Origin of the sequence: Thioalkalicoccus limnaeus (assembly GCF_041197575.1) — a bacterium.
GTDB classification, from domain to species: domain Bacteria; phylum Pseudomonadota; class Gammaproteobacteria; order Chromatiales; family Chromatiaceae; genus Thioalkalicoccus; species Thioalkalicoccus limnaeus.
Window position 1 is genome coordinate 114,195 of the sequence record NZ_JBDKXB010000005.1, and the last position, 114,607, is coordinate 228,801.

98 protein-coding genes, 1 tRNA gene, 1 pseudogene and 1 riboswitch (2 of these 101 only partly in view) are annotated in these 114,607 nt (G+C 64.8%); of the genes and pseudogenes, 57 read left to right on the forward strand and 43 right to left on the reverse strand.

Going from position 1 to position 114,607, the window contains the following annotated elements:
- The 5 genes from ABC977_RS06065 to ABC977_RS06085 all read left to right on the forward strand — a co-directional run.
- Positions 1–3,429 carry the 3' portion of an efflux RND transporter permease subunit gene (locus ABC977_RS06065; RefSeq protein WP_369666349.1) on the forward strand. It extends 588 nt beyond the left edge of the window, so 3,429 of the gene's 4,017 nt are visible here — the last part of the coding sequence; the start codon falls outside the window, past its left edge; its stop codon occupies positions 3,427–3,429.
- Between the two features lie 810 nt (positions 3,430–4,239).
- Entirely contained in the window at positions 4,240–5,031 is a 792-nt protein-coding gene (locus ABC977_RS06070) for a hypothetical protein (RefSeq protein ID WP_369666350.1), read from the forward strand.
- A gap of 93 nt (positions 5,032–5,124) precedes the next feature.
- Positions 5,125–5,763, forward strand: coding sequence for a nucleotide-binding protein (locus ABC977_RS06075; protein ID WP_369666351.1), 639 nt, complete (start codon positions 5,125–5,127; stop codon positions 5,761–5,763).
- A 134-nt stretch (positions 5,764–5,897) separates the two neighbouring features.
- On the forward strand, positions 5,898–6,374 hold the full coding sequence (locus tag ABC977_RS06080; RefSeq protein WP_369666455.1) for a hypothetical protein: 477 nt from the start codon (positions 5,898–5,900) through the stop codon (positions 6,372–6,374).
- 94 nt (positions 6,375–6,468) lie between these two features.
- Positions 6,469–7,371 (forward strand): 5'-nucleotidase, encoded by a 903-nt coding sequence (locus ABC977_RS06085; RefSeq protein ID WP_369666456.1) that lies wholly within the window; start codon positions 6,469–6,471, stop codon positions 7,369–7,371.
- Here the strand turns inward: ABC977_RS06085 and ABC977_RS06090 are convergent, their stop codons facing one another.
- The gene (locus ABC977_RS06090; RefSeq protein ID WP_369666352.1) at positions 7,372–9,474 is read right to left on the reverse strand and encodes an EAL domain-containing protein; all 2,103 of its coding nucleotides are present in this window, start codon (positions 9,472–9,474) and stop codon (positions 7,372–7,374) included.
- Between the two features lie 253 nt (positions 9,475–9,727).
- Complete coding sequence (gene epmB / locus ABC977_RS06095; RefSeq protein ID WP_369666353.1) at positions 9,728–10,735, reverse strand: EF-P beta-lysylation protein EpmB; 1,008 nt, start codon at positions 10,733–10,735, stop codon at positions 9,728–9,730.
- 33 nt (positions 10,736–10,768) lie between these two features.
- Here epmB and efp point away from each other — a divergent pair, with 33 nt between their 5' ends.
- Together efp and epmA are read left to right on the forward strand one after the other, a co-directional pair.
- Complete coding sequence (gene efp, locus ABC977_RS06100) at positions 10,769–11,341, forward strand: elongation factor P (protein ID WP_369666354.1); 573 nt, start codon at positions 10,769–10,771, stop codon at positions 11,339–11,341.
- Positions 11,316–12,317, forward strand: coding sequence for an EF-P lysine aminoacylase EpmA (gene epmA / locus ABC977_RS06105; RefSeq protein ID WP_369666355.1), 1,002 nt, complete (start codon positions 11,316–11,318; stop codon positions 12,315–12,317). The genes efp and epmA overlap by 26 nt, the downstream gene beginning before the upstream one ends.
- 82 nt (positions 12,318–12,399) lie before the next feature.
- Here the strand turns inward: epmA and asd are convergent, their stop codons facing one another.
- From asd to ABC977_RS06120, 3 genes are read right to left on the reverse strand one after another with little or no spacing between them, the layout of a single operon-like run.
- Positions 12,400–13,305 (reverse strand): archaetidylserine decarboxylase, encoded by a 906-nt coding sequence (asd, locus tag ABC977_RS06110; protein WP_369666356.1) that lies wholly within the window; start codon positions 13,303–13,305, stop codon positions 12,400–12,402.
- Positions 13,306–13,316: 11 nt separating this feature from the next.
- The gene (locus ABC977_RS06115) at positions 13,317–13,904 is read right to left on the reverse strand and encodes a hypothetical protein (protein WP_369666357.1); all 588 of its coding nucleotides are present in this window, start codon (positions 13,902–13,904) and stop codon (positions 13,317–13,319) included.
- Positions 13,905–13,920: 16 nt separating this feature from the next.
- Positions 13,921–15,102, reverse strand: a complete 1,182-nt coding sequence (locus ABC977_RS06120; RefSeq protein ID WP_369666358.1) for a pyridoxal-phosphate-dependent aminotransferase family protein — start codon at positions 15,100–15,102, stop codon at positions 13,921–13,923.
- A 431-nt stretch (positions 15,103–15,533) separates the two neighbouring features.
- On the opposite strand from ABC977_RS06120, the gene ABC977_RS06125 reads away from it, so the two are divergent.
- Positions 15,534–15,704: a DUF2934 domain-containing protein gene (locus tag ABC977_RS06125; RefSeq protein ID WP_369666457.1), complete on the forward strand. Its 171-nt coding sequence runs from the start codon at positions 15,534–15,536 to the stop codon at positions 15,702–15,704.
- A gap of 10 nt (positions 15,705–15,714) precedes the next feature.
- Here the strand turns inward: ABC977_RS06125 and ABC977_RS06130 are convergent, their stop codons facing one another.
- From ABC977_RS06130 to ABC977_RS06140, 3 genes are all read right to left on the reverse strand, one after another.
- The gene (locus tag ABC977_RS06130) at positions 15,715–16,770 is read right to left on the reverse strand and encodes an ABC transporter ATP-binding protein (protein ID WP_369666359.1); all 1,056 of its coding nucleotides are present in this window, start codon (positions 16,768–16,770) and stop codon (positions 15,715–15,717) included.
- Positions 16,754–18,388, reverse strand: a complete 1,635-nt coding sequence (locus tag ABC977_RS06135) for an ABC transporter permease (RefSeq protein ID WP_439849168.1) — start codon at positions 18,386–18,388, stop codon at positions 16,754–16,756. Before ABC977_RS06135 ends, ABC977_RS06130 begins: the two co-directional genes overlap by 17 nt.
- 259 nt (positions 18,389–18,647) lie before the next feature.
- Positions 18,648–19,679, reverse strand: a complete 1,032-nt coding sequence (locus ABC977_RS06140) for a Fe(3+) ABC transporter substrate-binding protein (protein WP_439849165.1) — start codon at positions 19,677–19,679, stop codon at positions 18,648–18,650.
- Between the two features lie 443 nt (positions 19,680–20,122).
- Between ABC977_RS06140 and sufB the strand changes: the two genes are divergently transcribed.
- From sufB to ABC977_RS06160, 4 genes are all read left to right on the forward strand, one after another.
- Positions 20,123–21,565: a Fe-S cluster assembly protein SufB gene (gene sufB / locus ABC977_RS06145; RefSeq protein WP_369666361.1), complete on the forward strand. Its 1,443-nt coding sequence runs from the start codon at positions 20,123–20,125 to the stop codon at positions 21,563–21,565.
- Positions 21,566–21,792: 227 nt separating this feature from the next.
- Positions 21,793–22,548 carry a Fe-S cluster assembly ATPase SufC gene (sufC, locus tag ABC977_RS06150; protein WP_369666362.1) on the forward strand — a complete coding sequence of 252 codons (756 nt, stop codon included), beginning with the start codon at positions 21,793–21,795 and terminating at the stop codon, positions 22,546–22,548.
- Positions 22,545–23,864: a Fe-S cluster assembly protein SufD gene (gene sufD / locus ABC977_RS06155; protein WP_369666363.1), complete on the forward strand. Its 1,320-nt coding sequence runs from the start codon at positions 22,545–22,547 to the stop codon at positions 23,862–23,864. The genes sufC and sufD overlap by 4 nt, the downstream gene beginning before the upstream one ends.
- Positions 23,865–24,042: 178 nt before the next feature.
- Positions 24,043–24,450, forward strand: a complete 408-nt coding sequence (locus ABC977_RS06160) for an SUF system Fe-S cluster assembly protein (RefSeq protein WP_369666364.1) — start codon at positions 24,043–24,045, stop codon at positions 24,448–24,450.
- Positions 24,451–24,538: 88 nt separating this feature from the next.
- Here the strand turns inward: ABC977_RS06160 and ABC977_RS06165 are convergent, their stop codons facing one another.
- The 10 genes from ABC977_RS06165 to ABC977_RS06210 form a co-directional block, all read right to left on the reverse strand.
- Positions 24,539–24,961, reverse strand: a complete 423-nt coding sequence (locus tag ABC977_RS06165) for a gamma-butyrobetaine hydroxylase family protein (protein ID WP_369666365.1) — start codon at positions 24,959–24,961, stop codon at positions 24,539–24,541.
- 26 nt (positions 24,962–24,987) lie between these two features.
- Entirely contained in the window at positions 24,988–26,055 is a 1,068-nt protein-coding gene (gene hemH / locus ABC977_RS06170) for a ferrochelatase (RefSeq protein ID WP_369666366.1), read from the reverse strand.
- Between the two features lie 225 nt (positions 26,056–26,280).
- Positions 26,281–26,835: a hemerythrin domain-containing protein gene (locus tag ABC977_RS06175; RefSeq protein WP_369666367.1), complete on the reverse strand. Its 555-nt coding sequence runs from the start codon at positions 26,833–26,835 to the stop codon at positions 26,281–26,283.
- A gap of 231 nt (positions 26,836–27,066) precedes the next feature.
- Positions 27,067–28,770, reverse strand: coding sequence for a potassium channel family protein (locus tag ABC977_RS06180; protein WP_369666368.1), 1,704 nt, complete (start codon positions 28,768–28,770; stop codon positions 27,067–27,069).
- A gap of 24 nt (positions 28,771–28,794) precedes the next feature.
- Positions 28,795–29,178, reverse strand: a complete 384-nt coding sequence (locus ABC977_RS06185) for a DUF6394 family protein (protein WP_369666369.1) — start codon at positions 29,176–29,178, stop codon at positions 28,795–28,797.
- Between the two features lie 290 nt (positions 29,179–29,468).
- Positions 29,469–32,567, reverse strand: coding sequence for an efflux RND transporter permease subunit (locus ABC977_RS06190; RefSeq protein ID WP_369666370.1), 3,099 nt, complete (start codon positions 32,565–32,567; stop codon positions 29,469–29,471).
- A complete protein-coding gene (locus ABC977_RS06195) occupies positions 32,564–33,676 on the reverse strand; it encodes an efflux RND transporter periplasmic adaptor subunit (protein WP_369666371.1) in 1,113 nt (370 codons plus the stop codon). The genes ABC977_RS06190 and ABC977_RS06195 overlap by 4 nt, the downstream gene beginning before the upstream one ends.
- Positions 33,677–33,825: 149 nt before the next feature.
- A complete protein-coding gene (gene folE2, locus ABC977_RS06200) occupies positions 33,826–34,683 on the reverse strand; it encodes a GTP cyclohydrolase FolE2 (RefSeq protein WP_369666372.1) in 858 nt (285 codons plus the stop codon).
- Positions 34,684–34,826: 143 nt separating this feature from the next.
- Positions 34,827–35,720 carry a (2E,6E)-farnesyl diphosphate synthase gene (ispA, locus tag ABC977_RS06205; RefSeq protein ID WP_369666373.1) on the reverse strand — a complete coding sequence of 298 codons (894 nt, stop codon included), beginning with the start codon at positions 35,718–35,720 and terminating at the stop codon, positions 34,827–34,829.
- On the reverse strand, positions 35,713–35,973 hold the full coding sequence (locus ABC977_RS06210; protein WP_439849166.1) for an exodeoxyribonuclease VII small subunit: 261 nt from the start codon (positions 35,971–35,973) through the stop codon (positions 35,713–35,715). Before ABC977_RS06210 ends, ispA begins: the two co-directional genes overlap by 8 nt.
- Before the next feature lie 81 nt (positions 35,974–36,054).
- On the opposite strand from ABC977_RS06210, the gene parE reads away from it, so the two are divergent.
- The 4 genes from parE (at position 36,055) to ABC977_RS06230 (ending at position 41,484) form a co-directional block, all read left to right on the forward strand.
- Positions 36,055–37,941, forward strand: a complete 1,887-nt coding sequence (gene parE, locus ABC977_RS06215; protein WP_369666374.1) for a DNA topoisomerase IV subunit B — start codon at positions 36,055–36,057, stop codon at positions 37,939–37,941.
- Positions 37,942–38,046: 105 nt separating this feature from the next.
- Positions 38,047–39,057, forward strand: a complete 1,011-nt coding sequence (locus ABC977_RS06220) for a glycosyltransferase family 2 protein (protein WP_369666375.1) — start codon at positions 38,047–38,049, stop codon at positions 39,055–39,057.
- Positions 39,054–40,637, forward strand: a complete 1,584-nt coding sequence (locus ABC977_RS06225) for an ArnT family glycosyltransferase (protein WP_369666376.1) — start codon at positions 39,054–39,056, stop codon at positions 40,635–40,637. Before ABC977_RS06220 ends, ABC977_RS06225 begins: the two co-directional genes overlap by 4 nt.
- On the forward strand, positions 40,630–41,484 hold the full coding sequence (locus ABC977_RS06230; RefSeq protein WP_369666377.1) for a phosphatase PAP2 family protein: 855 nt from the start codon (positions 40,630–40,632) through the stop codon (positions 41,482–41,484). The genes ABC977_RS06225 and ABC977_RS06230 overlap by 8 nt, the downstream gene beginning before the upstream one ends.
- A gap of 41 nt (positions 41,485–41,525) precedes the next feature.
- Here ABC977_RS06230 and ABC977_RS06235 read toward each other — a convergent pair whose 3' ends face one another.
- Together ABC977_RS06235 and ABC977_RS06240 are read right to left on the reverse strand one after the other, a co-directional pair.
- Complete coding sequence (locus tag ABC977_RS06235) at positions 41,526–42,275, reverse strand: MBL fold metallo-hydrolase (protein WP_369666378.1); 750 nt, start codon at positions 42,273–42,275, stop codon at positions 41,526–41,528.
- Positions 42,276–42,334: 59 nt separating this feature from the next.
- The gene (locus tag ABC977_RS06240) at positions 42,335–42,514 is read right to left on the reverse strand and encodes a PLDc N-terminal domain-containing protein (protein WP_369666379.1); all 180 of its coding nucleotides are present in this window, start codon (positions 42,512–42,514) and stop codon (positions 42,335–42,337) included.
- A 283-nt stretch (positions 42,515–42,797) separates the two neighbouring features.
- Here ABC977_RS06240 and ABC977_RS06245 point away from each other — a divergent pair, with 283 nt between their 5' ends.
- On the forward strand, positions 42,798–43,721 hold the full coding sequence (locus tag ABC977_RS06245; protein ID WP_369666380.1) for a diacylglycerol/lipid kinase family protein: 924 nt from the start codon (positions 42,798–42,800) through the stop codon (positions 43,719–43,721).
- 109 nt (positions 43,722–43,830) lie between these two features.
- On the opposite strand, the gene pepN is transcribed toward ABC977_RS06245, so the two are convergent.
- A complete protein-coding gene (gene pepN / locus ABC977_RS06250) occupies positions 43,831–46,485 on the reverse strand; it encodes an aminopeptidase N (RefSeq protein ID WP_369666381.1) in 2,655 nt (884 codons plus the stop codon).
- A 170-nt stretch (positions 46,486–46,655) separates the two neighbouring features.
- Here pepN and grxC point away from each other — a divergent pair, with 170 nt between their 5' ends.
- From grxC to ABC977_RS06265, 3 genes are read left to right on the forward strand one after another with little or no spacing between them, the layout of a single operon-like run.
- Positions 46,656–46,910, forward strand: coding sequence for a glutaredoxin 3 (grxC, locus tag ABC977_RS06255; protein ID WP_369666382.1), 255 nt, complete (start codon positions 46,656–46,658; stop codon positions 46,908–46,910).
- Positions 46,907–47,311 carry an RNA-binding S4 domain-containing protein gene (locus ABC977_RS06260; protein WP_369666383.1) on the forward strand — a complete coding sequence of 135 codons (405 nt, stop codon included), beginning with the start codon at positions 46,907–46,909 and terminating at the stop codon, positions 47,309–47,311. The genes grxC and ABC977_RS06260 overlap by 4 nt, the downstream gene beginning before the upstream one ends.
- Before the next feature lie 11 nt (positions 47,312–47,322).
- Positions 47,323–47,775, forward strand: coding sequence for a hypothetical protein (locus tag ABC977_RS06265; protein WP_369666384.1), 453 nt, complete (start codon positions 47,323–47,325; stop codon positions 47,773–47,775).
- Between the two features lie 37 nt (positions 47,776–47,812).
- Here the strand turns inward: ABC977_RS06265 and ABC977_RS06270 are convergent, their stop codons facing one another.
- The 4 genes from ABC977_RS06270 to ABC977_RS06285 form a co-directional block, all read right to left on the reverse strand.
- On the reverse strand, positions 47,813–48,091 hold the full coding sequence (locus ABC977_RS06270) for a type II toxin-antitoxin system RelE/ParE family toxin (protein ID WP_369666385.1): 279 nt from the start codon (positions 48,089–48,091) through the stop codon (positions 47,813–47,815).
- Complete coding sequence (locus ABC977_RS06275) at positions 48,088–48,333, reverse strand: ParD-like family protein (protein WP_369666386.1); 246 nt, start codon at positions 48,331–48,333, stop codon at positions 48,088–48,090. The genes ABC977_RS06270 and ABC977_RS06275 overlap by 4 nt, the downstream gene beginning before the upstream one ends.
- Positions 48,330–48,905 carry a DEAD/DEAH box helicase family protein gene (locus ABC977_RS06280; protein WP_369666387.1) on the reverse strand — a complete coding sequence of 192 codons (576 nt, stop codon included), beginning with the start codon at positions 48,903–48,905 and terminating at the stop codon, positions 48,330–48,332. The genes ABC977_RS06275 and ABC977_RS06280 overlap by 4 nt, the downstream gene beginning before the upstream one ends.
- 112 nt (positions 48,906–49,017) lie before the next feature.
- Positions 49,018–49,248, reverse strand: a complete 231-nt coding sequence (locus tag ABC977_RS06285; protein WP_369666388.1) for a type II toxin-antitoxin system PemK/MazF family toxin — start codon at positions 49,246–49,248, stop codon at positions 49,018–49,020.
- A 291-nt stretch (positions 49,249–49,539) separates the two neighbouring features.
- On the opposite strand from ABC977_RS06285, the gene purL reads away from it, so the two are divergent.
- The 4 genes from purL (at position 49,540) to ABC977_RS06305 (ending at position 55,392) form a co-directional block, all read left to right on the forward strand.
- On the forward strand, positions 49,540–53,430 hold the full coding sequence (gene purL, locus ABC977_RS06290; RefSeq protein ID WP_369666389.1) for a phosphoribosylformylglycinamidine synthase: 3,891 nt from the start codon (positions 49,540–49,542) through the stop codon (positions 53,428–53,430).
- 39 nt (positions 53,431–53,469) lie between these two features.
- Positions 53,470–53,652, forward strand: a complete 183-nt coding sequence (locus ABC977_RS06295; protein ID WP_369666390.1) for a hypothetical protein — start codon at positions 53,470–53,472, stop codon at positions 53,650–53,652.
- 401 nt (positions 53,653–54,053) lie between these two features.
- A complete protein-coding gene (locus ABC977_RS06300) occupies positions 54,054–54,365 on the forward strand; it encodes a hypothetical protein (protein ID WP_369666391.1) in 312 nt (103 codons plus the stop codon).
- A 652-nt stretch (positions 54,366–55,017) separates the two neighbouring features.
- A complete protein-coding gene (locus ABC977_RS06305; protein ID WP_369666392.1) occupies positions 55,018–55,392 on the forward strand; it encodes a DsrE family protein in 375 nt (124 codons plus the stop codon).
- A 188-nt stretch (positions 55,393–55,580) separates the two neighbouring features.
- Here ABC977_RS06305 and ABC977_RS06310 read toward each other — a convergent pair.
- The 5 genes and pseudogenes from ABC977_RS06310 to ABC977_RS06330 all read right to left on the reverse strand — a co-directional run.
- Positions 55,581–56,228: pseudogene (locus ABC977_RS06310) on the reverse strand (DUF4372 domain-containing protein); the annotation flags it as partial.
- 532 nt (positions 56,229–56,760) lie between these two features.
- On the reverse strand, positions 56,761–57,528 hold the full coding sequence (locus tag ABC977_RS06315) for a sulfate/molybdate ABC transporter ATP-binding protein (RefSeq protein WP_369666393.1): 768 nt from the start codon (positions 57,526–57,528) through the stop codon (positions 56,761–56,763).
- 11 nt (positions 57,529–57,539) lie between these two features.
- Positions 57,540–58,436 carry a sulfate ABC transporter permease subunit CysW gene (cysW, locus tag ABC977_RS06320; protein WP_369666394.1) on the reverse strand — a complete coding sequence of 299 codons (897 nt, stop codon included), beginning with the start codon at positions 58,434–58,436 and terminating at the stop codon, positions 57,540–57,542.
- Complete coding sequence (cysT, locus tag ABC977_RS06325; protein WP_369666395.1) at positions 58,429–59,265, reverse strand: sulfate ABC transporter permease subunit CysT; 837 nt, start codon at positions 59,263–59,265, stop codon at positions 58,429–58,431. The genes cysW and cysT overlap by 8 nt, the downstream gene beginning before the upstream one ends.
- A gap of 2 nt (positions 59,266–59,267) precedes the next feature.
- Entirely contained in the window at positions 59,268–60,272 is a 1,005-nt protein-coding gene (locus tag ABC977_RS06330) for a sulfate ABC transporter substrate-binding protein (protein WP_369666396.1), read from the reverse strand.
- Between the two features lie 240 nt (positions 60,273–60,512).
- Here ABC977_RS06330 and ABC977_RS06335 point away from each other — a divergent pair, with 240 nt between their 5' ends.
- Together ABC977_RS06335 and ABC977_RS06340 are read left to right on the forward strand one after the other, a co-directional pair.
- Complete coding sequence (locus ABC977_RS06335) at positions 60,513–60,716, forward strand: hypothetical protein (RefSeq protein WP_369666397.1); 204 nt, start codon at positions 60,513–60,515, stop codon at positions 60,714–60,716.
- A 1-nt stretch (position 60,717) separates the two neighbouring features.
- Entirely contained in the window at positions 60,718–61,653 is a 936-nt protein-coding gene (locus tag ABC977_RS06340; protein ID WP_369666398.1) for a CysB family HTH-type transcriptional regulator, read from the forward strand.
- A gap of 522 nt (positions 61,654–62,175) precedes the next feature.
- On the opposite strand, the gene ABC977_RS06345 is transcribed toward ABC977_RS06340, so the two are convergent.
- From ABC977_RS06345 to ABC977_RS06355, 3 genes are all read right to left on the reverse strand, one after another.
- Entirely contained in the window at positions 62,176–63,522 is a 1,347-nt protein-coding gene (locus tag ABC977_RS06345; protein ID WP_369666399.1) for a sulfate adenylyltransferase subunit 1, read from the reverse strand.
- A 47-nt stretch (positions 63,523–63,569) separates the two neighbouring features.
- A complete protein-coding gene (gene cysD / locus ABC977_RS06350) occupies positions 63,570–64,484 on the reverse strand; it encodes a sulfate adenylyltransferase subunit CysD (protein ID WP_369666460.1) in 915 nt (304 codons plus the stop codon).
- Between the two features lie 65 nt (positions 64,485–64,549).
- The gene (locus ABC977_RS06355; RefSeq protein WP_369666400.1) at positions 64,550–66,310 is read right to left on the reverse strand and encodes a nitrite/sulfite reductase; all 1,761 of its coding nucleotides are present in this window, start codon (positions 66,308–66,310) and stop codon (positions 64,550–64,552) included.
- A gap of 192 nt (positions 66,311–66,502) precedes the next feature.
- Here ABC977_RS06355 and cysB point away from each other — a divergent pair, with 192 nt between their 5' ends.
- Positions 66,503–67,444, forward strand: coding sequence for an HTH-type transcriptional regulator CysB (gene cysB / locus ABC977_RS06360; RefSeq protein WP_369666401.1), 942 nt, complete (start codon positions 66,503–66,505; stop codon positions 67,442–67,444).
- Between the two features lie 182 nt (positions 67,445–67,626).
- Here cysB and ABC977_RS06365 read toward each other — a convergent pair whose 3' ends face one another.
- A complete protein-coding gene (locus ABC977_RS06365) occupies positions 67,627–67,935 on the reverse strand; it encodes an FCSD flavin-binding domain-containing protein (RefSeq protein ID WP_369666402.1) in 309 nt (102 codons plus the stop codon).
- Between ABC977_RS06365 and hydG the strand changes: the two genes are divergently transcribed.
- The 7 genes from hydG to ABC977_RS06400 all read left to right on the forward strand — a co-directional run bounded on the left by hydG (position 67,884) and on the right by ABC977_RS06400 (position 78,488).
- Positions 67,884–69,362: a [FeFe] hydrogenase H-cluster radical SAM maturase HydG gene (gene hydG / locus ABC977_RS06370; RefSeq protein ID WP_369666403.1), complete on the forward strand. Its 1,479-nt coding sequence runs from the start codon at positions 67,884–67,886 to the stop codon at positions 69,360–69,362. The genes ABC977_RS06365 and hydG overlap by 52 nt on opposite strands.
- Positions 69,363–69,402: 40 nt before the next feature.
- Positions 69,403–70,788: an aspartate ammonia-lyase gene (locus ABC977_RS06375; RefSeq protein WP_369666404.1), complete on the forward strand. Its 1,386-nt coding sequence runs from the start codon at positions 69,403–69,405 to the stop codon at positions 70,786–70,788.
- Positions 70,789–70,885: 97 nt separating this feature from the next.
- Positions 70,886–72,130 carry a [FeFe] hydrogenase H-cluster maturation GTPase HydF gene (gene hydF, locus ABC977_RS06380; protein WP_369666405.1) on the forward strand — a complete coding sequence of 415 codons (1,245 nt, stop codon included), beginning with the start codon at positions 70,886–70,888 and terminating at the stop codon, positions 72,128–72,130.
- Positions 72,127–73,374: a [FeFe] hydrogenase H-cluster radical SAM maturase HydE gene (gene hydE / locus ABC977_RS06385; RefSeq protein WP_369666406.1), complete on the forward strand. Its 1,248-nt coding sequence runs from the start codon at positions 72,127–72,129 to the stop codon at positions 73,372–73,374. Before hydF ends, hydE begins: the two co-directional genes overlap by 4 nt.
- Before the next feature lie 431 nt (positions 73,375–73,805).
- Complete coding sequence (locus ABC977_RS06390) at positions 73,806–75,554, forward strand: NAD(P)H-dependent oxidoreductase subunit E (RefSeq protein WP_369666407.1); 1,749 nt, start codon at positions 73,806–73,808, stop codon at positions 75,552–75,554.
- 23 nt (positions 75,555–75,577) lie between these two features.
- Complete coding sequence (locus ABC977_RS06395) at positions 75,578–77,479, forward strand: NADH-dependent [FeFe] hydrogenase, group A6 (protein ID WP_369666408.1); 1,902 nt, start codon at positions 75,578–75,580, stop codon at positions 77,477–77,479.
- A gap of 634 nt (positions 77,480–78,113) precedes the next feature.
- Entirely contained in the window at positions 78,114–78,488 is a 375-nt protein-coding gene (locus tag ABC977_RS06400) for a DsrE family protein (RefSeq protein WP_369666392.1), read from the forward strand.
- A 310-nt stretch (positions 78,489–78,798) separates the two neighbouring features.
- On the opposite strand, the gene ABC977_RS06405 is transcribed toward ABC977_RS06400, so the two are convergent.
- Both ABC977_RS06405 and tadA read right to left on the reverse strand, forming a co-directional pair.
- Positions 78,799–78,888, reverse strand: a tRNA-Ser gene (locus ABC977_RS06405).
- A gap of 140 nt (positions 78,889–79,028) precedes the next feature.
- A complete protein-coding gene (tadA, locus tag ABC977_RS06410; RefSeq protein ID WP_439849169.1) occupies positions 79,029–79,460 on the reverse strand; it encodes a tRNA adenosine(34) deaminase TadA in 432 nt (143 codons plus the stop codon).
- A 413-nt stretch (positions 79,461–79,873) separates the two neighbouring features.
- Between tadA and ABC977_RS06415 the strand changes: the two genes are divergently transcribed.
- From ABC977_RS06415 to purD, 9 genes are all read left to right on the forward strand, one after another.
- Complete coding sequence (locus tag ABC977_RS06415) at positions 79,874–81,925, forward strand: ribonucleoside triphosphate reductase (protein WP_369666410.1); 2,052 nt, start codon at positions 79,874–79,876, stop codon at positions 81,923–81,925.
- A gap of 51 nt (positions 81,926–81,976) precedes the next feature.
- Positions 81,977–82,165: an anaerobic ribonucleoside-triphosphate reductase gene (nrdD, locus tag ABC977_RS06420; RefSeq protein ID WP_369666411.1), complete on the forward strand. Its 189-nt coding sequence runs from the start codon at positions 81,977–81,979 to the stop codon at positions 82,163–82,165.
- A 170-nt stretch (positions 82,166–82,335) separates the two neighbouring features.
- On the forward strand, positions 82,336–83,076 hold the full coding sequence (locus ABC977_RS06425; protein ID WP_369666412.1) for an anaerobic ribonucleoside-triphosphate reductase activating protein: 741 nt from the start codon (positions 82,336–82,338) through the stop codon (positions 83,074–83,076).
- A gap of 119 nt (positions 83,077–83,195) precedes the next feature.
- The gene (ppc, locus tag ABC977_RS06430; RefSeq protein WP_369666413.1) at positions 83,196–85,979 is read left to right on the forward strand and encodes a phosphoenolpyruvate carboxylase; all 2,784 of its coding nucleotides are present in this window, start codon (positions 83,196–83,198) and stop codon (positions 85,977–85,979) included.
- The gene (gene dusB / locus ABC977_RS06435) at positions 85,916–86,938 is read left to right on the forward strand and encodes a tRNA dihydrouridine synthase DusB (protein WP_369666414.1); all 1,023 of its coding nucleotides are present in this window, start codon (positions 85,916–85,918) and stop codon (positions 86,936–86,938) included. Before ppc ends, dusB begins: the two co-directional genes overlap by 64 nt.
- Before the next feature lie 24 nt (positions 86,939–86,962).
- A complete protein-coding gene (gene fis, locus ABC977_RS06440) occupies positions 86,963–87,271 on the forward strand; it encodes a DNA-binding transcriptional regulator Fis (protein ID WP_369666415.1) in 309 nt (102 codons plus the stop codon).
- Between the two features lie 44 nt (positions 87,272–87,315).
- Positions 87,316–88,872 (forward strand): bifunctional phosphoribosylaminoimidazolecarboxamide formyltransferase/IMP cyclohydrolase, encoded by a 1,557-nt coding sequence (gene purH / locus ABC977_RS06445; RefSeq protein ID WP_369666416.1) that lies wholly within the window; start codon positions 87,316–87,318, stop codon positions 88,870–88,872.
- A gap of 45 nt (positions 88,873–88,917) precedes the next feature.
- Positions 88,918–89,724, forward strand: a complete 807-nt coding sequence (lpxA, locus tag ABC977_RS06450) for an acyl-ACP--UDP-N-acetylglucosamine O-acyltransferase (protein WP_369666461.1) — start codon at positions 88,918–88,920, stop codon at positions 89,722–89,724.
- Positions 89,721–91,022, forward strand: a complete 1,302-nt coding sequence (purD, locus tag ABC977_RS06455) for a phosphoribosylamine--glycine ligase (protein ID WP_369666417.1) — start codon at positions 89,721–89,723, stop codon at positions 91,020–91,022. Before lpxA ends, purD begins: the two co-directional genes overlap by 4 nt.
- A gap of 84 nt (positions 91,023–91,106) precedes the next feature.
- Here purD and ABC977_RS06460 read toward each other — a convergent pair whose 3' ends face one another.
- Positions 91,107–91,856, reverse strand: a complete 750-nt coding sequence (locus tag ABC977_RS06460) for a LytR/AlgR family response regulator transcription factor (RefSeq protein ID WP_369666418.1) — start codon at positions 91,854–91,856, stop codon at positions 91,107–91,109.
- The gene (locus tag ABC977_RS06465; protein ID WP_369666419.1) at positions 91,853–92,935 is read right to left on the reverse strand and encodes a sensor histidine kinase; all 1,083 of its coding nucleotides are present in this window, start codon (positions 92,933–92,935) and stop codon (positions 91,853–91,855) included. The genes ABC977_RS06460 and ABC977_RS06465 overlap by 4 nt, the downstream gene beginning before the upstream one ends.
- A gap of 209 nt (positions 92,936–93,144) precedes the next feature.
- Here ABC977_RS06465 and argH point away from each other — a divergent pair, with 209 nt between their 5' ends.
- From argH to ABC977_RS06495, 6 genes are all read left to right on the forward strand, one after another.
- Positions 93,145–94,554: an argininosuccinate lyase gene (argH, locus tag ABC977_RS06470; protein ID WP_369666420.1), complete on the forward strand. Its 1,410-nt coding sequence runs from the start codon at positions 93,145–93,147 to the stop codon at positions 94,552–94,554.
- A gap of 446 nt (positions 94,555–95,000) precedes the next feature.
- Positions 95,001–95,429 carry a hypothetical protein gene (locus ABC977_RS06475; protein WP_369666421.1) on the forward strand — a complete coding sequence of 143 codons (429 nt, stop codon included), beginning with the start codon at positions 95,001–95,003 and terminating at the stop codon, positions 95,427–95,429.
- A gap of 3 nt (positions 95,430–95,432) precedes the next feature.
- Positions 95,433–96,662: an HlyD family secretion protein gene (locus tag ABC977_RS06480; protein WP_369666422.1), complete on the forward strand. Its 1,230-nt coding sequence runs from the start codon at positions 95,433–95,435 to the stop codon at positions 96,660–96,662.
- A 227-nt stretch (positions 96,663–96,889) separates the two neighbouring features.
- Positions 96,890–99,211 (forward strand): DUF3141 domain-containing protein, encoded by a 2,322-nt coding sequence (locus ABC977_RS06485; protein WP_369666423.1) that lies wholly within the window; start codon positions 96,890–96,892, stop codon positions 99,209–99,211.
- Between the two features lie 78 nt (positions 99,212–99,289).
- On the forward strand, positions 99,290–99,985 hold the full coding sequence (locus tag ABC977_RS06490; protein WP_369666424.1) for a hypothetical protein: 696 nt from the start codon (positions 99,290–99,292) through the stop codon (positions 99,983–99,985).
- 512 nt (positions 99,986–100,497) lie between these two features.
- Positions 100,498–101,658, forward strand: a complete 1,161-nt coding sequence (locus ABC977_RS06495) for an AI-2E family transporter (RefSeq protein ID WP_369666425.1) — start codon at positions 100,498–100,500, stop codon at positions 101,656–101,658.
- Positions 101,659–101,739: 81 nt separating this feature from the next.
- Here ABC977_RS06495 and ABC977_RS06500 read toward each other — a convergent pair whose 3' ends face one another.
- The 3 genes from ABC977_RS06500 to ABC977_RS06510 are packed head-to-tail and all read right to left on the reverse strand — an operon-like array spanning position 101,740 to position 105,627.
- Positions 101,740–103,014, reverse strand: coding sequence for a PD-(D/E)XK nuclease family protein (locus ABC977_RS06500; RefSeq protein WP_369666426.1), 1,275 nt, complete (start codon positions 103,012–103,014; stop codon positions 101,740–101,742).
- 13 nt (positions 103,015–103,027) lie between these two features.
- Positions 103,028–104,014, reverse strand: a complete 987-nt coding sequence (locus ABC977_RS06505) for a hypothetical protein (protein WP_369666427.1) — start codon at positions 104,012–104,014, stop codon at positions 103,028–103,030.
- Entirely contained in the window at positions 104,014–105,627 is a 1,614-nt protein-coding gene (locus ABC977_RS06510) for an RNA-dependent RNA polymerase family protein (RefSeq protein WP_369666428.1), read from the reverse strand. Before ABC977_RS06510 ends, ABC977_RS06505 begins: the two co-directional genes overlap by 1 nt.
- Before the next feature lie 610 nt (positions 105,628–106,237).
- Here ABC977_RS06510 and ABC977_RS06515 point away from each other — a divergent pair.
- From ABC977_RS06515 to ABC977_RS06525, 3 genes are all read left to right on the forward strand, one after another.
- Positions 106,238–106,660: a transposase gene (locus ABC977_RS06515; RefSeq protein WP_369666462.1), complete on the forward strand. Its 423-nt coding sequence runs from the start codon at positions 106,238–106,240 to the stop codon at positions 106,658–106,660.
- A complete protein-coding gene (locus ABC977_RS06520; protein ID WP_369666429.1) occupies positions 106,608–107,027 on the forward strand; it encodes a hypothetical protein in 420 nt (139 codons plus the stop codon). The genes ABC977_RS06515 and ABC977_RS06520 overlap by 53 nt, the downstream gene beginning before the upstream one ends.
- Before the next feature lie 313 nt (positions 107,028–107,340).
- Positions 107,341–107,435: riboswitch (cyclic di-GMP riboswitch) on the forward strand.
- 404 nt (positions 107,436–107,839) lie between these two features.
- Positions 107,840–108,319, forward strand: a complete 480-nt coding sequence (locus ABC977_RS06525; RefSeq protein ID WP_369666430.1) for a hypothetical protein — start codon at positions 107,840–107,842, stop codon at positions 108,317–108,319.
- On the opposite strand, the gene ABC977_RS06530 is transcribed toward ABC977_RS06525, so the two are convergent.
- Positions 108,316–108,639 (reverse strand): IS3 family transposase, encoded by a 324-nt coding sequence (locus ABC977_RS06530; protein ID WP_369666463.1) that lies wholly within the window; start codon positions 108,637–108,639, stop codon positions 108,316–108,318. The two genes, ABC977_RS06525 and ABC977_RS06530, sit on opposite strands and share 4 nt — an antisense overlap.
- A complete protein-coding gene (locus ABC977_RS06535; RefSeq protein ID WP_369666464.1) occupies positions 108,572–108,919 on the reverse strand; it encodes a transposase in 348 nt (115 codons plus the stop codon). Before ABC977_RS06535 ends, ABC977_RS06530 begins: the two co-directional genes overlap by 68 nt.
- 698 nt (positions 108,920–109,617) lie before the next feature.
- Between ABC977_RS06535 and ABC977_RS06540 the strand changes: the two genes are divergently transcribed.
- From ABC977_RS06540 to rfbC, 5 genes are all read left to right on the forward strand, one after another.
- A complete protein-coding gene (locus tag ABC977_RS06540; protein ID WP_369666431.1) occupies positions 109,618–110,646 on the forward strand; it encodes a Gfo/Idh/MocA family protein in 1,029 nt (342 codons plus the stop codon).
- 4 nt (positions 110,647–110,650) lie between these two features.
- A complete protein-coding gene (locus tag ABC977_RS06545; RefSeq protein WP_369666432.1) occupies positions 110,651–111,775 on the forward strand; it encodes a DegT/DnrJ/EryC1/StrS family aminotransferase in 1,125 nt (374 codons plus the stop codon).
- Positions 111,776–111,844: 69 nt separating this feature from the next.
- The gene (locus tag ABC977_RS06550) at positions 111,845–112,912 is read left to right on the forward strand and encodes an NAD-dependent epimerase/dehydratase family protein (protein WP_369666433.1); all 1,068 of its coding nucleotides are present in this window, start codon (positions 111,845–111,847) and stop codon (positions 112,910–112,912) included.
- A 49-nt stretch (positions 112,913–112,961) separates the two neighbouring features.
- Positions 112,962–114,197 (forward strand): methyltransferase domain-containing protein, encoded by a 1,236-nt coding sequence (locus ABC977_RS06555; RefSeq protein ID WP_369666434.1) that lies wholly within the window; start codon positions 112,962–112,964, stop codon positions 114,195–114,197.
- Positions 114,197–114,607, forward strand: the 5' portion of a protein-coding gene (gene rfbC / locus ABC977_RS06560) for a dTDP-4-dehydrorhamnose 3,5-epimerase (RefSeq protein ID WP_369666435.1). Its footprint extends 126 nt past the window's final position; only the first 411 of its 537 coding nucleotides appear in the window; the start codon lies at positions 114,197–114,199; its stop codon lies off the right edge, out of view. The genes ABC977_RS06555 and rfbC overlap by 1 nt, the downstream gene beginning before the upstream one ends.

Genomic DNA, 114,607 nt, shown 5'->3' on the forward strand with positions numbered 1-114,607 from the left:
AATGAGGTCCGGGATACGGGGAGCGGCTTCATCGTGGGTGGCCGCCGCGAGCAGGTCACGGTCGATGTCTATCCGGCGCGGCTGTCCAGTTACCAGATCAGCCTCGACCAGGTCGCGCAGACGATCACGACGGCCAATGCCGAGATGGTGGCCGGCGGTGTCGAGGCGGGTGACACCCACTTCACGGTCACCACCGGATCCTTCTTGCAGGGCGCCGAGGATATCGAGCGGCTCGTCGTTGCGACGCGGCATGGGGTGCCCGTCTATGTCCGCGATGTCGCGCGCGTCACGCGTGGGCCCGAGGATGCGACGCAATTGGTCGCCTACTACACCGGCCCCGCGGCCCCTCCCGAGCTCGGCGATGTCCGCGGCGTGCCGGCCGTGACCATCGCGATCGCGAAAAAGGAATTGACCAATGGCGTCACCGTGGCCAACGCGATCATCGATCGGGTCGAGGAGTTGCGAGGCACCCGGATTCCGCACAACGTCGAGGTCAGCATCACCCGCAACTACGGCGAGACCGCGAACGACAAGGTCTCGGAGCTGATCACCAAACTCTTCATCGCGACCGGTTTCGTGTTCCTGCTGGTGTGGGTCGCCTTCCGCGCGTTGCGGCCCGCGTTCGTGGTGCTGTTGGTCATTCCAGTCGTGTTGCTGATGACCATCTTCGTCGCCTGGGTCGCCGAGTTCACGATCGACCGCGTCAGCTTGTTCGCGCTGATCTTCTCGATCGGCATCCTCGTCGACGATGCGATCGTCGTCGTCGAAAATATCTACCGACGATGGCTGGAGCAGGGGCGCATCGACGAGGATACCGCGGTCGACGCGGTGCGCGAGGTCGGCAATCCCACGATCCTCGCGACCTTCACCGTGATCGCGGCCCTGTTACCGATGGGCTTCGTCAGTGGCATGATGGGTCCCTACATGGCGCCGATCCCAGCGCTGGGATCGGTGGCCATGCTGATCTCGCTGTTTGCCGCGTTCGTGTTCACGCCCTATCTCGCGATCTCGGGATGGCTGCGGCCCTCGATGCGCTATCTCGAAACGGCCGAGAAAAGGGAGCACAAGGAAGCCGAGCGGCTCGAGGCCCTGTACCGCCGCATCCTGACCCCCTTGATCGAAAGCCGTCGCAAGCGGCGGATCTTCCGCCTGTCGCTGTGGGGGGTCTTTCTCTTCACGCTGACCTTCTTCTACTTCACCTGGGTCCCGGTGAAGATGATGCCGCTGGACAACAAGCCGGAGTTCTCGGTCGTCCTCGACATGCCCGATGGCACCGCGCTCCCGGTCACCGCGAACATGGCGCACCGCATGGCCGAGACCTTGCGCGCGATCCCGGAAGTCACGGCTGTGCAGATCTATGCCGGGACGGCGCGGCCCTTCGACTTCAACGGCATGGTGCGCCATTACTACCTGCGGTCGCTGCCGTGGCAAGGGGAACTCCAGGTCCAGCTGACGCACAAGAACGATCGGAAGCGCACCAGTCACGAGATCGCCGTCGAGGCGCGGGAGATGCTCAACGGGGTGATCCAGGGCTCGGGCGCGCGCATCGCGGTGGTCGAGATGCCACCGGGACCGCCGGTGTTGCAAACGGTCGTCGCCGAGATCCATGGGCCAACGCCGGAGATCCGCCGGCAATTTGCCCGCGACATGACGAACTTCTTCGAGCGCGCCGAGAGCACCAGGGATGTCGATAACTTCCTGCGTGATCCGTTCAGTTACTGGCGTTTCGAGGTGGATACCGAGAAGGCCGTGCGCCGTGGGATCTCGGTCGACGTGATCAATCGCAATCTGGCGATGGCCCTCGGTGGTCAATCGATCGGCGACGTCAAGCATCAGGCTGGCCACGAACCGGTCGAGATCGTGCTCCAGGTACCCTTGGCCGAGCGCTCGCGGGTCGAGCGCCTGGGTGATCTGCCGATCCAATCGATGGACGGGTTCACGATCCCGCTTCGTGAGCTCGGAACCTTCCGTCAGATGGCTGAGGAAGACGTCATCTACCGCAAGGACCTGCGTGCGATCGAGTACGTCGTCGCCGATGTCGGTGGCAAGCTGGCCGCACCGATCTACGCGATGCTCCAGATTCAAGACCTCATCGAACAAACGGGTTACGAGGCCCCCGACGGGGTCGTTCCGCAGTCGTACTGGACCGGGCCGCCGCCGTCCGCCCAGGAGTCTGCGTGGGAGTGGACCGGGGAATGGACCGTGACCTACGAGACCTTCCGCGACATGGGCGCGGCCTTCGTCGTCGCCTTGTTGCTGATCTATATCCTGGTCGTCTGGGAGTTCGGAAACTTCCGGATCCCGCTGGTCATCATGGCGCCGATCCCGCTGACCTTGCTCGGGATCATTCCAGCCCACGCCCTGGTCTTCCAGATGGGGCTCGGAGGCGAGTTCACGGCCACCTCGATGATCGGCTGGATCGCGTTGGCCGGTATCATCGTCCGCAATTCGATCCTGCTCGTCGACTTTTCGATTCATGAGCTGCAAAAGGGCGTGCCCGTTACCGAGGCCGTGATCCGCGCGTGCAAGACAAGGACTCGCCCGATCCTGATCACGGCCCTCGCCCTGGTCGCCGGCTCGAGCGTGATCTTCACGGATCCGATCTTCCAAGGCATGGCCATCTCGTTGGCGTCCGGGGTCCTGGTCTCGACGCTTTTGACCCTCATCGTGATCCCGCTTGGTTGTGTGGCCGCAAGCAAGGATATGTGCGCGGTGGCCGTGGCGACGGCCCCACCCGGCAGCGTGGTGCCGTGCGGCGATACCGACCAGGAACAGGCGCGAGACGAGCGCAAGGCCAGCGCCGCGCAGACGCGCTTCAGCGCTTTCATCGGCAAGGTCGCGGAGGCCATGGTTCTGGTCCTTTATGCGATTCGTGGTCTCTTCCTGTTGTTGTTCGATCTCGTCAAGGGGTGGCTGGCGAAGCGCCAAAAGGGCACGGATCGGCCGTCGCCGCCGCCGTCGGATGGCGGGACAGGCGGCTCCCCCGGCCCTGGGCCGAGCGGTGGCTCGAGTCCCGCGGGTTCATCGTCCGGGGATCGCACGACGACGGATTCTGGCGCGCCACAATCCAGTCCGACGAAGGTCGAGCTCCCCGATGACCCGAGCGACGTCGGCCCCTCGCACCGCGCCGACGCGGCGCTGGTCGCCGAGTCGCCGACGGTTGTCCCCGGCGGCCTGGACCAGCGTGATCGGGGGGGGCGCGATGCGATACCGCCCTCGCGTTCGGCCAACGCCGGCGAACCTGACCCGACCGCGCGTCCGGCGAAGACCATAGCGGCCAAGAGGGCGTTGACCAAGCGCCCTGCGAAGGCAGCACCGGGCTCACGCCAAGCGAGCGGTCCAACGGATAAGGCCACTGCGAAGAAGGGGGCGCGGCGCGGGATCCGTCTCAAGGCCGACGACGAGTCGCAGGGGCCGGATGCTGGCTGATACCCGCACTGTCGGCCGGCGCGGCGAACCTCCTTGTGATCGGGGCGAGGCGAGATCGCTGCCCGCGATTGGTCTGCCGGAGTCAGCGAGGTTCGCGCGGCCGGGCCTTTCGCGGGTCTGGCCATGCCGGTGGGCTCTGATCGGTGTTTGGTTGATCGCGGCCTCCTGGTCGTCTGCGGCCGCTGCCTGGGAGGGGGGCGTGCCAAGCGATCGATCGCAATGGTCGTGGCCACCGCCCGATTGGTCCTGGTCGGACGAGTCGGCGTCGGCTGGGCAGTTCGCCGCTCCTGGCCCACCGCAGAGGGACCCGGGGGATCACTGGACCGATTGGTCGCGCCCTCCGGTGGACTCGCCCGATCCCTACTTCGATCAGTTTCCGCGGGGAACCTTCCGGGCGTACGAGCCGCCCCGAACGGAGCCGCCGCCTATGGCCGGCTTTCGTTTTCGGCCGCTCGACGACCGCCCACAGAACGAGCGTCGCGGTGCTGGGCCAGCGAATACACCCTGGTGGGAGCCGCACAGCCCGCTTCGGTTTCCCGGTTACACCGACCCCGGCCCGGCCCCCTACGCGGACCGACCTGGCTTCGGCGTCGATAGCCGTTACCGTTATCGACCCCTGACCGATCGCGAACGCGATCGCCCGGAGGTTGGTCGGTATCGGATGCCGTCGTACCCCGTTTTCGGGGATGATGGCCCAGACTGGCCTGGCCCCCAGGGGCTGGATGGGCCATGGGGCTACCCGGCTCCATGGCCGTACGACCCAGGGCGCTCATTCCCCAATCGATGGTGATGACGGAGGAACAACCGACAATGACTTCGAAAGACCTTTTGAAAGGTGGTTACCTGGTCGGCGTTTTGTTATCGCTGGTTGTGATCATAGGGGTGGCCCATGGCCAGCCGGCTGGGGTTCAGTTCGAAGCCGAGATGGTTCAGCGTGGTCCGGACGGCAGCCAGATGTCGGGGCGCATGTTCGTCGGTGACGGCCAAGTCCGGATCGAGACGGTCCGGCAAGGGCAGCGGCTGGTACGGATCACCGACGAAGGCCGAGGAATCGAGTGGGTCCTTTTTCCCGATCAGCGCCGCTACCTGGAATCCAGTGCGCCACCGGACCGGTCGGTGGTGACGCCGCCGAGCGCTGATGATCGGTCGCCGTGCGCCGGGATGCCCGGCTTGACCTGCCGGGAACTGGGACAGGACCAGATCGAAGGTCGACCGGCTACCAAGTGGGAGATCACTGGAACCCAGGAAGGGCGCGTCGTCACGACGATCCACTGGATCGACACGGAACGGGGAATCCCGCTGATCCAGGACCTGCCGGACGGTCAGCGGGTCGCGCTCAGATTCATCGGGCACGAACGTTTGGATGGTCGCGCCGTCGAAAAATGGGAGACCATCATGACGGCCCCGAACCGACCGGCGATGAGGACCTTCCAGTGGTACGATCCCGAGCTGCAATTGGCGACCAAACAGGAGTTGCCGGGGGGCGTGATCAACGAACTTCGCAACATCCGGGTCGGCGAACAAGCGGCGGAGCTCTTCGCGGTGCCAGCGGATTACACGCGGGCTAGCGGTCCCGAGGAACTGGCCCCGCCGCGCCGTTGACGCGGTTCTCGAAGGCTTGGGTCGCCCGCTCGGGGCTAACGGGGGATCCTTTGACCAAAGCGGCTGTCCAGGGTTGTGGGAGGGATGCGCGGGATGGGTAACATCACCGTTGTCGGAAGCCTCAAGGGCGGATCGGGAAAGAGTACGGTCGCCTTCAATCTGGCCGTCTGGCTCGCGATGACCGAGGTGAAGGTTCGACTGATCGATGCCGATCCCCAGGCGACGCTGACCGATGTCATACAGGTCCGCACCGAGGAAGGCTATCGACCCAGGCTCGAGGTAGCGAATCGGTCGGCCCTCGCGAAGCCGCGATCGGGGCGGGGCGTCGAGACGCTGATCGATGTCGGGACCTCGGACATGGAGGCGATGCGCGCTGCAATCGCCCAGTGCGATCGTCTGGTCGTGCCGGTGCCACCGTCGCAGGCCGACATCTGGTCGACGCAGCGCTACATACAGCTGGTCAACTCGGTGGAGCGACCCAAGCCGCCCGAGATTCTATGCTTCATCAATCGCGGTGACACCCATCACGCGGTCAATGAGACAAACGAGGCGGCGGCGGCGCTGGTGTCGCTGAAAGGCGTGCGTTTCGTGCGGGCGCGGCTGGCCCAGCGCACGGTGTTTCGGCGGTCTTTCAGCGAGGGCCTGGCGGTCTTCGAACTGGATCCACGCGGCAAGGGCACGCGTGAATTCCATGCTCTGGCCGCGGCCCTCCATCCGCACTTGGTCGGTTGAACCTGGTGCGTTGCCAACCCATGTTAGATGGCGTTCCGGCCCGGCTTCTCCTCACCGTTGCGCAAAGATCCTAAACCATGGTCGATAAACGAGACGTGAACCAGGGCGCTTCGCCGGCCGGGTCGATCCCGCCCATGACCTCAGGCGTGCCTCCGGGAGAGAGGGCGGATATCAACACCTACGCGATCGATCGCCTGTCACAGGCTTTCGAGAGCAGCGCGAAGCGTTGGGAGCTCATTGTCTACCCATCGCTGTTTGCCTTCATCATCCTGGCGGCCTACGGGTTCTACCTGGTCTTCAGCCTCGCGAAGGATGTGCATTATCTGGCCATCAGTGTCGACTCGAATATGACCGTGCTGGCCAGTAACATGCAATCGATGTCCGATAACATGGCTCAGATGAATGCCAACGTGCGCGCGATGACCGTCAGCGTGGAGTCCATTTCGCGCGATGTCGGCGCACTCGATCCAATGCTCGCGAACATGGAGTCGATGGACCGCTCGATGCGCACCATGACCTTCTCCACCTCGGTGATGCGCGACGACATGGCCGTGATGAACCGTAACATCAGCCGGCCGATGCACTTCATGAACCGGTTCATGCCCTGGTAGGCATGAGCCGGTCGGTGGCTGGATCTCGAGGGCGGTCGGCGTGACGGGCGCACCAAAGACGGCGATCGATCGAAGCCCGAGCGACGCGGCTCGCGTGACCGGTCCGGTGAGCCTGGTGGTCGCCATCTCTTCGCGGGCGCTTTTCGATTTGGACGCCTCCCATCGAGTCTTCGAGCAAGAGGGCGTCGAGGCCTATTGCCGCTATCAAATCGAGCGCGAGGAGGAACTCCTCGAGCCTGGCGTCGCCTTTCCATTGGTCAAGAAGCTTCTTGCCTTGAATGCCCGGATCGGTGACCGCGGCCAGGTCGAGGTAATCCTGTTGTCGCGCAACAGTTCGGACACCGGTCTGAGGGTGCTGAACTCCGCGCGTCATCATGGTCTCGATGTGTCACGCGCGGCTTTCGCCGGGGGCAGTAGCCCTTATCGGTACGTCGCGGCCTTTGGCGCCCATCTGTTCTTGTCGACCGACCAGAGCGATGTCCGTCTGGCGCTCGAAGCCGGTTGTGCCGCGGCAACGATTCTTCCCTCGCGCGTCACCACGCGAACCACCGATGATGATGGCCCGTTGCGGATCGCCTTCGATGGCGACGCGGTGCTGTTTTCCGACGAGGCCGAGCGTGTCTTCCGGGCGCAAGGGCTCGCGGCCTTCAATGCCACCGAGCGCGCCGCCGCGCGCAGCCCGCTGTCGGCCGGTCCGTTCAAGGGCTTTCTACTGGCCATCCAGCAGATACAAGCCCTCTTCCCGGCTCAGGACTCGCCCCTGCGTACGGCGCTGATCACCGCGCGCGGCGCGCCATCGCACGAGCGGGTCATCCGCACATTGAGGGCTTGGGATATCCGTATCGACGAAGCCTTGTTCCTCGGTGGCCTACCGAAGGCGGCTTTCCTGAAGGCTTTCGCCGCTGATATCTTTTTCGACGATCAGGAGGTCCATTGCGACGCCGCGCGTTGGCACGTCGCAACCGGCCATGTGCCGCACGGGGTGGCGAACGGTTGATCAGTCCGGGTTGAGAGTCAGGCTGGTCGAGGCGCGTGCCAGGAAGTTGCCCTGCACATAGTCGATCCCGGCTCCCCAGAGCACGGTCAAGGTCGCGGCGCCCTCGACCCCGGTCACGACCGTCTTGACGTTGAATTCGCGGGCTAGGTTGGCCAGCCGCAGTAGTCGGGCCTTTTTCTCCTGGTCGTCGTTGAGATCTTGTGCGAATTCCGGTGAAAAGAGCACGAAATCGATCGGCAGCGTCTGGAACAGCGTCTCGGGTTGCGGATCCTGTCCGAAGCGACTAATGGCGATCCGCGCCTGGATCTTCTTGAAACCCTCGACGAGTTTGGTCAGCTTCGCGAGGTGTCGGCGAGCATGGATCTCTTGAAACTGGAGCGTGAGCCAGTTTCCGCGCGCTTCGATCTCGCGCAGCCGATCACAAAGCCACAATAGGAATGTCGTATCGAGGAAGGTCTCTTCGGCGAGGTTGATGAAGAACGCGATCTTGTGCCCCGTCTTACGCTGTGCCGCCACCTCTTTGATCGCGTGGTCCAACACCCAGCGGTCGACCGCGGCAATCTTGCCGCTTCGAACCGCCGGTCCAATGATCTCGCGCGCCTCATGAAGGCGCTGCCGGTCATCGAGCAGCCGCACCAGCACGCTGTAGTGCTCCTGGCTGTCGCCCAGCAGGCTGATGATCGGCTGGTAGACCAACAGCAAACCATCGTTCTCCAGGGCATGGTCGATGCGCTCGGCGATCTCCCGATCGGCGGCATCGAGGACGGCCGGTATGGCCCCGTCGGGCGCGTCGGCCAGCAGTCGCGGGATGGTAGGATCCCGTTCCGCCGGAGGCGTGGCCACGAACGCATTCGCGACGGCCGCGTCGACCAGTTCCGCCGGCGACGGACCCGGTCGATCGAAAAACACGAAACCCGTCACACACTCGGGGGTTGCCGCGTCGTGATCGGGCCGCACCAGCGGCAGGCGCACCTCGTGCCGGATGGTCACCGCGAGTTGTGCCGCATCGGAAGGGTCGGTGGTGTCCCACAACAGCATGAAACCACCATCCGCGACCCGCGCCAGCAGGCTGTGTGGGGGTGCGGTTCGCCCCAAGGCCGCCGCGAAAGCCGCGGCGACCTCGAAGGATTGAAGGAACCCCGGGGGGGACTGGGCGATCTCGGCAAAACCAGGGATCCCGACGTACAGCAGCACGAACGGCGCGATGTCGCCATCGGCGGCTTGCGCGAGGCGGCGCGAGACTTCGCGGATCAGCGCCGCCCGGTTCTCGAGTCCGGTGTCGGGGTCGAGCTGCGAATCCGCTCGCTGCTCCGATGGGGAGCCTGTGTCGCGCACGATCAATCGGATGCAGGGGTGCCCACCGAACTCGACGGACAAGAGCGAGAATTCGGCTGGAAACGAGTGACCGTCTGCGCGCACCCCGGTCAAGAGGAGATGCCGTGCGAGAGACTCCGGGTCTGATCCAGCGAGTTGTATCAGCTGCTCGCGAAGCGTTGCATGGTGTTCTGGTGCAACCAGATCGAGGAGCGGCAGGCCCGTGATGTCGTCATTCGCGGCGATCCGGTATCGGCGGCGATACGCGCCATTGGCGTGCTGGTGTATCCCATCGCGGATGAAGGCAATGGCGTCTTCGGTGGCCTCGATGAGTTCGAGCGCCTGCTGCTCGCAGCGGTCGATCTGCTCCTGGGTACGTGCAAGCCCGCGGCGGGCGCGCAGGTCGGCCAGCTCCCGAGCGACCAGCAGCTGCAGCCGTTCGGCGTCGCCACGCTCGACCTGATCCCTCGCTCCATTGCGCAACGCGTGCAACAGTCGACGCGGGTCCTGGCCCTCCGCTTCTGTCAGCAGGATCAGCGGGATGTCGGCTTCGATCTCCTGGTAATCGCTGATGACCTGATCGAGCTGCACCGCGGGGTCATCGACGCAGCAGAGGATCATGTCCAGCGCCTCGGGAGCCGCTGTCAGTTCCAGGAGGCGATCGCTCTGGTCCGTGTAGATCCCACGTGCGGGCAGGCCTCCGTTGCGCAATGACGCGATGATCTCGGCGGCATCCTCGACCCGTGAGGTTAGAATCAACAGGTTGACGTGGCGCGGTGAAACGGGCATGCGGCGGTCATTCGGCTCGATGTCAGGCGAGGATCGTCGGACGATGGCCCATTATCGACCGTCCGGCGCGTGAAACAAACCGTTTCTTCCTCGACCCTGAGCGATGGACCGCAGGAAGGCGCGAGCCAGGGCTTGGTCGCGAACGGGTGTCGATCGTCGCAGCGGCCACATCGGTCATCGTTCCCGACCGGGCTCCCCAGGATCGGCCTGGTTCATCTCGAAATCGACGGACGCGATCTCTGGCATCGGCGCGTCAGCCGATGGGGACCTTGCTCGGGTGCCCGGGGAGTTCGCGAACCAGTCTTGGGACCAGGTAACCGGGGAGCCGGAGGCGAAGCGCGTCAACCAGCGTCTTGGCGTGCGCGTCGGCGACCGCGAAGTGGGCCGCTCCCTGAACCCGATCGAGCTGATGGAGGTAGTAGGGCAAGACCCCCAGGTCGAATAGAGCCTCTTGCAACCGAGCCAAGCAGGCGGCCTCGTCGTTGACCCCGCGCAACAGCACCGATTGATTCAACAGCACTGTGCCGGTCCGGCGCAGTGCGACGAGCGCCGAGCGGGCAGCCGGGCCCAGCTCATTGGGATGGTTGACCTGAAGCACGATCGAGCAACGTATCGGCAGACCCGTCAGAATCCGTTCGAGCTCCGAATCGACGCGCGTCGGCAATACGACCGGCAGGCGGGTATGCACGCGTAGCCGGCGCAGGTGCTGAATGCTGGCGAGGTCGGTGAAGAGTTCGGCGAGGAATGCATTGTCGCGCAAGAGGGGGTCTCCGCCGCTGAGAATGACCTCGTCGATCGTCCGATCCCTGGCGACCATTTCGACCGCGGCGGAGACCTGCTTGCCGGTCGCCGCGGCCTCCTGCCCTCGGTAGTGGCGCCGAAAACAGTAGCGGCAGTGGATCGCGCACGCGCCGGTCACCATCAACAGGGCGCGGCCGCGGTATTTCATCAGCAGTCCGGGTGCGCGGCGCGCGGCTCGATCGCCGACCGGATCGCGCACGAACCCATCGATCCGATGTCCCTCATCGGCGAGGGGCAGGACTTGCCGCAGGAGCGGGTCATCGGGATGGCCCGGTTGCATCAGGTCGGCGAAGGGTTTCGGCACCAGAAGCGGAAAGCCGGATTCGGTGGTGGACACCGATGGCCGAAGGCCCGGTTCGAATCCCAGGTAGTCGAGGAGGTCCGCCGGGCGCGTGAAGGATTCCGCCAAGTCCCGGCGCCATGTCGGGATCTGACAAACCGGGCCGCTACGCGCTAACATTTGCAGGTTTGACTCCCAAAGAACGAGGAATAGATGGCCAGTTACAGTACCAACGAGTTTCGCGGCGGGCTCAAGATCATGCTGGACGGCGACCCTTACACGATCGTCGAGAACGAGTTCGTCAAGCCAGGCAAGGGGCAGGCCTTCAACCGCGTGCGCGTGCGCAACCTCAGGACGGGTCGAGTCGTCGAAAAGACCTTCAAATCCGGCGAATCGGTCGAGGCGGCCGATGTCGTCGAAACCCCGATGCAGTATCTATACAACGACGGCGAGCATTGGCATTTCATGGACCCGGCTAGCTATGAGCAGTTGACCGCCGATACCGCGGCGGTCGGCGAAGCGGCCAAATGGATCAAGGAGCAGGACGTCTGCAACCTGACTCTTTGGAACGGCGTACCCTTGATCGTCGAACCACCGAATTTCGTCGTGCTGGCCATCGTCGAGACGGATCCGGGGGTCAAGGGGGACACCTCGGGTGGTGGCGGCAAGCCGGCCACGCTCGAGACCGGCGCCGTCGTCCGGGTTCCATTGTTCGTGCAGATTGGGGAATCGATCAAGGTCGATACCCGGACAGGGGCCTATGTCTCACGAGCCAAGGAGGAGTGACGAGCCCGCTTGGCGTCCGGTCGCCGCGCTGCCGGTCCTCCGTGAGCGTGGTACGATGCTCGCGCGGATCCGCAGCTTCTTCGCGCGGGTCGGCGTCCTCGAGGTCGAAACGCCGGTCTTGTCGCCCGCGGCGGTAACGGATCCCGCCTTGTGGAGCTTGGCCACGACTTGGCATGGTCCCGGTGTGGCGACCCCGGTGTATCTGCACACGTCGCCCGAGTTCGCGATGAAGCGGCTGCTGGCCGCTGGCAGTGGCCCGATCTACCAGCTCGCTCGGGTGTTCCGTGATGGCGAACGGGGACGCCTGCATCACCCGGAGTTTACGTTGCTCGAGTGGTATCGGCCAGGCTGGGACTATCGACGGCTGATGGATGAGGTCGTCGAGTTGCTGCGCGCTGCGCTCGGGCGGCCGGCCCTGACCGCCGAGCGGCTGACCTATCGCGATCTGTTTCGCGAGCGGCTCGGGATCGATCCGTGGACCGACGACGAGCGGTCGTTCGCGACGGTCGCCGCCGCGGCGGGTATCGGGGGGCCGGCGCTGTCGAATCTGTCCCGTGACGGCTGGCTTGACCTGTTGCTGAGCCATCTGCTGGAGCCTGGGTTGGGACGCGGCTGTCTGACCTTCGTTCACGATTATCCGCCGACCCAAGCGGCGCTCGCGAGGTGTCGTCAGGTCCCTGAGCCGGTGGCCGAGCGTTTCGAGGTCTATCTCGAGGGCCTCGAGCTTGCCAACGGATTTCAGGAGTTGACGGATGCGGCCGAGCAGCTCGCGCGTTTCGAGCATGATCTGGCCTGTCGGCGCCGGGCTGGGCAGGAGCCAGGCGTGCCCCCGATCGACACACGGTTCATCGCGGCGCTGGAGGCTGGTCTGCCGGACTGTTCCGGGGTGGCGCTCGGTATCGATCGCTTGTTGATGTGCCATCTTGGCGTGAGCCACATCGACGAGGTGCTCGCCTTTCCGATCGAGCGTGCTTGAGGCCGGGCCGCCCTCTGAACCGCGCTGCACGGGGTCCGGCCGGTTGGCTCCGTTGCGCCGCTCCGGCCGGCATCGGTGTGTGTCAAAGGCTCTCGCGATCGCTGAGCGAAGGCTGGGCGGCCAGGTGGCCGAGTGCCTCGCCCATGCGCATGGGCCGTCCGGGCACCAGGTCGTCGACCCAGGTTACGGCCCCGGCTGGCCATATCAGGATCACCGTTGACCCCATGTTGAAGCGCCCCATCTCCGCGCCTCGGGCCAGGCTTATTGTTTCTGCCTGATCGGTGACCGGTGGTCCGGCGTCGGTCGGGGGCGTGACAGGGCCGGACCAGACCGTCTCGATGCTGCCAACGAAGAGGGCGCCGACCAGGATCAGGGCCATCGGCCCGGCGGCGGTCTCGAAAACGCAGACCAATCGCTCGTTGCGGACGAAGAGGTTCGGGATGAGCTGGGTCGAGGTCTCGTTGACGCTGAACAGGCGACCGCCGATCACGTGCATCGTTTGCAATCGGCCGTCCGCCGGCATGTGTATCCGATGATAGTCGCGTGGTGACAAATAGATGGTTGCGAAGGTCCCGCCGGCGAACTGGTCCGCAAGACGCGGGTCGTGGCCTAGAAGTGCCGTCAGGTCGTAGCGGTGCCCTTTGGCCTGGAGCAACTGGCCGCTGGTGATCGGTCCGAACTGGCTCAGGCGGCCATCGACAGGACAGAGCACCACCGTCGGATCTGGATCGAGCGGCCGGGCGCCGGCGCGCAGGCTGCGGGTGAAGAAGGCATTGAAGCTCGGATACTGGCCGGCGTGCGGGCTTTGCGCGTCGGTAAGATCTACGCGAAACAGCCGGATGAAGGAGCCGATCAAGAGGTTCTTGACCAGGCGCGATTCGCGGCGCGTGAGCCATTGGACGGCGCGCGACAAAGGGTGGTGGGGAAGCAGGTGGAGTGCCGGGATGAACAGGCGTTGCCACCACTTGGGTGAGGTCTCAGAGGGCATTGGCCGTCCTCTTAGCGCTGCTCGGCGAGCAGCAGCCCGCTGACATCGGCGGTGATCGTCGCGGCGTCCTGGATGCCCGGAAACAGGGCGACCAGATGGCCGCTGGGGTCGATCAGGAACAACGGCGGTGTCTGGCCCGGCCCGGGCGCCTCCTCGCTTCCGATGATCCGTTCCAGGTCGGGCAGATGCAGATCGGTCGTCACCAGATGAAAGCTGGCCGACGACCCGTCGAAAGTCAGCGCCTGCTCGCTCGGCGCCGGCCCGGTCACCAATGCGAGGTGCAAGGCCGACTGAAGGGCCGGCCGGTCGGCGAGGCGGTTGTGAACCTCGAAGAGTCGTTGCATCGCGACCGAACGCGGCGCCGGTTCGTCGAATGCGAGCAGGGTCCAGGCGCCATGGAAGCCGAGCGGCTCGCCGAGGCCGGTCGTGTCCCCGCTCAGCAGCGGCGGGGGATCGATCCGGATGCCGGAGAATCCCTGGTCGGCTTGCCTTGCGACTTGGTACTGGTTGCCCCATTGATAGGCAATCAAGAACAGACCAATGGCGGCCAAGGCCAGGATCAAGCGTGCCGGCAAGCCCCGCGGCGAGCGTTGGCTCATGCGCTGCGTGCCGGGGTCACGCTGCCAGGGCCTGATGGGTGGCCGCGATCGCGCCCGCGACATCGCCTGGGTGGCCCAGATCGCGGAGCACGGCCCCCAGCGCGCTGATACACAGCAGCAGATTGACTGGCCGGCAGCTATAGCCCATGAGTCCGATCCGCCATACCTTGCCGGCGAGTTCGCCGAGGCCGGCGCCGATCTCGAGCTGGTACTCATTGAGCAGGCGCTGACGCACGGCAAGATCATCGATGCCGCCGGGGATGCCGACCACGTTGAGCTGCGGTAAGCGCTCCGACTCCGGAACGATAAGCTCCAGTCCGAGTGCCTCGAGCCCAGCGCGCAAGGCGGCATGATGGTGGCGGTGTCGTGCCCAAGCCTGTTCGATGCCTTCCTCGTGCAGCATCAGCAAGGCCTCGTGGAGACCGTACAAGGCGTTGACCGGCGCCGTATGATGGTAACTGCGCCGTTCCCCACTGCCCCAGTAGCCCATGACCAGATTGAGGTCCATGAACCAGCTCTGAATCCTCGTGCGACGACCCCTAACCCGGTCGAGCGCGCGGTCGTTGAATGAGATCGGTGCCAAGCCGGGCGTGCAGGACAGGCATTTCTGGGAGCCGGCGTACACGGCATCGACGCCCCAGGCGTCGACCTGGAGTTCGGACCCGCCGAGTGCGGTCACCGCATCGACGATCGTCAGGGTGTCGTGGCGATGGGCGATCTCGACCAGGGTGCGGACATCGGAGCAGGCGCCGGTCGAGGTCTCCGCGTGGACGAAGGCCAGCACCTTCGCATCCGGGTGGGCGCGCAAGGTCTCGTCGACCTTGTTTGGATCCACGGCGCGGCCCCAGGTGTCGGCGACGACGATCGGGATGCCGCCGGCACGTTCGATGTTTTCCTTCATCCGGCCGCCGAACACCCCGTTGATACAGACGACCGCCTTGTCGCCGGGCTCGACCAGATTGACGAAGCAGGTCTCCATGCCGACCGACCCCGGCCCCGAAACCGGCATCGTCAGCAGGTTGTCGGTGCGCAACGCATATCGCAATAGGGCCTTGATGTCATCCATCAAGGCGACGAATTGCGGGTCGAGGTGCCCAATCGTTGGGCGCGCCATCGCGGCGAGTACCCGGGGGTGGACGTCGGCTGGACCAGGGCCCATCAGGGTCCGGACCATCGGGTGGAAGGATTTGCTCATCATCGTGTTCTCGATCGCCCGTCAGGATACGGCGGAAAGTCCGCTTGATCGTAATCCTTCATTCTAATCAGCAGGTCATTTGCCCTTCAAGGCGATCACAGCAGATTCGTTCGGCAAACGCGCCGCTCCAACTCAAAGTCTTGTTTTTTTGGCCCCGCGTAAGAAGCACCAGGTAGGTGTTTACCCTGATTCCGGGTGCGTCCGCGGTCCGCTAAACTATACTTACAATGCAAAAGGCACCATGGATCAGTCGATCATGGTGCGACGATTCGAGACGTGCAGCGCCTTCTTGCGATGTTAAGGGTGGCTGAATCACGGTATGACCAGTGAGGTGCCGTCTCATGAAAACCGAGACTCGTTATTTTTTCCAGGACAAGGAACGCCTGTCCTCGTGTCTTTCGGAACAGGCCGCCGCCGAGGCGCGGTGGCTCGCCATGTGTCAAGCTCGGGCGTGGGCCAAATTAGGGCCTGAGGGTCGCGAGGGCTTGATCCGCCAGACTGCGTACTTTCGTGCTCAACGCCGCGGGTTCGCTCCGGGCTCGGAGCTAGAGGATTGGCTAGCGGCCGAGAAAGAGGTCGATGGCGCAGCCTCGGTTCGGCATTAGGGTCGATCCTTCAGCGCTGGGATTCGGACGCGAAGAGGACGAGGTGGTCGGCGTGGAGGCGGAGTCCGATCTCGTCACCCAGACCATGGTGGTGACGGCTCGGGACCAGGCACAACACCTCCGCGCCATTGGCTAGCCGGACCCGATACAGGTATTCGGCGCCGCGGAAGGCGCGGGCGATGATGTGGCCCCTGATCGGACTGGCCTCGTCGTAAGACAGATCGTCGGGGCGAATCAGGACCTCGGCCGCGTGCCCTGGCGCGAGGCCATGCGGCTTTCGGCCGGCGATCTGTCCTAACGGCGTTGCGACTCGGGTTTCGCCGATCACCTCCGCCGGTAGTAAGACACCTTGACCGATGAAGTCGGCGACGAAGCGGTCAGCCGGCTCGTGATAAAGCTCGAACCCACTCCCCCATTGATGCAAGCGCCCGGCGCCCATGACCCCGATCTGATCGGCCATCGCGAAGGCCTCGAGTTGATCGTGAGTCACGAGGATGGCCGTGATTTCGTCGCGTTTCAGTAGTTCGCGGATCTCGCGCGCCAACTGTTCGCGCCGTTCGGCATCGATGTTCGAAAAAGGCTCGTCGAGCAGCAGGATGTCGGGGCGTGGGGCCATGGCCCGCGCAACGGCGACTCGTTGTTGCATCCCGCCGGAGAGTTGGTGAGGGTAGAACTTGCGGGCGGGCTCGAGATCCACTAGCCGCAGGAGCTCGATGACTCGGGCGTGTCGTTGGGCCGCCGATAGACCCCGCAGGCCGAAGGCGATATTGCGCTCGACCGTCAGGTGCGGGAAGAGCGCGTAATCCTGAAACACCATGCCGACGCGCCGCCGTTCCGGGGCCAGCGTGTCGCCAGGGCGGGAGACGACGCGACCGTGCAGTTGGATCGATCCCGTGATGATCGGCTCGAAGCCGGCGATCGCCCGCAGCAGTGTCGTTTTGCCGCAGCCGCTCGGGCCGAGGAGGCAGCCGATTTGACCCTCGCCGAGACAGAAGCTGACCTCGGATACGATCGTGACATTGTCGTAGGCGACACTGACCTGGTGGACGTCAAGCTGTTTCGGCATGGCGGGAGCGGGTAATCGAACGGCTGAGCAGGAACACCGGCAGCAGGCCGGCGAGGACGATCGTGAGGGCAGCGGGCGCCGCGTCGGCAAGACGCTCGTCGGTCGCCAATTCGTACACGCGCACTGCCAGTGTGTTGTAGTTGAACGGGCGCAGGATCAGTGTCGCCGGCAACTCCTTCATCACGTCGACGAACACCAGCAGCGTTGCGGTCAGAAGGCTGCCCTTCAGCATTGGCAGATGGATCCGTTGCAGCACCGAGCCGGGTCGGAGCCCGAGCGAGCGGCCGGCCTCGTCCATCGATGGCCGGATCCGCGCAAGGCCCGCGTCGACGGTATGGAGGGCTACCGCGAGGAAGCGCACCAGGTAGGCGAACACCAGCGCTGCCAGGGTTCCGCTCAGCAGCAGCCCGGTGGAGAAGCCGAAGGTCGCACGTGCCCAGGTATCCAGTGTGTTGTCGAACCAGGCGAAGGGGATGATGACCCCGATCGCGATGACGGTGCCCGGGACCGCGTAGCCGAGTCCGGCGACGCGCACGGCGCCTCCGACAAGTGGCGTCGGATGCAGGCGCCGGCCGTAGCCGAGCAGCACGGCCAGGGCCAAAGTGACGAGCGCGGCCAGCCCCGCGAGCTGGAGGCTGTTGGCGACCAATGTGACGAAGGCCCGGTCGTAGGCGGTGTCGGCGACCGTGATGGCCCAGGCGGCAAGTTGGCCGGCCGGCACCAAGAACCCGAACAGCACTGGTAGAGTGCAGAAGCCAACGGCCGCGGCGGCTGTCCAACCGCTCAGCCGGTAGCCGCGGATCGCCTGGTGGCGCTGGCTGGTATGGTGATAGCGAGCCTGCCGCCGCGAGTAGCGCTCGATCAGGATCAAGACGAGCACGAAGCCGAGCAGCATCGCCGACAACTGCGCCGCTGCCGCTGCGCTGTTGAGACCGAACCAGGTTCGGAAGATGCCGGTCGTGAAGGTCTGAACCCCGAAGTAATGCACGGTCCCGTAGTCGGCCAGGGCCTCCATCAAAGCGAGCGTCAAACCAGCGACGATCGCTGGCCTGGCCAATGGCAGGGCGACGAAGAAGAAGGTGCGCCACGGGCCGTTACCAAGGGTCCGGCTCACATCCAGCACGCACAGTGATTGGCTCAGGAAGGCGGCCCGCGAGAGCAGATACACGTAGGGATAGAGCACCAACGACAGCATGACGATGGCGCCTTCGAGAGAACGTATCGGTGGGAACCAATAATCGCCGAATCCCCAGCCGGTCCAGTCGCGCAGCGCGGTCTGAACCGGGCCCGGAAAGTCGAGCAGGCCGGTGTAGGTATAGGCGATGATGTAAGCTGGCATCGCCATCGGCAAGAGCAGTGCCCACTCGAAGAAGCGCCGGCCGGGGAAACGGCACATGCTGGTCAACCACGCGGTGCCGACTCCGCCGATCAGGGTTCCCACCGCGACGCCGAGCATCAGCAACAGGCTGTTGCGCACGTAATCGGCCAAGACTGTCTGGGCCAGGTGGCGCCAGATGTCGCCGGTCGGCACGAACAGATGGCCGATGATGACCAGGACCGGAAGCCCGATCGTGACGGCGGCCGCCGTGACGATGATCGGCCAAGCAGTGCGGCGCAGCGTCGATCGTGGGCCGGTCAAGGTGTGGCCCTCGGCGATCTTGGGCGTGATGTCATGAGCGGGCGGTCGGGTGTGGCTGGGGCGGTGCTTCGAGCGATCCGAGGCGGGGCGCGCCCGTTCGGGAATCGCCGAACCGCCTGACCGATGGGGCCTGGGCGCGGTCGCCTCGGCCGATGACGATTCCCGTTCAGCGCGGCCAACCTGCGATAATCCCCGATCCATCAGGACCGGGAATTATCGCCGTTCAGTGGGTTGACGTCTAGCGCCAGCCGGCTCGGTCCATCAGGCGGACGGCCTCGGCATTGTAGACGCCGAGTTGGTCGAGATTGATCGCATCGGCCTTGAACGGCCCCCAAGCCGCGAGGGTCTCGCTGATCGGCACATCGGCTCGAACCGGGAACTCGCCGTTGACCTGGGCATACCATTGCTGGGATTCGGGATTGGCCAGAAACTCGACGAGCTGTTCGGCGGCGGCGCGATTCGTCGCCGATTTGGTCAAAGCGGCCCCACTGGCGTTGATGTGGACGCCGCGGTCAGCCTGGTTGGGCCAGAAGACGGCGATGTGCTCCGCGGCCTCGCGTTCGGTCGGATCGTTCGATCCGAGCATGCCCGCCAGGTAGTAGGTGTTGGCGATCGCGATGTCGCACTGACCAGCCGCGGCGGCCTTGATCTGGTCGCGGTCCCCGCCTTGTGGCGGCCGGGCCAGGTTCGCCACCAAGCCCCGAGCCCAGGCTTCGGTTTGCTCGACTCCGAGCGTGGCGATCATCGCCGAGACCATCGATTGATTGTAGATGTTGTCCGACGAGCGGACGCAGATCTTGCGCCGCCATTCTGCATCGGTCAGCGCCTCGTAGGTCGAGAGCCGGGCCGGGTCGACGCGATCCTTGGCGTACAGGATCGGGCGGGCGCGCAACGAGAGGGCTACCCAGTGGCCCTCGGGATCGCGGTAATTCTCAGGGATGACCTCGGCGAGCTGAGCGCTTTCGAAGGGCTGCGTCACGCCGGCCTCCTTGGCTCGGTGCAGGTTGCCCGCGTCGACGGTCAGCAGCAGATCCGCCGGCGAATTGATCCCTTCGCTCTGGAGGCGCTGCAGCAGCGCGGCGGCGTCGGCCGTGACCAGGTTGACCTTGATGCCCGTCTGCTCGGTGAAGCGGTCGAGCAGGGGTTTGATCAGTTCCTCCTTGCGCGCCGAATAGAGGTTCAGCTCGTCATCGGCGAAGCTCCAGGTCGGCAAGGTCATCAGCGCAGCCAAGGCCGCGACGATGATGATAGGGCGAATGGCGGTGGCCATGGGTGGGATTCCTCCATAAACTGTGGCGCTACGATATTATTGAGAATTGTTCTTCTTAACAAGGGCGTTTTTCTGCGCCAAGATCGTCGGCCCGAGCGGCAGGTGGCGGGGGCGCCGGGGCCACCGTGACAGTGCGGAGCCGCTGTCGGGATCTTCGAGGGTTGCCGCGGGCCCCTGTCCCTCGCGTCCCGGCGATCACGAGGCGCCGCGAGCCCTCCTTGCGGCTGGACTTGAACGATCGACCTCCCGCGGCCTTCGACAGGACGGGACCCCGATTGATCGCGCAGGGCTTGAAATGCTCGCGATTCGCTCCGATGATGCCGCCTGGCATCATGGCCGAATCTGACGAAGCCAGCAAATCGGTGCGGGGCCTTGAAAGCCTGTCGCGGGGTCGTATATCGATTACCTAGAGAAATACTCGGGAACTATGGAGTCCAGGCATCATGAATAGTGCGACGGCCGTCGACGATCTCGTCAGGTCTGAATACGAGCACGGTTTCGTCACGGAGATCGAATCCGAAACCCTGCCGCCTGGCCTGGACGAGGGGGTGATTCGCACCATCTCGGCCCGCAAGGGTGAGCCGCAGTTCCTGCTCGATTGGCGCCTCAAGGCCTACCGTCACTGGCTGACGATGACGCCCCCCCAGTGGTCGTCGGTGCATTATCCGCCGATCGATTTTCAGTCGATCTCGTACTTTTCGGCACCGCGAAAGAAAGACGGGCCTAAGAGTCTCGACGAGGTCGACCCGGCCTTGATCGAGACCTACAACAAGCTCGGGATCCCGATCGAGGAACAGAAGGCGCTGGCCGGTATCGCTGTCGATGCGGTGTTCGACAGCGTCTCGGTGGCGACGACCTTTCGGGCCAAGCTGGCCGAGGCGGGCGTGGTCTTCTGCGCGATTTCCGAGGCCGTCCATGACCACCCGGAGCTGGTCCAGCGCTACCTCGGGTCCGTGGTGCCGCATACGGACAACTTCTACGCCGCACTCAACGCGGCCGTTTTCAGCGATGGCACCTTCGTCTACATCCCTAAGGGTGTCCGGTGTCCCATGGAGCTCAGCACCTACTTCCGGATCAACGCCCGCAACACGGGACAGTTCGAGCGCACGCTGATCATCGCCGACGACGCGAGCTACGTCAGTTACCTGGAAGGGTGCACGGCGCCGATGCGCGACGAGAACCAACTGCACGCCGCGGTCGTCGAGTTGGTCGCGATGGAAGATGCGCAGATCAAGTACTCGACGGTTCAAAACTGGTATCCGGGTGATGAGCAGGGGCGCGGCGGGATCTACAACTTCGTGACCAAGCGCGGTGATTGCCGTGGTGCGCGCTCGAAGATCTCGTGGACGCAAGTCGAAACCGGCTCCGCGATCACCTGGAAATATCCAAGTTGTCTGCTTCGCGGCGAGGGCTCGGTCGGCGAGTTCTACTCGGTGGCCGTGACCAAGGGCCGCCAGCAGGCCGACACCGGCACCAAGATGATCCATCTTGGTGCCAATACGCGTTCGACCGTCGTCTCGAAGGGCATCTCCGCAGGCCACGGCGAGCAGACCTATCGGGGGCTCGTGCGTATCGCGCAGCGAGCGGAAGGTTCGCGCAACCATACGCAATGCGACTCTCTGCTGATCGGCGACCGGTGCGCGGCCCATACCTTCCCCTACATCGAGGTGAAGAACCCGACGGCCACGATGGAGCACGAGGCGACGACCTCGAAGATCAGCGAGGATCAGCTTTTCTATTGCCGGGCGCGCGGCCTGACCGAAGAAGATGCGGTCTCGATGATCGTCAACGGCTTTTGCCGCGAGGTCTTCAAGGAGCTGCCGATGGAGTTCGCGGTCGAGGCGCAGAAATTGCTTAGCATTAGCCTGGAGGGCGCGGTGGGCTGAGCCTCTCGAGTCGGGGCCGCGGTTGCGTCGCTCTGCGCGGGGCCTTGTTCAGGCCAACGCGGGGCGGGTAAGTCCCTTCGGTCCGCGCGACGCGTGCCGCTGCGGTTCCGATGCCCGTGATGGCCCGGAAGGCCGTGACTCGAGATCTCATCTTGGATTCTGCGTCGCCGGGCCTGGCCGATCGCACAGGCGATGTCGGACAACCAACATCATTCGAGGCTGTAGTCATGTTGACAATCCACGAGTTGAGGGCCGCGGTCGATGGCCGCGAGATCCTCAAAGGGCTGGATCTGGAGGTCGGGCCCGGCGAGATCCACGCGATCATGGGTCCCAATGGCTCCGGCAAGAGCACGCTGTCCTACGTCCTGTCCGGGCGCGACGGGTACGAGGTGACCGGCGGGCAGGTCCTATTCGACGGTGAGGATCTCTTGGCGATGGCGCCGGAGGAACGGGCCCAGCGCGGTATCTTCCTGGCCTTTCAGTATCCGGTGGAACTGCCGGGGGTGAATAACACCTCCTTCCTGAAGGCATCGCTGAACGCCATTCGCGCCGGGCGTGGCGAACCACCTCTCGATGCCGTGTCCTTCATGCGGCTGATGCGGGATCGGCTCAAGGTCCTACACCTCGACGATACCCTGCTCAAGCGCGACGTCAATGCCGGCTTTTCCGGAGGCGAGAAGAAACGCAACGAGATCTTCCAGATGGCGTTGCTCGAGCCGCGCTTGGCGATCCTCGACGAAACCGATTCGGGGCTGGACATCGATGCGTTGCGCGTCGTCGCCGATGGTGTCAACGCGCTGCGTTGCCAAACCCGCTCGATGATCATCGTCACGCACTATCAGCGTCTGCTCGACTACATCAAGCCGGACCATGTTCATGTGCTGGCCAACGGCCGGATCATCCGTTCCGGAGGCAAGGAGCTGGCGTTGGAATTGGAGGCGAAAGGATACGGGTGGATCACCGGCGAGGAGGCCGCAGCATGAACGCGACCGTCGGTGCCTTGGAATCCTGGTTGCCCGCTCGAGGGGCGCGTTCGTCCGATCCCGCCTGGCTCGCGGATGAGCGGCACCGCGGCCTGGCCGAGGCGCGCCGTCAAGGGCTACCGACCCAGCGGCATGAGGCGTGGCGCTATACCGGGCTCAAGCCTTTATTGGAGAAGGGGTTCAAGGCCGTAAGCGAGGTCGCGGCGACGATCACCGAGGGCGAGATCGAATCGGTTCTGGTCCCAGGGCTCGACAGTTATCGCATTCTGATGATCAACGGATGCTATCAACCGGCGCTGTCGGTCACCGACCATCCTCGCGCGGGGATGCGCATCGAAAGCCTGCGGCATTTGGTGCAGCATGAGCCCGAGATCGTCAGGGGTCTCTTGGCGCAGGCCGCCGAACCAGATGCCCGGCTCTTCACGGCGCTCAACACCGCCGCGATCGACGACGGCCTGGTGGTCCTCGTCGACCCGGATGTCGCAGTCGATCGACCGATCGAGCTGATTCATCTTTCCACTGGTATCGACGAACCGCGTGTCGCGCAGCCGCGGCATCTGGTGGTCCTCGGTGACGGTGCTCGGGTCAGCCTGATCGAACGCTATGTCGGTATCCGCGGCGCGCTCTATTGCACGAACTCGGTCGCCGAGGTGATTTTGGGCCAGGGCGCACACTTGGTGCACCATCGGATCCAGGCGGAGAGTCCCGTCGCCTTCCATCTCTCGAGTCTGTTCGTCCGTCAGAGGGCGGCGAGCGGCTACCACGGGGTCAACATTGGCTTCGGCAGCGCTTGGGCGCGTACCGATCTGGTCGCGCGCTTCGACGGGCCAGACGCGAGATGCGACTTCGAAGGTCTTTACCTGGCCGGTGACGGTCAGTTGATCGATTATCATCTCGAGGTCGATCATCGGATTCCGCAGTGCACGAGTCGTGAGCACTTCAAGGGCCTCCTCTATGGTCGTGGTCGTGCCGTGTTCGATGGGCGTGTCCATGTCGCGCGTGATGCCCAAAAGACCGACGCCCAGATGTCGAATCACAACCTGTTGCTGTCGCCGAATGCCGAGGTCGATGCAAAGCCGCAGCTCGAGATCTATGCCGATGATGTCAAGTGCAGCCATGGCACGACAATCGGCCAGATCGACCCGGAACGGTTGTTCTACCTGAGGTCCCGTGGGATCCCGGCCGACCAGGCGCGGCGGATCCTTTGTCTTGGTTTTGCGGGCGAGATCCTCGACCGGCTGGAACCGGCCGCGTTGCGCGAGCATGTCGCGGAGCAGGTCGGCGCGCAGCTCGAACGGACCTTCGCGGCATCCTGAAAGAAGGCGCGGTCGCGGTCGGGCCATTCGTCGGCGCCGAACCGCCCGGTTTCGCCGGGCCAGATCGGGCGGCGGACGAGAAGCGCGGCGGTTTGGGAATTCGTCGCGTAACGAAGTTGACAACAGGGTCCGGGCACGGCTGTGGTGGGGTCCGGACGCAAACATTGGCGAGGTCGTGATGAACAGACTGGCGCGTTTCGCCGGCTTTGGTCGAGAATCTCGGGACACGGGTACCGCCGTCCCTGAACCGCTCGTATCGGTACCCGTCGAGCGGATGGATCCGGAAGAGCTTCGGGAGCCGATCATCGCGGCGCTTCGTGGTGTGCATGACCCGGAGATCCCTGTCAACATCTACGATCTCGGTCTGATCTACCGGATCGACATCTCCGACGAGGGCGATATCGCGGTCGATATGACCCTGACGGCACCGGCATGCCCGGTCGCTGGCATGATGCCGATCATGGTCAAGGACGCGATCGCGGCCGTCGAGGGTGTCGGCTGTGTCGAGGTCGAACTGGTTTGGGATCCCCCATGGACGATGGATCGCATGTCCGAGGAGGCACGGCTGGAGCTGGGCCTGATGTAGTCGAGGGCGCGCTTAGCTCGGATGCTAGGCGCTCGGCCGAGGTACCGAGTGCCGCCCGGCTCTCGCCTCTTGCCCTTGGGCGCCCGCGTTACGGGCGCGTGCCGGACGCTGGTTGCCCGCCCCGCGCGATCAGCGCTTCGAACGGGTCTTCCCCGTCACGTTCGACCCCGGCATCGCGCAGCCGGCGCAGATAATCCTGCCACAAGGGTTGCCAGCCGCGACCGAGTTTGTAGAGGTAAGCCCAATCGTACAGACCGGAGTCGTGGCCGTCATCGAACACGATCTTGACGGCATAGGTGCCGATCTGTCGCACATCATCGATGGTGACGCGCTCTTTGCCGGTCTGAAGTCTGGCCTGATCCGGTCGGTGCCCGCGCACCTCGGCCGACGGGGAGTACACCCGCAGATATTCACAGGGCAGGTGGAATCGCGCCCCATCGTCGAAGGCGATCTCGAGGAGACGTGAGTGACGGTGAACTTGGATCTCGGTCGGGACCGGGTGCTGAGTCATCGCTTGGCCTCGGGATCTCACGGGATTCAGGCGACACCGTCCGCGGCCACTCGCGTGATGGCGACGGGCGACTCGGGCCAGCCCAACGTATGGCGCTGGACCAAGTCCGCAAGCATCTCCATGTGGGCCGGAGTGTCGTTGAGACAAGGGATGTAGCCGTAATGCCGTCCGCCGGCCTCGAGGAAATAGCGGCGGTTTTCCTCGCCGATTTCCTCGATCGTTTCGAGACAATCCGCGGCGAAGCCTGGACAGACGACATGGACCGACTCGATTCCGCTTGCGGCCCATTCCTTGAGCGTTTCATCGGTGTAGGGTTTCAACCATTCCATGTTCCCGACCCGCGATTGAAAGGTTAGTTGCCAACGGTCCCTCGGGAGTCCCAAACCTTCGCTGACGAGCCGCGCGGTCTTGTGGCATTGGCAGTGATACGGGTCGCCATTGAGGAAGTAATCCTTGGGGATCCCGTGAAACGAAAACATCAAGCGTTGCGGCTCGCCCTGCTCGGCCCAGTAGGCGCGAATCCGCTCGATGAGGGCACGGATATAGGCCGGCTCATCGTGATACTGGTTGACGAAGCGTACCTCGGGTAGCCAGCGCCAGTTGGCCAGGGCGCGGGTCACGGCGTCGAAGGTCGAACCGGTCGTCGTCCCGGAATACTGCGGATAGAGGGGCAGCACCAACAGACGGCGGATGCTGGCATCGCGGAGCCGCTCGAGGGCCGACACGATCGACGGGTTGCCATAGCGCATGCCGAGTTCGACTTGAACCGCCCCGGCCAGGCGGTTGTCGAGGCGCTCTTGCAGGGCTGTTGCCTGTTGCCGCGAGATGGTCAACAGCGGTGAGCCCTCTTCGGTCCAGACCGATTGGTAGGCCTTCGCGGATCGGGCCGGCCGTACGCGGAGAATGAAGCCGTGCAGGATCAGCCACCATAGCGACCGCGGGGCCTCGATCACCCGCGGGTCGGCCAGGAATTCCGCGAGATAGCGGCGCACGGCCGTCTTGGTCGGTGCGTCCGGTGTACCGAGATTGATCAGCAGCACCCCGAGCGGGTGTGCCGAATCGTGGGCGAAGCCGATGACGTTCTGGAACTTCATGTAACGATATCTCGAGGCGCTCGCTCTGCTATTGGGTGTTCGGCGGCGGGATCGGGGGATCGCCGCGGCGCATTCGGGCGATTCGTATGCGATACGACGGCGAAGCCCCGCGCCTGACGCGGTGGCGCCATCGTTGCCACAGGACTCCCGCCATTGGGGTCCAGAACGCCCAAGATGAGGATTCTACGTGTTGGGCCCGGGCTTGTCACAGACCGGCCGCGCCGATCAGGGATCGGTGGCCTGCTCCATCAGCACTTGGTAAAGGGCGCGGAATCGCGCCGTGTCGGGGGCGACGAACAGCGGATCGCTGGTGTCGGGCATGACCGATTCGAGTTCGGTCCAGTCGGCAGCGGATAGGCGCTCGATCGCCAGCGGAAAGGCTTCGCGTTCCTCGATGTCCATGTGCTGGCGGAGGGCTGCAATCAGCTCGCGGCCTTGAATCTCGACCTCGTCGCGTCGGAGCACCTCTTCGTGAATGATGCCCTCGAGCGAACGGCGGAAGCGGCGATTCATCTGTCCGAGCAACGCATGCTGATGGGCGAGGATGTCAAGAATGTCGGTCTTCTCGACACCGATCGCGCGCAGCCGATCGAAGATCAGATCCTCGCTCTTATGGTGGATCTGATCGCCATAAATCTCCATGTATTCGAGCAGTTCGCACATCAGGTTGTAATCCGGTTCGGTACCCGTGCTGAAGCGATCGAGCAGACGCTCGAGCAGATCGAGCAGGCGGGCGAGGCGCCGATGCTCGAGGCCGAGGCGTTGGACCAGTTGGTTCATGGGCCGGAACTCCTGAAACGAGGCCGCTGTCTGGTCGAGCCGACGCGGGGACGGTCGGTGCGGGGTCGCGGCTGGACATGTCCTTAAGTATGACACCGACCAGAGCGTTTCCAAATCCTGATGAGGTGGGGTGTGGCGCGAAAAAGCCGGTTCGTGAGGCATCTATCCGAATCCTGAAGCCCTGAAGGGCCCGCCGACCGACCGGTCCCGAGCAGGCCCCGTCATCGGCGCTCAGCCGAAACGACGTCCGTTGGCCGCCAGGTGCCAAAAACCGTCGCGCGTCTCGCCGGTCAGTACATAGGCCAGCGCGTGTGGGTCCTGCAGGGTCCAGGCGAGCCGCTGGCGCACCCACGGCTGGCCGCACATTAACAGCTGATCGCCGCGTTGCACGGCCTGGCCAGCGTCCGGCAACAGTTGCGGTTCTCCGCCATGGAGCCGGAGCAGCACGAGACAGGGCAGCCGATCCTCGCGATCCCGCGGGTTCCGGTTCAGGGTTGCAAGGTCCAGATGGGTTCCCGTTTCGACGGCGGTCGCCACGGCTGGGGCTTGTTCGGCCTCGATCCGCGTCTCCCAAACGGCCAAGGGCTGGTCGGACACCATCGCCTCGAGGCATTGCAGCAGCCGGCCCGCCCAGTCGTCGTCCTGATGGCTGGCCTGATGGCAGAATTCGGTGAGCAGCGGTGTCCCGAGCAGTTCCGCAATGCGCTCGGCCAGGACGGTGCTGGGGTGCATGATGATGTCGGCCTCGACGGCGAAGAACAGGCCGTGGTTCTCCGACTGATTCTCGCGTGCGACGACGAAGAGGTCGCGATTGAGTTCGCGTGCGGTCATGATGATCGACAGGTTGTTGGCGTCGTCGTCGGTCCCGGCCACCAGTCCGACCGCGTCGCAGACGCTGGCCTGTTCGAGCGTGTCGGCCTCGGTGCCGGGCCCGGTAACCAGTTTCGCCCCCGTCGGGCGGCCCGTTCGATCGGGTTGGGCCTCGATCACGATGAATTCGCGACTGGGGTCGGCCAAGTGCTTGTGCAGCGCGCGGCCGAAGCGACCGTAGCCGCATAAGATCCAGCGGCCCTCGGCGGGCGGCGGTCGCGTTGCCGCAGGAGGCATCCCGCTGCGGGACGTGAGCCATTGGTACAGCCGCGTCAGTTGGGGCGAGTGAATCCGCGTCGCCAACGACAGCGCGAAGGTCTCGAACGGGTCGAAGATATGATCGGTGCCGAAAGAGGCCATGTTGGCCTCGATCGCCCGCGAATCGGCCCGGCAGATGACCTTGATCCGCGGATGCAGCAGTTTTGCCGTGATCGCGATCTTCAGATTGGTCGCGTTGACGTTGGTCAGGGCGACGGCACCGGCGCACAGCGGATGACTCAGGCCGGCATCCAGCAGTCGGTGGGGTTGGCGCGCGTCGGCCGCCAACGCCGGGACGAACTCGCGCAGATTTTCCAATTGCAGCAGCGCGATCCGCTCCGGTTTGATATCGATGACGACCGCACGCTGATGTCGGTCGGTCAGGGCTTGCACCAAGGCGCTGCCGGTCTCCCCGTAACCGCATACCAGGTAGAAAGGGTCGCTGAGGCGCCGGACCAGTGTCGCGAATCGCCGTTCGGCCAGTGCCCGTTGAAAGGTCTTGTCTTGCAGGAGCGCGATCAGTTTGCCGATCGCATAGAGCCAGACGCTGACGGTCAGGAAGATGCAGAACAAGACCCACAGCCGTTGGGCATTGGTGAAGGCGTAGGGGATCTCGCCGAAACCGATCGTCGTCGACATGAAGCTGACGAAGTACAAGGCATGGAAGATCGTCATGCGCCAGGGTTCGCCGTTGGCATCTTGTCCGGGTATCAGCACCAGCCCGACGACCGCGATCGCATAGGCGGCGATCGGTGCCAGCAACGGGGCGCGCATCCGGCGCAGCACCAGGAACACGACAGGCTTCATGTTCGTGCCTCGGGCCCGTTCCCGCTAGCGCCGGAGCATCACCGTCTCGATGACCAGCAACACGACCGAGACCACATTGGCGATCATCGCACCGCCGGCCAACGAGACGATGCTGGCCATCGTCGATGGGGTCATGCCCGTGTCGCTGATATGGACGGCATAGGTCCAGACCAGGGCCGCGGCGATCAATTGAAGCATCGCGACCAGGCTGGTCGCCAACAACACGGCCCCGGTCGGACTGCGGTCGCCGAACTTGATGACGGTCGCGATCAGGTTGACGATGATGACCGCGAAAAGCTCGGATACATGGTGGTGATCCGGATTGTCGATGTCGCCGATGAAGAACCCGAAGTTCAGGGTCAAGGCGGGGACGATGAAAAAGCCGAAGGCGACCTTCTCCGGATTCATGAGCAGACCTCCGCGGCTTGAGGGTTGGTCAATCCGAGTATATACCCGCCACACGAGGATCTTCCGCCGCAATGCACGCCTTTCGCACCCTCGCACCCGATCGCGGTGTGGCGGCGTCTCGCCACAGAGCCCGGCTATGACTCGTCGCCGCGCCTGGCTCGCGCGCACGATCGACGCGCCTGGCCTACCGAAGAATCCATGTGCGACGGGTATAGAGGGTATCGCGATGGTTCATCCCGTTGCCATGGTGCGCGCCGCCGCGGTCGGCGGTGGCGCGCACGATCTCGCCGTCACGGATTCCGCAGGGGGGCCTCCGTTGCCTCGGCTGGCGTGCCCTCGGAGGGGATTTGCCGCTGGCGGATCTCTGGCGAGGCGACCATGACATAGACGGCCGGTACGACGAACAATGTGAACAGGGTTCCCAGCCCCAGGCCGGTGCTGATCACGAGCCCGATGTCGAAACGGCTGACCGCTCCGGGTCCAGACGCGAGCAGCAGTGGGATCATCGCCATGACCATCGCCGCCGTCGTCATCAGCACCGGGCGCAGCCGGATCGCGGCCGCTCGTTCGACGGCGGCGCGCCGGTCCAGCCCTTCGCGTTCGCGGACCAGGTTGGCGAATTCGACGATCAGGATCCCGTTCTTCGTGACCAGGCCGATCAGCGTGATGAGTCCGATCTGCGTGTAGATGTTGACGCTGGCAAAACCCAGGAACAGGAAGACCATGGCCCCAGCGATCGACAAAGGCACCGACATCAGGATCACGAACGGGTCCCGCCAACTCTCGAATTGGGCGGCCAGCACCAGGTAGATCACGATCAGCGACAGGAAGAAGGTCAGTTCGAGCGCGGCGCCCTCCTGTTTGTATTGGCGCGATTCGCCTTTGTAATCCCAGCGCGTGCCGCGCGGGAACAGCGCCTCGGCCTCGCGCTCGAGATAGGCCAGTGCGTCGCCGAGCGCGAGGCCCGGGGTCATGACGCCGGACAGCGTGATCGCGTTGAGCTGCTGGAACTGGGTTCGTTTCGACGGTTCGACCTGGTCATGGGTCTCTACGAGCGCCGCGAGCGAAACCAGGTCACCGGCGGCATTGCGCAGGTAGAGATCCTGCAAAGCATCGATATCGTTACGGAATTCCTGATGGACTTGGGGGATGACCTTGTAACTGCGGCCCTCCAGGCTGAACCAGTTGACGTGATCTTCGTTGATCATCACCGACAGGCTGCGACCCAGCTCTTCCATGCTGATTCCGAGGTCGCCGGCGGCATCCCGGTCGATCTCGATCAGCGTGCGTGGCCGGGTGTACTCGACGTCCTTGGTCAGAAACATGAAATTGCCGCTGGCCATCGCGGTGCCGAGGAGTCGATCAGCCAACTCGTTGAGCTCGATGAACGGCGCATCGGACAGGATCACGAATTCGATCGGGATCCCATTGCCCGGGGTTGGCAGACTCGGTCGCGGAAACACGACTGTGCGCACGCCGGTGATCTGGGCCAGCGCACCCTGAAGTGGCGGTTGAATCTCCATCTGCGAGCGTTCCCGCTCGGATGGCGGCGGCATCTTGAAGCCACCGAAGGTGGTGGTCGCGTCGCCCCCGAGCCCGGCAATGATGAAGCTCTCGCTGTACTCGGGGAAGGATTCAAACGTATCGTGTATCTCCCGGACATAGCGTTCGGTGAAATCGATCGAGGCGCTCTGCGGCGCGGTTGCCATGAAGAACAGGATGCTTTGATCCTCGGTCGGCGCCAACTCCTTTTGGGTCATCGAGTACATCGCGTAGATGCTCGTGAGCACCGCAATGGCGACCAATATCGTTACCGACGGAAACTCGAGCCAGCGGTGCAACGTTCGGCGATAGGCCTCGGCGAGCCAGGTGAAGAAGTGTTCGACCGCCTGCTCGAAACGCCCCTGTTCTTTGCCGGTGCGCAAGGCACGCGATGCGAGCATCGGCGACAAGGTCAAGGCCACGACACCGGAGATCAACACGGCGGCCGCCAGCGTGAACGCGAATTCGGTGAACAGCGAGCCCACCAGGCCGCCCATGAAACCGATCGGCAGGTAGACAGCGACCAGCGTCGTGGTCATCGCGATGATCGGCATCGCCAGCTCGCGGGCACCGTCGAGCGCGGCGGCAATGCTCGATTTGCCCATCTCCAGATGGCGATGGACATTCTCGACGACGATGATCGCGTCATCGACGACCAGCCCGATCGATAGCACCAGCGCCAGCAGCGTCAGCAGATTGATCGAGAAACCCATCAGCAGCATCAGGAAGGCCGCGCCGACCAGCGACAGGGGCACCGCCACCGACGGGATCAGTGCCGCGCGGATCGATCCCAGCGATAGGAAGACGACCAGCAGCACGATCAGGCCGGCCTCGCCGATCGTCACGAAGACCTCGCGGATCGAGTCCTCGATGAACTCGCTGGCGTCATAGGGGATCGCGGCGTCGAGACCCTCGGGAAACTGCGCGACCAGATTCGGCATCAGATCACGCACACGTCTGGCGACCTCGAGCGGATTCGCACCCGGGCTCTGTTCGATGCCGATGAAGATCGCCGGGAGTCCGCGGTACAGGGTGGTCGAGTTGTAATCGGCCGCGCCCAGTTTGACATCGGCGATGTCCGACAGGCGGACCAGCGCACCCTCCTGTTCGCGGACGACGAGGTTCAGGAAGTCCTCGACCCGGCTGACATCGGTGGTCGCCGAGAGGTCGATCTGGACCTGGTTGCCGCGGATCTGGCCGAGCCCGGCCAGATAGTTGTTCGCGGCCAGCACCGCGGAGACGTCGCTGCCGCTGATGCCGAGTGCCGCCATCCGGTTGGGATCGAGCCAGACCCGCATCGCGAAGGTCTTGTTGCCGAAGACCTCGGCCTTGGCGATCCCCTCGAGCGCCTGGAGTTGCGGCTGAACGACCCGCAACAGGTAGTCGGTGATCTGCGGCAGCGCCATGACTTCGCTGTAAAAGGCGAGGTACATCAGGGCCGTCGAGTCGCCGGTCGTGGAGTCGATGACCGGATCCTGGGCGGCGGCCGGCAGCAGGTTGCGCTGACTGGCGACCTTGGCCTGGATCTCGGATACGGCCGCGTTCGGATCGTAATTCAGCCGCATGTGGGCCTCGATCACCGACAGCCCTTGGGTGCTGGTCGACGAGATGTAGTCGATCCCTTGGGCCTCGGCAACCGCTTGCTGCAGCGGTGTCGTGATGAAACCCTGGATCAACTCGCTGCTCGCCCCGGGATAGGCCGTCGTGATGCTGACCACGGTGTTCTGCGTCTCGGGGTATTGGCGGATCTCCATCTCCACCATGGCGCGGACGCCCAGGATGAAGATCAGCAGACTCACGACGCTCGCGAGCACCGGGCGGTGAACGAAGATGTCGGTGAATTTCATGGGGCTGGATCCGATACGGCGGCCGTCTCGGGACCCTGCGTTGCCGCCGGCACCACGGTCACGGGCTGGCCATTGGAGAGTTTGACTTGGCCCGATAGCACGACACGGTCACCGGCGGCGAGGCCGGAGAGGATCTCGATCTCGTCGCCCTGTACGGCGCCTGTCTCGATCGGCCGCCGCTGCACCCGATCCTGGCCGTCCGCGGTCTCGATCACGAAGACCGAGTTGCCGTAGGTGTGGAAGGACACAGCCTGGCGCGGCAGCGTCAGGACCTCCTCCTTGACCGACAGCAGCGCGGCGACCTGGGCGAACATGCCGGGGCGCAGCGCCTGGTCGTCATTGGCGAGGATCGCGCGGACCCGCATGTTCCTCGAGCCTCGATCGATCCCCGGATTGATCGCGAGAACTTGGCCGGTAAAGGTCCGCTCGGGGTAGGCCGCAACCTGAACCTCGACGGTCTGGCCGCCGTGCACCTCGCCGAAACGGCGTTCCGGCAGCGAGAAGTCGACGTAGACTGGATCGAGTGCTTCGAGCGGCACGATCTCCGAACCGGCCGGCAGGTATTGACCGAGGTTGACCAGGCGGATGCCCAGTTGCCCATCGAAGGGTGCGCGGATCGTCTTCTTGTCGACCAGGGCCTGCTTCGCGGCGACCAAGGCCTCGGCCTTCTGCAGCGTGGCACTGACCTCGTCGAAGTCCTCCTGCGATACCGCGCGGCTCTTGAGCAGTCGGGCGTTGCGTTCACGACGGATCTTGGCCAGTTCCTGATCGGCGATCAGCCCGGCGAGGTCGGCGCGATCGACGGTGTCGTCGAGGCGCAACAGCGGGTCGCCGCGACGCACGATCGCGCCCGACTCGAAAAGGATCTCCAGAACCTGGCCGGGCACCTCGTTGCTGACCGAGACCCCCTGTACCGCCGCCACACTACCGACCGCGCGCAGGCGCGGTGTCCAGGTATCGGCGCGCACCGCTACGGCTGTGACCGTTGGCGGCGGCGGGGCTTGCGAGAACATCGCGCCCTGCTCTTGAATCTGACGATATTTCAGGAAACCCAGACCGCCGACGACGACGGCGATCACCAGCAAGACGATCAGGCTGCGACGGAGCATGAGGGATCAGCTATCCATGAGGGTGACAGACGCGAATTGTAGCGCTCTGCCGTTGCGCGCGCTGCGTGTCTGTCAGCCGATGACGTCGCGCGGCGTGGGTGCGAAGACCGGCCGAGGTCCCGCCGGCGAATCACAGCCGGGTCTCGCTATCACCCGGGCGCTGGATGCGCTCGGCCTGCGTTGGTCGGTGCCTCGACCTCCTTGTCGCGCTCGACGAGCGCGTAGGCCGAGTGGTTGTGGATCGATTCGAAGTTCTCGGCCTCGACGACGTAGGCCCCGACCCGGTCGTCCTGATTCAGTCGGGCGGCGACGTCACGCACCATGTCTTCGACGAACTTCGGGTTATTGTAGGCCCGCTCGGTCACGTATTTCTCGTCCGGCCGTTTGAGCAAGCCGAAGATCTCGCAGGAGGCCTCGCGTTCGATCAGCTCGATCAACTCCTCGATCCAGATGAAGCCCCGGTTGCGGATCCGGACCGTGACGTGCGACCTCTGGTTGTGCGCCCCGTAGGCGGCGATCTCCTTCGAGCAGGGGCACAGGCTCGTGACCGGCACCACGACCTCGATGTACATCTTCGGCTCTCCGTCTCGAACCTCGCCGATGAAGCTGACCTCGTAATCGAGCAAACTGGCGACACCGCTGATCGGCGCCTGTTTCTTGATGAAATACGGAAACCGCATCTCGATGTGGCCGGCCTCGGACTCGAGCCGCTCGGCCATCTCGCCGAGCATGGTCTGGAAAGAGGCGACGCTGATCTCCTCCTCGTGGCCGTTCAGGATCTCGACGAATCGCGACATGTGCGTGCCCTTAAAGTTGTGCGGGAGGTACACGTACATGTTGAAGGTCGCAATCGTGTGTTGTTCGCCGCGGGCGCGATCGCGGACGCGCACCGGATGGCGGATGTCCTTGATCCCGACCTTGTCGATCGCGATGCGCCGGCTGTCCAGGCTGGCCTGGACATCGGCGATGGAGGCCACCAAGGGCCGGGTGTTCCGCGCTGGTTCCATGGGTTCGGGTTCCTCTGAGGGAAAAGGCAGAGACCGGCCCCCTTGGGGTGGCCGGACTCTGCGCAAACGAGAGGCGACACCGCCGGAGATGGGGATGTCAGGAGCGGAGGCAAGACGGGGTGGTCGCGTCGCGCGGGACCTGCTCAGTGATCGCGGTGAACGATGTAGTGTGCCAGCTGGCGCAGGGGATCGGCCGCAGCCGGTCGGTCGGCGACGCAGGCCAGGGCTTCGGCGACCAATTCTTCGGTGGCCCGTTTGGCGCCGTCCAACCCGAGCAGGGCCGGATAGGTGGCCTTGGCCTGGTCTCGGTCCTTGCCTTGGGTCTTGCCGATGACGGCCGTCTCGCCCTCGATGTCCAAGATGTCGTCGCGGACCTGAAACGCGAGCCCCAGGCACACCGCATAACGCTCGAGCCGGTCGGCGATCGCCGGATCGAGGTTTGGGTCGGCCTGGGTGGCCATGCGCACCGCAGCCCTGATCAAGGCGCCGGTCTTCTGTCGATGGATGGTCTCCAGTTGCTCGCGATCGAGCCCGCGTCCTGCGGCAGCGAGATCGAGGGCCTGACCGCCGACCATCCCGCGATGGCCGCTGGCCTGGGTCAGGCTCGCGACCATCGCCAGCCGCGCCGACGTCGGCACCTGATCGTTGTTGACCAGGATCTCGAAGGCCAGGGTCTGGAGGGCATCGCCGGCCAGAATCGCCGTGGCCTCGTCGAAGGCCCTGTGGCAGGTGGGTCGACCGCGTCGCAAGTCATCGTCATCCATCGCCGGTAGGTCGTCATGGATCAGCGAGTAGGCGTGGATCAATTCGACCGCGCAGGCCGGCGCGTCGACGGTGTCTGGGGCGACGCCGATCGCCTCGGCCGTAGCATAGACCAGCGTCGGACGAATCCGTTTGCCGCCGCCGAGCACCGCGTAACGCATCGCCGCGTGCAGCTGGCCGGGTTGGCCATCGATGCTCGGCAAACAGCGGTTCAATGCGGTCTCGACGCGCGCTTGGCAGCGGGCGGTAAAAGCCGCGAGGGAAGAATCAGTCATCGGTCGAAAAAGGCTCCAGCGGGGCGTCGACCGATGGCTCGGTCAGGATCCGAATCCGGTGCTCCGCGGTCTCGAGCGCCGTCTGACAGGCGCGGGTCAGCGTCACGCCGCGGGCATAGGCGGCCAGCGACTCCTCCAGGGTCAAGTCCTCTCTCTCCAGTCGATCGACCAGGGCCTCGAGTTCGGCCAGTGATTCTTCGAAGGTCGCGGGTGAGGCCCCATCGGTGTCCACGGCGTTTGTCTCGGTCATCATATTACGGTAGCTTAGGTCGGTTTGATGGTCAATTGCTGTGCGCTGGTGGTTGGCCCCATTGAGACGATGCAGAGAACACTCATGAGCGGCCTCTATGACGCCTCGGCCATCGAGGTCTTGAGCGGGTTGGATCCGGTGCGCAAGCGCCCGGGCATGTACACGGATACCAGTCGCCCGAACCATCTGGCCCAGGAGGTCATCGACAACGCCGTCGACGAGGCGATCGCCGGCCATGCGCGGCGCATCGCCGTGACCTTGCATCGGGATGGCTCGCTCGAGGTGGTCGACGACGGCCGCGGAATGCCGGTCGACCGGCACCCGGAACTGGGCGTGCCCGGTGTCGAGGTGATCCTGACCCGGCTGCATGCCGGCGGCAAGTTTTCGCACGACAGCTATCGCTTCGCGGGCGGCTTGCACGGCGTCGGTGTCTCGGTCGTCAATGCGCTGTCGCGTCACCTCGAGGTCTGGGTCAAGCGCGACGGTCGCGAGTACAACATGGCCTTCGCCGACGGAGAGCCCAGGACCGCGTTGGAAGAGGTCGGTCAGGTCGCGCGCCGCGATACCGGCACCCGGCTGCGTTTCTGGCCCGATCCGAAGTACTTCGACACGCCGAAGTTCGCGGTGCGACCGCTCCTGCATCTGTTGCGCGCGAAGGCCGTGCTCTGTCCCGGCCTGACCGTGACCTTTCTCGACGAGGCGAGCGGCGACGAACAGGTCTGGTGTTTCGAGGACGGGCTTGCCGAGTACCTGCGGCAGGTGCTGGCCGGGGCCGAGACGCTCCCGGCGCAACCCTTCACCGGGCGCATGGAGGGTCATACGGAGGCAGCCGAGTGGGCGCTGGTGTGGTTGCCGGAGGGAGGCGACTTGGTCGCCGAGAGCTATGTCAATCTGATTCCGACCGTCCAAGGTGGCACCCATGTCAACGGCTTGCGCAGCGGCTTGACCGAGGCCCTGCGCGAATTCTGCGAGTTTCGCAACCTGCTGCCGCGTGGCGTCAAGCTGGCCCCCGAGGATGTTTGGTCGCGCGTCGCCTATGTCTTGTCGGTCAAATTGCTCAACCCGCAGTTCTCGGGCCAGACGAAGGAGCGGCTCTCGTCGCGCGAATGCGCGACCTTCGTCGCCGGCGTCGTCAAGGATTCCTTCAGCCTGTGGTTGAACCAGCACATCACCGATGGCGAAGGCATCGCCGACCTCGCGATCGGCGCCGCGCAGGCGCGCCTGCGTGCCGGACGCAAGGTCACCCGCAAGAAGGTGACCCATGGGCCGGCCTTGCCGGGCAAGCTCAAGGACTGTACCTCGACCGATCCGCTGCGAAGCGAGCTGTTCCTCGTCGAAGGGGACTCGGCCGGCGGATCCGCGGCCCAGGCCCGCGACCGCGAGTTTCAGGCCATCATGCCGCTGCGCGGCAAGATCCTGAACACTTGGGAGGTCGATCCGGCCGATGTGCTGGGCTCCCAGGAGGTCCATGATATCGCGGTGGCGATCGGTGTCGATCCCGGCAGCGACGACCTGTCACGGCTGCGTTTCGGCAAGATCTGCATCCTGGCCGACGCCGACTCGGATGGCGCCCACATCGCGACGCTGCTGTGCGCGCTGTTCCTGCGTCACTTCCCGCGTCTCGTCGAACAGGGCCATGTCCATGTCGCGATGCCGCCGCTGTATCGCATCGATGTCGGCAAGCAGGTCTTTTACGCCCTCGACGATGCCGAAAAGCAGGGTGTGCTCGATCGGATCGCCGCCGAATCGATCAAGGGCAAGGTCAACGTCCAGCGTTTCAAGGGGCTCGGCGAGATGAATCCGCTGCAATTGCGCGAGACCACGATCCACCCGGACACGCGCCGCCTGATCCAGCTCACGATCGACGATCAGGAGGCCAGCCGCAACCTGATGGACATGCTGCTCGCGAAACGGCGGGCCGCCGATCGCCGGGCCTGGCTCCAACAGAAGGGTAACCTCGCCGCGACCTGAGTCAGGAGGTGCGTCAGCGTGTTCTCGATCCGATCGGCTTGAAATCCGCCCGCGGCTTGGCATAGTGTGCGCTCCTCTCCGCCTCAGCTTGTCGGTCCTGCCCGAATGTCCAGTTCCTCGCCAGCCGCTGATCGCCCCTCGCTGTCGGTCGTGATCCCGCTTTATCGCGAGGTCGACAACGTGGCCCCGCTGTTCGCCCGCGTCCACGAGGGCATGATCTCGTACGCCGGGCGCTGGGAGCTGATCTGTGTCGACGATGGCAGCCGCGATGGGACGCCGCAGCGGTTACGCGACGAGGCGGCTCGCTATGGCGACCATGTCCGCGTCATCGCGTTGCGGCGCAACCACGGGCAGACGGCGGCGATGCAGACGGGCTTGGATGCGGCCCGCGGTGAACTGGTCGCGACGCTCGATGGCGATCTGCAAAACGACCCCGCCGAGATCCCGCGGATGGTCGACGAACTGCTCGAACGGGATCTGGATCTGCTCCAGGGGTGGCGCAGCGACCGCCAGGATGCGTTGATCTGGCGCAAGGTCCCGTCATGGCTTGCGAACCGCCTGATCGGCCGCGTGACCGGTGTGCGCTTGCACGATTACGGATGCAGTCTCAAGATCTATCGCGCCGACGTCATCCGTGCCGTGCGCCTGTACGGGGAGATGCACCGCTTCATCCCGGTCTGGGTCGCGACCGTGACCGCGCCGGAACGGATCGGCGAGACCCGGGTCGGCCACGCCGCGCGCCGTCGAGGTGAATCCAAATACGGGCTCTCGCGCGCCTTCCGGGTCCTGCTGGATCTGCTGGCGGCCTTCTTCTTCCTGCGCTTCCAGGCCCGCCCCGGCCACTTCTTCGGCACCATCGGGCTGGTGTTCGGGTTGGCCGGTACCCTGATCATGGCCGGCTTGGGTATCGAGAAGTTCTGGCTCGGCGAGGACATCGGTGGCCGGCCCTTGCTGTTCGTCGGCATCCTGTGCCTGGTTGCGTCCATCCAGTTCCTGACCACCGGCGTGCTGGCCGAACTGTTGACCCGCACCTTCTTCGCGTCGGCGCCTGGTCCCTCGCACGCGATCGCCTGGCAGACCGACCCGGCTGGCCTCGCCTGGCGCGAACCACGATGAGCCTCGTCCGGTCGTTGTTCGACCGCCTGGTTGCGACCCCGTGGGTGCTGGTGCTGGCCGTCGGCCTGGCCTTCTTCTGGCAGCTCGGTTCGGTGCCGCTCTACGATCTCGACGAGGGCGCCTTCACCGAGGCGACGCGCGAGATGCTGGCGAGCGGCAACTGGATCACGCCGCAGATGAACGGCGAGCCGCGCTATGACAAACCGATCCTGATCTATTGGTTGCAGGCGGCGTCGGCCACCGCACTCGGATTCAACGAGTTCGCGCTGCGGTTGCCATCGGCGCTGGCGGCCGCGCTCTGGGTCTTGGTCGTGTGGCGCTTCGTTCGCGAACGTCTGGATCCGACGGCGGCCACGGTCGCGGCCTTGGCGATGGTCCTGTCCTTGCAAGTGTCCTTGATCGCCAAGGCAGCGGTCGCCGATGCGCTGCTGAACCTGTTCATCGCGCTGACCTTCTTCGAGATCTACCGCTACTGGTTGGCCCCGCGAACGGCCCCGCTGTGGCGGGCCTATCTGTGGATGGCCCTCGGCTTCCTGACCAAGGGACCGGTCGCGATCTTTTTTCCCGTTCTCGTCAGCCTGATGTTCTTCTGGTCGACGGGGCACCTCGAGCGCTGGTGGCGGGCGCTCTTCGCGCCGGTAGGCTGGCTGATCTTCGTGGCGGTAGCCGGCCCCTGGTATCTGGCCATCTTTCTCGACAATGGGCCGGGTTTCTTCGCGAGCTTCTTCCTCGATCACAATGTCGGGCGCTTCGGCGATGCGATGCATGGCCATGGCGGTTTCCCCGGCTACTACTTCGTGATCCTGCCGTTGATCCTGTTGCCCTTCACCGGTTGGTTCATCCGCATCCTGCCGACGCTGCGCCACGCCTGGTCCGACCCGCTCGAGCGGTTCCTGTGGCTCTGGTTCGGCACCGTGTTCGTCGTCTTCTCGTTCTCGGGCACCAAGCTGCCCCACTACCTGCTGTACGGTGCCGTGCCGCTGTTCATCCTGATGGCGCGTCACCGCGAGCTTCTGGTCAGCCGTTGGCTGGCCTACGCCCCGCCGATCTTCTTCCTCGTCCTGCTCCTGTGGTTGCCGGAGATCGTCGCGCTGGCCGCCGGACAGGCCGAGCGCGCGCACGAGATCGCATTGCTCGGGGAGGGTGCGCGAGTCCTGGATCTCGGCTATCGCTTGGCGGTCATCGCCGGATTGCTGGCGACGCTGGGGTTGGCGCTGGCGGCCCCTGTGAGGCCGTGGCAAGGGCTCGTGCTGGCTGGCCTGATCCAGACTCTCGTGGTCTACGGGGCCTTGGTGCCGCGCGTGTTCGAGGTCATGCAGGGGCCGGTCAAGGAGGCCGGGTTGCTGGCGCGCGAGCTCGACCGACCGACGGTCGTCTATCGCACCTCGATGCCGAGCTTCAGCGTCTACCGCGACGCGGTCACGCTGAAGCGTCCGCCCGAGGCCGGCGACCTGGTCTTCCTACGCGTGGATCGGTTGCCCAGTCTGATCGAGGGCCATCCGGCACTGACCGTCACGACCCTCTATCAGCGCGGTGCCGTCGCGCTCGTCGAGTTGAAAGCGGGCGCGGCCGATGGCTGATGGTCTCTTCGTCGCGCTGCATCGGGATTGGGCGATGGGCCTGGCTCGCGGGCAGGGGCGGGCGGCGGCCTACCCGACCGATGGTGCCGCGTGGCTGCTGGGTCTGGCCGCCGTCAGTCTGCTGGTCGGTGCAACGCTTTGGCTCTTCTGCGGCTATCAGGCGGGCTTCGCGCGCTTCAACGAGGCCGCGGGCCTTCTGCCGCCTTGGGCCTGGGCGATGCTGACGGTGCTCGGCGATGAGCGCGTCGCCTTCGCATTGGCCTTGTTCGCGGCGCGGCGCCACCCGCAGATCTTCTGGTCGCTGGTGTGCGCCGGGGTGGTGGCCGCCGCCTATACCCATGGGTTGAAACCCTCGTTCGCGGCCTTGCGTCCTCCGGCCGTCCTCGCCGCGGGCGACTTCAACCTGATTGGCCCAGGGCCGCGTCAGCGCAGCTTCCCATCCGGACATACCGTGACCGCCGCGGTCTTCTTCGGCGTGTTGGCCTACCACGCGCGCGGTTGGCCATGGCGGTTGGCACTGATCGGCGTGGCCGTCGCGGCGGGCATGAGCCGCGTAGCCGTCGGGGTCCATTGGCCGATCGATGTCGCGGCCGGCCTGTTCGGTGGAGCACTGGCGGCGCTTGCCGGCATCTGGCTCGCGCGCCGCGTCACCGTCGGCGCCCGTGATGTCTCGGTCCATCTCGCGCTGGTCACGCTGGCATCGATCATGGCGGCAGCCTTGCTGCTCTGGGACGGCGGCTATGCCGATGCGGCTCTGATGCAGCGCCTGATCGGCTGGTCGGCATTGGGATATGTGTTCCTGGTTTACCTGGCGCTGCCGATCGCATGGTCCCGTCGCCCGTCCTGAGCCGGGAGCGACGGTTTCAGCCATTGCTCGGGCGAAGTCGGCTAGCCCTGACGACTTTCGCCGATCTGTTCGCAGTATTGCATCAGGTCGTCCGGCACGCCGGCCGGACATTGACCGCATTCGCGGTTGCCGGGCACCGCGTAGTCGATGAACTTGGGATAGGCCAGCTTCAGGTTGTCCATGATCTCGACGAACTCCGCGAGCGGCCGATCACCGCCGAGCCGCGGGTTGCGCTGTTTCTCCTGGGCGATGCTGGTGATGAACCGCCCCTCGTAGTCGTGAGCCGGGTAGACGAGCGTCTCGTCAGGCAGCGTGAAGAGTTTGTCGTGCACGCTGCGGTACAGGGTCGGCGCATCGCCGTTCTGGAAGTCGGTGCGGCCACAGGCCTCGATCAGCAGCGCGTCGCCGGTGAAGACGCGGTCGCCGAACCGGTAGGCATGATGGCCGTCGGTGTGCCCGGGCGTGAACAGCGGATCGATCCGCAGGCTCCCGACCATCAGCGGCGTGCCCTCCTCGAGGGTCAGATCCGCGCAGGGCAGGGCATCGATCGCCGGGTGGGCGATGCGGCTCTGTGCCTCGTCGCGGAGCTTGCGCGCGGCCGTGATGTGATCGGCGTGGATGTGGGTGTCGAGCGTGTAGACGAGCTTCAGGCTCAACCGCGACAGCTCGGCGAGGTCGCGCTGCCAGGTCGGCAACACCGGGTCGATCAGGATCGCCTGGCCGGTGTCGGGACAGCCAAGCAGGTAAGTGTAGGTGCTGGATACGGGTTCGAATAGTTGCCTGAAGATCATGCTGTCCTCCATCGAGGGTTCGGTCTGGATCCCGGGCTCTGCGCCTGAGCCGCGATCAGTCAGCGTTTCGGACCGAGCAGTAACCAAAGGATGAAGCCAACGACCGGCAACAGCAGAAGCAGAACGATCCACAGCACCTTGCTGCCGGTGCCGGCGCTGCTTTGCACGGTCTTGATGACCGCGTAGACGATCAGGATCAACAGAACGAGACCGAGAAAACCGCCTACCTCGATACCCATGGAACCTCTCCCTTGTCATCGTAAGAGGGCACCTCGAAGGAGAATCGAAGGGTGCCCGGAATAACAGCGGACATCGGATCGATCGCCGCCCTGAGTCTCGCAAGGTGCGCCGGACGTGATCTTTCAAGGTCCCTCGGTTGACCACCTCGAAGGATGGCCGGTCCTGTGAACCAGTTCGGGGTTGCCTCGATCCGTTCGTATCGGCGACGATGGCCCCGACCCACCGGGTGAAGATCCGTCCACCCGAGCCTGGTCCTGTCGAATGCACCGAGCCCAAGTCACGATGTCCCGAGCGATCATCCTTGTCAACCCCCGTTCCGGATCAGCGACCGGCCAGGTTGCGGCCACGATAGGCCGTCTCGTCGAACTGCTCGCGGCGCGCGGGGTCGCGGCGACGACGATCCCGATCGATGCCACGCGCCGTCGCCCCGGAAGCTGGCGAGCCAAGCTCGAGCAGGATCTGGCCAACGGGGCTGGAGGCGTCTATGTCCTCGGCGGCGATGGGACCGTGCTCGCCGCCGCGACGGCCCTGATCGGCCGCGAGGTCCCGTTGGGCATCGTGCCGCTCGGTACCGCGAATCTGCTGGCCCGGGATATCGGGATGCCCTTGGCGCCCGACGACGCGGTCCGAGCCTTGGAAGGGGCCCGGATCCAGCGGATCGATGTCGGTCGTGTCAATGGCGAACCCTTCCTGTGCGCATCGATGCTCGGCCTGGGTACGACCCTGTCGCGCACGCGTGAGGCCGCGCGCGGCCTCGGTTGGCTCAGACTCTCGGCGCGCCTGTTGCGGAAGACGCTGTGGCTGCTGGTAAGGGATCCCTACCGTTGGGTCGAGCTCGATCTCGACGGGCGCTCATCGCAGCTTTGTACACTGGGCGTCACGGTCACGAACAACCCCTTGACGCGGTCGCCGGGTCTTCACCTGCGGCGCGCGCGGCTCGATTCCGGGCGGTTCGGTGTCTACGGTATCCATCGCGGGCCCTTCTGGGCCCAGCTCCGGCTGGCCTTGCGCGCCGTCCAGGGCGATTGGCCGGATGATCCGCAGGTGTTCGGTCGCGAAGCGCAGCGGGTCGAGATCCGGGGCCGCCGATCCGGGCGAATCACGGTGATGAACGACGGCGAACGTCGCCGTGTGAGTTTGCCGCTGGTCTACGACATCCTGCCATCGGCCCTGCCGGTGTTCGTTCCGGTCGGCGGCGACACCTGACGGTCCAGACCTGGCCCTGGAAACCTAACCCCTTCGTCCCGGCGACATGCCGTCGTTATCGCCGGGTCGACGACCTGGCGGGAGGGCAGGTCTAGCCGATCGCCTTCCATCATGCGTCGGGCTCGCTGCTGCCCAAAGTCTTGGCGACCACCTCGTAGACATCCTTCGACAGGTCCGGCGTGTGGAACAGGCGCTCGAGCTGCCCGCGCATCAGCCCGCGCCGGGTTTCGTCGAAGCGTCGCCACTGGGCGAGGGCCTGGACTAAGCGGGCGGCGATCTGCGGGTTCTTCGGATCCAGTTCGAGCACACGGTCGACGAGGAAGACGTAGCCGGCCCCGCTCGCGGCGTGGAAGCGCAACTGGTTCATCAGGCAGAAGGTCCCGACCAGGCTGCGCAGCCGATTCGGGTTGGTCATCGTGAAGGCTTCGTGATCGAGCAGCGACTCGACTCGCAGCAACGTGTCGTCGCGTTGGCTCAGCGCCTGGATGCCGAACCATTTGTCGACGACCAGCGCGTCGTCGGACCAGCGCCGATAGAAGGCATCGAGGGCCTGGTCGGCGGTCTCGCCCCCGGCCTCGACGAGCCAGCGCAAAGCCGCCATCACATCGGTCATGTTCTGGTGCGCGGCGAATTGCGCCTGGCACAGGGCCAGGGTCTCGTCGTCGCTGGTGTGCATCAGGTAGGCGAGGGCCAGGTTCTTCAAGGCGCGCCGTCCGATCGCCAGCGGCGTCAACCGATAGGGTCCCGGATCCTGATTGGCCCGGTAGGTCGCGAGCAGTTCCGCGCGCAGCGTCGTCGCGATCTGCCCGATCAGCGTCTCGCGTGCCCGGTGGATCCCCTCGACGTCGACCGTCTCCATCTGATCGCCCAGATAGGCCTCGCTCGGCAGGGTCAGGATCTCGGCCCGCAGCCCCGGGTCCGCGTCCTCGTCGGTCAAGGTGCGGCGGAAGGCGTCGATGAAACCGCTGGGCAGCGGTGTGTTCGGTTCGCTTACGCCTTGCAGCAAGAGCCGCTGGGCCAGCGACTGCGCGGCGTCCCAACGATTGAAGCCGTCGCTGTCGTGGGTCATCAGAAAGACCAGATCCTGATCGCTGTAGTCGTAGCGGACCTTGACCGGCGCCGAGAAACCACGGAGCAGGGACGGGATCGGGCGGGCGGCCAAGCCGACGAAGCGAAACGATGTCTCGTCGGTGTGCAACTCGAGCACGCGGGTCCCGGCCGGCGTGGGCGCTGGTTCGTCGGCGAGGTGCAGAGGCAGATCGCGGCCCTTGGCATCGAGCAGGCCGACGGCGACCGGGATCGGCAGCGGTCCCGAACTGGGCCGATCGGACGTCGCCGGGATCCGTTGCCGGATCGTCAGCCTGTAGGTACCGGTCTCGTCCTCCCACTGATCGCGGACCTCGAGTTCCGGGGTCCCCGGTTGGGCGTACCAGCGCAGGAAAGGCCCCAGGTCACGGCCGCTGGCCTCGGCGAGGCACGCGATGAAGTCCTCGATCGTCACGGCCTGGCCGTCATGACGGGCGAAATAGAGGTCGGTGCCGCGCCGGAACGCGTCGGGGCCGAGCAGGGTGGCCAGCATCCGCACCAGCTCGGCACCCTTCTCGTAGACAGTGGCCGTGTAGAAGTTGTTGATCTCGATATAGGCGTCAGGCCGCACCGGGTGCGCCAGCGGACCGGAGTCCTCCGGGAACTGGCGGTTGCGCAGGTTGCGGACATCGGCAATCCGTGTCACGTCACGGGACCCCATGTCGGCCGAGAACTCCTGGTCGCGGAAGACCGTGAAGCCTTCCTTCAAGCTCAACTGGAACCAGTCGCGGCAGGTGATCCGGTTCCCGGTCCAGTTATGGAAATACTCGTGTGCGATGACCCCCTGAATGCCGAGGTAATCCTGATCGGTCGCGGTATCCGGGCGCGCCAGCACGTATTTCGCATTGAAGATGTTGAGGCCCTTGTTCTCCATCGCGCCCATGTTGAAGTGGCTGACGGCGACGATCAGATAGACGTCGAGGTCGTACTCGCGCCCGTAGCGCTCCTCGTCCCAGCGCATCGCCTTCTTCAGTGAGCGCATCGCGTGTTCGCACTGGTCGTGGTGCTCGGGCTCGACGAAGAGTCGCAGCGAGACCTCGCGACCCGACGCGGTCGTGAAGCGATCTTCGACCTGGTGCAGGTCCCCGGCGACCAGCGCGAACAGATAACAGGGCTTCGGGAAGGGGTCGTCCCAGCGCGCCAGGTGGCGCCCATCGCCGAGATCCTGGCTGGGCCCGGGATTGCCGTTGGCGAGCAGGATGGGGAATCGATCGCGGTCGGCGATCAGCGTCGTGCTGAAGCGCGCCATCACGTCCGGCCGATCGAGGAAGTAGGTGATGCGCCGAAAGCCCTCGGCCTCGCACTGGGTGCAAAGCATCGAACCCGACTGGTACAGCCCTTCGAGCGCCGTGTTGCGGGCCGGATGGATCCGCACCCGGGTCACGAGTCGAAAGCGATCCGGCACGCGCCGCAGGATCAGCGCCTCCGGCTCGACGCGGTACTCAGACCTCGCCAGAGGCCGGTCATCGATCGCCAGGTACTCGAGTTCGAGCTGCTCGCCATCGAGACGCAGGTTGCCGTCGCCGCGCGTCGCGGCCGGGTTGCGGCGGATCGCCAGCGTCGCCTCGACCTGCGTCGTGTCGGGATCCAGTTCGAAACGCAGATCGACCTGATCGATCAAGAATTCCGGCGGGCGATAGTCCTTCAGGTGGATCGTGGGTGGCGTGTTGCGATACATGGTAACCTCGAACGACGGCGTCGGGTCGCGGGCCGGGATCCTGTCGGGGCCGCCGATAGATCGATGGGTCCGGCCCGCCACGCTGGTTTTCAAGTTAAACAATGGGGTCCGCGCCGCGGAGATGTCGCGTGCGCGACCCCATCAGGAGACGATAACCCGAGAGTCACGACATGGCGAAGGTTCTCATCTATACGACGGCGACCTGTCCCTATTGTTATCGCGCCCGACGGCTGCTGACGCGCCGAGAGGTGGCGTTCGAAGAGGTCCGGATCGATCGCGACGCGGCGCAGCGGCAGACGATGCTCGAACGCAGCGGGCGCGACACGGTGCCGCAGATCTTCATCGGCGAACGACACATCGGTGGCTATGACGACCTGGTCGAACTCGATGCCGACGGCGGACTCGATGAGCTGAGGGACCCATGACGCCGCCGGTGCCGAGCGACGAGACGATCCGGCTGGACAAATGGCTGTGGGCCGCGCGCTTCTTCAAGACTCGCCAGCTGGCGGTCGAGGCGATCAATGGCGGCAAGGTGCACCTCGACGGACACCGCGCGAAGCCGGGCAAGACGGTGCGCCCGGGTAGCCGCGTGACGGTCCACAAGGGCTCCCTGTCCTGGGACCTGACCGTCGTCGCGATCAGTCGCCAGCGGCGCGGCGCCGCCGATGCGGCCTTGCTCTATGACGAGGACGAGGCCAGTCGCTCACGTCGCCAGGAACTGGTGCGCGAGCGCCGCGAGCAGGGGTCGGCCGGCGCGCCCGTCGGCCGCCCGTCGAAACGCGACCGGCGGCAGATCGAACGTTTCAAACAGGCCCACGAGGCTTGAGGGGTCCGACGATGGACGACCAAGGGCAGGCCCGCGCGTGCACGGCGATCGGCGAGCGCCTTTGCCCGTTCGAGCAGAGCCTGTTGACGAACCAGGCGGATTGCCCCCAAGCGCGGCGCGTCTGCATCGCCGAGCGCCCAGGCGTCCATTGCATCAGCGACCACGCACAGGCCCGGTGCCTGGCGTTTCTCGAGCTGACCGCCGGGCAGGCGCGCTTCGCGTTGAAGATGGCCCACCCCGAGGGTCGCCTGTCGCGTGCCAAGTCGTTGCGTGTCCAGATCGGCGGCCTGCGCGGGGTCCAGGCGAGCCTGACGCCCGAGGGCGCCGATGGACCGGTGACCGACGTCGACGGCCTGCTCGGCGCGGCCATCGCCCGGTTCGGCGACCTGGAGCGCCTGCCGTTTCAGGTCATCGTGCAGCAGATCGCCGCGTATCGGCGCCCATCGTCGCGAAAGAAACGGTAGCCATCGGAACCAGCCTTCTCCCGATGGCGGTGTTCGCTCAACGCTTCAGATCGCGGTAGAAGTTCTCATGCGGCCCGACCGCCTCGAGGTAGACCAGGCGCACCCCTTCATCGACCGTGTAGCCCAGAAGATAGAGTTGACCGAGCGCGCGGAACTTGTAGACGCGCAGGGCTGCCAGGTCACCCTTCTTGCACTCCCCGATCGCGGGGTCGGCCGCGACGGTGGCCACGGCGTCGTCGACGTCCGCCGCGATGTTGGCGTGCAGCTTCTTGTAGGCACGGGCAAAGCGGCGGGTCTGGACGACGGGATAGGTCATTGGCGGCGGCCGCGCGGCTCGAACGGCGTGGCTTCCTCACGGGGCTCGGCGAGGGACGCCAACGCCTCGGCAATGAAGCTTACCGGAAGGTCCGGGTTGTCGAGCGCTGCCCGGCCCACCTTGGCCCAGTACTCGATCTGGCCCGGTATGGTGCGATGCTCGGTGGCGGCATCGGACCTGGCCTGCTCGTAGAGGGCGCGGGGGATGCGCACGGAAATGGTGTCGCTGCTTGGGTTGCTCATTGGGTCGCTCCTCTACCACATTTGTGGTCGATGAGTATAGCCGCCGACTCCCTCCCGTTAAACCGACAGAAAGACATAGATCCCGAGCACATCCACGGGCAGGAAGTGCTCCACCACGGGTTTGCGGCCGCCGGCACGGCTGGCCTCGCGTACGCGGGTGTGGGACTCGAACAGGGCCTCGGCGCGAGCAGCCGATTCCAAGTTGCGGTTTCCTCGGGCTCCGGGGTTGCCCGACGCAGGGTCTCGCCGATCACGCACTCGGGCTGGACAGGGGAGCCGAAGAGGCTCGTCGCCACCGCGGCCACCTGCTTGTGCTGTTCGGCAAAGGTTCCGCCCCCAGCGACTATGGCGGAGGTTCCGACGCACTGCATGTGCTCGGCGTCGAGTGCGTCGCGGACGCGACGAACCAGGAGCGCGACGTCGGCGCCCTGGCGGCCGCGATAGGTATGCAGCTCGTCGAGGACGAGGAAGCGGAGCCCCTGGGCCGCCCTGACGAGGCTGATCTGAACGAAGCTCGTGGTGTAGGCCGCGTAGTCGCGGACGAGCTTTTTCCGCAGTTCGAAGACGTCCACGTCCCGCTATCTCCCATCCTCAGGCCTAAGGTTCGGTCGGTCGCAGATTGGGGATCTGAATCCGAGGTGTCCGCCGCAACGCCTGTGTATCGCCAGCCTGCTGGCCGCATCCTCATCGGAACATCTCCAGCAGCACCTCGTGCCAGAGAGCGGGGTCGATGAAGCCCATCTTCTGCGTCAGGCGGCGCTTATCCACCGCGCGCAGTTGATCCAGCAGGATGCGTGCATCCTTGCCCTCGAGCGGCACCACGGGCCGACAAGCCGACGGCTGTCCCTTGCTGATGACGGGTGCGATGATCACCCGCGGCAGGACAGCGTTCATATCGAGCGTTGCAAAAGTCATCGCAGACGGCTCGCTGCGACACGCTGCAAGGACGTCCGTGTCAGCTCAGCGGTCGCCCTCGCGCCATCCAAAGTAAGCGACCATGGCCAGGGCCGCCACCAACGCGACCTGGCGCGCTCGCGAGCCTACAGGAAAGGGTCCCGAAGCCCACTCCGGGGCACGCGGCCCGTCGTGTCACGGCGCTGCCAGCTCCGCGCGGAAACGCGAACACGCCGTTGCTTGTTGCGCCCGGCCCAGCGCTCTCCAGTATCATGGCCTTTTGTCGTCGCTCACGCTGGGAGCCCTGACCCCATGCTCGTCCTTCGCGGTGCCCCCGCCCTGTCCGCCTTCCGCCTTCAGAAAATCGCCAGTCGCGTGGCCGCGGCCTTGGGCTGCGTCGTCGAGGTCCAGGCCGAGTGGATCCATGTCGTCGACCTGGCCGAGGCCTTGACCGACGCCGAACGGGCCATCCTCGATCGCTTGCTCGATTATGGCGCCCAGCGCGCGGAGCGACCCCCGACCGGGTCGCTGGCGCTGGTCATGCCGCGTCCGGGCACCATCTCGCCTTGGTCGTCGAAGGCGACCGACATCGCCAGGCGCTGCGGATTGACCAAGGTCACCCGGCTGGAGCGTGGCACGGCCTTCTATCTGACTGGCGATGACGCGGCTGTGGAAGGTCTGGCCGAACGGGCGGCGCCCTGGCTCCATGACCGGATGACGCAGTCGGTCGTCTTCGAGTGGGCGGCCGCCGAGCGTCTGTTCGTGCGCGCCGCCCCGCGACCGGTGCAGCGGGTCACCCTGCTCGAGACCGGCCGCGATGCGCTGGTGCGCGCCAACCTGGAGTTGGGACTCGCGTTGTCCGACGACGAGATCGACTATCTGACCGAGCGGTTCGGTGCCCTGGGGCGCGATCCGACCGATGTCGAGCTGATGATGTTCGCGCAGGCCAATTCCGAGCACTGCCGGCACAAGATCTTCAATGCCCGCTGGGTCCTCGACGGTGTCGCGCAGGAGCGCTCGCTGTTCGCGATGATCCGGCACACGACGGATTGTGCGCCCGACGGCGTGCTGTCGGCCTACCGCGACAACGCCGCGGTGATCCGCGGCTGGCCCGGGCAGCGCCTGTTGGTCGACCCGGCGAGCGGCCGTTATCGCGAGGTGGCCGAGGATATCCATATCCTGATGAAGGTCGAGACCCACAATCATCCGACCGCGATCGCGCCGGATCCGGGCGCGGCGACCGGTGCCGGCGGCGAGATCCGCGACGAGGGCGCGACCGGTCAGGGGGCGAAGCCGAAGGCCGGCCTGACCGGCTTCTCGGTCTCCAATCTGCGGCTGCCGGGCGCCGAGCGGCCCTGGGAGCACGACTTCGGCCGGCCGGCGCGGATCGTCTCGGCGCTCGACATCATGATCGAGGGGCCGATCGGCGCCGCGGCCTTCAACAACGAGTTCGGACGGCCCAACCTGGCCGGTTATTTCCGCACCTTCGAACAATGGGTGCCGGGACCGAACGGCCCGGAGCTGCGCGGTTACCACAAGCCGATCATGCTCGCTGGTGGGCTCGGCAACATCCGCGGCCAACACGTTGCGAAGCGGCCCTTCCCGCCCGGCACGCCACTGATCGTGCTCGGCGGCCCGGCGATGCTGATCGGTCTCGGCGGCGGGGCGGCCTCGAGCCAGGCGACCGGCACCGCGAACGAGGATCTCGATTTCGCGTCGGTGCAGCGCGCGAATCCGGAGATGCAGCGGCGCGCACAGGAGGTCATCGACCGCTGCTGGGCGCTCGGCGAGGGCAACCCGATCTTGTTCATCCATGATGTCGGTGCCGGCGGCCTGGCCAATGCGCTGCCGGAACTGGTCCACGACGCCGGTCGCGGCGGGCGCTTCGCGCTACGCTCGGTACCGACCGACGACCCGAGCCTGTCGCCGCTCGAGATCTGGTGCAACGAGGCGCAGGAGCGCTATGTCTTGGCGATCGCCGCCGGGCGGTTGGCGACCTTTCGCGCGCTGTGCGAGCGCGAGCGCTGCCCCTATGCGATCGTCGGCGAGGCGACCGAGGTCGAGGATCTGGTGCTCGAGGATGCCCGATTCGATGACCGACCGATCGACATGCCGTTGACACTCTTGTTCGGCGAGCCGCCGCGGATGCTCCGCGATGCGACCCGGCTGGCGGTGCCGAGCGGGCCGCTCGACCGCGCCGGGATGGATCCCGAAGAGGCCTTGACGCGCGTGCTGCGGTTGCCGACGGTCGCGAGCAAGGCGTTCTTGATCACGATCGGCGACCGGACCGTCACGGGTCTCGTTGCGCGCGATCAAATGGTCGGCCCCTGGCAGGTGCCGGTCGCCGATGTCGCCGTCACGCTGAGCGATTACCAGGGGGTGACCGGCGAGGCGATGGCGCTCGGCGAGCGCACGCCGGTCGCGCTGCTCGATTCCCCGGCCGCCGGTCGCCTGGCGGTCGCCGAGGCGATCACCAACATCGCGGCTGCCCCGATCGCCGCGTTGGGCGAGATCCGGCTGTCGGCGAACTGGATGGCCGCGGCCGGCCATCCCGGCGAGGATGCCCGCCTGTACGACACGGTGCGCGCGGTCGGGCTGGATCTGTGCCCGGCGCTGGGTATCGCGATCCCGGTCGGCAAGGACTCGATGAGCATGAAGACCGTGTGGGCCGCGCCGGACGGCACGACCCGCGAGATGGCGGCCCCTTTGTCGCTGATCGTGTCGGCCTTCGCGCCGGTTGGCGATGTCCGCGGTACCCTGACGCCGCAACTGCGCACCGACCAGGGCGAGACCGACTTGGTGCTGATCGATCTCGGTCAGGGCCGCAATCGGCTCGGCGGTTCGGCGTTGGCGCAGGTCTTCGAGCAGCTTGGCGAGGCGCCGCCGGATCTCGATGACCCGGCACGGCTGCGCGCGTTTTTCGCGGCGATTCAGGCGCTGCGTGCCGCGGGTCTGCTGATCGCCTACCACGATCGCTCCGACGGCGGCCTGATCGTCACCGCGTGCGAGATGGCGTTCGCCGGCCGCTGTGGTCTGACGCTCGAGCTCGACCACCTGGGGCTCGACGACCTGGCCGCCTTGTTCGCCGAGGAGCTGGGCGCGCTGGTGCAGATCCGCCGTCGCGACGCCGAGCGGGTGTTCGCGATCCTGGCCGAGCACGGGCTCGAACTCTTCAGCCGGGTCGTGGGTACCGTCGAGCAAGGCGACCAGATCCGCGTCCGGCGCCGTGGGCTGCCTGTCTTGCAGACCGAACGCTCGTGGCTGCAGCGGATCTGGAGCGAGACCAGCCAGGCGATCCAGGCGTTGCGCGATGACCCCGATTGCGCGGCCGAGGAATTCGCTCGGATCAGCGATGAGACCGACCCGGGCCTGTCGCCGCATCTGACCTTCGACCCGCAGGACGACCTCGCCGCCCCGTGGATCGCGTCCGGTGGGCGTCCGCGGGTCGCGATCCTGCGCGAGCAAGGGGTCAACGGCCAGATGGAGATGGCGGTCGCGTTCGAGCGCGCCGGGTTCGCGGCGATCGACGTGCACATGTCGGATATCGTCACGGGCCGGCTCGATCTGGCGTCGTTTCACGGGCTCGCCGCCTGTGGCGGCTTTTCGTTCGGCGACGTGCTCGGCGCCGGCGGCGGCTGGGCCAAGGGCATCCTGTTCAACGCTCGGGCGCGCGAGGTCTTCGCGGCCTTCTTCGGTCGTCCCGAGACCTTCGCGCTGGGCGTCTGCAACGGCTGCCAGATGCTGTCGACGCTGCACGCGCTGATCCCCGGCGCCGATCATTGGCCGCGTTTCGTCCGCAACCGCTCGGAGCAGTTCGAGGCGCGCCTGGCGATGGTCGAGGTAACGCCGTCGCCGTCGGTCCTGCTGGCGGGCATGGTCGGCTCGCGGTTGCCGATCGCCGTCGCGCATGGCGAAGGGCGGGCCGAGTTCCGCGATGCGGCGCATCTGGCCGAGGCCGGCGCCATCACCGCGCTGCGCTACATCGAACACGACGGCACGCCGGCCGAGCGCTATCCGGCGAACCCGAACGGCTCGCCAGGCGGGATCACCGGGCTGACCAGCACCGACGGGCGCGTGACCATCATGATGCCGCATCCGGAACGGCTGATTCGCACCGTCCAGCATAGCTGGCATCCCGACGACTGGGGCGCCGACGGCCCCTGGCTGCGGCTGTTCCGCAATGCCCGGGCCTGGGTCGGCTGACGATGTGTGCGTTACCCGTCGGGATCGATTTCTCGTGCGATGATCCGCTCGCTGATCGAGACCAACCCGAAGGGCTTCGTCGACCGCTTTGGCGATCGGGTCGCTCCGGTGCTCGCTGCGCGTGTGCTCGCACACCAGCGCCATGGCGCGCGCATCGCTTGGTTGACGCCTTCGCGTGCGCTCAGCCTACTCCTGTGGGCCCGTTGCGGACGCGCCGGGTGATCGATCGACGGACCATCCAGGATGCTCCATGCCCACATCGGTCACCGCCAAGCCACCTGACGGCGTTCTGGCCGCTCGTTCAGCAATCGTTCAGGTTTTTTCGGTTAGGATCACCGACAAGCACCGGCCAGAGGGAAGGCATGCCAGGTTGGCAACCACGCCGCACCTGAGCGGGCGCATGGCTTGGACCAGGAGAAATTGATGGTAAGGGCTGCTCGGGGTTCGCTCTCCGTGTCCCCCGCCTGCGCGGAAGGTCAGGGAGAGGTAGACCTCTATGGCGAGCGGTGTTTTCGAGATGAGAGGTGGCGATGATCCCCGCGTAGGAGAGCGGGAAATCGGGCGGTGCCCAGATCCCGGAATGCGTCTGACAACGATGCCATAACGTGTTAGAGGTGTGCGCGATGAGCCGTACTTTTGGACTCGTAGGTGCGACCGTCTTGGTTCTGATCCTGTTGCCGACGGCATCTGCCCAGCCGCCCCATCACGGCGGACTGCCGCCTGGGCTGCAGAAGAAACTCGAGCGGGGCGAACCTCTCCCACCTGGCTGGAGCGACAGAGCAGGCGTGTACGAGTACGGCTATGACCAGGCACCTTATGATCAATACGGTTATGGCCAATCGTATTACGATCCGTACGAGGCCGAGTATGTCGAAGATAAGGTTTATCGTGTGATCAGGGACCTGCGCGACATTGGGGACCTCCTGTCCCGGTAGAGGCGCCGAGCCGTCGATCTGCTGCGCGGCAGCGGCGCCACTATGATGAGTTATAGCTCGCACGAGCTGAACTCGCATTGATCAGGGCGATCCGGGAGATGACTCCGGCCGAGGTGATCGGCGAGCTCGAGACCGGAGCGCATTCGCTCACGAGCGAACGGGAGCCGGGTTCAGTCGCGATCAGCGACGCAGCACGCAGAAAGTCGCAAGTTGCGTCTTCGACTGCCGTGCCCGGCGTGTCGTCTCGACCGCGAGGGGCCGTCGAGCAGTGCCAAGGGGGTGGTGCGGCGGCTGGACCTGACCGGGCCTTTGTGGGAGCCTAGTCGAGCCCCTGGCCGAGGAAAAGCCTACTCGGCAAGCGTGAAAAGGAAGCCACGGATGCACGAGGATGGACACGGAAACAAGACCAAGTGACGGATAAGTCGGCACATGGCTGAGTCGGTCGGCGAATCCTCGTGTTATCCCGTGGCTTCTTTCATCCTTCGGGTGCCTTGCATGCGGGCATGACAGTCAGGCGGTAGCGACGGTTTGCCGGGGCATGTCGGATCCCTTGTGTTGCCGCCGCCTCGGCCCCGCGTGCGGAACAGGGCGGTGCTGCATTGCCAGGCATTGGAGCGACGAGGTCAACACCTACTCAAGAGAGGACCTGCACATGAAAGCAGCCATTGTGGTGATGTCCGATCCGCAGACCAACAGCGATGAGGCCCTGGGGCGCGTGTTCAATGCGCTCGGTGTCGCGTACGACTTCAAACAGAACGGGGACGAGGTCACGGTGATTTTCCTTGGCGCCGGTACCCGCTGGGCCGGGCAGGTGACAAAGGCCGATCACCCGCTGCATGGTATCTACAAGGCGGTCGAGGACAAGGTGGCCGGCGTCTCGGCAACCTGCTCGGATTTCTTTGGCGCCGCCGCCGACGCCGAGCAGGCCGGCTTCGCGATGCTCACCGACAACGCGGCGCCGGGAACCTCGGGTCTGCCCAGCCTGCGCGCGCTCGCGAGCCAGGGGTACCAGGTCATGATCTTCTGACGACCCGGCCAGCGCGCCGGTGCCGTGCCGGCGTCACGATGCCGGCCAGTCGCCGGTCCGTCTTGCGCCTTGGCGGTGACCGAGGATCCTCGGGGGCACCCGCGCGCCGGTGCCAGCGCTAGATCCCGGCCTCGTTGAGCACCACCAGCTCGCGCTCGGCCGCGGTGATCCGCACGCGGTAACCGGTGGCGGATGACGAAGAAGCCCCCATCCATGCGCCGCCGGAACAGTCGACGGGAGTCGACGTAGCCGCGGCCCATGATGTAGCAGGCGCCGGGCTCCGGCACCAAGATGTCCAGCACATTGACGTCGTGTAGCTTGCCATCGGAAAGATGGATGAAGGTCGGGATGTTGCCGCGCAGATCCAGCAGGGTATGAAGCTTCACAGCGGACTTGGTGGAGCGAAACAGCGCCCACGGAAACACCGACAGGCACAGATCGATGATGGAGGCGTCGAGCGCATAGGTGGTGTTGTCGAGCTCGAGCTCCAGATCCTCCTCGGCATACAGCGGGCGGGCGATGCCAATCAGCGCCTGAGCGAGGTCGGCATCGATGCGCCAATCGCGCCGTTCGTTGGCGTCGGCCAGGGTGCTTCGCGACACCTGACCACGAATGCCCATGTGCTAGAGCTTGTGTTTCTGGGCGCGCAGGCAGGCCTCGATGTCGCGCAGACTCTCGCGAAAGGTGAGCTGCGCAAACGCCATGCAAAGGTATTGATCGAGACAGGAGAAGGTCTTCGTGTAGCGGTTGCCGCCGTAGCGCGCGACGCAACGCCGGACGGTGTGCATAGGCAAACGATCGATGACCTGGGCGAAAACGAGCCGACCGACATGCATGAGGGCGTCCCCAAAATCCCTGAAACAGGACATTTCGGAGACCCCCGCGCCGCTTCAAATCGGTGACACCTAGAAATCGACCTTTTTGCATCGCTCTACGGATGGTTATGCGGCTAGGTGCAAAGTCTCCCCGGACAGTAGTGGCAGCAGGCAGAGGTGCTGTCTGAGAGATGGGCGGCTTGAATGCCCAGCCAAGAAGCGGTGTCGCACACGCGATAAGTCAGCGACGTATTGGAGCGGGCCAAGGAGGTACCAATCGACTGCTACCGCTTGACCGGCAAGCCGGCCGCCGAACTCAGGTGAAGGCACTCGGGTATGGCGTCGACACATCGCTCGACGAGCGTTGCACCAGGACCGAAGTGGCCAATCCTCCGCTCGCTAGTGGACAGCCAAAGGCGCCGACACTCCCACGCAACCGCGCATGCGCTCGGAATCCATGCGGGCCTGCGGGCACCTCTTCTCGCGCGACGGGCATCGCGCATCCGTCCATGCCCGGTTTCCCGGGCGATCAGGTCAAGGGTGGGCACATCGGTCATGCCGTTTTCAACTTGCGCACCAGCAGAGGTCTGACGTGAGCGCGGCTGTCCGTGATGAACTCGCGCACGAATGCGGTTCTCGGATGGGCACGAATGTCCTCGGGTGTGCCGACCTGCTCGATGCGCCCCATCGACATCACCACCACCAGATCGGCGAGTTCCATCGCCTCTTCCTGGTCATGAGTGACGAAGACCGTCGTGAGGCCGGTACGGTCGTGGATATCGCGCAGGCCGCCACGAAGCTCTTTGCGGACCTTGGCGTCGAGCGCGCCGAAGGGCTCGTCGAGGAGCAGCATGCGTGGCTCGATCGCCAGCGCGCGCGCGAGCGCAACGCGCTGGCGTTGTCCGCCCGAGAGTTGGTTCGGATAGCGCCGGCCGATGTCGGGCAACTTGATGAGTTCGAGGAGCTCTTGCACCCGCCGCGCGATCTCGGCCCTCGGCGGGCGCGTCCGGCGGGGGCGGGCGCGCAGTCCGAAGGCGATGTTGTCGAAGACCTTCATGTGCTTGAAGAGCGCGTAGTGCTGGAAGACGAAGCCCGCGCGCCGCTGTTGCACGGGCATGCCGGTGGCGTCCTGGCCATCGAACAGCACCCGCCCGGAGGTCGGGAACTCCAAGCCGGCGAGGATGCGCAGGAGCGTCGTCTTGCCTGACCCGGAAGGTCCCAAGAGCGCCACGAGCTTCCCGGTTGGGATGACGAGCGACACGGGGTGGAGCGCAGCGGTGGCGCCGAAGTCCTTGGAGATCTGGTCGATGTCGATGTTCATGGCGTCCTCCGTCAGTGGTGCCGGTGTGTGGCGGCGAGCTGGTCGGCATAGGCCACTTCCAGCAACGACTTCAAGGTGAGGGTCACGAGGGCGAGCAGCGTCAAGAGTGCGGCCATCGTGAAGGCTGCTACGGCCATGTACTCGTTGTAGAACATCTCGATCATCAGCGGCATGGTCGTGGTTTCGCCGCGGATCTTGCCCGAGACGACCGCGACCGCGCCGAACTCGCCCATCGCCCGGGCGTTGCAGAGCAGGACGCCGTAGAGCAGCGCCCATTTCACGTTCGGCAGCGTCACGGTGAGGAAGGTCCGCCAGCCGCTTGCCCCGAGTGTCAGCGCGGCCTCCTCCTCGGATCGCCCCTGTTCGACCATCAGAGGAATGAGTTCGCGCGCGACGAAGGGGAAGGTCACGAACATCGTGGCGAGCACGATGCCTGGCACGGCAAAGACGATCTGGTGACCCTGCGACACCAGCCATACACCGAAGGCCGAATGCGCGCCGAACAGCAACACGAAGCAGAGTCCAGCGACGACAGGCGAAATCGAGAAGGGCAGATCGATCAGCGTGATCAGGAATGCCTTACCCCGGAAATCGAACTTGGCAATGGCCCAGGCGGCGGCCAGACCGAAGACTGCGTTCAGCGGCACCGAGATCACGGCGACAAGCAGCGTGAGCCGAATCGCCGCCTGCCCCGACGGGCTGTCGAGCGAACGCACCGCCGCAGGAAGCCCCTGCCGCAGCGCCTCGGCAAAGACGGCGAACAGGGGGGCGAAGAGCAGGAAGCCGAGGGTCAGGAGTACGAGCCCGATCAGCGCTCGGCGCACCCAGATCGGCTCGTCGGTGGCCGCGCGGTGCCGCACGATGGGCGCGGTGCATTGTGCGGTCGGGGCGGGGGTTGCTTCAGCCATAGCGCTTGCGGCTCCACACCTGGATGAGATTGATGACCAAGAGCATCGCGAAAGAGATCGCCAGCATGGAGATGGCGATGGCTACGGCGCCGTCGTAATTGAACTCCTCGAGGCGGATGACGATGAGCAGCGGCGCGATCTCGGTTCGGTTGGGGAGGTTGCCGGCGATGAAGATGACCGAGCCGTATTCGCCGACCGCGCGCGCGAGTGCGAGCGCGAAACCCGTCAGCGCCGCGGGCAGCAGACTCGGCAGAACGACCTGCGCGAACGTGCGCAACCGTCCTGCGCCGAGCGTGGCCGAAACCTCCTCGACCTCCGTCTCGATCTCCTGTATCACCGGCTGGACGGTGCGCACCACGAAGGGCAGGCCCACGAAGACCAAAGCGACGAAGATGCCGAGCTGGGTATAGGCGACCTGGATGCCGATCGGCACGAGGAACTGGCCCAGCATCCCCTGCGGCACGTAGATCGCCGTCAGCGCGATCCCGGCGACCGCTGTCGGTAAGGCGAAGGGTAGGTCCACCGTGGCATCCAGGATCCGTCGCCCCCAAAAACGGTAGCGCACCAGCACCCAGGCGAGTGCCACGCCGAACACGAGGTTGAAGAGCGCCGCGTACAGCGAGGTCATGAACGACAAGGTCAGTGCGTTCCAGACGCGGCGCGTGTTCAGGATCCGCCAGATCTCGTCGAGGCCGATGTCGGCGCCGCGCAAGATCAGGGCGCCGATGGGGACGAGGACGATGATCGAGAGCATCGTCATCATCACCCCGAAAGCGAGCCCGAAGCCCGGCAGGGCCGAGGGCTCGCGCAAGCGCAGGGCGCGGGCCATGCTCACTCCTCGAAGATCTGGTCGAAGATGCCGCCGTCGCCGAAGTGCTCAGGCTGCACCGCGGCCCAGCCGCCATACCGGTTGACCGAGACGCGCTCGATCTCGGGGAACCGCTCGACATCCGCCGGATCGGCCGCAGAGGTATCGAAGCCGCGGTAGCCGTGCTTGAAGGTCAGGGCCTGTGCCGCAGGGCTGAAGAGGTATTGGAGATAGGCGCGTGCCGCGGCGGCCTGTTCATCGTTGTGCAGGTTGCCCTCGACCAGCGCGACGACCGGCTCGGCCAGGATCGAGACCGAGGGCAGGACGACCGCGAAGGTGTCGGTGCCGAATTCCGCGAGCGCGAGGAATGCCTCGTTCTCCCAGTTCAGCAACACGTCGCCGATGCCGCGCTGCACGAAGGTCGTGGTCGCCCCGCGCGCGGCGGTGTCGAGCACGGGAACGTTGCGGTAGACGTTGCCGACGAACTCGCGGATCTTCTCCTCGTCGCCGCCGAACTTCCGGTCGGCATAGGCCCAGGCGGCGAGGTAGTTCCAGCGCGCCACGCCCGAGGTCTTGGGGTTCGGCGTGATGACCGACACGTCCTCGCGCAGCAGGTCGTCCCAGTCCTTGATGTTCTTCGGGTTGCCCGCGCGGACGATGAAGACGATGGTCGAGGTGTAGGGCGCGGAATTCTCCGGCAGGAGTTCCTGCCAGTCTTGAGGCACCTTGCCCGTACGGCTGGCAACCGCGTCGATGTCGGCCGACATGGCCAGTGTCAACACCTGCGCGTCGAGCCCGTCGATCACCGCTCGTGCCTGCGCGCCCGACCCGCCGTGCGATTGCTGCACGCTGACCGGCGGGTTGCCTTGCGCCGTCCACCAGGTATTGAACAGTTCGTTGTATTCCCGATAGAACTCGCGCGTCGGGTCGTAGGACACATTGAGCAGGCGGGTCTCGGCCTGAGCGGCGGTCAGCGTCGATAAAGCCAGCGCGGTAGCAAGGATCAGGGGTCTGCTCGAGAATCTCATGGTCAAGGCCTCTGGTCGGCAGTGGATCGAAGGCCCGGAAGAATCCGGGGACCGCGATTAGAGCGCGTGCCCCCAGCGATGAGGAACGAACGAATTCTGCAAAGCTTATCAGCGGGTCGCGGCGAACATTGGGGTCGCCCATATTTCGTAGAGAAATAACATCATAACGATTATGTCGTTCCGGTTATTTCGCCGCTGCGTTAGCCTAGGCGCTTCGATCGCCATCCGAGATGTCCGCCGATGCCCCGACCCGTCCCCCGCCTCAACGGCTGTGCGCTGGTCGCGCTGTCGTTCGCCGAGGTCGCGGATGCCGGGCTGCTCGATCCCTGTCTCGAGGTCTCGTGCGCGCGCCACGAGGCCAGTGCTCCGGCTGGCGTTGGCGGCTATCGCCCGCCATTTGGCGAGGATGTCGGCCTCGATCTGTTTCCCCGCAAGGCGACCTAGGATGAACCTCCAACAATTGCGCATCGTGCGCGAGACCGTTCGCCGCCAATTCAACCTGACCGAGGTGGCCAGCGCCCTCTACACGGCCCAGTCGGGCGTGTCGAAGCACATCAAGGACCTGGAGGACGAGCTCGGTGTCGAGCTGTTCGTGCGGCGTGGCAAGCGGTTGCTCGGCTTGACCGAACCGGGCAAGGAGCTGATGCCGGTCGTCGAACGCCTCCTGCTCGACATCCAGAACGTCAAGCGCATCGGCGAGCAATTCGCGCAGCAGGACAAGGGGCGCCTGGCCATCGCCACGACCCATACCCAGGCCCGCTATGCGTTGCCACCGGTGGTGGCGCGGTTCAAGGCGGTATTCCCGAAGGTCGGTCTGGAATTGCATCAGTGCGGCCCGCGGGAGATCGTGGCCCTGTTGCGTGAAGGTCAGGTGGACATCGGTATTGCGACCGAGGCCCTGGCCACCGAGGACGACCTGGTGAGCTTCCCCTATTACCAGTGGCGGCACGCTCTGATCACGCCGGTGGGGCACGCGTTGGCCGAGCGGACGCCCCTGACACTCGCGGCGATCGCCGATCACCCGATCATCACCTACCATCCGGGTTATACCGGGCGTGCCCGCATCGACGCCGCCTTCGCCCGCGCCGGCTTGACCCCCGACGTGGTCATGACCGCGCTCGACGCCGACGTGATCAAGACCTATGTCGAACTCGGGCTCGGCATCGGCATCATCGCTGCGATGGCCTACCACCCGGTGCGCGACGCCGGTCTGCGGCGGCTCGATGCCGACGACCTGTTCGAGATCAACACCACCTGCGTGGCGCTGCGCCGGGGTCATTATCTGCGCGGCTACGCCCTGCGTTTCATCGAGTATTGCTCGCCCGAGTTGACCGAGGAGCGCATCAAGGAGGCCGTGCTCCCGCGTTCACCGATCCAGTGATGCCGCTATCGTCGGGCTCGGGCCAGCCCTTGCGCCCCAGCGCCTGGGGCTGGGAGGTCGTTTAGCGTCGCGCAACGTGAGCAGTGGATTCACGTGTCGATTGGCTTGGTTCTCAGACACTGGAGGTTGCATGACGAGCTCGTACGAAAATGACTTCCACGCCTGGGCCAGGCCGATGTCGGGTTACGGCGCGCGCCAGCCTACTCTTTGTCATGGACCGCCGTGTCGGCGCGCCTAACCCGACCTACGCGGCTCGTGGGCACCTTGAAAAATTCAAGGTGCCCGCGCGGGGCAAGGATGCCCCGCCATTTTCAGTCGCCTAAGCGATTGAAAATGCAGCGAAGCGGAAATCCCATTTTCGCTTCGCGTCTTGAGGAATTGCCCGGATGGCAAGTTTTCAAGGTCCCCTCGGATCGGTGCACGGCAAGGCCTGATCATCGCGCCGATTCGGTTTTCCCGCGATCAACTGCTTCCGCTGCCGGATCTTCTCGGCACCGCGCTCGGGCCGGGAACGACCGCGGACTAGGCCGGCGCGCGGCCAGTTGTCGACTCGTCCGTCGCGGGTGGGTCGATCTCGATCATGCCGGCCCCGACCGTGTTGTTGGTGCTCTCGTCGATCAGGATGAAGGCCCCGGTGGCGCGGTTGATGGCGTAGGGGTCGGGGAAGATCGGCTGGGCGAGCCTCAAGGTCAGGCGGGCGATGTCGTTCATCTCCAGTTGGGTCGCCGGCTCGCGCGCGAGGCTGTTCACATCGAGGCGGTATTCGATCCGCGCGACCTTGGCCCGGACCTCGCGGGTCGTGTGACGGAGCAGGTAGGGTCGGGCCGGGGAGAGCGGTGCCTCGCCGAGCCAGCAGACGAAGGCCGTGATCTCCTTGGTGGGGCTCGGTGCCTCGTGCGGTGCGACCAGCATGTCGCCGCGGGAGACGTCGATCTCGTCCTCCAGCAGCAGCGTGACCGACTGCTCGTGGATGGCCTTGGGCTGGCTGATGCCGCCGATCTGGATGTCCTTGATGCGGCTGGACTGCCCCGAGGGCAGGACGGTCACGGCACTGCCGCGGGCGATGGCGCCCGACTCGACTCGTCCCGAGAAGCCCCGGTAGTCGTGCAGTGCCGGGTTGAGCGCCGCGCGCGGGCGGCAGACGTACTGAACGGGAAACCGGAAGGCCTCGGGGCGCTCGGTGTGGGCGGCCGGGGTGGTCTCCAGGATCTCGAGCAGCGTCGGTCCGTGATACCAGGCGAGCGCCTGGCCGCGCTCGACGACCATGTCGCCCCGGAGGGCCGAGATCGGGATGAAGCGCACGTCGCCGATGCCGAGTCGGTCGGCGAAGGCCAGGTAGTCGGCGCGGATCGCCTCGAACGCCGGCTGGTCGTAGTCGACCAGGTCCATCTTGTTGACCGCGACGACCAGGTGCGGGATGCCGACTAGATGGGCGATGTACGAATGGCGCCGGGTCTGCGTCAGCACACCCTTGCGGGCATCGACGAGGAGGATCGCGAGGTTCGCCGTCGAGGCGGCGGTGACCATGTTGCGGGTGTACTGCTCATGACCTGGCGCATCGGCGATGATGAACTTGCGCTGACCGGTCGAGAAGTAGCGGTAGGCGACGTCGATCGTGATGCCCTGCTCGCGCTCGGCCTGGAGGCCGTCGGTCAGCAGGGACAGGTCCAGCTCGCCGAGGCCACGGCGGCCGGAGGTCTCGCGGATGGCGCTCAAGGTGTCGGCGAGGATCGCCTTGGTGTCGAAGAGCAGCCGGCCGATCAGCGTGCTCTTGCCGTCGTCGACGCTGCCGCAGGTGAGGAAGCGCAGCAGGCCGTTGTCGCGCTCGGCGAGCGCGGACAGGGCGGAGGTGTTGGGTAGGGCGGACATGGGTGGCTCCTGAATCTGGGTCGGGTGATCGGGGGGCCCGGGGCCGCTCAGAAGTAGCCGGCCCGCTTGCGCTCTTCCATCGCCGCCTCGCTGGTCTGGTCGTCCAGGCGTGTGGCGCCGCGCTCGCTCAGGCTGGTGACCGCGGTCTCGGCGAGGATCTTGTCGATCGTGTCGGCGTCGGATTCGACCGGGGCCGTGCAGGGGATGTCGCCGACGGTGCGAAAGCGCACGCGCAGGCTCTCGACCCGTTCGCCGGGGCGGGCCGGGGTCAGCGCGGTCACCGGCCGCAGCCGGCCGTTGGCGCGCACGACCCGCCGGGTATGAGCGAAGTAGATCGACGGCAGCTGGAGTCCTTCCCGGCCGATGTATTGCCAGACGTCGAGTTCGGTCCAGTCGCTGATCGGGAAGGCGCGGATGTTCTCGCCCTTGTGGGTGCGTGCGTTGTACAGGCTCCAGAGCTCTGGGCGTTGGTTCTTCGGGTCCCATTGGCCGAACTCGTCGCGGAAGCTCATGATCCGCTCCTTGGCGCGGGCCTTCTCCTCGTCGCGGCGCGCCCCGCCGATGCAGGCATCGAAGCCGAACTCCTCGATCGCCTCGAGGAGCGTGACCGACTGGTGCCTGTTGCGCGATTCGTCGGGATGTTTCAGCACCACGGTGCCGCGGGCCATCGAATCCTCGACCGAGCGCACGATCAACCGTGCGCCGAGCTCGGCGGCCCGCAGATCGCGGAAGGCGACGACCTCCGGGTAGTTGTGGCCGGTGTCGATGTGCAGCAGCGGGAACGGGAAGCAGCCGGGACGGAAGGCCTTCTCGGCGAGCCGCAGCAGGCAGATGGAGTCCTTGCCGCCGGAGAAGAGCAGCGCGGGGTTGGCGCACTGACCGGCGACCTCGCGCAGGATGTGGATCGCGTCGGCCTCCAGCCAATCGAGGTGGCTCAGCGTCTCTTTGGTCAGGGTGGTCATGGTGTTGTGCGTCAGCCCATGGGGTTGCGATGTCTCGCAGATCCGGTCTTCGAGGCCCGGATCCTTCAGTTTCCGTGTCCAATCCGCATGCATCGGGCGGCTCCAATCTCGTGTGTTGGCTGGAATGACTGGCCGGCGGGGGCGAGCCGGTGCCGGCCGGGGAGGTGCGGCGTCAGGGGGGCGTAGACGGCTTCCCGGAAGCGCGGCAGGCCGACCCGCCGCAGGGTGTCGATGAAAGGCTCGCGCGGGTGGCGGAGTTGCTGGTAGGTCTCGATCAGACGCGCGACAGCGCCCGGGATCTCTGCGGCCGCGAGTGCCGGGCCGAGGATCTCGGCAAGATGGGTGACCTGCCCCGTCTCGCCGCCGAGCGCGATCTGAAACCCGTCCTGGCCGCCTTTCTCGACCCCGCGCAGGCCGATCTGGGCGACGCCGTGGTGCGCGCAGCCGTTCACGCAGCCCGAGACGTTGAGCGTCAATTCGCCGATGTCCTGAATCAGGGCGGGATCCGCGAGGCGGTGCTGGATCGCGCGGGCGAGGCTGGCGGTCTCGGCCTTGGCCAGGTCGCAGTAACGCCCGCCCGGGCAGGCGGTGATGTCGGTTGCGAGGCCGCGATGGGGCTCGGCGAGGCCGGCTCGGAGCGCCTGCTCCCAGAGCGCGAAGAGGTCGCGTTGGGCGACGTGGGCGAGCACCAGGTTCTGCTCGCGGGTCACGCGTACCTCACCGAAGCTGTAGGCCTCGGCCCAGCGGGCGACTTGCTCCATTTGCTCGGTCGTCAGGTCGCCGGGGGCCGTCGCTGGACCCTTGGTCGACAGGGTGACCAGGGCGAAGCCGGTCTCCCGGTGGGCCTGCGTGTTGCGCTGTACCCACGCGGCGAACGCCGGGTTCGCGGCGAGGTGTCGGTGATATCGAATGTCGTCGCGCGGATCGGGCCGGTAAGCGGGCGGAGCGAAGAGCGCCTCGACCTGGCTCAGCTCGGCCTCGCTGAGCGTCAGCCGCCCGTCTGCGAGGCCGGCCCACTCCTGACGCACCAGGTGTTGGATCTGGTCCCGGCCAACCGTCTGCACCAGGGTCTTCAAGCGCGTCTTGTACGGGATGCCGCGCCGTCCGAGGCGGTCGTAGACGCGCAGGACCGCCTCGGCGTAGCTCCGCAGGTGCGGCCAGGGCAGGAAGTCCTCGATCTCCTCGGCGAGGGCTGGATTGCGTCCCAGCCCACCACCGATGACGACGCGGAAGCCGAGCGCGCCGTCGGCATCGTGGTGCAGCTCGAACCCGAGGTCGTGGACCCGGATCAGCGCCCGATCGAGCGGCGACCCGGTCACGGCGATCTTGAACTTGCCCGGCAAGTTGTCGAAGGCCGGGTGCATCAGGCTCCAGCGGCGCAGGATCTCGCACCAGGGGCGCGGATCGGCCCGCTCGTCGGCCGCCGCGCCGGCCAAGGCATCGGTCGTGATGTTGCGGATCGTCGGCCCCGAGGTCTGGATGCTGTAGAGCCCGACCTCGGCCAGTTCGGTGAGGATCGCCGGCAGATCCGCCAGTGTGACCCAATGGAGCTGGACGTTCTGGCGTGTCGTGAGGTGAGCGTAGCCGCGATCGTACTGACGGGCGATTCGGGCCAGGCGGCGCAGCTGCCGGCTCGCCAGGCGACCATACGGGATGGCGACCCGCAGCATGGGCGCCTCCCGCATGAAATAGAGCCCGTTGCGCAGCCGTAGGGGTCGGAACGCGTCCTCGGACAGCGTCCCGGCCTGGTACTGGGCGAGCTGATCGAGGAACCCGGTCAGTCGCGCATCGATGCGCTGTTGCTCGTCTGGCGTGTATCGTTCCATCTCGGCGCTCGCGGTTGGTTCGTTCGGTGCTTTATCCCGGGCCTGGCCGGATCCTGGCGGTCGGCCCGCGCGGTGCGACGGCGACCGACCTGGGGGTGTTGCGACGAGATGTTATTGACAGGAGTTTTGAAAAAGAAGGAATTTGAAGTTAGATTGATATGAAAAAAAGTTATTTGTTTTTCGCGAGGACCGATGAACCTACAACAACTGCGTTATGTGCAGGAGGTTGCTCGCCGGGGCCTGAACGTCTCGGAGGCGGCGGCGGCCCTGCATACATCGCAACCGGGGATTTCCAAGCAGATCCGCCAGCTCGAGGCCGAGCTCGGCATCGAGATCTTCGAGCGCCACGGAAAGCGCCTGGTGGAGGTCACGGAGCCGGGGCGTCAGGTGCTCGCGATCGCGTCGCGCTTGTTGGGAGAACTCGACAACCTGCGTCAGGTCGGGCGCGAGTTCAGCGACGAGAACAAAGGGCGCCTGGCCATCGCGACGACCCACACGCAGGCGCGCTACGCGTTGCCGGAGGCGATTCGTGACTTCATCGCGGCCTACCCCGACGTGGAACTCTCGCTGCATCAGGGCAACCCGCGACAGATCTGCGAGATGGTGCTCGAGGGCGAGGCGGACCTCGCGATCGCGACCGAGGCCCTCGCCGACTATGCGGACCTGCTGGTCCTGCCCTGCTACAGTTGGAATCGCGTCGTCGTTGCCCCGCTCGGTCACCCGTTGCTCGCGACCCCGTTGCTGACGCTGGAGAATCTCGCGCTCTGGCCGATCGTGACCTATGACCTGGCCTTCGCCGGGCGCCGCCAGATGGATCGGGCCTTCGAGGCGCGTGGGATCGCACCGAAGGTGGTGTTGAGCGCCGCCGACGCCGATGTCATCAAGACCTATGTCCGCATGGGGCTGGGTCTCGGCATCGTTGCGCGAATGGCTTACGATCCCGAGCAGGACGCCGACCTCGGGATGCTCGACGCTGCCCATCTGTTCGCGGCCAACGTCACCGGCATCGGGCTGCGCAGGAACGCCTGGCTGCGCGGCTTCGTCTACGCCTTCATCGAGCGCTTCGCGCCGCATCTGACGAGGGCGGTCATCGAACGGACGATGGCCGGCGGCGGCAGCGCCTTCGACATCTGACCGCGGGGTGTGGTCCCAGGGCCATGCGTGGCGTCCGGCATCCTGTCCGCCGAAGCACCGCGCGGCACCGCGAGGTCACGGTGCCTCTCGTTCCTGTCCAAGCGAGGGAGGCTTGCGGCGACGCCGCCCACTGCCCGCCATGCGTCGGAACGCATGGCCAGGCCGAGGCCTGGCCATTCTGTTCAGGTCAAGGCATCGGCCCAGATGTTTCGCGCCCAGCCCAACGCATAATCGGCCTCGAACCGATTGCGTGCCGGCGACAGGCCGCCCGCCCCAGGGACGTGACAACGCTGGTCGGAAACTGGTGTATCTTTATCCCATTGGGGTGCAGGTCGTGTTGCTGGTGGCCGGCTGGGCGATATGAGCGCCGAGTTGCGCCTCGCGGTCCCGCCGTGTGAGCGACGGGGCGACGATCCGATGTGCCTGTGGAGATGACAGCATGAGCACTCCTGCGCGCGTGGGCCGCGGGCTTTCCTCCCTCCCCGTATCACGGACCGACACCGACGCCTCCTGGCTCGATGCCGAGGCGATTGCCGCCGTCCTCGCCGACGACCGTCGTGAGGAGGCCGGGCGGGTTCGTGAGATCCTGGCCAAGGCACGCGAACTCGGGGGGCTGACCATCGAGGATGTCGCCGCCCTGATCCAGATTCAGGATCCCGCGCTGCTCGATGAACTCTTTGTCTCTGCGCGCTGGGTCAAAGAGGCGATCTACGGCAAGCGCATCGTCCTCTTCGCCCCGTTGTACATCTCCAATCTCTGTGGCAACGCGTGCAGTTACTGCGCCTTCAGCAAAGACAACACCGCGCTCAAGCGTCGCGCCCTGTCGCTCGACGAGATCGAACGCGAGGCTGAAGTCCTGATCGCGCAGGGACACAAGCGGCTGCTGCTGGTCGCCGGCGAATCCTATCCGAATGGGCTGAGGTCCGTTCTGGATGCGCTGGAGGCTATCTATGCGCTCAAGATTGGCTCCGGCGAGATCCGGCGTATCAATGTCAACCTGGCGCCCCTCTCGGTCGAGGAATTCCGCCAGCTCCATGCCATCGGCATCGGCACCTACCAGCTCTTCCAGGAGACCTACCAGCGCGACCTCTATGCCGCCGTTCATCTGGCGGGCAGGAAACGCGACATGGATTGGCGCCTGACCGCTCCCGACCGGGCCATGCAGGCGGGCATCGACGACATCGGACTCGGCGTGCTGCTCGGCCTGGGCGACTGGCGCTTCGACGTGCTGGCGCTCATGGCCCATGCGGCGCATCTCGAAGCCACCTTCGGCGCCGGTTGTCACACCATCAGCGTGCCGCGTATCGAGCCTGCTCACGGCTCGCTGCTCTCGCAATCGCCGCTGCATCCGGTGTCGGACGCGGACTTCAAGAAGCTGGTCGCTATCCTGCGCCTCGCCGTCCCCTACACCGGCCTCATCATGTCGACCCGGGAGACGGCGCAGATGCGGCGCGCGACCTATGCCCTCGGCGTGTCGCAGATCTCGGCGGGCAGCCGCACCAACCCAGGCGGCTATGCCGCCCATGCCGAGACCGTCGCCTTGCCGGACGAGGGCGCGTTGGAAGACTTCGACGCCAGCCAGTTCTCGCTCGGCGATCACCGGCCGCTCGACGAGGTGGTGCGCGAGCTGGCCGAGCTGGGCTATACCCCGTCCTTCTGCACGGCCTGCTATCGCAACGGACGCACCGGCGAGGACTTCATGCACTGGGCCAAGAGCGCTGACATCAAGGCCAAATGCGGACCTAATTCGGTTGGCACCTTCATGGAGTATCTGCTCGATTACGCCCAGCCGGAGACGGTTCTGGCCGGTGAGGCGGCTATCGCGCGCGATCTGGCCGAGATGGCCGATGCCGACCGCCGCGTCGCGAATCTGATCTTGGACCGGGTTCGCCACGGAAAGCGCGACGTCTTCTGTTGAGATGGGCGCCGGAGATTCGCGCGGATCGATCGCACCCGGCATGCGGATCGAGCGAGATCTGCTCGGTGAGCTGGCCGTGCCGGCCGACGCCTATTACGGCATCCACACGGCCCGTGCGCTCGTCAACTTCCGGCTGTTGGGGCGGCCATGCCGTCCCGAGCTGATCCGGGGCGTGGCGCAGGTCAAGCTGGCCTGCGCCCGCACCAATGCCGAACTCGGGTTCTTGCCGACGGAAGAGGCTGAGGCCATGCTCACCGCCTGCCGCGAGATCGTCGCCGGTAAGCTGCATGAGTGGATCCAGGTCGATGCCCTCCAGGGCGGAGCCGGCACCTCGCTCAACATGAATCTCAATGAGGTGATCGCCAACCGGGCGGAGGAACGGCTCGGCGGACCGCTTGGGCGTTACGAGCGCGTTCACCCCATCGATCAGGTCAATCTGCACCAGTCGACCAACGACGTCTTCCCGACCGCGCTCAAGGTCGCGGCGCTTCAGGCACTGGACCGGCTGGAACAGGCCATCGCCCGCTTGCAGTCGGCCTTCCAGGCTCAAGAGCAGGCCCACGAAGGCCTCGTCAAGATGGGCCGGACCCAGTTGCAGGACGCTTGCCCCATGACCGTCGGCGCGGCTTTCGGCGCCTGGTCCGAGGCCTTCGCCCGCGACCGCTGGCGCGTCTTCAAGTGCAAGGAGCGGCTGCGTGTGGTCAACCTGGGCGGGACCGCGATCGGCACCGGACTGACCGCGCCGCGCGACTACATCTTCCGCGTCACCGACCGGCTGCGCGAGGAGACCCGACTCAACCTCGCCCGCGCCGAGAACCTGCTCGACGCGACCCAGAACGCCGATGCCTATGTCGAGGTCTCAGGCATCCTCAAGGCCCACGCGGTCAACCTCTACAAGATCTCGTCCGACCTGCGCCTGCTGGCATCCGGCCCACGGACGGGACTGTCCGAGCTGCGCCTGCCGGCGGTCCAGGCCGGCTCCAGCGTCATGCCGGGCAAGGTCAATCCGGTCATCTGCGAAGCTGCGACCCAGGCAGCGATGACCGCGGTGGGCAACGACGCGATGATCACCCAGGCTTGTCAGTCGGGTCAGCTGGAGCTCAATGCCTTTCTGCCCCTGGTCGCCAATGCGTTGCTGGAGATGCTGGCGGTCTTGGAGCACGCCGATTCAAGCCTGGCGGAACGCTGCGTCGCGGGTATCGAAGTGAATGCCGATCACTGCCGCGAGCAGGTCGAACGCTCCTGGGCGGTCGTCACGGCACTGGTGCCGGCGCTTGGCTACGAGACGGCGTCCGGGATCGCAAAGAGGGCGGCCGAAACCGGCCAGAGCGTGCGTACCCTGGCCTTGGAGCAAGGAGTGCTCGATGCATCGACACTGGATCGGCTTCTGTCCCCGGCCGCCATGACGGCGCTCGGATTCAGGTAGTTCGGATGGATCCGTCCGGAATTGCCCAACCGGGGATCGACGATCGGCATTGCGCAACCGCTCTCGCCCCTATCACCCCGTTCCGCGAGCCTCCTCCATGCTGGACACGCCCAAGAGTTTGCGTCTGCACATCGGTCTCTTCGGTCGCCGCAATGTCGGCAAATCAAGTCTGATCAATGCCCTATTGGGGTTTCCGCTGTCGATCGTCTCCGCGGTGGCGGGCACCACGACCGACCCGGTCGAGAAGGCGTGCGAGCTGCCGCCGCTCGGCCCGGTGGTCTTCGTCGATACCGCCGGGATCGACGACGAAGGCGAGCTGGGCGGTCTGCGTAGGGCCAAGACCGCCGGGGTGCTGGAACGGGTCGACATCGCGCTACTGGTTTGCGATGAGCGCGGCTTCGGTGACGATGAACGGGCACTGATTGGCCAGCTTCAGGAGCGCCAGACGCCAATCCTCTGCGTGCTCAACAAGAGCGACCTCGGCGAGGTTTCGGATGCCGGGATCGCCGCGTTGCTGGGCGAATGCGGCGAGGTGGTGCGGGTCTCGGCGCTCGCAAACCAGAACATCGACGCGGTGAAGGAATCCATCATCCGCCTGGTGCCTGAGGACCACCTGCAGGAGCCGCCGCTGGTCGCCGACCTCATCCAGCCCGGCAGCACGGTCGTGCTGGTGGTTCCGATCGACCTTGGCGCGCCCAAGGGACGGTTGATCCTGCCCCAGGTCCAGGTGATCCGCGAGGCGCTGGATGCCGACGCCATCTGCACCCTGGTCAAGGAACGCGAGCTGTCGGCCATGTTCGAGGATCGGCGCACGCCGCCCGCGCTGGTGATCTGCGATTCGCAGGTGGTGATGAAGGCGGCAGCCGACACCCCGCCCGAGGTGCCGCTTACCACCTTCTCGATCCTGATGGCGCGCTTCAAGGCCGATCTGGTCAAGCTCTGCGCTGGCGCGGCCATGATCCATCGGCTCGAGCCGGGCGATCGGGTGCTGATCGCCGAGGCCTGCACCCACGACCTCATCTGCGACGACATCGGGCGGGTCAAGATCCCGCGCTGGCTGCGCCAGTTCGTCGGCGGCGAACTCCAGATCGATTTCAGCAGCGGTAAGCATTTTCCGGAGGAGATCGGTCACTATGACCTCATCATCCAGTGCGGCGCCTGCATGGTGACGCGCAAACACATGCTCTCCTGGCTTTATCGTGCCGAGCGCGAGGGTGTGCCCATGACCAACTATGGTGTGGCCATCTCGCTGTTGCAGGGCGTGCTGCCGCGCTCGCTGCACTGTTTCCCGGCGGCCATGCAGGCTTATCAGGACGCCTGCGCGGCGGAGGTGCCGGGATGACCAGGCTCGACGAGCTGCTGCAACAGGAGGCGTTCACCGACGCCGACATCGTGCGGCTGCTGGGACTGACGGAACCCGATGACTGCGAGCGGCTGCGTCGCACCGCCTATGATCTGACGACCCGGTTCATCGGCGACAAGGTCCATTACCGCGGCATCGTCGAATTCTCCAACCGCTGCACGCTGAACTGCCGCTACTGCGGCATCCGTCGCGACAACCGGGATCTGGAGCGTTACGACCTGAACCGGGAACAGATTATCGAAAGCGCCATCTGGGCGGCGGAGAACCACTATGGGTCGGTTTGTCTCCAGGCCGGCGAGCGGCGCGACGAGTCTTTTGTCGCGTTCGTCGAGGACTGCATCCGCGAGATCCGCGCCGGCACGGTCTCGGAGCATCTGCCCGAGGGCGCCAGCATTACGCTCTCGCTCGGCGCGCAGTCATCCGAGACCTACCAGCGCTGGCGCGAGGCCGGTGGCGAAGCGGAGTGCATGCGCTATCTGTTGCGCATGGAGACCTCGAATCCGGCACTCTTCTCGCGGCTCCACCCGCACGACTTCGCCCACGAAAAAGCCTACGCCTCACGCATCCGGGCGCTGGAGAACCTGCGCGCCGCCGGGTTCCAGGTCGGCACCGGCGGCATGATCGGTCTACCGGGTCAGACACTCTCCGATCTGTGCGCCGACATCCGTTTCTACCAGCGCCTGGACGTCGACATGCTCGGCATGGGGCCTTACATCCTTTCGCGCGGCGGCGACATGCGCGATGAGGGAATGCTGGATCCTGGCCCATTGCTGCAACTCGCGCTCAACATGCTGGCGGTCTGCCGCCTGGTGCTGCGGGATGTCAACATCGCCGCGGCGACTGCGCTGCAAGTCCTGGCCGAGGATGGACGCGAGCAGGGCATTGCTCATGGCGCCAACATCCTCATGCCCAATATCACGCCGCGCGCGGTGCGCCGGCGCTATCAGCTCTACGACGACAAGCCCTGCATCGACGAGGAGCCGACCGACTGCCGAGCCTGCCTGGCAGGACGCATCCAACGCATGGGGCGGCGGGTGGGCTGGAACGAGTGGGGCTGCTCGCGGCATTTCCACCGCCGCATGCGGCGGCCGGGCGGGACGGTTCCGGTTCCAAGGCGGGAAGCGCCTTCGGCGCTCGCGGGGATCCCGATTCAGCTCGGTTCGGTGCGCGCCACATCCGTCTCCGACCTGGGTGCTCCGCAATATCGACGGTTGCAAAAGTAATCGCAGGCGGCTCGCTGCGACACGCTGCAAGGACGTCCGTGTCAGCTCGACGGCGGGATCCCCCCCGCCGACGGTCGCCGCGAGCCGCCTCCGATGACTTTCGGGACGATTGATAGCCCGAGCATGGCGGCCGATCATGGGCGCGGTTTTGGTGGTGATTCGAACGCGCAACACTCACCCTTTTCACCCAATCGATCGCACAAGCCGCTTGTATGACGCAATTATTTCGGCATACCATCCAATCTTGGGGTATTTAATATTTGCATTGATATACCCAATGACGCTTCCCCGTTCGCCGCAATGTCGCAACCCCGTCGGTTACCGGGTTCCTTACTGGCCATTTTCGCTTCTGCGTCGTTCCGGCTTCACACCTTGGGGAGCAAGGCGCGAGGGCTGGCCACTCTGTATCGGCCTCCTTGCTTGTGTTCAACATGACAGCGTGCTTTTTCAACGAAATCGCGCACGCGGCGGGGGCCCTGATGCTGTTGACCAGTCAAGACAATGAAAAGGCCATCATCAAGGATCTGATGAAAACGATGGACGCTGAGCGATTAGAGCTCATCCCACTCCTTCTGGCGATTCAGGACGAATTCGGCTACGTCTCCGAATTCGCGATGCAATTCATCGCCAACGAGCTGAGGATCCCCGCCAGCGAGATCTATGGCGTCGTGACCTTCTTCCACTTCATCAACAAGAAGCCGAAGGGTAAGTTCATCATTCGGCTCAGCCGCGACATGTCCTCGATCATGAAGGGTGCCAAGTCGGTCGCGCGCCAGTTGCGCAACGATCTGGGTATCCGTTTCGGCGAGACCACCCCCGATGGCATGTTCACTCTCGAATGGACGAGCTGCATCGGTATGAACTATCAGGCTCCGGCCATGATGGTGAACAACGAGGTCTTCTCGAATCTGACCCCGCCGATGGTCCATCGCATCATCGAAGACTGCCGTCAGGAGCTCTACGCCCACCGTCCCACGGTCGGCAATGTGGGCGAAACCCATGCCAGTATGATGAGTTATAGCTCGCACGAGCTGAACTCGGGGTTGATCAGGGCGATCCGGGAGATGACCCCGGCCGAGGTGATCGGGGAGCTGACCGTCTCGGGTCTCAAGGGGCGTGGTGGTGCTGGCTTCCCCACCGGCGTCAAGTGGAACCTGGCGGCCAAGGCCGAGGGCGATGTCAAGTACATCATCTGCAATGCCGACGAGGGCGAGCCCGGCACCTTCAAGGACCGGATCATCCTTGGCAAGTACGCCGATCTGGTGTTCGAAGGGATGACCCTGGCCGGCTATGCCGTCGGGGCGACCGAAGGCATCGTCTATCTGCGCTATGAATACACCCATGTGCGGCCACACCTGGAAGCCGCTCTGGCCGCTCGGCGTCAGGCGAATCTGCTTGGTCGGAACATCCTTGGCAAGGAGGGATTCTCCTTCGACATCCGCATCCACATGGGCGCTGGGGCTTACGTGTGCGGCGAGGAGACGGCGCTGATCGAGAGCTTGGAAGGCCGTCGTGGCCAACCGCGCAACCGTCCGCCCTATCCGGTCGAGAAGGGCCTCCATGGCCGCCCGACCGTGGTCAACAATGTCGAAACCCTGGCCACGGCCAGTTGCATCGTCGCCCGTGGGGCCAAGTGGTTCACGAGCATCGGTACCGAACGCTCCAAGGGCTTCAAGCTGTTTAGCGTCTCGGGTGACTGTGCCCGTCCCGGTGTCTACGAGCTGCCCTGGGGCATGACGGTTCAGCAGCTGCTCGAGCTCGTCGACGGTGCCGGCGCCAAGGCGGTCCAGGTCGGCGGTTACACCGGCGAGCTGGTCCCGGCCGGCGAGTTTGGGCGCGTCATGGGTTATGAAGACCTGGGCATCGGTGGCTCCATCATCGTCTATGGCCAGGGGCGGGACATGTTGGAGGTCGCCGAGAACTACTTGGAGTTCTTCGTCGAGGAGTCCTGTGGTCAGTGTACCGGTTGCCGCATCGGCAACGCGAAGCTGCTGGATGGCGTGCATCGGCTCCAGAAAGGGACCTGCTCGAACCGCTACCTCAACGACCTGATCGGGCTCAGCCATAGCATCAAGACCACCTCCAAGTGCGGTCTGGGTCAGGCGAGTCCCGATATCTTCATCGCCATCAACGAGCACTTCAAAGAAGAGATCATGGCGCGCCCGGTCCTGGCGGCCTGACGATGGACAGGAGCAACGAACAGATGATGACCACTCCCATGCGCACCCTATCCTGGCCTCGCCATGGCACCCTCGTGCCGGATCTGGACGCGCCCAAGATCGCGATCTCCATCGACGGCATCGAGCTTCAGGTTCCTCAGGGGGGCACCATTCTCGACGCCGCTCGCCAGGTGGGCGTGCGGATCCCGACCCTCTGTCATCACGATGACCTCTGCACCGCCAGCGTTTGCCGCATTTGTGTCGTCGAGGTGGAGGGGATGCGCCATTTGCAGGCATCCTGCGCCGCACCGATCATGCAGTCGATGCGAATCAAGACCAACACCGCCAAGGTCCGCTCGGCGCGCCGCCACATCATCGACCTTCTACTGTCCGAGCACTATGGCGACTGCAACACCTGCAAGCGCAACAACAATTGCGAGCTACAATCCTTGGCGGTCGAGTACGGCGTGGATTTCTACCGCTTCGGCCATCCGACCGAGCCCAAATTCGCCATCGACCGGTCTAGCAGCTCGATCGTTCGCGACATGAACAAGTGCGTGCTCTGCCGGCGCTGCGTGCGTGCCTGCGACGAGCTCCAGGGCGTCAGCTGTCTCACCGTCGCCAGCCGCTCGGCTCGCTCGCACGTCTCGACCTTTGGCAACAAGCCGCTCTCCGGCGCGGTCTGCATCAACTGCGGTCAGTGCATCAACCACTGTCCGACCGGCGCCCTGACCGAGCAGGATCAGACCGACGAGGTCTGGTCGATGATCGACGATCCCTCGAAGCACGTCGTGATCCAAACCGCTCCCTCGCCGCGTGCCGGCATGGGCGAGTGTTTCGCGCTGGAGCCGGGTACCCCGGTCACCTACCAGCTCAATACCGCGCTCAAGCGGATGGGATTCAACGCCGTTTTCGACACCAACCATACGGCCGATCTCACCATCATCGAGGAAGGCACCGAGCTGATCCTGCGGCTCTACAAAGCGCTGGTGCAAAAGGACCCCGACGTCAAGCTGCCCCAGTTCACCAGCTGTTCGCCGGGTTGGGTCAAGTACATGGAGCATTTTTGCGCCGACATGCTCGACCATCTGTCCTCGGCCAAGAGCCCGCAGCAGATGTTCGGCTCCTTGTTGAAGACCTATTATGCGGAGAAGAAGGGCGTCGACCCCTCGAATATGGTCGTCGTCGCGCTCATGCCCTGCACCGCCAAGAAGTACGAGTGCAACCGACCCGAGATGAATTCCAGCGGCTACAAGGACGTGGATTACGGTCTGACCACTCGCGAGTTGGCGCGCATGATCAAGGAGTCGGGCATCGACCTGCCCAAGGTGCCAGAGACCGGCTTCGACGATCCATTCGGCGAGGCCTCCGGCGCCGGCGTCATCTTCGGCGCGACCGGCGGTGTCATGGAGGCGGCGTTACGGACCGTGATTGAGATGGTCACCGGCAAGGCGGTCGAGGACTTCTACGACCATGCGAATATCCTCCCGGTGCGCGGAATCGACGGGGCGCGCCTGGCTGAGATCCCGATCAGCGAAGTCGGCCCCGTGCCGGATCTGATCAAGCACCTGGTCCCGGATTGGGATTGGCTCAAGGGCGCGAGCCTCAAGGTCGGCGTGGTACACGGCACGGCCAATGCACAACGGGTCATCGAGGACATCCGGGCCGGAGGACCTTTCAGCGAGTGTCATTTCATCGAGTTCATGGCCTGCCCTGGCGGCTGCCTCGGCGGTGGCGGTCAACCCATCCCCACCAATGCCAAGATCCGAGCGAAGCGCTCCCAGGCCCTCTATCGGATGGACACCAACAGCGAGGTGCGCAAGTCGCATGAGAATCCGGCGGTGCTCAAGCTCTATCAGGAGTTCCTGACCGACGGTCCTTGCGGGCACGTTTCGCACCATCACTTGCACACGACCTACACGCCGCGCGGCAAGTACATGCCCTGATTGTTTCGTGCGCCAGTTGCCGGCGGCGGCACCTCAGCTCGCCGCCGGCTGAAGTCGGCTCGGCCGGGTTTCGATGCGCTGAGCCCTGCCATCGATGAGCAGCCCATCTCGAGACCGGAGCGCATTCGCTCACGAGCGAACGGGAGCCGGGTTCAGTCGCGATCAGCGACGCAGCACGCAGAAAGTCGCAAGTTGCGTCTTCGACTGCCGTGCCCGGCGTGTCGTCTCGACCGCGAGGGGCCGTCGAGCAGTGCCAAGGGGGTGGTGCGGCGGCTGGACCTGACCGGGCCTTTGTGGGAGCCTAGTCGAGCCCCTGGCCGAGGAAAAGCCTACTCGGCAAGCGTGAAAAGGAAGCCACGGATGCACGAGGATGGACACGGAAACAAGACCAAGTGACGGATAAGTCGGCACATGGCTGAGTCGGTCGGCGAATCCTCGTGTTATCCCGTGGCTTCTTTCATCCTTCGGGTGCCTTGCATGCGGGCATGACAGTCAGGCGGTAGCGACGGTTTGCCGGGGCATGTCGGATCCCTTGTGTTGCCGCCGCCTCGGCCCCGCGTGCGGAACAGGGCGGTGCTGCATTGCCAGGCATTGGAGCGACGAGGTCAACACCTACTCAAGAGAGGACCTGCACATGAAAGCAGCCATTGTGGTGATGTCCGATCCGCAGACCAACAGCGATGAGGCCCTGGGGCGCGTGTTCAATGCGCTCGGTGTCGCGTACGACTTCAAACAGAACGGGGACGAGGTCACGGTGATTTTCCTTGGCGCCGGTACCCGCTGGGCCGGGCAGGTGACAAAGGCCGATCACCCGCTGCATGGTATCTACAAGGCGGTCGAGGACAAGGTGGCCGGCGTCTCGGCAACCTGCTCGGATTTCTTTGGCGCCGCCGCGGACGCCGAGCAGGCCGGCTTCGCGATGCTCACCGACAACGCGGCGCCGGGAACCTCGGGTCTGCCCAGCCTGCGCGCGCTCGCGAGCCAGGGGTACCAGGTCATGATCTTCTGACGACCCGGCCAGCGCGCCGGTGCCGTGCCGGCGTCACGATGCCGGCCAGTCGCCGGTCCGTCTTGCGCCTTGGCGGTGACCGAGGATCCTCGGGGGCACCCGCGCGCCGGTGCCAGCGCTAGATCCCGGCCTCGTTGAGCACCACCAGCTCGCGCTCGGCCGCGGTGATCCGCACGCGGTAACCGGTGGCGCCCGGTCGAAGGGCTCGTCGATTGTCTCTCGGCATCGCAGCCAAGGGCCCGTTCAATGGCGGGTAGGGCGGCAGGTAGGCACAAAAAGCGTGCCTGGTCGCTCGTTTACATTGAGCAATTGGCGGAGAGGGTGGGATTCGAACCCACGGTACGCTCGCGCGTACACCTGATTTCGAGTCAGGCCCGTTCGGCCACTCCGGCACCTCTCCAGTTGGGTGTCGTATCGCCCGAGAGGACGATAGAAGCGGGCTAGTATACCTATCGCCGGCGGTTTTTCCACCCAGACATTCGGGCACCTTCGCATCGACCTTCACTGTAGGGTCGCGTGTCTCTGACAACGCCGTCTCCATCAACGCCGTGCGCGAAAGAAGGCGCGCAGGATTTCCGCGCAGTCCTCGGCCAGCACGCCGCCGACGCAGGTCGTGCGGTGGTTGAAGCGCCCGTCCGATGGCAGCAGGTCGAAGACGCTGCCGCAGGCACCGCCTTTGGGGTCGCGCGCGCCGAAAACCACATGGGCGACCCGCGCGTGAACGATCGCGCTCGCGCACATCGGGCAGGGTTCCAGCGTCACGTAGAGGCGGGTGCCGGGAAGGCGATAGTTGCCGACCCGTTGCGCTGCGGCACGCAGTGCGACGATCTCGGCGTGCGCGGTCGGATCCTGCGTGCCGATGGGCCGGTTCCAGCCTTCGCCGAGGACGATGCCGTCATGGATCAGCACGGCACCGACCGGCACCTCGCCGGCCGCGGCGGCGCGCGCGGCGAGCTCGAGGGCCAGCCGCATGAAGCCGGTATCGGCGTCCTGGGTCTGGTATGGGTGCTGGTGTGGGGCGTCGATCGTCGTCATACCTGGAGAACCTACGCCTAGACGGCCCGCCGTTCAATCGCGGCGAGTGCTGAGCCTGTCGCCCGAGACGATCGACGATCTCCGGGGGGCTCGGTCGGTCAATCGGGTTCGGCTGTTGTCCGTCCGTGGGGCAGGTCAGGCAGCGTCACTGCGTGTGCGATTGCGAGGACGAATCGTGTTTAGCGCGATCGCCAAGTGACCGTTCCCGTTGGCGAAAAAGCGGGTGCCCGTTAGCCCGCTCGCGGGCGATCGGCTTCGACTTGATTCAGGTCAATACGCAAGATCTAGCGTTCTCTAGAATACGCGACACAATATCTTGTGTCGTACTTGACAAAGGGCCGAAAACCAAGATGGGCGCCTCCGTATCACCGATTGCCACTTTGCCGACGCGCGTTCGCAAGCGTGACGGGCAAGTCGTCGACTTCGATGCCGCGAAGATCGAGTCGGCCATCTTGCGTGCCGGTCAGGCGAGCGGCGAGTTCGGCGCGCTCGAGGCGACACTGCTGACGGCCCAGGTCGTCAAGGTCCTGGCGCATCGCTTCGATGCCGGACGCTTGCCCGATATCGAGGCGATTCAGGATGTCGTCGAGCAGACGCTGATCGCGGCGAACCATTTCGGCACCGCGCGTGGCTACATCGTCTATCGCGAGCAGCACCATAAGCTGCGCGCCGATCGCCGGACGCTGGTCGACGTGGCCGGCTCGATCAACGAGTATCTGGACCGCTCGGATTGGCGCGTCGCGGCCAACGCGAACCAGGGCTATTCGCTCGGCGGCCTGATCCTGAACACGTCCGGGAAGATGATCGCCAATTACTGGCTGTCGCATGTCTACCCACCGGAGATCGGCGCTGCGCATCGCGATGGCGATATCCATATCCACGACCTGGACATGCTGGCGGGCTACTGCGCCGGCTGGTCGCTGCGCACGCTGCTTAACGAGGGGCTCAACGGCGTGCCAGGCAAGGTCGAGGCGAGCGCGCCGAAGCACATGTCGTCGGCGATCGGTCAAATCGTCAACTTTCTCGGCACGCTGCAAAACGAGTGGGCCGGTGCCCAGGCCTTCTCGAGCTTCGATACCTACATGGCGCCCTTCGTGCGCCGCGATGGGCTCGACTATCCACAGGTCAAGCAGGCGATCCAGGAGCTGATCTACAACCTGAATGTTCCGTCGCGCTGGGGGTGCCAGACACCCTTCACGAATCTGACTTTCGATTGGGTGTGCCCGGAGGACCTGCGCGAGCAGGTGCCGGTGATCGCCGGCGAGGAGCAGCCTTTCTGCTATGGCGATCTCCAGGCCGAGATGGACCTGATCAACCGGGCCTACATCGAGGTCATGACCGAAGGGGATGCGAAGGGGCGGATCTTCACCTTCCCGATTCCGACCTACAACATCACGCCGGACTTCCCGTGGGAGAGCCCGAACGCCGACCGGCTCTTCGAGATGACCGCCAAGTACGGCCTGCCGTACTTTCAGAACTTCGTCAATTCGGAGTTGACGCCGAACATGGTGCGCTCGATGTGCTGCCGGCTGCAGCTCGATCTGCGCGAGCTCCTGAAGCGGGGCAATGGCCTGTTCGGTTCGGCCGAGCAGACCGGCTCGCTCGGCGTGGTGACGATCAACTGCGCGCGCCTCGGCTACCAGCACAAGGGCGACGAGAACGCGTTGATCGCGCAGCTCGACCGGTTGCTCGAGATCGCCCGCAACAGCCTGGAGATCAAGCGCAAGGTCATACAGCGGCACATGGATGCCGGCCTCTTTCCCTACACGAAACGCTACTTGGGGACCCTGCGCAACCATTTCTCGACGATCGGCGTGAACGGCATCAACGAACTGATCCGCAACTTCACCGATGACCGCGAGGACATCACGACCCTTTGGGGCCATGCCTTCGCGTGTCGCCTGCTCGACCATGTCCGGGCGCGGATGGTCGCCTTCCAGGAAGAGACGGGGCACATGTACAACCTGGAGGCGACGCCGGCCGAGGGGACCACGTACCGTTTTGCCCGCGAGGACCGCAAGCGTTTTCCGGGCATCCTTCAAGCCGGCAATGACGAGGCCCCCTATTACACGAACAGCTCGCAGTTGCCGGTTGGTTTCACCGACGACCCGTTCGAGGCGCTGACCCGGCAGGAGGCGCTGCAGTCGAAATACACCGGCGGTACGGTGCTGCATCTGTACATGAGCGAGCAGATCTCGAGCATCGAGGCCTGCAAACGGTTGGTGCGCCGCGCCTTGACCAACTTCCGGTTGCCCTATGTCACCGTGACGCCGGTCTTTTCGATTTGCCCGCGGCACGGCTACATCAGCGGCGAGCACGAGTTCTGTCCGAAGTGCGATCAGGAGCTGATCGCGAAGAAGCGTTCGGAGGCCCTGATCCAGGAGGCCTGCGGTGGGCATTAGAGCATGGCCCGAATCGATCGAAACAACGAAACCATCCAGGAGGAAGCACAGATGAAACAAGCCGAGTCGATCTTGTTGCGCGATGAAGAACGCACCCGTTGCGAGGTGTGGACGAGGGTGATGGGTTATCACCGCCCGGTGTCGGCCTTCAATGCGGGCAAGCGGTCCGAGCACCACGAGCGTTGCTACTTCGTCGAGGAGCCGCGTGGCCATCGCGTTTCCGAGCGGGTTGCGGCCTAGGTTTCTCTGTTGCCGTGGCGATTTCCAATCGCTGGGCGATCTCGATGAGTCGTGCCGGAGAGGTGGCGCATCGAGCATCGAACGCAATCCTTCCCGAGCGGTGAACGGCCTTGCTTGCCGCCGGGACGCATCCTCGAGGGCGGCTGTCGGCGGATTAGGAGGTAAGGAAGATGACGGTCTTGGCGCGTGCTGCGGCGCCGGTCGACTCGGTGGCCTGTCCGCGCCCGCCTGCGCGCCACGATGCATGGCAGGTGGCGGGGCTGACGCCGCTGACGACGATCGATTTTCCGGGGGAGTTGGCGGCGGTCCTGTTTGGTCCGGGTTGTCCGTGGCGTTGTCGCTACTGCCACAACGGGCATCTAGCGGCGGATTCGGACGGTCCGCGAATCGAATGGTCGGAGATCCGCTCCTTTCTCGAGTCACGTCGCGGGCTGCTCGACGCGGTCGTGTTCAGCGGCGGCGAACCGACGGCACAATCGGGTCTCGCGGTCGCCATGGCCGAGGTCAAGGGGCTCGGCTTCAAGGTCGGTCTGCACACGGCCGGCCCCTATCCGGAACGGCTGCCGGCCTTGCTGCCCTGGCTCGATTGGGTCGGTCTCGACATCAAGGCCCTGCCTGAAGACTATCCAGCCATCACCGGTGTGCCGGGCTCCGGGGAGCCGGCGTGGCGCAGTCTGCACCTGTTCCTGGAGGCGGGAACGCCGATGCAGGTGCGCACGACCATGATGCCTGCTTGGCGGGCTGATGACCTGAAGCCTCTGGTCGATCGCCTCGCTGATGCGGGCGTCACGCATTTCCGCATGCAGCCGTTGCGCGCGGCGATGGCGCTCGATCCGGCCATCGTCGAGGCCGGTGATTGGGAGGTGCCAGAGGCGGCGCGTGGATACTGTGCTGCCTTGTTCGCTCCCTGATCGGCAAAATCCGGTGGAACGGGCACCCTGGCGGGCCAGCCGGTTAAATTAGTATCCTCGCCTTCTCCGCCAGCCTTGCCGCGCGGCTTCGTTAGGCCGCTGCCATGGAAATGACCTCGATGAAAGACGCCGCCGATGCCCTCGCTCGCGATATCCAGTTGTTCACCGCCCTGCTCGCCGAGGTCTTGCGTGAGCACAGCCGCAAGCGGGTGCTCGTGATCGTCGAGCGCTTGCGTGACGGCTTCGTGACCTTGCGCGCCGAGGATGACCCGGAACTGCGCGCGAAGCTGATGAAGCGCATCGACGGACTCGATCCCCAAACGCTGAGCGAGGTCATTCGCGCCTTCAATATCTATTTCGGTCTGGTGAACACGGTCGAGGAGGTCCACGCCCATCTGCGGCGGCTGGCGCAGGTCAGCGCCGGCGGACCCTTGTGGATCGGCTCGTTCGATCAGGCGGTGCGGGAGTTGAAGACGGACGGCCTGAGCCCGCAGCAGGTCCAGGGACTGCTGGATCACCTGATCTATCTGCCGGTCTTCACGGCGCACCCGACCGAGGCGAAGCGGCGCACGATTCTCGAGACCTTCCGCCGCATCTTTCTGATCGCCCAGGATCTGCACAAGCGGCGCCTGAACGACGAGGAGCTCGAGGAACGGCTCCAGGCGATCATGGCCGAGATACAGATCCTGTGGAAGACCGACGAGGTCCGTGTTCACAAACCGCAGGTCACCGATGAGGTTCGTCAAGGCCTGTATTTCTTCCGGGAGTCCTTGTTCGACGCGGTTCCGGAGGTCTACCGCAATCTGGAGCGCGCGGTGCGCCGGGCCTACGGGCCGGATACCGGACTGCGCGTGCCGAGTTTCATCCGCTTCGGTTCGTGGATCGGTGGTGACCGTGATGGCAACCCGTTCGTGAAGCCCGAGACGACGGAGCTGGCGATCCGGATGCATCACGAACTGGTTCTGGAGCTGCATCTGGACCGCGTCCGCGGTCTCCTTCGGAGGTTGAGCCATTCGGACACGCTGTGCCGGCCATCCCCGGCCTTCCTGGACAGTCTCGACGCCGATGAGGATTACTGGGTCGATACGATGGGCCAGAGCCTGCGCCGCTATACGAATGAACCCTATCGGCGCAAGCTCGCGATCATCCGACACCGGTTGGAGGCCAATCTGGCGCGGGTGCGGGCGCGCATCGCCGGAAACCCCGATGACCGACCGGCCGGATATGCCGAGGTCAGCGAGTTCTTGGCCGACCTGTACTTGATTCGCGATTCGCTGATCAGTCATGGGGATGCGAACGCCGCGGCAGGTCCCTTGCAGGACCTGATCCGGCTGGCCGAAACCTTCGGTTTCCATCTCGTTCATCTCGATCTGAGGCAAGAGTCGCGCCGGCACACGGAGGCGGTCACCGAGCTCTTCGCGCGCCAACCCGGGGCGCCTTACTATCAGGCCTTCAGCGAGGATCAGAAACTGGTCGCGTTGGGTGAGGCGATCGCGCACCCGCATCCGTTCGTGATCGATAAGGGCACGCTGACGCCGGCCACGCGCGAGACCATCGAGGTCTTCGAGGTCATCGCGCGGATGCGCGCGGAGATCAGCCCGGATGTCTTCGGGGCGTACGTCGTTTCGATGACGCATTCGGCCAGCCATGTGATGGAGGTCATGTTGCTGGCGCGTCTCGCCGGCCTCGTCGGCCGCGATCCAAGCGGCTGGTTCTGCCAGATTCATGTCTCCCCGCTGTTCGAGACGATCGAGGACCTCGGACAGATCGACCGGGTCATGGCCAGCCTGTTCGACGATCCCACCTATCGGGCTTTGGTCAAGGCGTCCGGTAACCAGCAGGAGGTCATGCTCGGTTACTCGGATTCGTGCAAGGATGGCGGTATCCTGGCCTCGGCGTGGAAGCTCTATGAGGCGCAGAAGAAGGTCATCGCCCTGGCGGATGATCGCGGGGTGTCGTGCCGGCTGTTCCACGGCCGTGGCGGCACCGTGGGGCGCGGTGGCGGGCCGACCTACGAGGCGATTTTGGCTCAGCCCGTTGACACGGTGCATGGCCAGATCAAGGTGACCGAGCAGGGTGAGGTCTTGTCCTACCGCTATGCCAATCCGGAGACGGCGCGCTATGAACTGACGCTGGCGATCAGTGGCCTGCTCAAGGCGAGCCGTTGCCTGATCGAGGAGCCGGAACCGGAGCGGCGGGATTATCTGGCGATCCTCGACGAACTGGCGCGGTTCGGTGAAGAGGCTTACCGTGACCTGGTCGACGAGACCGAGGGGCTGCTCGATTATTTCTACCAGGTCACGCCGGTCGATGCCATCGCGTTGCTGAACATCGGCTCGCGGCCATCCCACCGGCAGGACGCGGATCGTTCGTTGGCGTCGATTCGCGCGATTCCCTGGGTCTTCGGTTGGGCGCAGGCGCGGCATACGTTGCCGGCCTGGTATGGCCTCGGTCGAGCCCTGGAGCGCTGGCGCAACAACGATGTCGAACGCCTCGCCAAACTCCAGCGCATGTACCAGGAGTGGCCCTTTTTCCGCGCCTTGCTGAGCAACACCCAGATGTCGCTGTTCAAGGCCGAGATGACGATCGCGCGGGAGTACCTCCGGTTGGCCCGTGATCAAGGCCGCGCCCGCGCGATCTACGACAAGATCCAGGCCGAATACCAGCGCACGCTGACCCAGGTGCTCAACGTCGCCGGCCTGCATGGCCTGATGGAGGAGACGCCGGATTTGCGGTCGTCGTTGGCGGGACGCAACATCTACCTGGACCCGCTGAACCACATCCAGATCGCCGTGCTCGAGCGGTACCGCCGCGAGCCATCCGACGAGGCTCGGGAACAGTGGCTGGACCCATTGCTGCGTTCGATCAATGCGATCGCCGGCGGGATGCGCAATACCGGCTGATGCGGATCGGGTCCGTCGAACTGGCGAGTAACGTCATCCTGGCGCCGATGGCCGGGATCACCGACCTGCCGTTTCGCAGACTGTGCCGCGAGCAGGGCGCGGGACTGGCGGTTGGCGAAATGGTCGCGGCGGACGGGCGTCTCGCGCACACGCCGAAAAGCCGGCGCCGTCTCGCGTTCGTGGGCGAGCCGGGGCCTGTGGTGGTGCAGATGCTCGGGCGCGATCCGGCTCAGCTGGCCGAGGCGGCGCGCCGCCAGGTGGGTTTGGGTGCGGACATCATCGACCTCAATATGGGTTGTCCGGTCAAGAAGGTCTGTCGGGCAGCCGTCGGCGCAGCCCTCTTGCGCGATACTCGTCAGGTGGCTCGAATCCTGGCCGCGGTGGTCGCGGCGGCGTCGCCGGCCCCGGTGACGCTGAAGATCCGGACCGGCTGGTCGCGAGCCGAGCGCAACGCCGTGGCCATCGCCCGATTGGCCGAGGAGTGCGGGATTGCCGGACTGACGATTCACGGTCGGACCCGCGAGTGCGGCTATGCCATACCGGCGGAGTACGAGACGATTCAGTCGGTTAGGGGTGCTGTCAGACTGCCGCTGATCGCCAACGGCGATATCGATTCGCCGGAGAAGGCTCGCCGGGTGCTGGACTATACGGGGGCGGATGCTATTATGATCGGACGTGCCGCGCGGGGCCGACCGTGGATCCTCGGTCGGATCGCCCAGTACCTCGCGACCGGCGCGTATGACCTCGACCCGACGCCAGGCGGGCTCAGAACGATCCTCGAAACCCATCTGGACGGGCTCTATTCCTTTTATGGCGCCGATTTGGGGGTTCGTATGGCCCGCAAACATCTCGCCTGGTACGGTCGCGACCTGCCCGACGCAGTGGCCTTCCGGACTCGGATCAATCAGGCGCTATCACCAGAAAGACAACGATCGTTGGTTGAAAGCTTCTTTGCTTGAACCGGCTCAACGAGGGGTGATTCGATGAAGACAGGTGTGGCCGTTCGGCTCGAGGACGAGGATTGGCAGGTGCTTCCGGTGTCGCCGGCGGGATCTCGCGCCCGTCTCGGCGATTGCGTGCGGGACGCCTTGACCGTTTATCTGAAGCAGATCGACGGCCATCCCGTCTATGATCTGTACGACCTCGTCATCGAAGAGGTCGAGCGTCCGTTGTTCGAGACGGTCCTCGACTATACCCGGGGCAATCAGACGCGGGCCGCCCAACTGCTCGGGATCAGCCGCAGCACGCTGCGCAAGAAGATCGCCCAGTATCGCCTGACCGACGGATCCTGACCGCGAGCCGATTCGTCGCGCCAATCTTCCAATAGGTAAGTCTCATGTCCTCAGTACGCCGTGCCCTGATCAGCGTCTCCGATAAGACGGGCCTGGTCGATCTCGCCCGTGGATTGAACGCCCGGCGAATCGAGATCCTGTCCACCGGCGGCACCGCGACGCTGCTGACCGAGCATGGCATCCCGGTGACCGAGGTCTCGGATTACACGGGTTTCCCCGAGATGATGGGCGGGCGGGTCAAGACGCTGCATCCGCGGCTGCATGGCGGCATCCTCGGGCGGCGCGGCCTCGATGATACCGTGATGCGCGAGAACGGGATCCGCCCGATCGATCTGGTGGTCGTGAATCTCTATCCGTTCGAGCGGACCGTCGCGCGTGCGGATTGCGATCTCGCGACCGCGATCGAGAACATCGATATCGGAGGGCCGACGCTGCTGCGGGCGGCGGCGAAGAACCACGCCGCGGTGGGCGTCGTCGTCGACAGCGCCGACTACCCGCGGATCCTCGCGGAACTCGCCGAACATGAGGGTAGCCTGACCGCCGCGACCCGTTTCGACCTCGCCGTCAAGGCCTTCGAGCATACGGCACGGTACGATGCCGCGATCGCGAACTATCTGGGACGACAGCTCGATGACGGAGCCGATTTCCCGCGCACGCTGAGCGGGCAGTTCGTGCGCCATCAACGGATGCGTTATGGCGAGAATCCCCATCAGCGTGCCGCCTTCTATGTCGAGCACCAGCCTGCCGAGGTCAGCATCGCGACGGCCCATCAGCTTCAGGGCAAGGAGCTCTCGTACAACAACATCGCCGATGCCGATGCCGCGCTCGAATGCCTCAAGCAGTTCGTCGAGGGGCCGGCGTGCGTGATCGTCAAGCACGCGAATCCCTGCGGTGTCGCGCTCGGCCCCGATCTGATGTCCGCCTACGATCGGGCGTACCAGACGGATCCCGAGTCGGCGTTCGGCGGGATCATCGCCGTCAATCGGCCGCTCGATGAGATGACGGCGCGCCGGATCATCGAGCGGCAGTTCGTCGAGGTCATCATCGCCCCGGAGGTGTCTCCGGCGGCGCTCCTGGCGGTTGCAGCGAAGAAGAACGTGCGGCTGCTCGTGACCGGCGATTGGGCCGCGGATCCGCTCCCGCGTCTGGATTTCAAGCGCGTCAACGGAGGGCTGCTGGTCCAGGATGCGGATCTGGCCTTGACCGAGACGCCGCGCGTCGTGACGCGGCGGGCGCCGACCGACCAGGAGATGGCCGATCTGCTGTTTAGCTGGCGGGTGGCGAAGTTCGTCAAGTCGAACGCGATCGTCTACGGCCGTGACGGCATGACGATCGGCGTCGGTGCCGGTCAGATGAGTCGTGTCAACTCCGCGCGGATCGCCGCGATCAAGGCCGAACAGGCGGGGCTCGCGGTAGTCGGCTCCGTGATGGCCTCGGATGCCTTCTTCCCGTTTCGCGATGGCCTCGATCAGGCCGCACGGGTCGGCGTGACGGCCGTGATCCAGCCAGGTGGCTCGATGCGCGACGACGAGGTCATCGCGGCGGCCGACGAGCATGGCCTGGCGATGGTCTTCACCGGTATGCGCCATTTCCGCCATTAAGGCCGGGTCGACCTGAACGCCGAGCGAGCGTCCTTGCTAAGCACCATGCGGATTCACCCGACGGCCATCATCGAGCACGGGGCTCAGATCCACGAGACCGTGGCCGTGGGCCCGTATTCGATCATCGAGCGCGGGGCCGAGATCGGAGCGGAGACCGTCATCGACAGCTGTGTGCGCATCACCGGCCGGACGCGGCTCGGGTGTCGCAACCGGGTTCATCACGGGGTCGTCCTCGGTGGCGATCCGCAGGATCTCGGTTTCACTCCGGAACGGGCCAAACCCTTGAGGATCGGTGACGACAACTGCTTCCGCGAGCACGTCACGGTCAATGCTGGACTCAAGAGCGATACAGGTACGCGCGTCGGCAACGGTAACTACCTGATGGCCTACGCGCATGTCGGTCACGATTGTGTGGTCGGCGATCACAATATCTTTGCCAACGCGGCGACGCTCGCCGGACACGTCGAACTCGAGCACCATGTCTTCCTGTCCGGCTTGGTTGCGGTTCACCAGTTCTGCCGGGTCGGCGCCTACGTAATGGTCGGTGGTGTCTCGGGTGTTCGTCAGGACATCCCGCCGTTTCTGCTCGCCTTCGGCGATCACGCACGGATCTTGGGACTGAATATCGTCGGCCTGCGCCGACACGGCTTCACCGCGGCGCAGCGTGGCCAGATCAAGGCGGTCTATCGCACGATCTTTCGCGGCGGCTTACGGTTGGCCGAGGCCCTCGCCGAGGTGGAAGCGGGTTATCCGACCGACGAGACGCGACACATCATCCGCTTCATCGAGTCGAGCCGGCGGGGAATCGCGTCGCTGGCGCCGACGCGGTCGCAGCGAACGGAGCAAGAATGAAGGTATTGATAGTCGGAAGCGGGGGGCGGGAGCACGCGTTGGCCTGGAAGGCGGCGCGGTCTCCGATGGTCGAACGGGTCTATGTGGCACCGGGCAACGGTGGCACCGCCGAGGAACCGCGGGTCGAGAATGTCCCGATCGGCGCGGACGACATCGCCGCCCTCGTCGCCTTCGCCGAGCGGACTGGCATCGGCCTGACCATCGTCGGCCCCGAGGCCCCGCTGGTCGCCGGGATCACCGATGCCTTTGCCGCGGCCGGGCTGCGGTGTTTCGGGCCGAGCCAGGCCGCGGCCCGGCTCGAGGGCTCGAAGGCCTTCACGAAGGACTTCCTCGCGCGCCACCAGATCCCGACCGGCGCCTACCAGGTGTTCGACGAGGTCGCGCCGGCTCTGGCGTACCTGCGCCACGTCGGTGTCCCGATCGTGGTCAAGGCCGATGGCCTCGCCGCCGGCAAAGGCGTGATCCTGGCCCAGGATCTCGCGACGGCCGAGCAGGCGGTACGCGACATCCTCGAGCACCAGCGCTTCGGCGACGCCGGGGCGCGGGTCGTCATCGAGGAGTTTCTCATCGGCGAGGAGGCCAGTTTCATCGTACTGGCGGATGGCCGTTCTTATGTGCCGATGGCGACGTCGCAGGACCACAAGGCGCGCGACGACGGCGACCAGGGTCCGAACACCGGCGGCCTTGGTGCCTATTCGCCGGCGCCCGTGGTGACCCCCGAGATCCACGCGCGGATCCTGCGCGAGGTCATCGAACCGACACTCGCGGGGCTTGCGGCCGAAGGGAGTCCCTACGTCGGTTTTCTTTATGCCGGGTTGATGATCGCGCCAGATGGCACCCCGAAGGTGCTCGAATACAATTGCCGGTTCGGCGACCCGGAGACCCAACCGATCCTGTTCCGCCTGAACTCCGATCTGGTCTCGCTCTGCGTCGCCGCGCTCGACGGGGGGCTCGATCAGGTCGCGGTCGAATGGGATCCCCGGCCGGCCCTCGGCGTCGTGATGGCAGCCGGTGGTTACCCGGATGTCTATGGGCGCGGTGATGTGATCTTCGGTCTCGACCAGGTTCGGGATCCCGATTGCAAGGTCTTCCACGCTGGAACTGCGCACCGCGGTGATCAGCTGGTGACCAGCGGGGGCCGGGTCCTCTGCGTCACGGCCCTCGGTGAGACGGTGGCTGAGGCCCAGGCCCGGGCTTACGCGAATGTCGCCCAAATCCACTGGAAAGACGCGTACTTTCGGCGCGACATCGGCCACCGCGCCGTCGCCCGGGCAATGGCGCGGCGAGACGACGATTGATCAGCGTCGGCGTCGGCCGTTCCGGCGTGGCGCGCCCCGCCGTCTCTCGACCTTCGCCGGGGCCGGTGGCGCGGGCGCGACCTGTCAGCGCCCCTTGCCGGCGCGCAACCAGCGGCGGACCTCCGGCAGGTGACGGCGGCTGATCGGAAGCTGATCGGTGCAGCCATCGAGGGTGATCAAGGTCGAGCCGTCCGGCGCCTTGTGAAGTCCAGTCAAGCGCTTGCGGCTCACCAGTGCGTTGCGATGGATGCGCATGAATTGGTCGGCGAACTCCTCTTCCAAGGATTTCAGCGATTCGTCGAGCAGTAGCTCACCGCCCGTGTGGCGCACCGTCACATATTTGTGTTCGGCCAGCAGATACAGGATCTCGCTGACGGCGACCGTCTTGACGCCGCCGCGAAAATGGGCGCTCAGATGTTCGCGGTGCGGGGGGCGGCTGGTCGTCGATACCCCCATGGTTTCGCGTTGCGGCCTGGTCGGGATCTTGATCCGCTCCAGTGATTCCCGCAGTCGCTCCAAGCGCACCGGTTTGACCAGATAGTCTTGGACCTTGTGCGCGAACGCCTCGAGTGCGTACTCGGTGTAGGCGGTGACCAGGATCACCGCCGGTGGCGGATCGAGCTTGGCCAGGTGGCTTGCGCATTCGAGCCCGTCCATGCCGGGCATCTGGACGTCGAGCAACACGAGATCTACCGGGACCTCGGCACAGAAGTCCAACGCCTCATCGCCTTCGGCGGCTTCGCCGACGACCTGGTAGTCCGGACCAAGGCTGTCGACCAATTGACTGATCCGTTCACGCGCGGGGGTTTCGTCATCGACGACGAGAATCCTCATGTCGTTTCCCTCCAGGGATAGGGGAACACCAGTTGAACCTGGTAATGGTCCTCGACACGCGAGGCTACCACTTGCCAGGCGCCCGGGAACATCGCGGCGAGTCGCTGCCGGATGTTGTCCAGTGCCATGCGGTTACCGGTTGTGTGGCGGTTTTGCTCCGGGTTTTCCGGTAAAGTATTGCGAATGATCAAGAAAACGCGACCGCTGCGGTAGCGCCCAACGATCTGGATGACGCCCGGCCGCCGGGACGGTTGGATCCCGTGGTAGATGGCGTTTTCGACCAGCGGCTGAAGGATCAAGGGCGGGAGTTTGGCGGCACCGGGCAGTTCCTCGATCTCCCACTGCACGCTCAGGCGCTCGCGCAGTCGTTGTTTTTCGATGTTCAGGAACCGGTGGGCCAATTCCAATTCGTTGGCCAGCGTCGACACGCGATCGGCCTTCGCGAGGCTTGCGCGAAAGAGGTCGGCGAGATCCTGGACCATCTCCTCGGCCAACTTCGGGTCGGTCCGGGTGAGGTAGGCGATCGTGTTCATGCTGTTGAACAGGAAGTGCGGTCGGATGCGTGCCTGCAGCTTTTCGAACCGGGCCTCGGCCTCGGCCTCGATCTGTCGCCGCCACATGAAATGCAGGTAGAGGTAGCGCACCATCAGCGCCCCGACGATCGCGCTGATGCCGAGTGTTCGCGTCAGAAGCCCCGCGATCCCATCGTTCGGGAGAACCCCAGCCAGTATGAATTCCGGCGCTAGGCGCTCGACCGCTAAACCGACACCACCCGATACCAGCACGATCAAGAGCCAGGCCAACACGGCAGCGGCGCGATCGTCCGCCAGGCGTGCCAACCACGGACGGACCAGGCAGAGCAATGTGGTGCTGGTCAGTGTGATCGCCTGCACGTAGAGAGACAGGATGCCGAACAAGACCCAGAAGCCGAGGTGTCCTGGGCCGGATGCCAGCACCAGGACGATCACCAGCAGCTGCGCTGTCAATAAAACACCGAACACCATTGGCAGGCGGCAGAAGTTCGGCAGGAACCCGCGGCGTGACGGCAAGTCCGGTTCCAGTGGCGACGAGATATCCATCGACGGCGTTTGCCCCTTTGTGGAAAAGGGTGAAATCATAGAGGCGACGCGCGGCACCGACGCGGTCTCGGTGCGTCCGCCGTCCGTTTGGCCCGGTAGGGTAGAATTGCCGAGCCATGGCCATTGCGTGGTCGTCTTGCCTTTCGCCACGCCGCTTACCACGCAGGTGGTGCGGATACCCGATAATCTACCATCATCCAGATGCCCCCATGAAAGACTCGAGTTCGATGGCCAAGCCCTGGGCTGGCCGGTTCAATGAGCCCACGGATGCCTTCGTCGAAGCCTTCACCGCATCGGTCGGTTTCGATCATCGCCTGTATGCGTGGGATATCGAGGGTTCTATCGCGCATGCGAACATGCTCGCGGATCAGGGTATTTTGACCGACGCCGAGCGGGCCGTCATCGTCGAAGGCCTGATGACCATCCGCGCGCGAATAGAAGAAGGGGATTTTACCTGGTCGGTGCCGCTCGAAGACGTGCACATGAACATCGAGACGGCGCTGACGGCCGCGATCGGTGACGCCGGCAAGAAGCTGCACACGGGGCGCTCGCGCAATGATCAGGTCGCGACCGACATCCGCTTGTGGCTGCGCGCCGAGATCGATCTGATTCGACAGGACCTGGATCGCTTGCAGGAGATCCTATTGGCCCTTGCCGAGCGCGAGGCCGCGACCATCCTGCCTGGTTTTACGCATCTGCAGGTCGCCCAGCCGGTTACCTTCGGCCATCACATGATGGCCTGGATCGAGATGCTCGCGCGCGACGCCGAGCGGCTCGCCGACTGCCGTCGCCGCGTCAATGTGATGCCCCTGGGGGCTGCGGCCCTGGCCGGTACCACCTTTCCGATCGATCGGCACGCGACCGCGCGCATGCTCGGGTTCGATCGCCCGGCCGAGAACTCCCTCGATGCGGTGTCGGATCGCGATTTCGCGATCGAGTTCATGGCAGCCGCGGCGATCCTGATGATGCATTTATCGCGTTTCTCCGAGGAGCTGATCCTCTGGTCTTCGGCGCAGTTCGGCTTCGTCGAGTTGTCCGATGGTTTCTGCACCGGCTCCTCGATCATGCCGCAGAAGAAAAACCCGGATGTGCCCGAGCTGGTGCGGGGCAAGACGGGACGCATCTTCGGTCATCTGATGGCCCTGTTGACCCTGATGAAAGGCCAGCCATTGGCCTACAACAAGGATAACCAGGAGGACAAGGAGCCATTGTTCGATGCCGTCGACAACCTGCGCGGCTCCTTGCGGGTCTTCGCGGACATGATGGCAGCCGTGACCTGTCGTCCCGACCGGATGCGTGCCGCCGCGCGCCAGGGGTTCGCGACGGCGACCGATCTGGCCGACTACCTGGTGCGCAAGGGCGTGCCCTTCCGCGACGCCCATGAGATCGTTGGTCGAACGGTGGCACTCGCCGTGCGCGAAGGTTGCGATCTGGCCGACTTGACCCTCGATCAGCTCCAGGGCTTCTCCGCGCTGATCGAGGCCGACGTCTTCGACATCCTATCGCTGGAGGGCTCGGTCGCCGCGCGCGATCACTTCGGCGGGACCGCCCCGGCACAGGTCCGCGCCGCGATCGGTCGCGCCCGCGAGCGCCTCGGGTCACGCGGGCCAAACGGATAGGCATCCTGGTCGACGCCGTGGAGAAGCCCGCGGCGCGACTCCGATTCGTCGTGGAAAATCCGAAACCGTGCCGTTCGCTTTCGGAGCCGGAGCGCTGCGTTGCAGAAACGATCGCCCGAAGCGATTGACCTGCTTGCCGTCCCGCGCAATCCGGCGAGATCCATTGGGGTGGCTGGTTAATTGCATGCCTTGATAATGCCGTTCTGTTCGTAAGGCGCTATCGCCAATGATCCCTTTTTCCTGAGAGCCTTCGAGTTCCGCCGTCGCCGCGCCGTACCAGCGTCGAGGTCATTGAAGCGGTGCGGTGGGCACGGGAGCTGCTCTAGTCGGCTCTGGCCTCGTTCCCAACGGATCGCAACGCGCTGTCACCGCCCGCCATCAGACACTGCTCTCCGCGGGACAATCGCCCCGAGCCCGGACCTCAATCATCAATCGGAGATTCCAGGATGTCGCAGCCGATCCATCCGGTCGCCACGCACCACTTGCCGCCGTTCGTCACGGCCCCGGGAGAGACCGATGTGCTGCTCATCGTGATGGCCATCTTCCTGCTGGTGGCCGTCGTCAGCATCGGCATCATTTACTTCAGGCTCCATGCCTTGCCGGAACAATTGGCCCACCGCGGACAGAAGGTGCAGTTTCAACTGGTCGCAGTGCTCGCGCTGCTCGCGCTCTTCACCCACAACCACGCCTTCTGGATCGCCGGGTTGCTGCTCGCCTTGGTGCCGATACCCGACTTCACGACGCCGCTGTCGTCGATCGCCGGCTCCCTCGAGCGCCTTGCCTCGGCTCGGGCGCCAGATCCTTCGGCACCACCGCCGATCGAGGAGGTGCCATCGCCAGCCGGTGATCGACCGACCGAGCGATCGGAGGTTTGAGCCGTGCTGGAGCTGCTTCTTTGCTCGACCTTGACCATCCTGCCGGACTTCCTGTTTCGCCGTTACGTCCAGGGCCGACGGCTCGGGCACGAGATCAATCTGTTTACGGTTTGGTTCGAGCTGCGCTGGGGGATCACCCTGTGCCTGATCCTGACGGTGAGCCTGATCACGACGGTGTTCTACTTTCACCCATCGACCAAGGCGTCCTCCTCGGTCTTCCGGACCGTGACCCTGATGCCGGAAGGGGTCGGCCGGGTCGCCGAGGTCTTCGTCGACATGAACGACCGGGTCGTGGAAGGGCAACCGCTGTTCCGGCTCGACAGCACCGAGCAGGAAGCGGCGATGGAGTCCGCGCGCCGCAAGATCGCCGAGATCGAGGCCACCATGGTGGTGGCCGAGTCACAACTCGCGGAAGCCGAGGCTCGCATCGTCCAGGCGCGCGGCGTGCTCGCGCAGGCGGTCGACGAACTCGAAAGGCGCGCGGAGATCCAGAAGCGCAGCCCGGGTTCCATCGCCGAGGCCGATGTCGAGCGGGTCCGGGTGCAGGTCGAGACCCAGCAAGGTGCCCTCGACGCGGCCGTGGCGAGCCGGGATGCCATCGTCTCGAAGATCCGCTTCCAGCTACCCGCCGAGAAGGCGAGCGCCGAGGCGGCGCTCGAAGAGGCCGAGGTCGCCCTGGGTAAGACCCTCGTGGTGGCTGGCACCGACGGGATGGTGCAGCAGTTCGCGCTGCGCCCCGGCGACATCGTCAATCCGATGCTCCGACCGGCCGGCATTCTGGTGCCGGAGCGCCGCGCCGAGGGTCTGCTGGCGGGCTTCGGCCAGATCGAGTCGCAGGTCATCAAGGTCGGCATGATCGGCGAGGTGACCTGCCTGGCCAAGCCCTGGCAGATCATCCCGATGGTGGTGACCGAAGTCCAACCCGTCATCGCCTCGGGCCAGGTGCGGCCGACCGACGCCCTGGTCGATATCCAGCAATACGCCAAGCCCGGTACCATCACGGTGATCATGGAACCGCTCTACGCCGGCCAGCTCGCGGGGCTGCCGCTGGGTGGCAGCTGCATCGCCAATCTCTATACCAGCAGCCACGAGGCCCTTCAGGACCCCGATCTCGGCTTTTGGCGCCGCTTCGGGCTGCATGCGATCGACACCGTTGGGCTCGTGCACGCTTTGATCCTGCGCATTCAGGCCCTGCTGTTGCCGTTCAAGGTCTTGGTTTTTGGTGGACATTGACGGATGCCCCAGGCCGATGGCGAAAAAGGTCCTCGGCCTTCAGCATCAGATCCCCGGTGACGCCCAGCGGAGCCTGTCACGGCTCTTGACACAGGTAGCCGGGGAGCCTTGGTTTGCCGGGATCGCTCCGTCTCCGCGGTTCGAGACCGCGCCGACGCCGAGTCACCGGGCACTGGATGACCCTGGATCCCCGGGATCAGGCTTTGACGATTCAAGAGGCATCGACGATGACCAACCTGACCGAGCATGTTGACCGTTCTCAAGAGCTGGCAGCGAAGGTCGGCCGACTGTATCGCAAGCGAACCCAGTTGGCTCAGGAGCGTTTCCAGGAACGCGTCCAGCGCGTTTACCAACAGCAGGTCGCGGAGCTGATGGCGCGACCCCCGGCGCCCTGGGAGATCTGGACGCAGTGGTGGGAGTATTCGACCGATTTCGCGGAGCGGTCGCTGCTGTTCTGGGACACGCTGCGTCAGCGCGGCAACAACTTCGTTGCGCACGAAGAGGCCGGCAAACCGCCGGTGCTGCATTTCGAGTACGAGATGGTGCTCGACGCGCGTCGCCGCGAGCGCCCGGTCAACTACGCGCTGGTGAGGATCGTCCCGCCGCCGGGCGTCGAAGTCGACCCCAAGCGCCGGCCCTACGTGATCATCGATCCGCGCGCCGGACATGGTCCCGGCATCGGCGGCTTCAAGGACGATTCGCAGGTCGGAGTGGCCCTGCGCGCGGGTCACCCGGTTTATTTCGTGATCTTCTTTCCGGAGCCGGAACCCGATCAGACGCTGCTCGATGTGTGCGATGCCGAGCAGCAGTTTGTCCGCAAGGTGCGGGAGTTGCATCCGGAGAGCCCGCGGCCCGTGATCGTCGGAAACTGCCAAGGGGGCTGGGCGGCCATGCTGCTGGCCGCGTCGAACCCGCAGGACACCGGACCGATCGTGATCAATGGCGCCCCGATGTCCTATTGGGGCGGTGCCCTCAGCGAGGGCAGCGGCGACAACCCGATGCGCTACGCCGGCGGTCTGCTAGGTGGGACTTGGATGGCCTCTCTGGCTGCCGATCTCGGCAATGGCCGTTTCGATGGCGCGTATCTGGTCGAGAACATGGAGAACTTGAATCCCGCGAACACCTTCTGGGACAGGTACTATCATCTGTTCGCCAACGTCGACACCGAGCCGCCGCGGTTTCTCGAGTTCGAGCGCTGGTGGGGCGGCTTCTACCTCCTCAACCGCGACGAGATCGAGTGGATCGTCCGCGAACTGTTCGTCGGCAACCGGGTCTGGTCGGGGGATGCGCAGGCCGCGAACGGCAAACGCTTCGACCTGCGCGAGATCCAGTCGCCGATCATCCTGTTTGCGTCCCTGGGCGACAACATCACGCCGCCCCAACAGGCGTTCAACTGGGTCGCGGACGTCTTCGGCTCCACCGATGAGATCAAATCTCGCGGTCAGACGATCGTGGGGCTGCTGCACCAGGACATCGGCCACCTCGGCATCTTCGTGTCGGGCCGGGTGGCGAAGAAGGAGCATACCCAGATCGTTTCCGTGCTCAAGTCCATCGAGGCCCTGCCACCGGGGCTTTATGGTATGCAGATCAACGAGATCCAGCGAAAGGATGGGCAGTGCGACTACGACGTACAGTTCGTCGAGCGGCGGCTCGAGGACGTCGCGGCGCGGCTCAATCGCCTGCAGCGGGCCGATGAGAAACCGTTCGAGGCCGTCGCCGAGATCGCCGAGTTCAATCAACGGGCGTACGAACTGTTCGCCCGCCCACTGGTGCAGGCGCTATCCAACGAGTTTGCGGCCGAACTCGGCCGCCGCTTCCACCCGCTGCGGGTCCAGCGCTGGGCCATCTCCGACCTCAATCCTTGGCTGCAATGGCTGGGTCCAGCCGCGGAGTTGGTCAAGGCCCAGCGTCACGCGACGGGCTCGGAACAGCCGTTCCGCCAGGTTGAGGGGATGGTCTCGGAGCTGGTCAGTGCCGCGCTCGACTACTACCGCGAGATCCGCGATGCCACCTCCGAGGCGCTGTTCTTCGAGACTTACGGCAGCCTCTTCTCCTTCTACCTGGCCGATCGGCACGAGGCGGCGAAGCAGCGGCTGGCACCGCCGAGTGACCCGCGGCAACTGCCTTTCGTCCGCGAGGCATTGACCGCGCTCGAGGCCGGCGGTTACCCGGAGGCCTTGACCCGCGCCGGCTATCTGCTCGCGCGCCACGGCGAGCCGCTGCCACTCGCACGGCTGGAGCTCAAGGAACAGCTCTTGCGAGAGTATGCCGACCTGCTACCGGACCTCCCACGGGAGCAAGCACGGCGCATCCGCGGCGAGCAGGAGATCATCTGCCGCTACGAGCCCGAGCAGGCCGTGGCGTCCTTGCCCCAACTGTTGCGCGATCCCGAGGACCGCCGGCGTTTTCTGACGCTGCTCGAGCGTCTGGTGTCCGACCCGCGCATTCAGGCGACGGGAATCACCGAGGCGCAACGCGACATGCTCGCGCGTATTCGGGGGGTGCTCGACGAGGGCGAGACGCAGCCGCGCCGAGGCCGACCCGAGTAGGCAGCAGGCGGCCCGTCCTCAACCGGCCCCACCACTCCTGGCATATCCGGGTACCAGACATTGTTCCCGGTCAGCTGTATGGCTACCGCGTCCATGGCCCTGATGATCCCAGCGCTGGCTGCGCTTCGACCCGACGAAGCTGCTCCTCGACCCCTACGGCCGCTGCGTGGCGCTGCCCGCCGGATACGACCGCAAGGCCGCGGCCGGACCCGGCGACAATACCGCTGTCGCGATGAAAAGCCTGGGCACCGATCCCTCGGTCTACGACTGGGAGGGCGACGCACCCAACTCGGCAACAACAACGCCTATTGTCAAGACAACGAGCTCAGCTGGTTCGACTGGACGCTGGTGGAGCGGCACTGGGACCTGCTACGCTTCGTGAAACAGCTCATCGCGTTGCGGCAGCGACGCGAACTGTCGGCGGGTGAGCATGGCCTGACGCTGAACCAGATTCTCGGCCAGGCCCGCATCGAGTGGCACGGCGTGCGCGTGGGGCAGCCGGACTGGAGCGACGATTCCCACAGCTTGGCCTGCACCCTCTGGAGCCTGAGCGGACGATTGGCGGTCCACCTGATGGTCAGCGCTTACTGGGAGCCGTTGCGCTTCGAGTTGCCGCCGCTGCCCGGCGGAGCGGGAGCGCGTTGGCATCGCCTGATCGACACCGCGTTGGCTTCGCCCAAGGACATCGTGCTGCCCGAGGCGTCGCGGCCGATTGGCATCGACAGCTACGAGCTGCAACCGCGCTCCCTGGTGCTGCTCGCTCGGAGCGAATGAGACCGACGGCCAAACGAGGCGAGGGAAGCGGTTCCACGGCTCGAAGCGCTCGCGGCGGCTCGCCTCCTGGCCGGCCCGTAACTCGTCTTTAAAACGCCCCTTTCCTCCTGCGGCGGCTGCGGCCAGGGCCGAGGTCGGGCATAGGCTGTCGCGGCTGGCCGCCCGGGCGGCGCATCGGAAGGAGCAGATGAAGAACGAGATCATCCTGAACCTGGCCTATGCCCACGAGCACGGGACGGATCGGGACGAGATCACCAATTGGGTGTGGCCGCTGTAGGCTGCTCGGAGGCCTGTCCGGACGGCGCCCCGGCCGAACGGGGCGCTTCTCGAGCATCGCGAACAGAGGTTTTCGAGCATGGCGACGAGATCGAGCGTGACGCGGCGGTGCCCATTAACGTGAAATACGCAGCCGAACGCCAGCTGGCTTGTCTTCGGTCGAGAGATTTCATGCTACGGGGTGGCCCCAGCCATGGGAGTTAGGTTGAGCGAAGGCGTTTAGCGGGGAGATCCTCATGATCCAACGGAAAGAGGTCGTCGCCACGGCGCTCGAGGCCACGGTCCGCATCGGTATCCTGATCCTGCTGGCGGCCTGGTGCTTCAGTATTGTCCAACCGTTCTTCATCCCCATCGCTTGGGGGGTCATCATCGCGGTGTCGGCCTACCCGGGCCACGTCAGGTTGCGGCGCCTGCTCGGCGGGCGAGGCGGACTCGCGGCTGCCACGCTGGTGGTCCTCGGGCTGTTACTGCTCATCGTACCCGCGATCATGCTCAGCGAGACCTTGGTGGACACGGCCCAAAGCCTCGCCAAGGGATTCGAGGAGGGTACCCTGGCGGTGCCGTCGCCACCGGAATCGGTGCGGGATTGGCCGCTCGTGGGTGAGCGGCTGAGCGCCATCTGGTCCCAGGCATCCGGTAACCTGGCGGCGACGATCGAGAGGCTTGCACCGCAGTTGACGGCGATCGGTAAATGGCTGCTTGCCACCGCGGCCGGCGCGGGTTTTGGCCTCCTGCAGTTCCTCATCGCCATCGTCATCGCCGGGGTGTTCCTCCGCAACTCCTCAGCCAGTGCGGAATTTGCTCACCTCTTGGCGGTCCGCCTGGCCGGCGAGAGAGGGGCGGACTTCGCGAAGCTGGCCGAGACGACGGTCCGCAGCGTCACCCGCGGGATCCTCGGGGTCGCCGTGATTCAGTCCCTGCTCGCCGGCATCGGCTTCATGGTGATGGGCATCCCCGGCGCCGGGCTCTGGGCTCTATTGTGCCTGTTGCTCAGCACGGTCCAGATCGGCATCCTGCCGATCACGTTGCCGATCCTGATCTATGTCCTGGCGACGGCGGATACGGTCCCGGCCGTCCTGTTCGTGATTTGGAGCCTCTTCGTCGGCACCATCGACAATGTCTTGAAGCCCATGCTGCTCGGCCGCGGCGTCGGGGTCCCGATGGCGGTCATCTTCGTCGGTGCGATCGGCGGCTTCATCACCTCCGGCATCATCGGGCTCTTTGTCGGTGCCGTCGTCCTGGTGCTCGGCTACAAGCTGTTCCTGGCGTGGTTGCACGACTTTCCCGATCGCCCGGCGGGTGCCACGACGGACCAGCCCAGACTGGATCCGACGTCTCGGCCGGCCGCCGACCTGACCGAAGCCACGCGGCGGGCGAGAACAGATCCAGAGGCGTGACGCCATCCTCTCGAGCGGATTCCCAAGTGGCTCCTGGTCAGGCTTGGAGCCTTGGCCAGCGTTGCTGGCTCGCCGGCGCAGTCAATCCGGCAGGCAAGTGGCAAGCGAGTCGGACACTGCCGCGGTCTTGGCGGTCGACTCCGGACAGACGAGCCGATAGCCGCAGTGCCGGCAATGATGACCGGGGTGCGCCGCCGAGCCCTTTCGCCGCAATGCCGCCACCCAGCGCAGCACCGCGAGCTTCACGCGTGCGGCGCCGGTCTCCGTCAGAAGGATCCGGTCGGCCTGGCGTTGCTCTAGGAAATGCAGGCGCACGAAGGCCACGCGCGTCGTCTGCACCGACATCACGGCGGCGGCGTAAGCGGCCGGCTGCAGCAGTTCAGGGATGCGCGGCCGCGAGCCGTGGCGGGTCCGCCGCAGCTTGAACTCCGTCACCTCGATCGCTCCGGCCGGAAGACGCGCCAGACGATCGAGCCGTCCGGCGAGCGACAGGCTCGCTGCCAACGGCAACGTCACCTCGGCCTCGACCGCGAGCGTCTCCGCCCGATCGCCGAGATAGACCTCGGCATGGAAATCGGCCAACAGCTGCCGGCCCCATGCGTGCGCGGCGCCAGGCAATCCCGCCGGTGCGCAGCCCAGCGCCGCATCGAACATCGCGAGCGTCTCCGCCGCGGTGCGCTGTGGCGCCCCCGGCGCAAACAGCCATGCGAGCGCCTCATGCACTGCCGAACCGACCTCGACGATCGGCGGCAAGGCAGCGGTGGGCGGCATCCGCTGAACGTATCGGCTCGCGTACTCGCGGCCGCACACCTGCCAGGTGGACAGGCGGGAAAAGGTCAATGGAATGGGCAACGGCTCGTCGTGCGCTGCCGCCAGCGCCGGGGCGAGCCAGGCGCTGATCGCCGCCTCGGCGGCCGCGTCGGGCTCCTGGCGCTCGCCGTCGATCTCGGCGTCGGTGGGCACCAGCTGCAGGCGGCACCGGACCCAATCGACGTGCTCGGCCCAGCTCTGGCCAGCCTTGGGATCCTTGCGCGGAGCGCGGGTGGCCAGGCGCCGCAAGGCGATCTCTGCGCTGACTTCGATGAGGGCGACGCGCACCTGGAAGCCGCGGGCGCCAAGATGGTGCAGGATATCCTCGAAGTCGTCGCTCGCGCCGGAGCATTCGAAGACCAGGGGGCCGACCGATGCCGACCGCGTCAGCTCGTCGGCAATGTCCGCCGCCCCGACACGCACCTTGCGCAGGTCGTCGATCGGCACGTGCCGCACGCCGAGCCGCGCCACCAGCCGCTGTGCAATGGTGGTCTTGCCTGCGCCCGGTAGGCCGATAAGCACGAGGATGGCGCGCGCGGAAGCCATCTGCCGCCGCCGGTTACGCCTTGTCCTTGGAGGGGCTCGCCTTGGCCGCCTTCTTACCCTCGATGATCCCGCCGATCACCTCGCCAAAGAGCTTGTCGGAGAGTCCGGCCGCGACGGCGACCAGGGTCAGGATCATGAAGGCCTTCGGACCGCCGGAAGGCACGCTCAGCGGTAGCAGACCCGTCAACACTGCGATGACGGCGACCAGCGCGTAGAGCGCGCCGAAGCCGACGCGGACCAGGATATTCAGCAGCAACGGCCACTTGTTCTCCGGCCGCAGCTTCTCTTCCACCAGCACGGATTGGAAAACGAAGACCATCGCGCCGAGCATGCCCGCTAGCAGGAGCGCCAGTGTCGGCTTGATCCCCGGCGTGCTCTCGGTCAACGAGGACGACCGCAGGATCACATCCAGCGGGTCGGCTGTCGGCGCGGTTGCGCCGGCGGCGCTGATGGCAGCAAGCGAGGCCGAGAAGGCATCCAGGAATAGCCCGCCAATGATGACGAAGATGATGGCGGACCAAGCCGTGATGAAGAGCAGCGTCTGGCGGCGCGCGCCCGTCAGGCGCTCGAAGTTGGCGCCGGCCTGGGCAACTTCGTAGGTGAGGGAGCGTAGCAGCTGCCGATAGCCCGGCCCGTTGTCCTGGTTGTCGTCGAAACCCTTGAGCGCCGCTGTCCAGGCGCTGCGCGCCCCTTCGCTCAAGCGGAAGAAGCGGTCCTCGATGCGCACTCGGTCGACCTTCAGCAGCTCGCTCGGCTCGTACAGGCATAGCTCCGCATCGGCCTTCGTCACCAACCGCTTGCGCTCGTCCATCGGCGTCGCGGCCGTCGTGTCGGCGGCGCGTGTCAGCCAGTCCTCTATCTCGCCGAGCGCCTGCTCCGCGAGGGCCTTGTCGGCAGCGCGGCTAGCGATATGGTGCCGAGCCTGTGCCGGTCCGCTCCGCAGACCGTCGACCCGCCGCAGCAGATCATCATCGACCGTTTTCTCGACTTGTCCGAACATCAGCGCACCTCCGGAAGTAGACGGCGCATGAGCTGTGCCTGCAGGGCGCCCCAGCCGCGCACCGTCCTCGACGTCAGCACCCCGGCCGCACCCTGCCGCTGCGGCACGACCGAGGCGAAGGCGACGAACCGCCGCACCAAGGGGCTCGGATCGCGCGCGGCACGCCCCCAATCCGCCGTGGCTTCGTCGCGCAAGAGCAAGAGCTGCAATCCGACCCGCCGAGCCATTGCCGAGGCTAGCTCGCCGAGCGATTCCGCAAAGCGCCGCCGCCGCCGCGCACCGGCAGCGGTATCGTCATCCATGAGGACGGCGAAGGCCAGCGTCTTGGCGAAATCGTGCGCGGGCAGCGTGCCCTCGAGTATCCGCGCGCACGCTTCGTGGGCGGCGCTGGGAATGGCGCCGGGCGCCATCTCGAGCAGCAGCCGTAGGGCGAAGATTTGGCGCGAGTCGTATCCGCCACCAGCCAAGGCTTCTTCCAGCACGCCATGCGACCGCACCGGCCAGCCGAGGCGCGCGAGGTAGGCCAGGATCTGCCGCTCCGCGCCGGGATAGTCTTGCAGGTAGCCGGCGGCGGCGGCGACCAGCTGCGGCGCGCGCAGGCTGGCCGCGAGCACGAACAGCCGCCGGACGAGCCGGGCTGATTCGGGCCCCGCTGGGGGACCTGCCGGCGCCAGTTGCCCGACGGAACGCGACAGGTCGAGGTCGGCGTCGCCGCCCGCAGAGCTGAGCGTCAGCAGGTCGCCGAGCAGCTCGTGCTCCGGGCGTAAGAATACCCGATCGAGATCCTGTAGGCTGCGCAGCACCCTCACTTTGCCAGGATTGACCCTCAGCCCGGCGGCCAGCGCCAGCTCAGAGACGTACTGGAGCACCTGTTCGGTCTGGCTGGCATCGCAGGCGACATAGCAGTCGTCGACCCATCGCGCGTAGGTGCGGACAGAGGCGTTGTGAGTAACGGCGGTGTCGAGCCTGCGCAGAACGGCATCGGCGACGATCCAGGCGATGTCGTCGGGCATCGTCGGCAGACCGTGACCGATGCCGCCGCCGCGTGCGGCCGCCGCGTTGATGCGCTCGAAGATCGCCAGAAGGGCACGCGAGGTGTGGCCCTCCAGGCCCAGGTCGGCTAGTGCACGTTCGATCCCCGCTGGCGGGATGCTCGAAAAGAAATCGGCGAAGTCGACGATCACGACCGCCAGCCCTTTGCCAAGCTGTTGCGCCAGCCAGGCGGCGACGGCCTCCGCCCAAGCCGCGTAGGAAGCGGTGCTCACGCCCAGCTTTGCGCCGAAAGCCGAACCGGCCGTCGAAGATCCCAGCCACAGACGCTCTTGCGCTTCCATCGCGATAGACTGTAGCAACGTGCCTGTGAAGATATCGACCAACCGTTCGACGCGCTGTCCGCCGCTCGACTTGGGCTTGGAGAGCACGTCGACCTCGACGACCCACTCGTCCACGGAGGGCATGTCCAGGCCGGTCCCTGGGGCGATATCGCAGAAGTCCAGCAGGTCCGCGTTCGGCCACTTGCGGCGTGCAAAACGCGCGGCCTGAAATGCGGCCGAGTACCGCGTCCAATCTTTTCGGCGGCCGACGATCGTGCCAATGGCTGTGTTTTGCTTCATAGATCATCTCGATCGCGCACGGCCATCCTCGCACCTGACTTTCATGCCTTCGGCGACCAGGCACCCTGATCCATGAAATATCGAATAAAATGAATTATATGTGCTCTCTGTGCGCTATGCTTTCGCGCTAACCACAATCCTGCTTACCTGAGCTTAGGCGTGTATTTGCCAGGTCGGTTGCGTTATGGTGTCACCCGCTCGGTGATGCGCTCGGCGACAGTCTAGCCCATCACCGGCCATCGTCATCGTTTGGCCCGGTCCGTTTAGGCTGCCACGCGCGTCAGGCGTCGCGTCTTCGGTGGGAGAGAGTCGTCACCCACATCCACCCCGATCTCTCCCGCCCGCGGACTGCCCTATGCGAGGCGGCCGCGGACGACGACGGTGACCTAGGCGAGGGTGAAGGTCATACTATGCGCGCGGCCATCCTCCACGCCGCCGCCCCGAAGCCGATGGCCCCGAGCAAGCCCGCCGCGCCGCGCGATCTCGGCGCGCCGCGGCCAGGCAATTGAGGTTCTTTTTCGGTCCTCGTGCTTTTTTACGGGTCAAGGGGGTTCCCCAACCCTCTCGGCGCCGTATCTGTTCGTGTAACTGAGAACCTGTTGTTGTGCCTGTGGAGTGGTGGGCGCGAGGTCCGAGCAAGGCCAACCCTCACCTCAAGCGCAGCCGCTACCTGCGGCTGAAGGATCAGCAGGACTGGACGCCGCGGCAAAGCATTCCGTTCCATGAGCTCAAGCAGCTCAACCTCAAGACCCACCACGCGTTCCGGATCAAGGAGGCGCGGCGCGCGATCTTCCACACCGCCCCGCCTGCTGTGGAACGACTACGCCATTCGTCCGCTCATCGACACCCGCGCGCTGTGGCGCGAAGAGAAAAACCTCCCCGACTACGATCCGTCCAAGCCGATCACCCGGCCACTCGATCCTGCGCGGGCCGACACCATCGTGCACACCGCAAAGGGCTCGGTTCACTGCGTGTGCCCCGTGACCGGGGCGCAACGCGGTCTGGCCTTTCAGGGCTTCGAGGCCGATCGTAACACCCTCAAGTACCGCTGCCCGGCCGCCGCCGATGGCCTGGAGTGCCAAGGCCAGAACGCATGCCACCAGGCCGGCGCCGTCAACCCGGGCGAGTACGGGCGCATCGTGCGCATCAAGCTCGACGAGCACGACCGGCGCATCTTCGCCCCCACCCCGCACGGCCGCCCGAGCTGGCAGCGCGGCGACAACCGCCGCAGCGCCTTGGAGCGCATCAACTTGCCGCTAGATCGCCACTTCGGCTTCGAGCAGCACTTCATCCGCGGCCTCGCCAAGATGAAAACCCGCGTCGGTCTGGCCATCGCGGTGATGATGGCCATGGCCTTGGGGCACATCAAACAGGGAAGCCCCAGCAGATGCGCTCATTGATCCAGCCGATTCCGGCGACCGGCTAGACGCGCCGAGCGGCTCCACCCCCTGGGATCGGATCGGGCCACGGCGCCCGAGGGTGGCGCTCGCCCGTCATTCGGTCTTGATGGGAATTCTTCTCATCGATTTGCCCCGGCGACCCTGCCGAGCGCCCTGGTTGCCCGTGTGGAGACCCTCTCATGCCGCTCCGCTTCCTGGGCGGCTCCCGGGCGGCACGCGGCGAGCCGCGGAAAATCGCGACAGCGCAGATCTCTCACCGCGGCGCCCGCTTGATCGGCATTCCGAAATATGCTAAGAACCTCCGCAGCGCTGGCAGGAGCCAGACCTAACCTACGTTGAGGTAGGGGCGGAAAGTCGCGGATCCTGAAGGTTGCGGATCGTGGGGCCCAGGATAGCCGGACTGCCGAGGGTGACCATCGCCAAGGTCACGCAAGGCGTCCGGCCTTTTGTTTTCTGGTGCATGCTGCATGACAGCGCCCACCGTGCTGTGCGGCGGACAGGCAGCGGGTTAGCGTGAGAATACCGCGCCAAGAAAGCGCATGGGAATGACTATATCAGATATTTTAATGGATTGTGGTACCTCGTCACCGAGAGGGTGAAGGCAACGTTAAGAGCGGCATCGACGTCGAGAACGACCCCAGGGGTCGGTGCGTCGCACCCAGCCCGCTATGCGGGTCTTACTATGGTTCAGGTGCTCGTTCATTGGTAGATATTTGATTCCAGAAGGTCTGTAGCCACAGTGGGAGTTTCGGATTGGCAGCCCTTGGCTTACCCCTGCGATTACGTCCCATATTAGCCAATGAGGAGGTGATATGAGATTCCTGAAGCCGTCTTTCGTGGCGCTGCTGCTCCTTGGCGCCGCGGGTTCGTACGCTGAACTGACGAACATCAGCACCACCAGCCTGCAATCCGAGAATGTGGCTGCCATTGCCTGCACGATCGTGGGATCCGCAGGGGCAAGCGCCGACGGCTACAAGGCACTGGTCTTTCTGTCGGAAGGTCGCGACCCCGTGTTGACCGTCCGCGGCTTGAGTGCGGGCGCCGCAACCTACTTCAACGAGAACTGGGGCTCGCAAGTATACGTGGACGGGAGGGCCGATGGCTCCGATGCAGATCAGATCCAAGCCCTGCTGAGGCCTGCCGCCGGCCCCAACGACGCAGGAATGTTGCTATTCGTCCGCCCTGGTGTTGGTATCTGTGCATGGTCGAACGAAAACATCGGAAGCGGAAGCACCTTGTATCAGGCTGCTATCTCCATCACCGACGTCACAGCGGCGTGGCTAGCGCGTTAGTGACGTGGTCGAGCGAAAACGGACACCTGGTTAAGCCGCATGTCGTGGTCGCTGTTGGTCGTGACCCGATACCGGCGGCGGTGACGTACCCACGCGCCGGCTTGACGCATTAGGCTGCGGGCATGATGCCGTCCGACACGATAGCCCAAGGCCGGCAACGCCCTGGTCATGCGGCGGGAGCCATAGGTCTGATCCGACGCCTCGGCGACGTCCTGGACCCATCGGAGCTTCTCCTCATGCTCCGGGTCGGGATCACGATCCTGGCGGCGCAAGAAGGCGTAGAGCCTGCCACGGCTGACGCCCAGTAATCGGCAAAGCATCGTCACCGGGTAGGCCTCCTTCTCCTGGGCAATGAACTGGTATCTCAGTTCGACTCTCTCGCGAAGAAGGCCGTTGTTTCCTAAGAAACTCCCTGCGGAAGCATCGACTCTCCTCGCGCGGGCGACGCAGCTCCTGCTGCTCCTCGTCGAGCTTGCCGTTGCCCCGGAACGCATCACGGTCCGCAGGCTTGGCCTCTTTTATCCAGCGCCCCAGCATGCTGCGGTCGACGCCAAAGCTCCTCGCCGCCTCCGTTTGCTTGTAGCCTTGCTCAAGGACCAGCCTGACGGCGTCTTACTTGGACTCTTTCGTGTACTTCTTGCGCGTGCTCATCTCTCACCTCGGTTTCAAGAATTGTCTCTCAACCAAGGTGTCCGTTGCCACTAGACCCCCTCACGTGATCCGGCACGACAGCCGCAGACACCTTTGGTCACTTAGCAAGTGCTTATGCGATTGTCCTGCCCCTTTATGGGATGGCCGTTCGCCGGGATTCTCAGCACTTTCGTCAGGCCCAGGCTGTCCATGGCGGTGAAATCGTGTAGATTTAGGTGAAGGTTAGAAACCCTGCTGAAAAGCGGTTTGTGTAGTGGTCTGCCCTCCGGTTCTGTGGTGGCCATAGCCGCACTTCTAGCCGCTGAGTCCAGGCACTCCCTGTGGGAACGGCGGTGGAAGAACAGGGCAACAGCGTCATCCCGGCATGGATATCCGGGATCGAATTGGCAGGGCGGGCCGTTGCGGGGTTGGTCGAGGTACGGCGTAAATGGTCTCGGTCGTTTTTCCGGCTGGGGGCCTGTGATGTTTGCGTGGCCTAGGCTTCGAGCCCTAACGGCGTCAGGCCAAGATGGCCTGACTGCGCGCTCGGTGGCTCAAGTGGCAGGATGCTTGATCAAGGCCGGGCTAGTTGCCCGCCCACTCCGGTTTCTGCGGGGTGCCATGAGATGGCCGTTGAATTCTAGCAGGCTGCGAACAAGGTATAAAGTATGATCAACATAGGTGTGATTGGGTATGGCTATTGGGGTCCGAATTTGGTCCGGAACTTCTCGGCTATCGCCGATGCGCAGGTAAGTTCCGTCGCGGATTTGGATGAGGAAAGATTACGTCTCGTCAAGAGGCGCCATCCCTCGATAGAGGTGACGACAGACTTCAAGGCCTTACTCGCGAATTCCGAAATCGATGCCGTTGCCATCGCGACCCCCGTCTCTTCGCATTTCGGGCTGGCACTGGAGGCCTTGCGCGCGGGCAAGCATGTCTTCATCGAGAAACCACTTACGCAGACTGCGGAGCAGGCTGAGCAGCTGATCGCCGAGGCAGATAGGCGCGGACTGGTTCTCCACGTGGACCACACCTTCATCTACACTGGCGCCGTTCGCAAGATGCGCTCGCTGGTAGATGATGGCGAGTTGGGTGACGTCTACTACTACGATTCTGTGCGGGTCAATTTAGGCCTGTTCCAAAATGACGTAGATGTCATCTGGGACCTCGCGGTACACGATCTCTCCATCATGGATTACGTGTTTCATTCCAAGCCCACCGCAGTCTCTGCGTCGGGCATGAATCATATCGCAGGCAATGAGGCTAATTTGGCATATTTGACTGTTTTCTATGAGGATGAATTCATTGCCCACCTTCACGTTAACTGGCTTGCGCCTGTGAAAATTCGCAGGACGCTAGTCGGAGGTAGTCGCAAGATGATCGTCTACGACGATCTCGAGCCCAGCGAAAAGATTAAGGTGTACGACAAGGGGGTTACTCTTCATGGTACGAAAGATAATGAGTACAGTCGCCGGATAGGGTACCGTGCGGGTGACATGTGGGCGCCAAAGCTGGATGATGCTGAGGCGCTTCACATTGCGGCAGATCACTTCGCGCGCTGCGTCATCACTGGCGAGCGCTCAATCACCGACGGACAGTCGGGCCTGCGAGTGGTGCGCTTACTAGAGGCGGCATCGCAATCTCTCAAAGAGCGGGGTAGGCCCGTGAAGCTTGGTTGGAAGGGGCGGGGGGGCTAACGAAATGGTACCTTTCCTTGACCTAAAAGCCCAGTATGCCGGCATCGAAAGCGAAGTCCTCGAGGCAGTGCGGCGAAGCCTTGCCAGCGCACAACATGTTCTCGGAAGCGAGGTTGCAGCTTTCGAGGAGGAGTTCGCACGGTACACCGGAGCTAGGTTTGGCGTCGGTGTGAACTCTGGCACCAGCGCCCTACACTTGGCTTTACTCGCTGCTGGAGTTGGACCCGGTGATGAGGTTGTTACCGTGTCAAGCACCTTTGTCGCGACCGTCGCGGCAATTGACTACGTGGGTGCTAGACCTGTCTTTGTCGACGTAGATCCTGCAACGCTCACGATGGACGTGAGCAAGATTCCCGCCGCGATCACCAATCACACGAAAGCGATCTTGCCGGTGCATCTACACGGTCACCCTGCTGACCTAGACCCGGTGCTTGACATCGCCAAGAAGAACAAGCTCCATGTGATCGAAGATGCCGCCCAGGCCCACGGCGCCGAGTACAAGGGTCGTCGTGTTGGCTCAATCGGCGATCTTGGATGCTTTAGCTTCTACCCCGGGAAGAATTTAGGCGCGTACGGGGAGGGCGGTATGGTAGTGACCAATAATGAAGAGCTTGCACATACCGTGCGGATGCTTCGTGATTGGGGTCAGGAGCGGAAGTATCACCATGATCTCAAAGGCTTCAACTATCGCATGGAAGGGATTCAAGGGGCAATCTTGCGCGTGAAGCTCCGGCATCTAGACGGGTGGACCGATGCGCGCAGGCGGCATGCCTCCCGGTACAATGCGCTCTTGGATGGTCTCAATCTCGCAAGGCCGATCGAGTTAGATTGGGCCCGCCATGTCTATCACGTGTATGCTGTGCGAATCGCACAGAGAGATCGGCTTCAGGAGATGCTGCAATCACAGGGGATCCAGACCGCCATTCATTATCCAATTCCGGTACACCTCCAGAAGGCATACAGGGACTTTGGGTACAGCAATGGTGATCTGCCGGTGACAGAGGCTGCTGCCAAGCAGCTCCTGTCGCTCCCCATGTACCCGGAACTAACCGAGCAGCAAGTCAAAATGGTCTGCGAAGCCGTCAGTTCGTTCAACGAAACAACGTCGGAGAAAGCGAAGCCAGTCTAAAGCCTCCATTTCGGAGCGCGCGTTCGTTTCCGTAGCGTGAGAGCCGGGTACACCCGGTAGGAGACCTTTGTGGAAATCCAGCAACCTCGGAAAATATTGATTACCGGGAATATGGGGTACGTAGGGCCAGTTTTGGAGCGGCATCTCCGGCATGTCTTTCCGGGTACGTCACTGCTTGGGTTGGACACGGGATACTTCGGAAACTGTATCAACAGCCCAGAGTTTTTACCCGAAGTTCTGCTCGATCTGCAACACTTTAGGGACGTGCGCGACATCGACCCTGGCGTGTTGGCGGGTGTGGACGCGGTTTTGCATCTCGCAGGCATTTCCAACGATCCGATCGGCAACAGATTTGAAGACGCCACCTCGGAGATCAACCATCGAGCTAGTATCAGCTTGGCACAGAAGGCCAAGGAGGCGGGCGTCCGTTCATTCGTCTTCGCTTCGAGTTGCAGTATGTATGGGTCGGCTGACGACTCGGCTAAAGCTGAAAATTCCTCGTTGAATCCTTTGACAGCATATGCGCGGTCAAAGGCTTATACCGAGAGAGACCTGAAGCCGCTGGCGTCGTCGCAGTTCGTGGTTACTTGCCTACGTTTTGCCACTGCTTGCGGGATGAGCGACAGGCTGCGCCTGGATCTCGTTCTCAACGATTTTGTTGCTGCAGCCCTCTCGGCTGGACGAATTCAGATATTAAGCGATGGTACCCCTTGGCGGCCGCTAATCAACGTCAAGGATATGGCGAGGGCACTAGAGTGGGCGACGCTGAGGAGAGAGGATACGTCCGGGGCTTTCCTGGCGGTGAACGTCGGAAGCAGTGAGTGGAATTATCAGGTCAAGGATCTTGCTGAAGCAGTGGCAGATGTCATACCAAAGACTGCTATATCCATCAATCAAGATGCAGCACCAGACAAGCGCTCTTATCGAGTGAACTTTGATCTTTATAGGAGGCTGGCCTCAGAGCACCAGCCGAAATACGATCTCTATTCGACGATTCAAGAACTGGCTTCTGGTCTGGAGCAGATTGGTTTCTCGGATCAAGATTTCCGTAGATCGAGTTACATGCGACTCAATGTGCTTACCGAGTTGAGGGCCAAACAACTACTCGACGAACAACTGCGCTGGGCCATGCCGTAAGACGCGCGGGCGGGAAACAAACACGTTTGTAGTGAGGGCGGATACTAAAGTGAACCTTACGCCGAAATGCCGTTTCTGTGGTGCTGGCTTGGAGCGGACAGTCGTTGATCTCGGGATGTCTCCACTTTGCGAAAGCTATGTAGACAACAAGGATCTCGACAAGATGGAGGCCTTTTATCCGCTGCGTGTCTATGTCTGTGAAGATTGTTACCTTGTGCAACTGCTGGAATATGTGAAAGCTAAAGATATCTATACTGAGTACGCTTACTTCTCGTCGTACTCAGATAGCTGGCTCGCTCACGCTAGAGCGTACGTGAAAATGATCACGGAGCGGTTGCGTCTTGATGGATCAAGTAAGGTATTTGAGCTGGCCAGCAATGATGGTTACCTACTGCAATATTTCGTCGAGCAAGGCATAGGTGCAGTCGGAATCGAGCCAGCGGCGAATATTGCCAAGGTGGCAAACGACAAAGGCATTAAAACGATTCCGCGGTTTTTTGGCCTAGAGGTGGCGAGAGACCTCGTGGCGGAGGGGAGTCACGCGGACCTCCTTCTTGGCAACAATGTTCTTGCGCATGTTCCGGATATCAACGACTTTGTGGCGGGAATGAAGGTGCTCCTCGCGTCTGGCGGTGTTATCACGATGGAGTTCCCGCATCTCCTTCGGCTCATCGAGGGGAATCAGTTTGACACTATCTACCACGAACACTTCTCCTACCTTTCGTTTCTTACGGTGCAGAAAATCTTTGGGGCTCATGGCCTGAAGGTCTTTGATGTCGAGGAGTTGCCGACCCACGGTGGCTCGTTACGCATCTATGGCTGTCACGCTGAAGATGAGACCCGGCCGATTTGTTCGCGGGTCCAAGCGTTGAAAGCGGCCGAAGAAGAATTCGGCCTGATGCGGGTAGATACTTACTCGCTATTCGCACAGAAGGTTAAGGAAACGAAGTTCAAGCTGCTTAGAATGCTCATCGGCCTGAAGAGTCGGGGCAAGGTGATCGTGGGCTACGGTGCTCCGGGGAAGGGCAATACGCTGTTGAATTACTGTGGCATTCGTACCGATTTTTTGGACTATACCGTCGACCGAAATCCCTACAAGCATTTCAAGGTACTCCCCGGTACGCATATCCCCATCTACGCTCCCGAGAAGATAAGGCAAACGCGACCGGATTATTTGCTGATCTTGCCTTGGAACCTCAGGGACGAGATTGTTGCGCAAAATGACTTTATTAGGGAGTGGGGCGGGCGGTTCATTGTGCCGATCCCGGAACCGGAGATTCTTTAATGAGATTCACGGAGACCGCACTCTCGGGCGCCTTTATTGTTGACCTGGAGCCGGCGGCGGATGAGCGCGGGTTCTTCGCGCGCTCCTGGTGCACCGAGGAATTCCGCCGCCACGGGCTCTCGGGGAGAGTTGCGCAGTGTAATGTGTCATTTAATAGGAAGGCGGGCACCTTCCGCGGTATGCATTTCCAGGCGCCGCCTTATCAAGAAGCCAAGCTTGTGCGTTGTACTTGCGGTGCGATATACGATGTCATTGTCGATCTGCGGCGCGATTCCCCCACGTTCGGAAGGCACTTCGGGGTCGTGCTGTCGGCGGAGAATCGACGAATGCTGTATGTCCCGGAGGACTTTGCTCACGGCTTTATAACGCTTGTGGACAATACGGAGGTGTTCTACCAGATGTCCGAGGTT

Coding starts and splice junctions, on each gene's coding strand:
- ABC977_RS06300 (WP_369666391.1), top strand. CDS start 54,054: ATGAGCCGTACTTTTGGACTCGTAGGTGCGACCGTCTTGGTTCTGATC.
- sufB (WP_369666361.1), top strand. CDS start 20,123: ATGAATAGTGCGACGGCCGTCGACGATCTCGTCAGGTCTGAATACGAG.
- ABC977_RS06230 (WP_369666377.1), top strand. CDS start 40,630: ATGGCTGATGGTCTCTTCGTCGCGCTGCATCGGGATTGGGCGATGGGC.
- purH (WP_369666416.1), top strand. CDS start 87,316: ATGTCCTCAGTACGCCGTGCCCTGATCAGCGTCTCCGATAAGACGGGC.
- nrdD (WP_369666411.1), top strand. CDS start 81,977: ATGAAACAAGCCGAGTCGATCTTGTTGCGCGATGAAGAACGCACCCGT.
- ABC977_RS06070 (WP_369666350.1), top strand. CDS start 4,240: ATGACTTCGAAAGACCTTTTGAAAGGTGGTTACCTGGTCGGCGTTTTG.
- grxC (WP_369666382.1), top strand. CDS start 46,656: ATGGCGAAGGTTCTCATCTATACGACGGCGACCTGTCCCTATTGTTAT.
- ABC977_RS06285 (WP_369666388.1), bottom strand. CDS start 49,248: ATGACTTTTGCAACGCTCGATATGAACGCTGTCCTGCCGCGGGTGATC.
- ABC977_RS06415 (WP_369666410.1), top strand. CDS start 79,874: ATGGGCGCCTCCGTATCACCGATTGCCACTTTGCCGACGCGCGTTCGC.
- ABC977_RS06390 (WP_369666407.1), top strand. CDS start 73,806: ATGACAGCGTGCTTTTTCAACGAAATCGCGCACGCGGCGGGGGCCCTG.
- fis (WP_369666415.1), top strand. CDS start 86,963: ATGAAGACAGGTGTGGCCGTTCGGCTCGAGGACGAGGATTGGCAGGTG.
- purL (WP_369666389.1), top strand. CDS start 49,540: ATGCTCGTCCTTCGCGGTGCCCCCGCCCTGTCCGCCTTCCGCCTTCAG.
- cysB (WP_369666401.1), top strand. CDS start 66,503: ATGAACCTACAACAACTGCGTTATGTGCAGGAGGTTGCTCGCCGGGGC.
- ABC977_RS06140 (WP_439849165.1), bottom strand. CDS start 19,679: ATGGCCACCGCCATTCGCCCTATCATCATCGTCGCGGCCTTGGCTGCG.
- pepN (WP_369666381.1), bottom strand. CDS start 46,485: ATGTATCGCAACACGCCACCCACGATCCACCTGAAGGACTATCGCCCG.
- ABC977_RS06275 (WP_369666386.1), bottom strand. CDS start 48,333: ATGAGCAACCCAAGCAGCGACACCATTTCCGTGCGCATCCCCCGCGCC.
- ABC977_RS06335 (WP_369666397.1), top strand. CDS start 60,513: ATGCCCCGACCCGTCCCCCGCCTCAACGGCTGTGCGCTGGTCGCGCTG.
- ABC977_RS06330 (WP_369666396.1), bottom strand. CDS start 60,272: ATGAGATTCTCGAGCAGACCCCTGATCCTTGCTACCGCGCTGGCTTTA.
- ABC977_RS06210 (WP_439849166.1), bottom strand. CDS start 35,973: ATGATGACCGAGACAAACGCCGTGGACACCGATGGGGCCTCACCCGCG.
- sufD (WP_369666363.1), top strand. CDS start 22,545: ATGAACGCGACCGTCGGTGCCTTGGAATCCTGGTTGCCCGCTCGAGGG.
- ABC977_RS06510 (WP_369666428.1), bottom strand. CDS start 105,627: ATGAAGCAAAACACAGCCATTGGCACGATCGTCGGCCGCCGAAAAGAT.
- ABC977_RS06270 (WP_369666385.1), bottom strand. CDS start 48,091: ATGACCTATCCCGTCGTCCAGACCCGCCGCTTTGCCCGTGCCTACAAG.
- ABC977_RS06090 (WP_369666352.1), bottom strand. CDS start 9,474: ATGCCCGTTTCACCGCGCCACGTCAACCTGTTGATTCTAACCTCACGG.
- ABC977_RS06245 (WP_369666380.1), top strand. CDS start 42,798: ATGTCCCGAGCGATCATCCTTGTCAACCCCCGTTCCGGATCAGCGACC.
- hydF (WP_369666405.1), top strand. CDS start 70,886: ATGCTGGACACGCCCAAGAGTTTGCGTCTGCACATCGGTCTCTTCGGT.
- sufC (WP_369666362.1), top strand. CDS start 21,793: ATGTTGACAATCCACGAGTTGAGGGCCGCGGTCGATGGCCGCGAGATC.
- ABC977_RS06500 (WP_369666426.1), bottom strand. CDS start 103,014: ATGGCTTCCGCGCGCGCCATCCTCGTGCTTATCGGCCTACCGGGCGCA.
- ABC977_RS06340 (WP_369666398.1), top strand. CDS start 60,718: ATGAACCTCCAACAATTGCGCATCGTGCGCGAGACCGTTCGCCGCCAA.
- asd (WP_369666356.1), bottom strand. CDS start 13,305: ATGCCCTCTGAGACCTCACCCAAGTGGTGGCAACGCCTGTTCATCCCG.
- ABC977_RS06505 (WP_369666427.1), bottom strand. CDS start 104,014: ATGTTCGGACAAGTCGAGAAAACGGTCGATGATGATCTGCTGCGGCGG.
- ABC977_RS06160 (WP_369666364.1), top strand. CDS start 24,043: ATGAACAGACTGGCGCGTTTCGCCGGCTTTGGTCGAGAATCTCGGGAC.
- folE2 (WP_369666372.1), bottom strand. CDS start 34,683: ATGGAACCAGCGCGGAACACCCGGCCCTTGGTGGCCTCCATCGCCGAT.
- ABC977_RS06130 (WP_369666359.1), bottom strand. CDS start 16,770: ATGCCGAAACAGCTTGACGTCCACCAGGTCAGTGTCGCCTACGACAAT.
- cysT (WP_369666395.1), bottom strand. CDS start 59,265: ATGGCCCGCGCCCTGCGCTTGCGCGAGCCCTCGGCCCTGCCGGGCTTC.
- purD (WP_369666417.1), top strand. CDS start 89,721: ATGAAGGTATTGATAGTCGGAAGCGGGGGGCGGGAGCACGCGTTGGCC.
- ABC977_RS06345 (WP_369666399.1), bottom strand. CDS start 63,522: ATGTCCGCCCTACCCAACACCTCCGCCCTGTCCGCGCTCGCCGAGCGC.
- ispA (WP_369666373.1), bottom strand. CDS start 35,720: ATGACTGATTCTTCCCTCGCGGCTTTTACCGCCCGCTGCCAAGCGCGC.
- ABC977_RS06075 (WP_369666351.1), top strand. CDS start 5,125: ATGGGTAACATCACCGTTGTCGGAAGCCTCAAGGGCGGATCGGGAAAG.
- hemH (WP_369666366.1), bottom strand. CDS start 26,055: ATGAAGTTCCAGAACGTCATCGGCTTCGCCCACGATTCGGCACACCCG.
- ABC977_RS06305 (WP_369666392.1), top strand. CDS start 55,018: ATGAAAGCAGCCATTGTGGTGATGTCCGATCCGCAGACCAACAGCGAT.
- ABC977_RS06260 (WP_369666383.1), top strand. CDS start 46,907: ATGACGCCGCCGGTGCCGAGCGACGAGACGATCCGGCTGGACAAATGG.
- ABC977_RS06395 (WP_369666408.1), top strand. CDS start 75,578: ATGATGACCACTCCCATGCGCACCCTATCCTGGCCTCGCCATGGCACC.
- hydG (WP_369666403.1), top strand. CDS start 67,884: ATGAGCACTCCTGCGCGCGTGGGCCGCGGGCTTTCCTCCCTCCCCGTA.
- argH (WP_369666420.1), top strand. CDS start 93,145: ATGAAAGACTCGAGTTCGATGGCCAAGCCCTGGGCTGGCCGGTTCAAT.
- ABC977_RS06235 (WP_369666378.1), bottom strand. CDS start 42,275: ATGATCTTCAGGCAACTATTCGAACCCGTATCCAGCACCTACACTTAC.
- tadA (WP_439849169.1), bottom strand. CDS start 79,460: ATGCGGCTGGCCCTCGAGCTCGCCGCGCGCGCCGCCGCGGCCGGCGAG.
- ABC977_RS06545 (WP_369666432.1), top strand. CDS start 110,651: ATGGTACCTTTCCTTGACCTAAAAGCCCAGTATGCCGGCATCGAAAGC.
- ABC977_RS06460 (WP_369666418.1), bottom strand. CDS start 91,856: ATGAGGATTCTCGTCGTCGATGACGAAACCCCCGCGCGTGAACGGATC.
- ABC977_RS06115 (WP_369666357.1), bottom strand. CDS start 13,904: ATGAGCCAACGCTCGCCGCGGGGCTTGCCGGCACGCTTGATCCTGGCC.
- epmB (WP_369666353.1), bottom strand. CDS start 10,735: ATGTTAGCGCGTAGCGGCCCGGTTTGTCAGATCCCGACATGGCGCCGG.
- ABC977_RS06225 (WP_369666376.1), top strand. CDS start 39,054: ATGAGCCTCGTCCGGTCGTTGTTCGACCGCCTGGTTGCGACCCCGTGG.
- ABC977_RS06400 (WP_369666392.1), top strand. CDS start 78,114: ATGAAAGCAGCCATTGTGGTGATGTCCGATCCGCAGACCAACAGCGAT.
- ABC977_RS06540 (WP_369666431.1), top strand. CDS start 109,618: ATGATCAACATAGGTGTGATTGGGTATGGCTATTGGGGTCCGAATTTG.
- ABC977_RS06375 (WP_369666404.1), top strand. CDS start 69,403: ATGCGGATCGAGCGAGATCTGCTCGGTGAGCTGGCCGTGCCGGCCGAC.
- ABC977_RS06475 (WP_369666421.1), top strand. CDS start 95,001: ATGTCGCAGCCGATCCATCCGGTCGCCACGCACCACTTGCCGCCGTTC.
- ABC977_RS06485 (WP_369666423.1), top strand. CDS start 96,890: ATGACCAACCTGACCGAGCATGTTGACCGTTCTCAAGAGCTGGCAGCG.
- ABC977_RS06190 (WP_369666370.1), bottom strand. CDS start 32,567: ATGAAATTCACCGACATCTTCGTTCACCGCCCGGTGCTCGCGAGCGTC.
- ABC977_RS06425 (WP_369666412.1), top strand. CDS start 82,336: ATGACGGTCTTGGCGCGTGCTGCGGCGCCGGTCGACTCGGTGGCCTGT.
- ABC977_RS06185 (WP_369666369.1), bottom strand. CDS start 29,178: ATGAATCCGGAGAAGGTCGCCTTCGGCTTTTTCATCGTCCCCGCCTTG.
- ABC977_RS06080 (WP_369666455.1), top strand. CDS start 5,898: ATGACCTCAGGCGTGCCTCCGGGAGAGAGGGCGGATATCAACACCTAC.
- ABC977_RS06265 (WP_369666384.1), top strand. CDS start 47,323: ATGGACGACCAAGGGCAGGCCCGCGCGTGCACGGCGATCGGCGAGCGC.
- ABC977_RS06175 (WP_369666367.1), bottom strand. CDS start 26,835: ATGAACCAACTGGTCCAACGCCTCGGCCTCGAGCATCGGCGCCTCGCC.
- ABC977_RS06525 (WP_369666430.1), top strand. CDS start 107,840: ATGAGATTCCTGAAGCCGTCTTTCGTGGCGCTGCTGCTCCTTGGCGCC.
- parE (WP_369666374.1), top strand. CDS start 36,055: ATGAGCGGCCTCTATGACGCCTCGGCCATCGAGGTCTTGAGCGGGTTG.
- ABC977_RS06240 (WP_369666379.1), bottom strand. CDS start 42,514: ATGGGTATCGAGGTAGGCGGTTTTCTCGGTCTCGTTCTGTTGATCCTG.
- ABC977_RS06220 (WP_369666375.1), top strand. CDS start 38,047: ATGTCCAGTTCCTCGCCAGCCGCTGATCGCCCCTCGCTGTCGGTCGTG.
- ABC977_RS06465 (WP_369666419.1), bottom strand. CDS start 92,935: ATGGATATCTCGTCGCCACTGGAACCGGACTTGCCGTCACGCCGCGGG.
- ABC977_RS06355 (WP_369666400.1), bottom strand. CDS start 66,310: ATGGAACGATACACGCCAGACGAGCAACAGCGCATCGATGCGCGACTG.
- ABC977_RS06295 (WP_369666390.1), top strand. CDS start 53,470: ATGATCCGCTCGCTGATCGAGACCAACCCGAAGGGCTTCGTCGACCGC.
- cysW (WP_369666394.1), bottom strand. CDS start 58,436: ATGGCTGAAGCAACCCCCGCCCCGACCGCACAATGCACCGCGCCCATC.
- ABC977_RS06125 (WP_369666457.1), top strand. CDS start 15,534: ATGTGTCAAGCTCGGGCGTGGGCCAAATTAGGGCCTGAGGGTCGCGAG.
- ABC977_RS06120 (WP_369666358.1), bottom strand. CDS start 15,102: ATGATGAGCAAATCCTTCCACCCGATGGTCCGGACCCTGATGGGCCCT.
- ppc (WP_369666413.1), top strand. CDS start 83,196: ATGAAAGACGCCGCCGATGCCCTCGCTCGCGATATCCAGTTGTTCACC.
- ABC977_RS06165 (WP_369666365.1), bottom strand. CDS start 24,961: ATGACTCAGCACCCGGTCCCGACCGAGATCCAAGTTCACCGTCACTCA.
- efp (WP_369666354.1), top strand. CDS start 10,769: ATGGCCAGTTACAGTACCAACGAGTTTCGCGGCGGGCTCAAGATCATG.
- hydE (WP_369666406.1), top strand. CDS start 72,127: ATGACCAGGCTCGACGAGCTGCTGCAACAGGAGGCGTTCACCGACGCC.
- ABC977_RS06180 (WP_369666368.1), bottom strand. CDS start 28,770: ATGAAGCCTGTCGTGTTCCTGGTGCTGCGCCGGATGCGCGCCCCGTTG.
- ABC977_RS06490 (WP_369666424.1), top strand. CDS start 99,290: ATGGCTACCGCGTCCATGGCCCTGATGATCCCAGCGCTGGCTGCGCTT.
- ABC977_RS06530 (WP_369666463.1), bottom strand. CDS start 108,639: ATGCTTTGCCGATTACTGGGCGTCAGCCGTGGCAGGCTCTACGCCTTC.
- ABC977_RS06495 (WP_369666425.1), top strand. CDS start 100,498: ATGATCCAACGGAAAGAGGTCGTCGCCACGGCGCTCGAGGCCACGGTC.
- ABC977_RS06315 (WP_369666393.1), bottom strand. CDS start 57,528: ATGAACATCGACATCGACCAGATCTCCAAGGACTTCGGCGCCACCGCT.
- lpxA (WP_369666461.1), top strand. CDS start 88,918: ATGCGGATTCACCCGACGGCCATCATCGAGCACGGGGCTCAGATCCAC.
- epmA (WP_369666355.1), top strand. CDS start 11,316: ATGTCTCACGAGCCAAGGAGGAGTGACGAGCCCGCTTGGCGTCCGGTC.
- ABC977_RS06195 (WP_369666371.1), bottom strand. CDS start 33,676: ATGCTCCGTCGCAGCCTGATCGTCTTGCTGGTGATCGCCGTCGTCGTC.
- cysD (WP_369666460.1), bottom strand. CDS start 64,484: ATGACCACCCTGACCAAAGAGACGCTGAGCCACCTCGATTGGCTGGAG.